We start from the raw sequence: 115,343 nt of genomic DNA, 5'->3' as shown, positions 1-115,343 counted from the left end.
CGCCGGAGAACCGCGACGACGTGTTGAAGATTCTCAACGACGTGCTGACCCAGGCCGGGTGAACCGACGACGGACCGGCTCCGGCCCGGTCAGCGGGCACGCCGCTCGGGCGGCGGTTCCCGGCGACGGGCGAGGGCGGCGTGGGCCGCGTCGAGGCGTACGGCGTCGGGCCGCTCGGAGGCGTCGCCCGATACCGCGTCCGCCCAGTCGAGCAGTTGACGCAGGTGCGGATCGGCCCCGCCGGTGGTGACCCGGGGGCTGCCCAGGACCACGTCTCCGCCGGTCCCGTCGACGGCGATCACCGTGCCCTCGGGGATGGTCCGTCCGGCCACCCGGATGGCGTCGTCGGCGACGACGAGGTCGGCGATCCCGACCACGGCGGGTTTGCCCATCGCACGGGCCACCACCGCGGCGTGACTGGTCGGGCCGCCACGCGCGGTGACGACTCCGGCGGCCGCCGCGAGCCCGTGCAGGTCGAGCGGGGAGGTTTCCGGGCGTACCAGGATCACCGGGCCGGTGGCGGCCATCCGGACCGCACGGTCGGCGGTGGTCGCGACCCGGCCGACCGCGACCCCGGGACCGGCGCCCCGACCGCGGGCGAGCAGGTCGGCCCCGTCGCCGGTGGCGAGCCGCGGCGTACGGGCGTGTCGGAGTTGTCCGGGGGAGATCCGCCGCAGTGCCTCGTCCCGCCCGATCATGCCCTGGTCGGCGAGGTTGACCGCGAGCCGGACGGCGGCGGCGCCGACGAACCGGGCCGGGCGGACCTGCAGCAGCCACAGTTCGCCGGCCTCGAAGGTGAACTCCAGGTAGCAGGCGTCGCGGTAGTGCCGCTCGACCTGGTCCATCGCCTGGCGGAGACCGGTCCACACCTCCGGCTGCCGCCCGGCGAGGTCGGCCAGGGGCCGGGTCAGGGACCGACCCGACACGACCTCCTCACCCTGCCGTCCGAAGAGGACCTCACCGAACGGGACCGGATCGCCGGTGTCCGGGTTGCGGCTGAACGCGACCCCGGTGCCGCTGTGCTGGTCGCGGTTGCCGAAGACCATCGCCTGTACGGTGACGGCGGTGCCGAGATCGTGCGGGATGTCGTGGAGCTCCCGGTAGGTTCGCGCCCGGGGCGTGTCCCAGGAACGCAGCACCGCCACCACCGCCTGCTCCAGTTGCGCGGTCGCCTCGTCGGGCACCGGCGGGCCGCCCCGGTCCGCGACGGCGGCGGCCACCGCCTCGACCGCGCGGGACAGCCGGGCCCGCTCGTCGCCCGTCTCCGCTGTCCCGGCGGTCTCCGGCAGGGCTGCCGGACGTGCCGGGTCAAGGCCGGTCGCGGCGGCGAAGCTGGTGAGCAGGCCCAGCCGCGAGTCGAGGGCCAACCGCGGATCGCCGGTCTCGGCCGCCAGCCCGGCGGTCGCCCCGGTGGTGAGGCCGACGTTGAGGACGGTGGACATCATGCCGGGCATCGACACGCCGGCGCCGGACCGGACCGAGACCACCAGCGGGCGCCCGGGTCCGCCGAAGGTACGCCCGGTGGTGCGTTCGAGGTCGGCGATCGCGGTGCCGAGTTCGGCGTCCAGTCCGTCGGGCAGTCGCCCGGCCTGCCGGAACGCCCGGTACGCCGGGGTGCCGATGACAAAACCCGGTGGTACGGGCAGCCCGAGGCGCCGCAGCAGGACAAGACCGGCTGCCTTGGCGCCGAGCACGTCGGCCGGTGCGTCGAGCTCCGCTGTCAGCGGGTGGATCCACCTCATCGCGGGATGCCGAGGGTGGCGAGCAGGTCTTCGTGCAACTGGAACCACACGGTGTGGTACGCCTCCAGGTTGTCCGTCAGGTAGTCCGGTTCGCCCGCCGCCACCCGGGCGAGGGCGTCGGCGAGCCGGACACGGTAGCGGCCGAACCGGGGCAGCGCGGTCGAGAGCTCGGCGCAGACCGCCTCGGCCCGCCGGTCGAAGGCGGCGAACCGGTCCAGCACCCGGGCGTCGTACACCCGGTCGCGGTGGTCGTTGACCGCCATGACGCCGTCGACGGTACGGGTCTGCCAGGCGGTGCAGAGGTCGAGCAGTTCCGTGTTGAGCGGCAGGAACCGGTCGTAGGTCCGGCTGACGGCGGCCCGGGTTCCGGTGGTCCTCAGCTCGTCGGCGGTTCGGGCGGCGTCGGCGTCCCGGCCGGCCCCGGTCAGCCCCCAACCACCGAAGGTGCCGGGTTCGTGCCGGACGAGCCCGACGACGGCAAGGTCGATCAGCTGCGACTCGGCGTCGGTCTCGTCGAGCCCGGTCGCCGTGGCGATCCGGTCGAGGCGGGCGAAGCCGAGGCAGCGGAGGGTGTGCAACACCAGCCACCGTTGGTCCGTGAGGTCAGTCACCGTATCAAGATACTCGCAACATCCGAATGGTTGAAACATCTGAGCGACCAGTGGTCGAGCTGCCCGCGGACCGCGCGAGAATCCGCACCAACCGCGCTGACCAGCAGCGCCGGGCCGCCGACCAGCGGCAGCACCGCCACCGAGGCGTTGTCGGACCGGTCCGTCGGGGCGTACCCGCGCGCGGCCGGTGGACCGGTGTCCGCCCAGGCGGGGTCGACCACCAGGACCGAGCCGACCACGTGGGCGCCGCCGAGCACCGCCGGTCCCGACCAGCCGGGCACCCTCGGCCCGACCGCGAGATCGTTGCGGAGCAGGGTACGGCCGCCGTACCGCAGCCTCGTGCGCAGTCGTACGTCGCCGACCGGCTCGGCGTACCGGCCGCAGACCAGCTCCTCCCGCCAGAGCAGGGCGGCACCCTCGGCACAGTCGACCTCGGTGACCGTGACGTGGTCACAACCGACCGCCCCGATCAACGGCTCGGGCAGCCAACGCAGGGCGCCACCCGCCGCGACCCGGGCGGTGATGTGCAACCGGGACTCGCCACCGGCCCTCCCGGGCAGCGCCAGTGCGGCGGCGACACTCCGTACGCAGAGCCGGGCGCCCGGACCGACGTCGATCTCCAAGGCCAGGTCGTCACCGCCGAGCGGTCCGGCCGCCCCGCCGACCAGATGCAGTTGCACCTCACCGTCGGGGCCGGTGGCCAGGGTGCGACGCGGCAGCAGGGGAGGCTCGCCCCGGACGGTCGCCAGCCGGCTGCCCCGGTGCGGGTCGGCGACGACCTCGATCCGGGCCCGGGCCCGCATCAGCCGGGCAGCTTCGCGGGGCCGCCGACCCGGGTGGCGGCCAGCAGTCCCCGGATCCACTCCGCGACCTCGGTCGCCTTCGGGTCCCCGACCAGGGAGAGGAAGACGGTCGGCAGGTCACCTCGGCGGGCGGCGGCGTCCCGGGCCATCACCGACAGGTCGGCGCCGACCAGCGGTGCGAGATCGGTCTTGTTGACCACCAGCAGGTCGGCCGAGGTGACGCCCGGGCCGCCCTTGCGCGGCACCTTGTCCCCACCGGCCACGTCGACCACGAAGATCTGCCGGTCCACCAGCCCCCGGCTGAAGGTCGCGGTCAGGTTGTCCCCACCGCTCTCCACCAGCACCAGGTCGAGTGGCCCGAGGGTCGCCTCCAACTCCTCGACCGCGTCCAGGTTCGCCGAGATGTCGTCCCGGATCGCGGTGTGCGGACAGCAGCCGGTCTCCACCGCCCGGATCCGGTCCGCCGGCAGTACGCCGTTGCGGAGCAGGAAGTCGGCGTCCTCGGTGGTGTAGATGTCATTGGTGACCACGGCGAGCCGCAGTTCGTCGGCGAGCGCCCGGCAGAGCGCGGCGACCAGCGCGGTCTTGCCGGAGCCGACCGGACCACCGATGCCGACCCGGAGCGGCCGGGTGTGGGCGGGAGTCGCCGAGGGCAACGGCGGGTGCGGGTCGACCCAGGGATCCGGATGCGAGTGCGGCACCTCGTCTCGGTGCCCGTGCGGCAGGGCCGGCCCGTGGTCGTGTGGCACGGCCGGTCCGTGGTTCTTGGGCACGGTCGGCCCGTGGTCGTGCGGTTCAGGATGCAAAGAGACGCACCTCCCAGCTCGCGTGGATCTCGGCACCGATCTCCAGCAGCGGTGCGGAGTCGGCGGGCAGCAGGTCGACCGGGTCGGCGGCCCGGGTGACCGCCTCGGCGGCGAGCCGATCGCAGTCGCCGGCCAGTGTGGCGAGCAGCGCGTGCACCGCGTACGGGTCGAGGCCGAGCAGTCGTACGGCGGCGCTGGCCGGGCCGCTGACCGCGCCGTACGCCCCGGCGACGGCGGCCTCGACCGGGGTGAGACCGGCCGCCGCCGCCACGATGCCGAGCGCGACTGGATGGTGCCGGTCCCGGTGTGCCGGATCGACCGACCAGATCGCCCGACCGGCCCGGAGCAGCGCCCGACCCTGCACCCGGGACGTCCGACGCAGCGCCGGCGACGGAGTACGGGCGTCCAGCCCGTCGTCCAACTCGTCCAGTCGCCGCCGGTGGATCGTGTCGAGGGCGGCGGCGCAGGCGGCGGCGGTGAACACGGCGCTGACCCGACCGGCGGTCTCGAGCCGGCCGCGCAGGAAACCGTCGAGTCCGGCCAGGTCGGTCAGCCGACCCCCGGTGACCGCCGCCTCCAGACCGCCGGAGTGGGCGTGGCCACCGGCCGGCAGCCGACCGTCGGCGAGCACCAGCAGCGTGGCCAGCCGGCTCATCGGATCTCCGCACGGGTGACGGTCACAACGCCTCAGAACAGGAAGTAGCGCTGGGCCATCGGCAGTTCCGTCGCCGGCTGCGGCTCGACGACCTCGCCGTCGATCCGGACCGTGAAGGTGTCCGGCTCGACCTCGATCCTGGGCAACGCGTCGTTCAACGGCAGGTCGGCCTTTCCCCGGGACCGGGTGTCGGCGACCGGGGCCAGCGTCCGCCGCAGTCCGATCCGGTCACCGAGCAGCGCGTCGATGGCGGCCGGGGCCACGAAGGCGAGACTGGTCGCGGCCGGCACCACCCCGTAGGCGCCGAACATCGGTCGGGGCAGCATCGGCTGCGGGGTCGGGATCGAGGCGTTGGCGTCACCCAGCTGCGCCCAGGCGATCATGCCGCCCTTGACCACCAGGTGGGGGCGTACCCCGAAGAAGGCTGGGTCCCAGAGGACCAGGTCGGCGAGCTTGCCCGGCTCCACCGAGCCGACCTCGCCGTCGATGCCGTGCGCGACGGCCGGGCAGATCGTGTACTTGGCGACGTACCGGCGGGCCCGCAGGTTGTCGGCGGCGCCGTCACCGGGCAGCGGACCCCGGCGGGCCTTCATCACGTGCGCGGTCTGCCAGGTTCGGATGATCACCTCGCCGATCCGGCCCATCGCCTGGGAGTCCGACCCGATCATCGAGATCGCGCCGAGGTCGTGCAACACGTCCTCGGCCGCCATCGTGCTGGGCCGGATCCGGCTCTCCGCGAACGCCAGGTCCTCCGGCACCGCCGGGTTGAGATGGTGGCAGACCATCAGCATGTCGAGGTGCTCGTCCAGGGTGTTACGGGTGTACGGCCGGGTCGGGTTGGTCGACGACGGCAGCACGTTCGGTTCGGCGGCGACGGTGATGATGTCCGGCGCGTGCCCGCCGCCCGCCCCCTCGGTGTGGTACGCGTGGATCGACCGGCCGCCGATCGCCCGCAGGGTGTCCTCGACGAAGCCGGCCTCGTTCAGGGTGTCGGTGTGGATCGCGACCTGCACCCCGGAGGCGTCGGCGACCCGCAGGCAGGCGTCGATCGCGGCCGGGGTGGTGCCCCAGTCCTCGTGCAGTTTGAAGCCGCCGGCCCCGCCGCGCAGCTGTTCCCAGAGTGAGTCCTCGCTGACGGTGTTGCCCTTGCCGAGCAGCAGCACGTTGACCGGCCAGGGGTCCAGCGCCTCCAACATCCGGCCGAGATACCAGGGGTTCGGGGTGACCGTGGTCGCTTTGGTCCCCTCGGCCGGCCCGGTGCCGCCGCCGATGATCGTGGTGATTCCGCTGGCCAGCGCGGTTTCCAGGAGCTGCGGGCAGATCAGGTGGACGTGGCTGTCGACCGCACCGGCGGTCAGGATCTTCCCGTTGCCGGAGATGATCTCGGTGCCCGGCCCGATCACCAGCTCGGGGTGGACCCCGTCCATGGTGTCCGGGTTGCCGGCCTTGCCGAGCGCGACGATCCGGCCGTCCCGGATCCCCACGTCGGCCTTGACCACCCCCCAGTGGTCCAGCACCAGCGCGCCGGTGATCACGGTGTCCGGGGCGCCGTCGGCCCGGGTGACCAGCGACTGGCCCATCGACTCGCGGATCACCTTGCCGCCGCCGAAGACCGCCTCGTCGCCGTACCCGCAGTGGTCCTGTTCGACCTCGATCAGCAGGTTGGTGTCGGCGAGTCGGACCCGGTCGCCGACGGTGGGGCCGTAGAGGGCGGCGTACCGGCGCCGGTCGACGCCGGTCACGCCGACACCCCGGGGGTGGCGGTACCGCCGTCGTCGGTGCCACTGCCGACCGGACCGCCCTCGTCGGTGCCGCCGAGCGGGCGAGGGGCGCTGTCGTCGAGTGGGCCGGCGCACTCGCCGCGCAGGCCGGGGACCACCCGGGAGCCGCCGAGCGGCACCAGGTCGACGTCGCGGTTGATGCCGGGCTCGAAACGTACGGAGGTGCCGGCCGGCACCGCCAGTCGGTGTCCCCAGGCGGCGGCGCGGTCGAAGCGCAGCGCCGGGTTCGCCTCCGCGAAGTGGTAGTGCGAGCCGACCTGGACCGGCCGGTCGCCGGTGTTGACGACGTCGATCGTCCGCACCGGACGACCGGGGTTGAGGATCACCTCGCCCGACGCGGGCAGCAGTTCACCGGGAATCATGCCCGAGCCCGTCACGGGATCGGCTCGTGCACGGTGACCAGCTTCGTACCGTCGGGAAAGGTCGCCTCCACCTGCACCTCCGCGATCATCTCCGGCACCCCGTCGAGTACGTCGTCGCGTCCGAGCACGGTCCGTCCCGCCTCCATCAGCTCCGCGACGGTGCGTCCGTCCCGGGCCCGCTCCAGCAGGAACGCCGTGATGACGGCGACCGCCTCGGGGTGGTTGAGCCGCAGCCCGCGCTCACGCCGGCGCCACGCCAGATCGGCCGCCACGTGGATCATCAGCCGTTCCTGCTCGTGACGGGTGAGGAACATCAACACCTCCGTGACGGCGACGAACTGAGCGGATCGTTTCAGTCAGAGATTTCGATGAGGTTACGGACGTTCGGTTGCCGGCACGGTGGACGGCGTCACGAATCTTGACGCTATTTTGACGCTTCCTAGTTTTCACAACTTTGTGAAATGGGCGTAGCGTCCGACTCATGACTACTGCCATCTCCGTCTCCGGTCTGGTCAAGGCGTTCGGCCGCAGCCGTGCGCTGGACGGACTCGACCTCGCCGTCGACGTCGGCGAGGTACACGGCTTCCTCGGCCCGAACGGCGCCGGAAAGTCGACCACGATCCGGGTGCTGCTGGGGCTGCTGCGGGCCGACGCCGGGCAGCTGAACCTGCTCGGCGGCAACCCGTGGCGCGACGCCGTCGCCCTGCACCGCCGGCTGGCGTACGTCCCCGGCGACGTGAACCTCTGGCCGAACCTGACCGGCGGCGAGGCCATCGACCTCTTCGGCGCGCTCCGCGGCGGGCTGGACCGGCGACGCCGCGACGAACTGCTCGAACGGTTCGAGCTCGACCCGACCAAGAAGGCGCGGACCTACTCGAAGGGCAACCGGCAGAAGGTCGCCATCGTCGCGGCGTTCGCCTCCGACGTCGAGCTCTACATCCTCGACGAACCCACCTCCGGGCTCGATCCGCTGATGGAGGCGGTCTTCCAGGAGTACGTCCGCGAGCTGAAGGGGCAGGGGCGGACCGTCCTGCTGTCCAGCCACATCTTCTCCGAGGTGGAGGCGCTCTGCGACCGGGTGAGCATCATCCGACAGGGCCGCACCGTGGAGAGCGGCACACTGGCCCAGCTGCGCCACCTCACCCGTACCTCGATGACGGTGGAGACCGCCCGGCCGATCACCGGCCTGGCCGAACTGGCCGGCGTGCACGACGCCCGGGTCGACGGCAGCCGGGCGACGTTCGACGTGGACACCGGGGGACTCGACCCGGTACTGCGACACCTGCACCAGTTCGAGGTACGCACGCTGACCAGCAGCCCGCCCTCGTTGGAGGAACTCTTCCTGCGGCACTACGGCACCCGCTCGACCGACCCGGAACTGGCGGGTGTGTGATGGCCGACCAGCCGACCCACCACCGGGGCGACCAGCCGACCCGCCACCGGAACGCCCTGACCGGCGCCGGCCGGCTCACCCGGCTCGCGCTGCGCCGCGACCGGGTACAGCTGCCGGTCTGGATCCTCGCCACGACACTGCTCGCGGCCACCACCCACGCCTCGGTGCGGAAGCAGTTCCCGACCGAGGCGGAGCGGATCACCGTCCTGCGGACCGCCGTCGACGCCCCGGCGATCCTGATGCTGCGCAACGCCCCCACCGGTACCGGCGACGGTGACCTGATGGCCTTCCAGATCCTCGCCTTCCTCGCCGTACTGGCCGGCTTCATGAGCACCCTCGCGGTGGTCCGGCACACCCGGCAGAACGAGGAGACCGGTCGTGCCGAACTGCTCGGTTCGACGGCGGTCGGCCGGTACGCCGCCCTGACCGCCGCACTCGTCGTCACCGCCGGCGCCAACCTGGTACTCGTCGGCCTGCTCACCCTCACCCTGGTCGGTAACGGCCTGCCGGTCGCCGGCTCCGTGGCGTTCGGACTCGGCGTCGGTGCCGCCGGCCTCACCTTCGCCGCCGTCGCCGCGATCGCCGCCCAGCTCAGCCAGAGCGCCCGGACCGCGAACGGGATCGCCGCCGCCAGCATCGGGATCGGCTACCTGGTCCGTGGCCTCGGCGACGCCTTCGGCCAGGTGCACGCCGACGGGTACACCATGACCACCGCCTGGCCGACCTGGTTCTCGCCGATCGGCTGGGCGACGCTGGTCCAGCCGTACGCGGGGAACCGCTGGTGGGTGCTGGCCCTGCCGGCGGCGCTCGTGGTCGCCGGGCTCGGCACCGCCCTCGCCCTGAACGCCCGTCGGGACCTCGGCGCGGGCCTGCTCGCGGACCGGCCCGGCCCGGCCACCGCGGCCCGGGGACTGCTCAGCCCGCTCGGACTGGCCTGGCGACTGCAGCGTGGCACGCTGCTCGGCTGGGCGGTCGCGGTCGGCGTCTTCGGCGTGACCGTCGGATCGCTCAGTGGCGCGGTCGAGCAGGCGTTCAGCGACAGCACCGGCGCGGCCCGGACCCTGCGGGAACTCGGCGGTGGCAGCGGCAGCCTGGTCGACGCCTTCTACGCCGCGATGCTGGCCATGGTCGGTGCGATGGTCGCCGGATACGTCGTCCAGGCGCTGCTGCGGGTCCGCGCCGAGGAGTCCACCGGCCGCGCCGAACCCACCCTGGCGACCGCCACCGGCCGGCTCCGCTGGCTCGGTGGCCACCTGGTGGTGGTGCTGCTCGGTGCGGTCGCCCTGCTCGGGCTCGCCGGACTGGCCACCGGACTGGTCGCCGGGCTGACCGTCGGCGACCTCGGCGACCGGACCACCGACCTGACCGTCGCCGCCCTGGTGCAGGTCGCCCCGGCCCTCATCCTGGGTGGCTTCGTCCTGACGGTCTTCGGTCTGCTGCCCCGGCTCGCGGTCGGCCTCGGCTGGGCCGGTTTCACCCTCAGCCTGGTCCTCGGCCAGCTCGGCGAACTGCTGAACCTGCCCCGGGCGGTCCGGGACATCTCTCCGTTCAGCCACGTCCCGGCGCTGCCGGCCGCCGAACTCAGCGCCACCCCGCTGCTCCTGCTCGGCGCCGTGGCGGTCGCCCTCGGCGGCGCGGGGCTGCTGCTCTTCCGGCGGCGTGATCTCGCCTAGCGACCGGGTACGGCCCTTCCCGGCCGTACCCGACCGGGGGAGGACCCCTGCTGACCCGACTCCGGCGGCGCGTGGCGTGGCCGGAGTCGCTGGTCACCACAGGTGCGCGTACGGCAGAATTATCCGATCTTCACTGCCGAGTAAAGGACGATGATGGCGCGAACCGAAGGTCGACGCGACGAGGAGGCGGTACGGCGCTTCGTCGAGCAGTTCGCGTTGTCCTTCAGCGAGTTGGGCGTACCCCGGATGGCGGCCCGGGTGCTGGGCGCGCTGATGGTCAGCGACGAACCCGGCCTGACCGCCGGGGAGATCGCCGAACGGCTCGGGGTCAGCGCCGCCGCGATGTCCGGCGCGCTGCGCTATCTGACCCAGGTCAACCTGGTGCTCCGGGAGCCGGTGCCGAACTCCCGGCGGGACCGCTACCACGCACCCGACGACATCTGGTACACGGCGAGTGTGCAGGGCGGGGTCTACCAGAAACTCGGTGACATGCTGAACCAGGGCGTACTGGCGGTGGGCGACGAGAACTCCCCGGCCGGAACCCGGCTGGCCGACATGCGCGATTTCCTGTTTTTTGTCCAGGACGAGATGGCGCAGCTCATCGAACGCTGGGAGAAGACCCGCCGGGCGGAGCGCCGGAAGCGGGCCGGTTGACGACGCGGACCGTCGACCGGTCGGAGCTCAGCGGGACAGCAGCGGGTGGTCGTCCGGCAGGCGCCGGATCTCCGGCACGTACGGGTCCAGCTCGCCCGGGGCGAACCGGCACAGCTTGATGCTCCACCACAGCACGTCGCCCGGATCCCCGTGCAGCTTGTACGACCCGTCCGGAAACAGCACGGCGTACCCCTCGTCGGGCAGACCGACCAGGATGGCGAGCGGCTCCGCCGTCGTCGCGTCCCAGATCCGGGTGGTGCCGTCGGCCGAGCTGGTGGCGAGGTGGGTGCCGTCGGGGGACCAGGCGATCGCGGTGATCCCGCCGGCGTGACCGGTGAGGGTGGTGGTGGGCCGGCCGGCGGTGGTGTCCCAGATCCGGATGGTGCCGTCGGCCGAGCTGATGGCGAGGTGGACGCCGTCGGGGGACCAGACCAGCTCGCTCACCGATCGACTGTGACCAGCGAGAATCGTGGATTCGTCCGTGGTGGTGTCCCAGATCCGGGTGGTGCCGTCGGCCGAGCTGGTGGCGAGGTGGACGCCGTCGGGTGACCAGGCGATCTCGTTGACCAGTGAGTTGTGCCGGGCGAGCGTCGTGGACTCGCCGGTGCGGGTCTGCCAGATCCGGATGGTCGCATCGTTCGAGCTGGTGGCGAGCCGGGTGCCGTCGGGTGCCCAGGCGAGGGCACGCACGCCGTCGGTGTGGTCGGTGAGGGTGCTGGTGGTCTGGCCGGTGCTGGTGTCCCAGATCCGGATGGCGTCGTCGTGGACGGTGGCGATCCGGATGCCGTCGGGGGACCAGGCGACTGCCGCGACCCGACGGTTGTCACCGGCAACGGTCCCGGTGAGGCGGCCGGTGGCGAGGTGCCAGACGCGGATGGTGTTGTCGTCGTAGGCGGTGGCGAGTTGGGTGCCGTCGGCGGACCAGACGACTGCCGCGACCTGCCCGTGGTGACCGGTGAGGACGGTGCTGGAGCGGCCGGTGGCGAGGTGCCAGGTTCGGATGGTGTTGTCGTCGGAGGCGGTGGCGATCCGGGTGCCGTCGGGCGACCAGGCGACGCCGCGTACCCAGGCGGTCTCGCCGGTGAGGGTCGTCAGGGGTTGGCCCGCGACGGTGTCCCAGATCCGACCGCCGCTGATCGAGCTGGTGGCGAGCTGCGCGCCGTCGGGGGACCAGGCGACGGCGTGGATCCGGCCGCCCTGGCCGGTGAGGGTGGTGGTGGTCTGGCCGGTGGTGGTGTCCCAGATCCGGATGGTGTTGTCGTCGGAGGCCGTGGCGAGCCGGGTGCCGTCGGGGGACCAGGCGATCGCGGTGATCCAGAGCGTGTGGCCGGTCAGAGTGGTGGTGGTCTGGCCGGTGGTGGTGTCCCAGATCCGGATGGTCCTGTCGTCGGAGGCGGTGGCTAGGGTGCCGTCGGGGGACCAGGCGATGGCGCGTACCCAGTCGGTGTGGCCGGTGAGGATGGTGGTGGTCTGGCCGGTGGTGGTGTCCCAGATCCGGATGGCCTTGTCGTCGGAGGCGGTGGCGAGGGTGCCGTCGGGGGACCAGGCGATGGCGCGTACCCAGTCGGTGTGGCCGGTGAGGATGGTGGTGGTCTGGCCGGTGGTGGCGTCCCAGATCCGGGCGGTGTCGTCGGCCGAGGCGGTGGCGACGTGTGCGTTGTCGGCCGACCAGCCGACCGCGTTGATCCGCGCGGTGTGGCCGGTGAGGGTGACCGTGGCCTGGCCGGTGGCGGTGTCCCAGATCCGGGCGGTCCCGTCGTCGGAGGCGGTGGCGAGCCGGGTGCCGTCCGGAGACCAGTCGACGGAGGTCACCGGCCCGGAGTGGCCGGCCAGCAGACCGATCGTCCGGTTGTCCGCCCGGTCGATCACCTCGACGAAGTGACCCCGGGCCATCGCGAGCAGGGCGCCGTCGGGCGCGAAGGCCACCGAGAGGGCAGCTCCGGGCGGGGTCACCGCCACCGTCGCCCGATCCTGGCCGACGACCGCCGCCGCGGCGAGTTCGGGCGCGGGGACGTCGAGCTCGGTGCCGAGCAGGGCGGCCCGGAACCAGCGGCTGCCGCCCAGCCGGGCATCCCGGAGGCTGCCACCGACCAGCCGGGTACCGGTGAAGTCGGCGTGACGCAGATCCGCCCCGGACAGGTCGACACCCTCCAGTCGGACCCGTCGGAGATCGGCTTCCCGCAGGTCGGCGCCGCGCAGATCCCGCCCGCTCAGGTCCTGGGTACGCAGGTCGAGCCCGGCCAGGCTGTGTCGTTCGCCGATCACCGGCTTCCCGGGCGGCACGAAGGCGCCGACGCGGGTCCGGACGGCGAGGGCATTCTGCTTGGCGACCTCGCCGGTGTCCGGATCGGCGAGCACCCGATCCGCCCACCGCGCCGCCTCGGTGTGCCCGGCGAGATCGCCGAAGAAGTCCACCATCAGTGGTGAGAGCCGCCGGGCACGGAGTTCCTCGGAGTCTCCGCCCGCCCGGAGGTCGTCGGCGGCCGCGTTGGCCACCAACCATTCCATGATGGACTGGTGTACGAAGGTGAACGCGTCGTCGTCGGCGCGGACCAGCAGACTGCCCGACGCGACCGAGTGGGCGGCCTGGTCGGCGTTGTAACCCCGCTCGGCGAGCCGGGTCAGGGTGGCACCGACCTCGGCCGACAGCGTCGCCAGCGCGATGGTGGGCTCGGTGGAGGCCCAGAGCCGTCGGGCCAGCGCGGTGCAGGCGTCCAGCCGTTCCTTCTCGTCCAGCGACGGCTTCCCGTGCCGGTGCTGCTGTCGGGTGGCCTCGCCGACCAGCCAGAAGTCGACCAGTTCGTGGTAGAGCTCGGCGGCGCTGATCCGGCCCTTGCGCTGCTGCACGTCACGTAGCCGCTGCTCGTCGAGCTTGGCGATGAAGGCGAGCATCCGGGGGTTGCGGGCGAGTCCGAGCAGGTCCTCGATCTCGGTGATGAGCCGGTACCGTGCCTGGGCCGCCGCGCCGTCGCCGCCGTACAGGTTGGTCAGGAACCGGATGATCTGCTCGGTGGTGAAGTCCTCCAGCACGACGACACGGCTGGCGGTCAACCCGGCGATCCGGTCGCCGAGCGCGGTACGGACCTGGCGGGTGGAGCGGAAGTGCTGCGTACGGCTGGTCAGCACCACCTTGGCCCGGTCGGTCACCGACTCCAGCAGGATCCGCAGGTAGTCGGCGGCGCTGTCGTAGCCCACCCGCAGTTCGAGTTCGTCGAAACCGTCGAAGAGCAGGGCGAGCCGACCACTGTGGATCATGTAACGGAGCTTGGCCGGGTTGATGTCCTCGACCTGGTTGCGGATCAGGTGCTGACCCAGCAGTTCGTCCAGCGACGGCGCCTTCTCCAGGCTGCGCAGCTCGACCAGCACCGGTTCGAGGTCCGGCAGCACGTCGGGCAGCGTGTGGGCGAGGTGGCGCAACAGTGCGGTCTTGCCCCGGCCGAAGTCGCCGAGCACCATCACGAGCCGGGCCGCGTCGTCGCGGAGCCAGTCGCACACCTGGCCGTCGAGACCTTCCCGGACGTCACCCTCGGCGTACGCGTCGACCATGCGGTAACGCTGCGGCAGGTACATCCCCGGCGGATAGATCCGGTCGTTGGCCAGCCGGTCGGACTGCCGGCCGAGCAGCGGACTGAGGTCCAGCAGACCCTGGTACGCCACGAAGCTGAGCAGCCGGACGCCCTGACGCCGGGCCTCGTCGACCAGTTCCTTCGACGCGGCCGGCCCGGGATGGACAAGTTCGGACCGCACCCGCGGATCCGCACTGGCGAACCCGGCGTGCACCGAGCCGGCGAACTGGCGGACAGCCTCGGCGGTGGGGGCGGCGTCGAGCACGCCGACCGCCCACTGGCCCGCGCCGTCGCCGTCCGGCAGTGGGTTCGAGACCCGCAGGTAGCGCTTGCCGGGCCGGAGGTCCAGCCGCGCCAGCGGGTACCGGAACCGGGTCGCCTCCACCACCCGGCCGAACAAGGTGTCGTCGGGTCGCCCCGGCTCGTACCCCTGGACTGTCGTACTGACCATCACATCACCCAGCCGGACGTGGTCCAGCTTCGGATCGGCCGGCTCGTCGACAGGCTCCTCCGGTGGGAACGTGGCGTCGACGTCGGTCAGCGCGTACGACTGCCGGTCGTGCCACTCCGAACCGGTACGGCTGATCCGGGTGTCGCCGATCCACCGGCGTTGCCCGACGGCGTACTGCCGGGCGTACCGGGTGAAGCCGTTCCGCTCGATGGTGACCAGCTGGTACTGGTTCGGCACCTCGGCCGGTCGGGCGTCCGGCATGACCGCCGCGCTGCCGGTGGCGAGCGCGACCAGCCCGGAGGGGAGCCGGTGCAGCCGACCGTCGTGGGTGTGCCCGTGCAGCAGCAGGTGGACCAGGCCCGGCTCGCCGAGGATCCGGTCCAGGTCGTCGGCGTCGCGCAGGTTCTCGTCGTCCTGCACCGCGCCGCGTACGGCGTTGTGGTGGACCGCGGCGAGCCGCAACCACCCCCGGGCCCGGTAGTCGGCGAGCCGGTCGGCGAACCAGCGGAGCTGCCGTTCGCCGAGCCAGCCGTAGTGGTCGGTGTCGAGGTGGCTCTCCGCCATGGTGGAGTTGAGCCCGGCGACCACCACCCGCAGGTCCGGCACTTCGAACAGCGTCCACGGCTCGTCCGGGGTGAAGCTGACCCCTGGTACGTCGACGTAGAACCCCTTGAACGCCGCGACGAACTGCTTCCACTTCGGGAAGTACGGCGGCACCGGTTCACGCTCGTCGGCCTCCTCGGCGTTGAAGTAGCTCTCGCAACCCTTCCGGTTGACGTCGTGGTTGCCGGGTACGACCACCACCCGGCTCCGGGGCAGTTCCACCGCCTCGCAGAGCGCCTCCAGGCACGCCGCGACCTGTTCGAACTCGCTGCGCAGGCCCCGTTCGGCGAGGTCACCGGTGACCACCAACAGATCCGGCAGCAGGCCGTGCCGGTCGGCCAGCCCGGTCAGGTCCTGGTGCAGCCGAGCGTGCAGGGCGTCGTACGGCCGGTCGGCCGGGGTCAGGCCGTTGCCACCGAAGAGATGGTGCCGGCCGAACTGCGGGTCGGAGACGTGCAGCACGGTGAGCCGGTCGGCCCCCGCCCGGTCCCGTCCGGTACCGGGCCGCCCCGTCCCGTAGCTGGCGGACCGGAGGTCGAGCACCCCTGGCCAGGTGAGCCGGAGCCGGTCCGGGGCGGTCGCGTAGCTGTCCCGGTCGCCGGTGCTCGCCGCCGGTGCGAGGGCGAGCATGCCGACGACCCGGCCGGTCGTCTCGTCGTACACCGGGCTTCCGCTGTAGCCGGGTTGGACCCGCAGCGCGGCGTCGGGACCGGAGTCGAGTTGGAGCCGGCCCCCGCCGACCTGGCCACGCAGTGCGGTCGGCACCCAGGCCCCGTCCGGACGGGGCGGTCGCCCGGGATAGCCGAAGACCCGCAGGGTGCGGCCGGTCGGCGGCAGGTTGACCGCGAGTCGGGCCGGTAGCGCGCCCGCCGGTGGCCCGTCGTCGACCAGCACCAGGCCGGCGATGTCGTCGCCGGGACTGCGGTCGTCCGGTGGCGGGGTCCAGCGTTCCACCCGGGCCCGCCGACCCGGCTCGTCGGGCAGCAGCGGGAAGTCCACGGTCAGCGGTGCGTCGGGGAGTGTCTGCGACCGCTGCGGCCGGCCGAGCGCGGCATTGACCACGTGCGCGCAGGTGAGGATCTCGCGTGGGCCGACCAGGGTGCCGACCCCGACCGGCACGCCGTGCGGCCCGACGATCCGGACCACGAACTGCTCAGGTCGGGCCTCACGGTCGGTCATGCTCGCCCCGGGGCGTCACGGTGCCGCCTCCTGTGCGGTCGGCGAATTGACCTCACCCTAATGGGTTACCGGAAGTCCGGGCCGCCTCGCCGACCTGTCCGGGATCTGTCTGATCGACAGGCGTTTCGCACTTGGTGGCTCTGTAACACTTGGGTATCCGGGGAGACGGGATCTTTGATCAACGGCCTGGCGAGCCGGCCAGTGGACCGGGTGGCGTACCGGGACCGGTGGGCGGTCGGAGCGGCGTCGGGCATTCGCCCGGCACAGTTTCCTGCCCGCACGGTCTTCACGGGAGAGACCCATGCCCACACCACTCGCTCCACTCACCCAATGGCCCGGCCCGACCAGCACCGGCGTACCGTCCGGAACCGCGCTGACCCCGTCGGGTTCCGTCAACCTCACCCGCGACGGCCAGGTGGTCACGAACCTGCACGTCACCGGTCACGTCAACGTCTACGCCCGCAACGTCGTCATCCGGCGCTCGAAGATCACCGCCGACGGCGCGGGCTTCGCGATCCGTACCCTCGGCTCCGCGACCAACCTGCTGGTCGAGGACGTCGAGATCGACGGGCGGGGTCAGGCGTCGGCCGCCGTTCACCTCGACGACTACACACTGCGCCGGGTCGACATCCACCATGTCCGGGACGGCGTCCGGCTCGGCTCGCGTACGAACGTCGTCGACTGCTGGATCCACGACCTGGTCCGGGCGCCCGGATCGCACAACGACTGCCTGCGGCTGGTCGACGCCACCGACGTCCTGGTCCGGCACAACCGGCTGGACGCGTACCGGTCGAGCACCTCCGATCCGATGAACTCGTGCCTGCTGCTGGGCGGAGCCGTACACAACCTGAGGGTCGAGGACAACTACTTCGACGGGGGCGCCTACACCATCGCCATCCGCCCCGGGCTGGTCGCGTCGAACGCCGTCTTCCAGCGCAACGTCTTCGGCCGGCACCACTGGTTCGGGATCGTCACCCGACCGCCCCGTCCCGGCATCCTCTGGCACAGCAGCAACGTCTGGTTCGACAGCGGCCGGCCGGTGCTGCCATGAGGCGGACACCGGTCCGCCGCGACCAGAGGGGGTGACGGACCGATGCGCCCGGTCCGGACCGACTCCGGGCGACACCCGTTCGAGGTGACCTCCCTGCTCGCCGCGCTGGTCTGCGGGATCACGCTGGTCGGCATCGAGGGCAGTCCACGGTCGGTCTCCGCCGCCATCCCCGGCGACCTGGAACGGGCCTGGGAACTCACGCTCGTCGTCGTGGGTGTGGTCGGGCTCGTCGGCATCCTCTGGCCGGGGCATCCCGCGACCCGGCTCGGTGTGGAACTCGGGGCACTGCTCGCGCTCGGCGCGGTCACCGGGATGTACGCCATCGCGCTGCTGGTGAGCATCGGCGCGTCGGGGGTCTTCGCGGGAACGTTCACCGCCGGCACCGCGGTCGCCGCCTGGTGTCGTGCCATCCAGATCGTACGGGACCTGGGCCGGCTCGCCCGGCTCGACGACACGGCAGCCCCGGTCGACGTCCCGATGCTCGTAGAAAGAGATCCGCCGTGACCACGCCCAGTCCACCTCCCCCGTCGGGCCCGCCGTGGGTCGAGATCCTGGTTTCCGTCATCGGTGTGCTGGGTGGTGCGGGTGGAATCACCGCCATCGCCACCGTGCTGCTGCAACGCCGCAAGTTCAAGGCCGATGCCGCCGACGTCCTGACCGACACCGCGTTGATCCTCGTTCAACCGCTGAAGGCCAGGGTCGCCGAACTGGAGGCGGAGGCGGTCAGTGCCCGCCGCCAGGTGGAGGCGGCGACCCGGGAGATATCCGAACTCCGAACGGTGGTCCGGGAGGCCACCGCGATGATCCGACGGTGGCGGGCGGCGATCCTCGCCCCGTCCGCCACCATCGACCAACTCCGGGTACTCGTCTCCAGCAGTGGTGTCCCGGAACGACTACCGGGCGACCGAGCCTGGTCGGACGACAATCCGCGGCAGCGCTGACGCCGGTCGACGCTCGGCGAGCCGGCGCTGTCGGCGTTCGGCGACCCACCGAGGGTCTCCGGGCCGCCGCCGGGGCTTCAGGCCCCGGCGGGCGTGGCCCGGGCCGCCGCCGGGACTCAGGCGACACCTGCGGGCCGGAACTGCACGCTGACCCGGGGGCCGACCGGCCGGGCCGTCTTCGGGATCGCGTGTTCCCAGGTGCGCTGGCAGGAGCCGCCCATCACCACCAGGTCACCGTGGCCGACCGGGAAGCGCAGACTCGATCCGCCACCGCGCGGTCGGAGCAGCAGCGGTCGTGGCGACCCGAAGGAGACGATCGCGACCATGGTGTCGACGGTGGCCGACCGGCCGAGGGTGTCGCCGTGCCAGGCGACGCTGTCCCGCCCGTCCCGGTAGAGACACATGCCGGCGGTGACGAACGGCTCGCCGAGTTCGGCGGCGTAGTGCCGGGTCAGCGCCGTACGGGCCGCGGTCAGCACCGGATGCGGCAGCGGTTCCCCGTCGCCGTACCAGCGGAGCAGCCGGGGAACGTCGACGACGTCGTCGTACATCCGGCGGCGTTCGGCCTGCCAGTCGACGTCCGCCAACAGTGTGGTCAGCACCGCGTCGGAGCCCCGGACCCAGCCGGGCAGGTGGTCGAGCCAGGCGCCACGGGTCAGTTCGTGGCGGCGGATCCGTCCGGCGAGTGGACCGAGGGCGGCGCCGTCGCCCGCGACGCCGTCGTCGGTCCCGAAGTCCAGCATCGAGGGCTGGTACGCGGCCTGCGTCATGCCCCGATGGTAGCCGTCACTTCGAACACCTGTGCTGCTGCCCGGGTCCTGTGGGTGACATCGTCGCTGCTCGACGCGGCTGCACCCGGGGTGGGGAGGGGTGGCTCGTCGGTTCGAAGCCGCCCGGCGCACCAACCGCGAACCAATCGACCAGCGGGGCGCCGGTATCGGACCGACGCCCCGCCAGGGCCTTGATCAGCGTTCTCCGTGCCGATCGCTCAATCGAACATTGACACGATCAGTAGTGCCACCATCACCAGGACCAGTGCCGTGGCCACAACGAAGATCTTCTGTTGCCGGGCGCGGTCCCGGGTCCGTACTCCGAGGACAAAAACCACCGCGGAGACCGCGCCGAAGGCGGCACCGAGCAATCCCAGGGAATCCAAACCGCCTCCAAGTGTCGTGTCGGTCCCGATCGCGATCAGTCACAGAAGATCTCGCCGAGCAGCGCGGCCAGTGCGCCGGAACCGCCCATCGCCGCCGAGATCGCGCCCGCCTGCGCTCCGGTGATTGCCACGCCCAGGACGATCCCGCCGCCGGTGGCGGCAAGGACCCCGAAGAACGCCGCGCCGAGGCCCCAGATGGCGGCCTGCACCGAGAGCATGCAGAGGTCCTGGCCAGTGGGGTCGATGTAGTTGACCGGATTGCAGCCGGCGTAGGCGTAGCGGTTGCCCTTGGCGGGATTGCCGATGAAACTCAGGCTGTCCTGTTGGGTGAATCGTCCGGTGTTGGGATCGTACCAACGGTGCCCGAACTTGGTCAGATCGTCCTGCCGCAGCCCTCCGGCGAAGCCGATCGCGTTCTCGTGGACCTCGTCGCCCACCCCGGTCGCGCGGATGACCTTGCCGTACGGGTCGTAGGTGTACGACGCGGCGAGTGCCCCGTCGTACCTGACCAGACCCACCACCGAGCCGAGCCCGTCCAGCACGTAGAAGTAGTGGTGGAAGACCCCGTTCGTCTTGGCCCGGAAGCCGATCGGGGTACCGGCCTGGTCGCGCTCGACGTAGTGCCGGACGTACGGACTCGGCACCGTGTAGCTCTGGAGCGTCGGCAGGCCGTTCTGGTCGTTCAGCCCGTAGAAGAAGCGCTGTTCGAACGAACCCGCGGTCTTCCAACCGAGTTCGAGCTGGTCCGGACCGCTGTACTGCCACCGCACCGACTGTCCTTGGGTGTTCCTGCCACCGGTCAACTGGCCGGCTGCGTTGTGTGTGAAGTTCCGTGCCGCCGAACCGGTCTCCTGGTTGCCGGCCGCGTCGTATCGGTAACCGGCGCTGGTGATCTGGTTCCCGGGGTTGTACGTCAGCGACTGAGTGACGCTGCCGTTCACCTTCTCCGACGTCCGGTTGCCGTTGGCGTCGTAGGCGTACTCGTAGGTCCGGCCGTCGATGTCGGTAGCCTTGGTCAACCGGTTGCCGGCGTCGTAGGTGTACACGCTGACCGCGTCGGAGCGGTGGTGGTCGGTCTGCCACTGCCGCAGTCCGGTGTCGTCCGCCTCCGCGATGGAACAGGCTGCCGTGCCGACCCGCTTCGCGTAGCAGTACGACACGTCGAAGACGGTGCTGGCCTGACCGCTCTGCCATCGCCGACTGGTGGTCCGGGTGATCCGTCCGGACTGGTCGAAGGTGTTGACGGTCTCGGCGACGGCGACCGAGGAGACCGTCAACCGGGTCGAGGTGCGCCGGCCCTCGTCGTCGTAGCCGAAGGTGTAGGTGCCGGTGTCCGCGACCAGCCGGGTGAGCAGGTTGCGGGTGTCGTAGGTGTAGAACGAACTGCCGCGCTGGTCCCGCAACTCGACCAGGTTCCCGACCGGGTCGTAGACGTACTCGTGGGTGGCCTGGCGCTCGATGAGCCGGTTGAGCCGGTCGTAGGAGAAGTTCTGGTAGCCGTTGCCGTCCGAGCGGGCGTAGACGTTGCCGGCGGCGTCGTACTTGTACTCGACGGCGGGGGTGCCGTCCGAGTACGTGATCTTCGTGATCCGGTCCTGGTTGTCGTAGTCGTGGTGGATGACCCGTCCGCGCCCGTCGGTGATCTCGTGTACGCGTCCGAACTCGTCGTAGTTGAACTTACGGACACCCAGCGAGGTGCCGGTCGGTGGCGTCACCGAGATGAGCTGCTTGTCGGCGTCGTACTGGTAGGTGGTGCGGTTCGTGCCGTTGCCCGGATCGGTGGACGACTTCACCGTGCCGTCGGCGTTGTAGTCGACCTTCGCCTCGGCGGCCAGCGCGTCCGTCGCTGACAGCCGGTTGCCGGCGCCGTTGTAGGTGTAGAGGCTGTTGTTGCCCTGCGGGTCGGAACTCGACGACGGCTGGTAGGCCGCGGTCGGGTTGCTCGGGGTGGCCGCGTTGGCGTACGCGTAACCGACCGCGGCGCCGGTCGGGGCCGCCGACGAGGTCAACGACTGACCGCCGTTCGCGTCGAACCGGTTGGTGGTCGTCCCGCCGGTGCCGTTCCGATGGGTCCGCACGTCGTGGTGGGGGGTGTAGCTGGTCTCCCGGGTCTTGCCCGCCGGGTCGACCGCCCTGGTCACCCGCTTGTCGGCGTTGACCGTGAAGGTGGTGCGCGGCACCGAGGTGACCGGCTGGGACTGGTCGGTGTTGGCGTCGGCGACCAGCGTCTGCGTCGCCGACGGGTACGCCCACCGGGTCACCGCCCCGGCGTTCGGGTCGTGCTTCTCGTCGATGATCCGCTTCACCGAGGTGACCCGGTTCGAGGCGTCGTAGGTGATGGTGGTGACCGCGCCGGGATCGGAGTCCTTGATTCCGCTGGTGATCTTCGTGATCCGGTGCGCGGAGTCGTACTGGAACCGGACGTCCGACTCGGTCAGCGAGCAGATCTCGGTGAGGTTGCCGCTGCCGTCGTAGGCGTACTCGACCCGGCGGTACAGGCCGCCGGCGGTCTGCTCGATCTTCGAGATGAAGCCGTTGCTGCCGTACCGGACGGTGGCGGTACGCGTCGCCGCCGCGCCCCGGTCAGACGTGACCGTGGTCAACCGGCCGTTGGCGTCGTAGGTGTAGTCGGTCACGTTGTCGTTGCGGTCGAGCGCGCGGTCGAGCAGGCCGGCGGACGTGAAGTAGAGCTCACGGCCGGTCTCGTGCTCGGTCAGCCGCCAGCCGGCGCCGTCCACGCTCAGGGTGGCCTTGAACTCCCCGGGTGTCGTGTAGCCGGACCCGCTGGGGACAAACCGGCCGACCACGCCGTCCGCGGCGACGTAGGTGACCGAGTTGTCGTCCGCCTTGATCAGCTTGACGTCCACCCCCGAGCGGGTACGCCAGCCGTGGCCCAGCGAGCCGGTCGGCAGGTCGCTACCGGTGAAGAGGCTGTTGTAGGCGGAGCCGAGAAGGAGGTTCTCGGCGATGCCCGGCAGCACCAGGTCGGTGCTGCGGACCAGCAGGTTGCCGGACCCGTTGTTGACCTCGGCGACGACCTTGTCGGTCAGGTTGAAGGTGGTGAAGGAACCGTTGCGGACCGGCCCCGTGCCCACCGGTACGGAGACCGGCCCGGTCAGCATGGCCAGTGGTGCGTCGGACGGGCCGAGCGCGAGCCGGTCCGGCGAACCGGGTGAGGCGGGCTGGGTCGGCCGGCTGGCGGTGGTGGTGTCCGGGGCGGGCTGGGCGCTGGCCGAGACCGGCAGCGCTGGGACGGCCAGGACCGAGGCGGCGAGTGTCAGCAGGGAAACAAGCGCGGGCGCGCGCAGTGCCACGTGTACCTCCCCGTGCATTGGTGGCTACAGCGGGAGAGATCGTTGCACGTGAGTTCCTTGTCCTGGTGCAACTGCTCCGCGGATTTGTCGGTGAGGGAACAACGCCACGTTCGGATGTCGGAGTTGACGGTCGTGCGGTAGGGGCGCGGGCAAAATCGCATCACCCGCCTCAGACACGGGTCAACGTGATCGATCCGGCGGTGGCGGACCGGGTACGCGGAACGGGCGGGACCGGACCGGAGCGGTCCTGGTGGCCGGGTGGGCTGCCGGGAGTCGTCGACCACCCTGACAGAATGTCGGGGCGGACCTTTCGGTCACCGCAACGCCCGCAACACGTGAGGAGACACTTGCCGTGATCCGTACCCATGACGCCGGCACCCTGCGCGCGACGCATGCCGGCAGCACGGTGACCCTCGCCGGCTGGGTGGCCCGGCGGCGGGACCACGGCGGCGTGATCTTCGTCGACCTGCGCGACGCCTCCGGGGTGGTGCAGGTGGTGTTCCGCGAGGGGATGGAGTCGGCGCACGCGCTGCGCAACGAGTACTGCGTCCAGGTCACCGGCGAGGTGACCCGCCGGCCGGAGGGCAACGACAACCCGGAGCTGGCCACCGGCGAGATCGAGGTGACGGTCAACCGGCTGGAGATCCTCTCTGAGGCGGCCCCGCTGCCGCTGCCGGTCGACGACCAGGTCGAGGCCGGCGACGACATTCGGCTCAAGTACCGCTACCTGGACCTGCGGCGCAGCGGCCCGGCGAAGGCGATGCGACTGCGTTCGGCGGCCAACCAACTCGCCCGCACCGTGCTGCACGGCCGCGACTTCCTGGAGATCGAGACCCCGACCCTGACCCGGTCGACGCCGGAAGGCGCCCGCGACTTCCTGGTGCCGGTACGTCTCCAGCCCGGCACCTGGTACGCCCTGCCGCAGTCCCCGCAGTTGTTCAAGCAGTTGCTGATGGTCGGCGGCATGGAGCGGTACTACCAGATCGCCCGCTGCTACCGGGACGAGGACTTCCGGGCCGACCGGCAGCCGGAGTTCACCCAGCTCGACATCGAGATGTCGTTCGTCACCCAGGACGACGTGATCGACCTCGGCGAGGAGATCGTCGCCACCCTCTGGCGCGAGCTCGCCGGACACGAGATCACCCGTCCCATTCCCCGGATCACCTGGCACGACGCGATGGCCCGGTACGGCTCCGACAAGCCCGACCTGCGGTACGGGGTCGAGCTGACCGAGCTGACCGACTACCTGCGCGGCACCGAGTTCCGGGTCTTCGCCGGGGCGATCGACGCCGGCGGGTACGTCGGCGCGGTGGTGATGCCGGGCGGTGCGAGCCAGACCCGCAAGGAACTCGACGGCTGGCAGGACTGGGCGAAGGCGCGCGGGGCGCGCGGCCTGGCGTACGTGGTGCTCGACGCCGAGACCGGTGAGGCTCGCGGGCCGGTGGCGAAGAACCTCTCCGCGGACCACCTGGGCGGGCTGGCCGACGCGGTCGGCGCCAAGCCCGGCGACGCGATCTTCTTCGCCGCCGGCGCCCATGCCCGCGAGGCGCAGGAGCTCCTCGGCGCGGCCCGGATCGAGATCGCCAAGCGGGCCGGCCTGGTCGACGAGAGCGCGTGGGCGTTCTGCTGGGTGGTCGACGCGCCGATGTTCGAGAAGACCGACGAGGGCGGCTGGACCGCCGTGCACCACCCGTTCACCTCGCCGAACGCCGAGTGGGTGGACCGGTTCGAGGAGGCACCGGACCGGGCGCTCGCCTACGCGTACGACATCGTCTGCAACGGCAACGAGATCGGTGGCGGCTCGATCCGTATCCACCGGGCCGACGTACAGCGGCGGGTCTTCGACCTGCTCGGGATCACCCCGGACGAGGCGACCGACAAGTTCGGCTTCCTGCTGGAGGCCTTCAAGTACGGCCCGCCGCCGCACGGCGGTATCGCGTTGGGCTGGGACCGGGTCTGCATGCTGCTCGCCGGTGCCGAGTCGATCCGCGAGGTGATCGCGTTCCCGAAGACCCGGGGCGGGTTCGACCCGCTCACCGGCGCACCGACGCCGATCACGGCGCAGCAGCGGACCGAGGCGGGGATCGACGCCAAGCCGAAGCCGACCGCGCCGGCGCACGGCGGTACGGCCGGGGTCGCGGCTCCGGTCGAACCCTCCTGACGCCAGCGGCCCGGATCAGCTCCCGCTGACCGGACACCTCCGCGCGGGGTCCCCGGACGATCATGGATGGGGACCCGTCGGCGCCTGCTGGTCGCGATCCGTCGGCCGTCTCCGTCAGCGGGTTCGCCCTGCCGGGTAGGCCCGTATCCGACGAGCGGAATCGCCGGTCGGAACCGCCGGGAGTCGGCCGGGCGACCCTCGGCCGGGACGGTCGTCGATCCGGCCCGGGGTGGCCGTCAATTGGTTTGCGGCCGCCACGCATACTCGGGACATGGCGCCGAATCCTGATTTGATCATCAACATAGATCCGAGTGAGGTGGGGTCCGAGACCATCCGGACCGTCACACTGCCGTGGTCGGGACAGAGTGTGCCGGTCCGGATCCCGGCCGGCATGACCGACGGGGCGATTCTGCAGCTTCCGGGGATCGGCCCGGCGACGGCGCCCGGTGGGCCCGCACGCGACGCCTACCTCCAGGTCCGGCTCGTGCCCGGAGCGGCCGACGCGGTTCCACCGACGGCCCCGTTCGGTGCGGTGCCCCCGACCTCCGCGCCGCCTGCGGCTCCGTACGGCACGGTGCCGCCGACGGCCCCGTTCGGTGCGGTGCCGCCGACGGCCCCGTTCGGTGCGGTGCCGCCGACGTCGGCTCCGCCTGGTGGCCCGTATGGCGCCGTGCCGCCGACGTCGGCTCCGCCTGGTGGCCCGTATGGCGCCGTGCCGCCGACGTCGGCTCCGCCTGGTGGCCCGTATGGCGCCGTGCCGCCGACGTCGGCTCCGCCTGGTGGCCCGTACGGTGCGGTGCCACCCGCGTCCGGGCCGCCCATGGGTGCCGGCCCGTACGGTCCGTACCCGCCGGTCGGACCGACGCCGTCGAGCGGCTCGGGCAAGGGAAAGATCCTCGCCATCGTCGGTGGTGCGGTCGCGGTCGTGCTGCTGGTGGTGCTGGCGGTACCGCTACTGCTCTGGATGAACGGCGACTCCGAGGACCCCAGGAACACGGCCGGCTCGGGTCCGGGCGGCTCCGGGGCGTCGCCCAGCGCCGCGCCGATGACTCCGCCGGAGTACCAGGCCCTGCTGGCCACGGTCGACAAGTCGGTCGGCGACGCGTTCGGCAAGCTCGGCGGGGCGAAGAGCCCGAAGGCGGTCGGGACGGCGGTGGACGGCATCGAGGCCGCCGTCGAGAAGCAGATCGAGGCGTTGAGCCGCGTCGTGCCGCCGCCGAACGCGGCCACCGCGCACGCCGACCTGCTCAGCGCGCTGGAAGGGCTGAGCGACTCGCTGGCCGAGACCGGTTCGGCGGCCGGCGCCGGCGAGGTCTGCCTCGGCTCCTCGGCGCTGGCCCGGCTCAGCCGCGAGTCGTCCGCCCAGGACGTGCGCGCCGCCCAGCAGGCGCTCGCGACGGCGGACCCGGCGCAGTCGTACCAGGTCGGACAGTTCGTGCCGAAGAAGACCTCGGACAGCAACCGGCGGCTCGGCAACGGCAAGTTCCTCAAGCGGAACCGGAGCGGGCTCGGCGAGCTCAAGATCGAGAACGACGGCGGCACCGACGCGGTCATCAACGTCGTCCGCAACGGCTCCAAGAGCGCGTCGATCAGCGTCTACGTCCGGGCCAAGGGCAAGGTCACGGTCGGCGGCGTCCGGGACGGCACGTACCGGATCTACATGACCGGCGGGAAGGACTGGGACGGCAAGGCCAAGGCGTTCAGCCGCGACTGCAACTTCCAGCGCTTCGAGGACAGTTTCAAGTTCAGCACCACCTCGTCGCAGTACACTATCTGGACGATCACGCTGACGCCGACGGCGGGTGGCAACGCCCGTACCAGTGACGTCGACCCCGGAGACTTCCCGGGCTGACCGTCGCGCTCCGGGGGCGTACCCCGGAGGGCAACCCCGAGCCCGCTCCGGCCGCCGCACGCGGCCGGGGCGGGCTTTTCGTCGTCGCGATCTGACCGCTCCGTCCCCGGCCCACCCTCCCATTCGGTCGACGGGCTCGGCTGACTGCTGCCCATCCGGCCCTGCGGGGCGGCCCGACGCGGGAGGGGTGGGCCGGGAAGGATGCACAAATTCTGTGCACAGAGCTTGTGCATAGATTCTGTGCACAAGTACTGTGCATCTCATGTCCGTCCTTCCGCCGCCGCCCGGCACCGAACCGTCGCAGGTGCACCTCGACGTCGCCCAGATCCGGGTCCTGGCCCATCCGCTCCGGGCACGACTGCTCTCCGCGCTGCGCTCGGCCGGTCCGGCCACCGCGACCCGACTCGCGCAGGCACTCGACACCAACACCGGCGCGACCAGCTACCACCTCCGCCAACTCGCCGACGCGGGACTCGTCGAGGAGGAGGTCGAGCGGGGCACCGGCCGGCAGCGCTGGTGGCGGGCGGCGCACCAGCTCAGTCACTGGCGACCCACCGACTTCGACCAGCATCCGGACGCCCGCGCGGCGGCTGACTGGCTCTACCGGTACGCCCTGCGGGTCCACGCCGACCAGGCCGAGCGCTGGGTGGAGAACCAGCAGGAGTTTCCGGTCGAGTGGCGGGAGGCGGCCGGTCTCTCCGACTACCTGCTCCGGTTGACCCCCGGGCAGCTCCAGCAGCTCTCCGACGAACTGCACGCCGTGCTGGACCGCTACCGGCACGCCCTCGTCTCCGTCGACGACCCGGCCCAGCAGGAGCAGACCGAGGAGCCGGGCGGGACCGAGCGCGTACTGCTCTACCTGCACGCCTTCCCGGTGCGCGGGCCGATGCCCCTCGCCGCACCCCCGTTCGACGGCCCCGAGGCCGAGGAGGAGATCCCGTGAGCAGTTTGACCGCCGCCCAGGTGAGACACCGCTACCTGATCCTGCACGGGCTGCGTTGGCTGCCCATCGGCTTCCTGATTCCTGTGATCACCCTGCTGCTGCTCGAACGAGGGCTGACCCTGCCGCAGGTCGGTCTGGTCGCCGCCGCCCAGGGCCTGGTCGTGCTGGCGCTGGAGTTGCCGACCGGTGGGCTGGCCGACGCGCTGGGGCGCAAGCCGGTGCTGATCGCCGCCACCCTGATCAACCTCGGTTCGCTGGTGCTCTTCGTCTTCGCCGACTCGTTCGTGCTGTTCTTCCTGCTCTTCGTGCTCCAGGGGATCTTCCGGGCGCTGGACAGCGGCCCGCTCGAATCCTGGTACGTCGACGCCGCGCTGGCCGCCGACCCGGAGAGCGAGTACGAGCGCGGGCTCAGCGCCGGGGGAGTGGTGGTCGGGGTCTGCATCGCGGCCGGGGCACTGCTCGCCGGCGGGCTGGTCGCCCTCGGGCCGGTGGGCCCGTTCAGCGCGCTCACCGTCCCGGTGCTGGCCGCGGTGGCACTGGAGGTTGTCGCCCTGGCCGCCCTGCTGCTGCTCCTGGTCGAGGTACGTCCCGCGGCCGGCGTCGCCACGCTGCGCTCCTCGGTCCGGGCGGTGCCCCGGGCGATCGGCGGCGCGTTCGGACTGCTGCGCCGGTCCCGGATCGTGCTCGCCCTGGTCGCGGTGGAGCTGTTCTGGGGCTTCGGCATGGTCACCTTCGAGACGCTGCTGCCGGTACGGCTCTCCGAGGTGATCGGTGACGCGGACAAGGCGGCGGCGCTGCTCGGTCCCACCGGCTCGGCGGCATGGCTGGCCTCGGCCGGCGGCGCGGCGCTGATCGCGTACGTCGCCCGGTGGCTGGGCGCGCCGTTGACCGCCGGGCTGCTGCGCGTCCTGCAGGGCGCCACCGTGGTCGGTATGGCGCTGCTTGCCGGGCCGGCCGGGATCATCGCCGCCTACCTGTTCTGTTACGCCATCCACGGTGCGTCGAACCCGCTGCACATGGGTCTGTTGCACCGTCAGGTCGACGGGCCGTACCGCAACAGCGTCGTCTCGCTCAACTCGATGATGGCCCAGCCCGCCGCCGCGCTCGGCGGCGTGCTGCTGACCGCACTCGCCGCGGCGACCTCGGTCGGTACGGCGATGGTGGTCGGCGCCGTGGTGCTCGCCGTCGCCGCACCGCTCTACCTGCCCGCCTGGCTGGCCGGACGGGGCAGGGCCGGCTCCGCCGGCCCGGATGCCCCCGGCCCGGTGGGTCCGGACGGTTCCGGCCCGGCCGGCCCGGGAGCGACCGTCCCAGCGGGCCCGGAGCCGTTCGGGACCGAGCCGGCGGAGCCCGCCGTGGCGCCCGGGCAACGGCAGCCGGCCGAACCGGCACCGGCCGGCGGGCGGGGTTGAACCGGTACCTCCGGAGGTGGTGCGTCCGGCACGCCACCTCCGGGACCTGATCGCCGGCCGGGATTGGCCGGTGGCGACGTTGGGTACAACCTGGCCGACCTACTGGGACCCCCACCGGGAGGAACTCATGCTCGCCTACATCGCCGCCGGCATCTTCGGCTTCGCCCTACTGCTCGACCTCTTCGACTCCGACCTCGGCGCGCCGGACCTGTTCAACGTGCACACCCTGCTGATGCTCGGCCTGCTGTTCCTCGCGCTCTACCTGGCCGGGGTGGGCCGGGGGCCGGGCACCGCCGGTGGTGGCGGACGGTGGTACCGGGGCCGTCGCCCCGGTCGTGGCTGATCGGAACCGCCTGACGACCGGCCCGGTCATCGGTGCATTTCCGGCACCGGAAACCGGGCCGGTAGTGTCTTCGTGATGGAGTCCGACGGCCTATTCTCGCTTGTCGATCCCGGTGGCGGGCCTGCCGCGTCGGCCGGGACCGGCGCCGCTGGCTTCACCGCACCGGCCGTCGATTCGCCGCTGCCGGTCCGGATGCGTCCGACCAGGCTCGACGAGTTGGTGGGGCAGGACCACCTGCTGGCGCCGGGCTCGCCGCTGCGTCAACTGGTCAGTGGCGCGGCGCCGATGTCGGTGATCCTCTGGGGGCCACCGGGCAGCGGCAAGACCACGATCGCGCACCTGGTCGCGGGCGCCACCGAGCGACGCTTCGTGGCGATGTCGGCCCTCTCCGCCGGGGTGAAGGACGTTCGCGCGGTCATCGACACGGCCCGGCGGGAGCGCCGGGCCGGCGGCCCGCCGACGGTGCTCTTCATCGACGAGGTGCACCGGTTCAGCAAGACGCAGCAGGATTCCCTGCTGGCGGCGGTCGAGGACCGGACGGTCACCCTGCTGGCGGCCACCACCGAGAATCCGTACTTCTCGATCATCTCGCCGCTGCTGTCCCGGTGCGTGCTGCTCACCCTGCAGCCGCTGACCGACGACGCGGTCCGGGGGCTGCTCCGCCGGGCGACCACCGACGAGCGCGGTCTCGGCGGCACGCTCAGCCTGGCCCCCGACGCCGAGGACCACCTGGTCCGGCTCGCCGGCGGAGACGTGCGCAAGGCGCTCACCGCCCTGGAGGCGGCGGCCGGCTCGGCGACCGCGCTCGGCGGTACGGTGATCGACCTGGCCACCGCCGAGCAGGCGGTCGACGTGGCGGCGGTGCGCTACGACCGGGACGGTGACGCCCACTACGACGTCACCAGCGCGTTCATCAAGAGCATGCGTGGCTCCGATGTGGATGCCGCGGTGCACTGGCTGGCCCGGATGCTGGTCGCCGGCGAGGATCCCCGGTTCATCGCCCGGCGGATCGTGATCTTCGCCAGTGAGGACGTCGGCATGGCCGACCCGAGCGCGTTGAGCGTCGCGACCGCCGCCGCCCATGCCGTGGAGTACGTCGGGCTGCCCGAGGCGCAGCTCAACCTCGCCCAGGCGGTGATCCACATGGCCACCGCACCGAAGTCGAACTCGTCGACCACCGCGATCGGCGCCGCGATCGCCGACGTACGTGCCGGACGCGGTGGCCCGGTGCCCCGGGCGTTGCGTGACGCGCACTATCCCGGATCGCGGGGACTCGGGCACGGCACCGGGTACCGCTATCCGCACGACGACCACCGGGGTGTGGTCACCCAGCAGTACGCGCCCGACGACCTGGTCGGGGTGGAGTACTACCGACCGACCGGACACGGTGCCGAGCGCGCGGTGAGTACCCGGCTGCCACTGCTCCGCCGGATCGTCCGGGGCCAGGCCGCCCCACCGTCGGGTGACGGCGGCGGTAGACCGTCGGGTCGCGGCGGCGGTCCACCGTCAGGTGACGGCGGCGCCCCGGCATCGGGTGGTGGTGGTGCGCCGCCGGCCGGGGGCGGTGGCGGTCCGGCGGACGCAACGGAGTCGGCCGCGACGAAGGCGGACCAGAACGGTCGTACCGGGGACACGACCCCGAACGGCCGGACGGCGGACGGGATCGGGGACGACAGGGTGGCGCAGGACAGCGACGGAACGTCGGTCGGGGAGGCAGACCAGTGAGATCGCGCGGTTCGGACCCGGGCGAGGACGCCCACGACGAGCGGCGGGAGCCACGGGGCAAGGGCCGCCGCTGGGGCCGGGGCAAGTCGGAGGAGGTGCCCGAGCAGCCCGAGGTGAGCGGCGAGGAACTCGGCTGGATCGCCGACCTGCGTACCGCCAAGGAGGAGCGGTCGGCGATCGGCCCCGGCGACGGCGTCCCCGCCAACCCGCCGGAGCGGCTGCCCGGCGCACCGGAGGCGTCGTCGGGCAGTGCCCGGGACCGCGCCTTGGCGGAACTGTCGGATCCGCCGCCGCCCGGTCGGGCGGAGCCGGCGACGGGCGGGATGGCGCCTCCGGTCGGCCGGGGGGAACCGGCCGGCCCGGGCGAGCGACCCGGCCCGGTCTTCCCCCCGACGCCGTCGGGATCTCCGACCGGTCCCGCCGAGTACCCGGGCCGGGCCGGCGGGCCGCCGGTCGGCTTTCCTCCGGCGGCGGGCGCCACACCGGCCGCCGGACCAGCGCCCGGTGCCGCGGTGCGCCCCGGGCCGTGGCCGGGCGTACCGGTGGACCGGGGCCCGGTGGACGAGCGGACCCCGCCGCCCGGCGTCCGGCCCGACGGTCGACCGGGTACCGACCCGGGTGTCGAGCCGCCGACCGGTGGCATCCACCAGCCACGCCACGGTGGCCCGGCCGAGCCGCCACCGGGACGCCGGTCGGCGGGGATCCGGCCGGACGACCGGCCCGCCGGTCGGCACGGGCATGCCGCCACGCCGGGCACCCCGACCGGCCCGTCGGCCGGCCGGCACAGTCAACCGCCGCCGGCCGGCGATGTTGTCGTACCCGCGTCGGGCAACGCGCCACCGCTGCCGGGTGTGTCCGCGCCGACGGCCCCGCCGGACCGTCCCGCCGCGGCTGGGCCGGGAGCGGTCGACCCGGCCAGGCCCGGCGTACGTCCGGCCGGTGCCGTGCCGGGCGCGCACGCCGCGCCAGGTGCTCCACCACTGCGGCCCGCCGGTGCCGGTGACGACCCCGGTACCGGCCACTCCGGTCCGCTGACGGACCGGCTCCGGCCGGCGGGGCGGCCGGCCGGCGGCCGCCCGATCGTCCCGGCGGGTGGCTTCGGCCCCACCGTCTCCGGCCCTCCCGGGTCGCCGCTCGGTGAACCCGTCAGCGGGTCCGCACCGGCGAGCCGGGAACCCGGTCCGCCGACAGTGACCCACCCGCCGGCCGGTGCGCCGGGCCTCGACACCGAGCGGCCGGGCGGCCGACACGGTGGCGGTCGACACGAGGCGCCGCCGGGCGACGACCCCGTTCCGCCACCTCGTGGGCCGCGCGTCCGGCCCGGAGCCGAACCCCCGCCCGCCCCTCGTCCGTCCGGCCCCGGTCCGGTCGGCCGGCACAGCGGCGGACTGCCGGTGGTGCCGGGCCGGCAGGGGGAGGTGAGTCCGGCCGACGCCGGACCGCGTCCTGACGGGCCACCACCCTCGGTGGGCGGGGCACGGACCGCTGTCCCGCCGGTTCCGCCCGCGCCGCCCGGTCCGGGTCCGCGCCCCGGTGGGACCGACCGCCCGACGGGTCCGGTGGAGACCGGCCGTCCTGCCGCCGCGGCCCGTGGTCCGATGGCTCCGGACCGCTCCCGGCCGGTGCCTGGACAGCCCGCCGGCGGGCCCGGGGAACCCGGCCGTCCCGGGCCGGAGTCCCGGCAGACCCCGGGGCAGGGCCCGCCGCCGGCCCGGACCGGCCCGGTCCCGGCAGGTCGGGGACCCGCCGTCACACCGGGTGCCCCGGTGCGTGCGGGTGTGGCCGTGCCGCCGGCTGCCCCGGTGCGTGCGGGTGCGGCCGTACCGCCGGCTGCCCCGGTGCGTGCGGGTGCGGCCGTACCGCCGGTTGATTCGCCGTCGGCGGGTGCCGCCCCGGTGGCCGGCGTCGCCCGACCGGATGGTGTCGAGCCGCGTACCGGACCGGGAGGTGGGCGGCCGGCTGAGCCGGGCCAGCCCCACGACCGGTCCGGGGAGGCGTCCGACGAACGGGAACCGGTGCCGGGTGCGCGTACCGACCTGCGGCACCAGATCCGCGAGCAGCGTCGGCTCCGGACCATCGCCCTGCTGCTGGCGAGCCTGCTGGTGCTCGGCGCGCTGCCGACGTACTTCGGTATCCGGGCGGCGACCCGCGATCCCGTCTTCAACTCCCTCGACGCCCTCACCGTGCCCGCCTGGGCCGAGCAGGACATCGTGGACGGGGTGAGCGGCAGCCGGTGGTGCCTGCTCGAATGCCGGTTCCGGGAACGGACCCTGGAGTCCGAACGGCCCTGGGAGGAGACCGCCCAGGCGTACGAGTCCGCGTTGACCGGCGAGGGCTGGCAGCCCTGGAAGGTGGCGCTCTGCCCGGAGCAGCCGGTGGAGAACCAGCACTACAGCTGCTGGCGGCGGGACGAGTTGACGCTCGACCTCTGGGTACGCCCACCGGCCTGCCCGGAGGCTGTGCCGGGCGAGTCCCCGGGAGCGCCTCCGGCGGAGGGTACCGAGCCCGGTGACCCGGCCGGAGCGGAGAATCCGGGTACGGACTGCCAGGGGTCGGTGATCTCGATCAAGGTACGCAACGCGATCGCGGACGACCGGCTCGGCCCGAGGCCGACCACCGACCCGTCGTTCCCCGGTGTGGACCCTGACCTGCCGCTGCCGGACGACCTGCTCCCCACACCCACCCCGTCGTGAGGCCGGTGGTCGTCACCGACGGTAGGGTTGGCGGTTGATACTCCGATGGGCGATCCGGCGTGCCGTTGCAGAGCGGCGACACGCCGGTGTCCGAGTGAGACGGTCGCGCGTTTCAAGACGGTGCATGGAGGAGGACACGGGTGGACGCTGGAGAGATCGGTCAGATCGCCGCGCTCGTCGCGGCCGGGGCGTTCCTGATGCTGGTGCTGGTGATGGCCAGGCCGATCTGGCGGCTGGGCAACACCGTCGACGCGGCGACCCGGGCGATCAACGACATCAACGAGCGTACGGCGCCGCTGCTCACGAACATGAACGTGACCATCGAGAACGTGAACACGGCGCTGGGGCAGGTGCACACCTCGCTCGACGGGGTCAACATCCAGCTCGCGAAGATCGACACGATGACCGGGCACGCCCAGAACGTCACCGCCAATGTCGCGAACCTGGCCACCGTGATCTCCGCCGCCGCGGCGAACCCGCTGGTCAAGGTGGCGGCGTTCGGGTACGGCGTACGTCGGGCCGCCGCCGCCCGCCGCAGCGCGGAGCAGGAGCGTGAGGTCCGTACCACGCTGAAGCAGCAGCGCCGGGCCAGCCGGCGCGGCGGGCGGTGACCGGGACCCCCGGCGATCCGGGCCGACCCGTCGGTGGGTCCGTCCCGATCTCGGCGGGTCGACGTCGCGGCCCGTCCCCGGGCCCGGGTTCGCCGGTCCGGCGGGGATCCAACCTTGACCTGCCGCACCCGGTGGTGGACCCGCCGCGTGCGGCGCCCCGGCACGGAGAGAGGATGGGGCCATGAAGCGACTGCTCTGGTTGGGCATCGGACTCGCCGTCGGCGCGCTGGTCGTCCGCAAGGTGACCCGGACGGCCCAGGCGTACACGCCGGGCGGGATCGCCAGCTCGTTGACCGAGTCCGCCGGCGGCCTGGTCCAGGCGCTGCGGGACTTCGCGGACGACGTCCGGGACGGCATGGCCGAGCGCGAGCAGCAGATCCACGAGGCGTTCGCCGAGGGCGTGGCGTTCGACGACCAGTTCGCCGAGCTGCGGGAGGACCCCCGGCTCGGCGACCGTGAGCTATTTCCGGAGGAAGGCACCAGATGAGAACGGCGGAAGTCAAGCGGCGCTACCTGGCGCACTTCGAGGCCAACGGCCACACGGTGGTGCCGTCCGCTCCGCTGCCGGCGATCGACGACCCGAACCTGCTGTTCGTCAACGCCGGCATGGTGCAGTTCGTGCCGTACTTCCTCGGCCAGCAGACGCCGTCGTTCCGGCGGGCGGTGTCGGTGCAGAAGTGCATCCGTACGCCGGACATCGACGAGGTCGGCAAGACCTCGCGGCACGGCACGTTCTTCCAGATGAACGGCAACTTCTCCTTCGGTGACTACTTCAAGGACGGGGCGATCCCGTTCGCCTGGGACCTGGTGACGAAGCCGGTCGACCAGGGTGGGTTCGGGCTGGATCCGGAGCGGATCTGGGTGACCGTCTACCTGGACGACGACGAGGCCGAGGCGATCTGGCTCCGGACCGGGGTGCCGGCCGAGCGGATCGTACGCCGGGGCAAGAAGGACAACTTCTGGTCGATGGGGATCCCCGGCCCGGCCGGCCCCTGCTCCGAGCTCTACTACGACCGGGGCCCGGCATACGGTCGGGAGGGTGGTCCGGAGGTCGACGAGGACCGCTACCTGGAGTTCTGGAACCTCGTCTTCATGCAGTACGACATCGGTGACGTACGCAGCAAGGAGGAGTTCCGGATCCTCGGCGAGTTGCCGGCGAAGAACATCGACACCGGCATGGGCCTGGAGCGGATGGCCTCGATCCTGCAGGGTGTCGACAACCTGTACGAGATCGACGAGGTGCGGCCGATCCTGGACCGGGCGGCGGAGCTGACCGGCAAGCGGTACGGCGCGCACTCCGGGCACGCCGCGTCGGAGTCGCATCCGGACGACGTACGGCTGCGGGTGATCGCCGACCACGTGCGGACCTCGCTGATGCTGATCGGTGACGGGGTGACCCCGTCCAACGAGGGTCGCGGCTACGTGCTGCGCCGGATCATGCGGCGGGCGATCCGGGCGGTCCGACTGCTCGGCTGGCAGGAGCGGGCGTTGCCGGAGCTGCTGCCGGTGGCCCGGGACTGCATGGCCCCGTCCTACCCGGAACTGGCCAAGGAGTTCGACCGCATCTCGTCGTACGCGTACGCCGAGGAGGACGCGTTCCTGGCCACGCTGCGGGCGGGGACCACGATCCTGGACACCGCGATCGCCGACACCCGTTCGGCGGGTGGCAGCCGGCTCTCCGGTGACAAGGCGTTCCAGCTGCACGACACGTACGGCTTCCCGATCGACCTGACCCTGGAGATCGCGGCCGAGCAGGGGCTGCAGGTCGACCAGGAGGGCTTCCGTCGGCTGATGGCCGACCAGCGGGCCCGGGCCAAGGCCGACGCGCAGGCGCGCAAGACCGGGCACGTGGACCTGTCGGCGTACCGGTCGGTGCTGGACGCGGGCGGCCCGGTCCAGTTCACCGGCTACACCGAGGTCTCCCGCGAGTCGGCGGTACGGGCGCTGCTCGGTGCCGGCGGCGTCGCGGTCGAGGCGGCCGGCGAGGGGGAGACCGTCGAGCTGGTGCTGGACTCGACGCCGTTCTACGCCGAGGGTGGTGGCCAGCAGCCCGATGTGGGCCTGATCACGGTCGGCGGCGGCCAGGTCGAGGTGCTCGACGTGCAGCAGCCGATCCCGGGGTTGATCGTGCACCGGGCCCGGGTGGTCCGGGGTGAGGTCCGCCGGGGTGAGGCCGGGCTGGCCGAGATCGACATCACCCGGCGTCGGGCGATCTCCCGCTCACACACCGCCACCCACCTGGTGCACCAGACGATGCGGAACTTCCTCGGCGAGGCGGCGACCCAGGCGGGTTCGCTGAACGCGCCGGGTCGGCTGCGGTTCGACTTCAACACCCCGACCGGGGTGGCGCCGAGCGTGCTCACCGACGTCGAGCAGCAGATCAACGAGGTGCTCCTGGCCGACCTGGAGGTGCGGGCCTTCATCACCTCCCAGGAGGAGGCACGCCGGCTCGGCGCGATGGCCCTGTTCGGCGAGAAGTACGGCGACGAGGTGCGGGTCGTCGAGGTCGGCGACTACGCCCGTGAGCTGTGCGGCGGTACCCACGTGGCCCGTTCGGCGCAGCTCGGCCTGGTCAAGATCCTCTCCGAGTCGTCGATCGGCTCCGGGGTCCGCCGGGTGGAGGCGTTGGTCGGCCTCGACGCGTTCCGGTTCCTGGCCAAGGAGCACCTGCTGGTCTCCCGGCTGGCCGAGCTGTACCGGGTGCCCAGTGAGCAGGTGGCGGACCGGGTGGAGCAGACCGTCGCCCAACTGCGTGACGCCGAACGGGAGCTGGAGAAGCTCCGGGCGCAGCTGGTCCTCGGTGGCGCGGCGGCGCTGGCCCAGCAGGCCCGGGACGTCCGCGGTGTCGCCTACGTCGGTACCGAGGCGCCGGAGGGCGCGGCCGGCAATGACGTGCGTACTCTCGCCCAGGAGATCCGGGGCAAGATCGACCCGGCCCGTCCGGCGGTGGTCGCGGTGGCCGCCCGGTCCGGCGGCAAGGCGTCGCTGGTGGTCGCGGTGAACCCGGCGGCCAAGGAGCGGGGGGTCTCGGCGGCGACCCTGGTCAAGGGCGCGCTCTCCGGCCGGGGCGGCGGCAACGCCGATCTCGCGCAGGGCGGCGGGCTGCCGGCCGGCGAGGCGCCCGCGCTGCTGGTCGCGGTCGAGAAGGCGCTGGCCGAGGCGTGAGGCCGGGGTACACCGGGAGAAGCAGTCGTGACGTTCCGGTCAGGTGACCGTGGGCCCGCTCCGGGCCTGGTTGCCCGGGGTGCGGCCGTTGTGATTGGATCTTCAGCCACGACGGCCCGCCCCCGCACCGGGGCAGGCCTGCCGACGGACGGGCTACGCGGAGGATTCGGATGACCGGATGGTCCCGTGGCGTACGACTCGGCGTGGACGTCGGCCAGGTGCGGGTGGGCATCGCGCTCTCCGATCCGGACGGCATCCTCGCCACCCCGCTGGTCACGCTGGCCCGGGACGTACGGACCGGTCCGGACGGGGTGCCGACCGATATCTCGGAAGTCGCGCGACTCGTCGAACTTCACGAGGCGGTGGCGGTGGTGGTCGGTCTGCCGGTGAACCTGGCCGGTGGCCACGGTCCCGCGGCGGTGCACGTGCAGGCGTACGCCGCGCGGCTGGCCGAGGCGGTCGCCCCGGTGCCGGTGGAATTCGTGGATGAGAGGATGTCGACGGTCGTGGCTTCTCGTAGGCTGGCCGAGCGGGGCGTCCGAGGACGGCGTCAACGGGCGGTGGTCGATCAGGCGGCCGCGGTGGAGATTCTGCAGAGCTGGCTGGACAGGCAGCGGAGGCGGACGGAATGATCGACGATTTCGCGTTCGACGAGGACATGGAGAAGGGGCGGCACCGGCACGGCGCGCAACGCAAGCGGAACGGCAAGAAGAAGAAGCGCAAGAGCAGCCGTGGCCGTACGGTGGCGGCCCTGCTGATGGCCTTCGTCCTGCTGGGCGTGCTCGGCGGGGTCGGTTGGTACGGCTTCGACCGGGTCCAGGGCTACTTCATCACCCCGGACTACGACGGCGACGGCAGCGGCGAGGTCCGGGTCCAGATCGCCGAGGGCGAGAGCCTGGGCCAGATTGCCAGCACCCTGGTCGAGGCGGGCGTCGTCAAGAGCACCAAGGCGTTCATCGAGGCGGCCGACGAGAACTCCCGCAGCCAGAACATCCAGCCGGGCCTCTACAAGGTCCGCAAGGAGATGAGCGCGGCACTGGCGCTGACGGCTCTGCTTGACCCGAAGAACAAGCTGACGAACCTGCTCACCATTCGCGAGGGCAGGACCGCCAAGCAGATCTACAAACTGCTCTCCGAGCATACGAAGATCCCGGTCAAGGAGTTCGAGGCCGCCGCGAAGGACCCGGAGGAACTGGGCGTTCCGGATTTCTGGTTCGAGCGGAAAGACGGCCAGAAGAGTAAGAAGTCGATTGAGGGCTTCCTCTTCCCGGACAGCTACGACTTCCCGCCGGACTCCACCGCCGAGAGCATTCTCAAGCAGATGGTGCAGCGGTTCCTCAATGTGGCCGAGGAAATCGACTTCGTGAAGACGGTCGAGACCAAGCGCGGCGGCATCAGCCCGTACGAGGCGTTGATCGTGGCGTCGCTGGCGCAGGCCGAGGCGGGCAACAAGGACGACCTCGGCAAGATCGCCCGGGTCGCGTACAACCGGGCCTACGGCGACGTCCTGTACTGCGAGAACGGCAACGGCCTGATGAACTGCCTGGAGTTCGACGTCGGGGTCAACTACTACTGGGAGTTGACCGACGAGAAGACCAAGGCGTCGAAGGACATGACCGACGCCGACCTCTTCGACAAGAACAACCCGTACCGGATGCACGGCAGGGCCGGACTGACCCCGACGCCGATCAACAACCCGGGCAAGCAGGCCCTGGAGGGGGCGATGGACCCGCCGCCGGGGAAGTGGCTGTTCTTCGTGGCGGTCGACAAGGAGGGCCACTCCGAGTTCGCCGAGACCAACGCCGAGCACGAGCGGAACATCCAGAAGGCCCGCGAGAACGGCGTCCTCTGAGATGACGGTGGCACGCCGGGCGGCGGTGCTGGGCAAGCCGATCAGCCACTCGCTGTCACCGGTGATCCACAACGCCGGCTACGCGGCCGCCGGGTTGACCGGCTGGTCGTACACCGCGATCGAGTGCGCCGAGGCCGAGCTGCCCGACCGGGTGGCCGGCCTCGGCCCGGAGTGGGCCGGCCTGTCGCTCACCATGCCGTTGAAAGAGGTGGCGCTCGTGGTGGCCGGCGAGGTCTCGCCGGTCGCCGCCGCCGTCGGCGCCGCCAACACCCTGGTACGCCGCCCCGACGGATCCTGGTACGCCGACAACACCGACGTGCCGGGCATGGTCGAGGTGCTGGGCGGGGCGGGGGTGACCGAGGGCGCCGAGGTGGTCCTGCTCGGCGCCGGCGGTACCGCCCGGGCGGCGCTCGCCGCCGCCGCCCGACTGCGGGCGAGCCGGGTCAGCTGTCGGGTCCGGCGTCGGTCCGCCGGGGCGGAACTGGCTCCGCTGGCCGACGCGCTCGGCCTGCGGTTCGAGGTCGAGGACTGGGATGATCCGGCCGATCCCGGCCGGGCCGACGTGCTGGTCTCGACGGTGCCGAAGGGTGCGGCCGACCAGTTCGCCGGGGCGGCCCGGTCCTGGCGGCCCGGGACGGTGGTCTTCGACGTCGTCTACGACCCGTGGCCGACTCCGCTCGCGGCGGCCGCGTCGGCGGCCGGCTGTCGGATCGTTTCCGGCCTCGACCTGCTGCTGGCCCAGGCCGTCGGGCAGTTCGAGCAGTTCACCGGGGTGACCGCCCCGTTGTCGGCGATGCGGTCCGCGCTGGCCTCGGCACGGTCGGCCCGCTGACGGCTCCGGCCCCGCCGTCGCCCGGGTCGCGTGTGACGTCGCGTTCCGCGGGTTCGGGTTCCGGGTCGGGATCTCCCGGGCCGCGATCCGGGTGGGTGTCTGCCGGGGTGCCCGTACGTCCGCCTCGGGTGAGGGTGAGCACCGCGACCATCGAGAGGACCGTGGTGCCGAACATCACCACGGCCATCGGGACGGCACTGTCGTCCGGTCCGAGCCCGGCGAGCGGGGCGACCACCGACGCGATGCTCTGCTGGAGTGCGCCGAGCAGGGCCGCGGCGGTGCCCGCGTGGCCGGGGTGCCGGTCGAGTGCCAGGGCCAGCCCGTTGGGCAGCGTCATGCCGATGCTGGAGACGAAGATGAGCAGCGCCACCGCGACGGCCGCCAGGTTCCGGGTCGTCGCGCCGGTGAGCAGCACCGACCCGGCCAGTGTTCCGCCCAGCAGGCCGACGGTGAGCAGCCGGCGGGTGGGGAACCGGTCGAGCAGTCGGGCGTTGAGTTGGCCGACCACGGTCATCCCGGCGGCGTTGAGCCCGAAGAGCAGGCTGAACCAGCCGGCGGAGAGGGCGAAGACGTCCTGGAGCACGAACGACGATCCGGAGATGTAGGCGAACAGCGCGGAGAAGGCCAGGCCCTGGGTCAGGACGTACCCGACGTAGACGCGGTCGCTGAGCAGGGACCGTACCGCCCGGAGGGTGGCCGGCAGCCCACCGACGGTGCGGCGGGCCGGGGGCAGCGTCTCCGGCAGCCAGCACACCACCGCCACCAGGAGCAGCGCGCCGATGCCGGCCAGGGCGACGAAGGTGAGCTGCCAGGGGCCGAACTGCAGCACCAGGTTGCCGAGGGCGGGCGCGACCACCGGGGCGATCCCGAAGATCAGGATCAGTCGGGAGAAGTACTTGGCGGCCGCCCGTCCCGAGTAGAGGTCACGGACGATGGCGCGGGCGACCACCACACCCATGCCGCTCGCGATGCCCTGGGCCAGCCGCAGCGCCGCGAGCGCGCCGGCGGACGGTGCGAACGCGCAGAGCAGGCTGCACACCGTGTAGGCGGCGACGCCGGCCAGCACCGGCCACCGGCGGCCCCAACGGTCGCTGAGCGGCCCGGTGACCAGTTGGCCGAGGGCCAGACCGAGCAGGAACGTGGTGAGGGAGAGCTGTACCTCGGCCGGGGTGGCGTCGAGGACGTGGGTCATCGCGGGAAACGCCGGCAGGTACATGTCCAGCGACAGCGGACCCACCGCGGTGAGGGTGCCGAGTAGCAGCAGCAGGCCGACGGCGGCCCGGCCGGTCGGTGCCACTGGGCGTGGTGTGTCCACGACGTCCCCCTACGCTTGGATCGACGGAGACCTTAGCTCTGTCAGCAGAGCTATTGCGATGTGAAGTAGACGCCGCGGGGGCCGGGGATCGCAAGCCGGAGTCGCGCCGACGTGTCGGCCGACGTCCGGAGCACGCGGTCGGCGGCTGGGCAGGGGAGGGCGAGATGGAGGACGAGGCGACGGCGGTCGCGGCGCTCGGCACCGGCCTGGCCGAGGTGCAGCGGGTGTTGCGCCGGTCGATGAGCCGGCGCCTCGGCCGGCCGCCGCTGCCGGACGCGCAGGTGGAGGTGCTGCGGCTGGTCGAGCGCCGGCCCGGGATCAGCGTCAAGGAGGCGGCCGAGCGGTTGTGCACCGCCGCCAACACCGTCAGCACACTGGTCGGCGACCTCGTCGCCGCCGGCCTGCTGGACCGCGAGCGGGACCCGGACAACCGCCGACTGGTACGGCTCCGGCTCACCCCGGCCGCGCAGGACCGGATCGCCGCGGTCACCGCGGAACGCCGCGACCTGCTGCTGCGGGCGCTCGATCGCCTCGACGAGCCGGCCCGTCGGGAGATCATCCAGGCCGCGCCGCACCTGCGGCGGTTGGCGGACCTGCTTGTCGAGCAGGAACCCGGTCACCAGCTCCGGTCCGCAGAGCGGGACGGTGCGGGCGGCGCGGGATAGCCACCCCGGTCCGTGCCAAACTTGACCGGCGGCCGGCCGGTCCGGTCGCGGGCGAGGAGAGGGTTAGGTTCGTGTTGCGCTGGTTGACCGCAGGAGAGTCCCATGGTCCCGCCCTCGTCGCGGTCCTGGAGGGGGTGCCCGCCGGGATCGAGGTGACCAGCGAGGAGATCGTCCGGCAGTTGGCCCGGCGTCGGCTCGGCTACGGCCGGGGCGCCCGGATGGCCTTCGAGCAGGACGAGGTCGAGATCCTCGGGGGTCTCCGGCACGGTGTCACGCTGGGCAGCCCGGTGGCGATCCGGGTCGGCAACTCCGAGTGGCCGAAGTGGCGGACGGTGATGTCCGCCGATCCGGTCGACCCGGAGGTGCTGGCCGGGCAGGCCCGCAACGCCCCGCTGACCCGGCCCCGGCCCGGGCACGCCGACCTGGCCGGCATGCAGAAGTACGGCCACACCGACGCCCGACCGATCCTGGAGCGGGCCAGCGCCCGGGAGACCGCGGCACGGGTCGCGGTCGGCACGGTCGCCCGGGCACTGCTCCGCCAGTCGCTCGGCATCGAGATCGTCTCGCACGTGGTGGAACTCGGTTCGGTCGCGGCCAAGCCCGGGCTCCAGCCCCGACCAGAGGACGCCGAACGGATCGACGCCGACCCGCTGCGTTGCCTCGACCCGGAGGCGAGCGCCCGGATGGTCGCCGAGGTCGACGCCGCCAAGTCCGACGCCGACACGCTCGGCGGCATCGTCGAGGTCCTGGCGTACGGGGTGCCGCCGGGTCTGGGCAGCCACGTGCAGTGGGACCGCAAACTCGACGCCCGGCTCGCCGCCGCGCTGATGTCGATCCAGGCGATCAAGGGCGTGGAGATCGGCGACGCCTGGCAGCAGGCCCGGTCCCGCGGCTCGGTCGCGCACGACGAGATCGTCCCCACCGCGACCGGGGTGCGTCGGGTCACCGACCGGGCCGGTGGCCTGGAGGGTGGCATCACCACCGGCGAGCCGCTCCGGGTCCGGGCCGCGATGAAGCCGATCTCCTCGCTGAACCGCGCGCTCTCCACCGTGGACGTGACGACGGGTGAGCCGGCGACCGCGATCAACCAGCGTTCCGACGTCTGCGCCGTCCCGGCCGCCGCGATCGTCGCCGAGACGATGGTCGCGCTGGTGCTGGCCGAGGCGGCGACGGAGAAGTTCGGCGGCGACTCGGTCGCCGAGATCAGTCGCAACGTCGCCGGGTACCTCGACAACCTGGTGATCCACTGATGGCGCCGGTCTGTGTACTGGTCGGTGCCCCGGGGGCCGGTAAGACGAGCACCGGGCTGCTGGTCGCCAAGGGGCTCGGCGTCGACTTCCGGGACACCGACAGCGACATCGAGGCGACGGCCGGAAAGAGCATCCCCGAGATCTTCATCGACGAGGGTGAGGCGTACTTCCGTACCCTGGAGCGGGCCGCGGTGGCGGCGGCGCTGGCCTCGTTCGACGGTGTGCTCGCCCTCGGTGGCGGGGCGGTCATGGCCGAGGAGAGCCGGGCGGCGTTGGCCGGGCACCGGGTGATCCACCTGTCGGTGGAGCTGTCCGACGCGGTCCGGCGGGTCGGCCTCGGCTCCGGTCGGCCACTGCTCGCGATCAACCCCCGGGCCACCCTGAAGCACCTGCTCGACCTGCGACGGCCGGTCTACGACGAGGTGGCGACCTGGACGGTGGTCACCGACGGCCGCACCCCGGAGCAGGTCGCCGACGAGATCCTGGCGGGTCTCGCCGGCGACGCCGGGTAGCCCGGCGGCGGGTCAGCCCACCGGTGCCGTCTGCCGCCCGATCCGGTCGAGCAGTTCGGTCAGCGACTTCGGCTCGCTGAGCATCGGCCAGTGCCCGGTCGGCAGGCTGTGGAGTTCGGCGCCGGCCAGCCCGGCGAAGAACGGGTTGCCCTGGGCCACCATCTCCCGCACCATCTCCACCGGGAACGTGCAGACGATCAGCGCGGTCGGCACCGGCCGGCCGCCACCGACGTGGACCCGGTCGGTGGCGGTGCGCAGCGGTTGACCGGTGGCCCGGGTCCGCAACAGGTCGAGCAGTTCGTCGTCCAGCCCGGCGAGGTTGGCCGGGTCCTCGGCCGGATCCCAGGCCGGCGGCGGCAGCAGGTGCCCGTCACCGATCAGCTCCCGGAGCCGCTCCTGCTCCTCGGGCGGGTGGGTGTCGAACTGCGCCATCCCGTCCGGCAGCGGCCCACTGTCCAGATAGACCACCCGCGACAGCCGGTCCGGGATCCGTTCCGCCGCCTGCTGGACCGGCATCGCACCGCCGGAGTGCCCGACCAGCACCACGTCCCGCAGGTCCGCCTCCTCGACCAGTCGCACGATGTCGCTGGTGTGGGTCTCCAGGTCGACGTCCGGGCCGGCCAGGTGCGCCCGTTCGGCGACTCCGCTGAGGGTGACCGGGTGGACCTGGTGTCCGGCCGCCCGCAGCCCGGCGGCGACCTCCTGCCAGGCCCAGGCGCCGAGCCAGAATCCGGGAACGAGTACGTACGTGGCCATCTGTTTCCTCCGTCGTGGTGGTGTGCCGTGAACGGTAGGGTTGAATCCGGGCAGCTTTCGCCCGGATTGGAGAGGTGACCCGTGTCACATCCGGCCGCCCGGGTGCTCAGCCTGCTCGAACTGCTGCAGACCCACCACCGGCTCACCGGCGCCGACCTCGCCGCCCGGCTCGGCGTCGACGAACGGACCGTGCGCCGGTACGCGACCACCCTGGTCGACCTCGGTATTCCGGTGCAGGCCGCCCGGGGCCGGTACGGCGGCTACCGGCTCCGACCCGGATACAAACTGCCACCGCTGATGCTCAGTGACGACGAGGCGGTGGCGGTGATGCTCGGGCTGGTCGCCGCCGAACAGCTCGGCCTGACCACCGCCGCGCCGGCCGCCGGGCTCGCCGAGGCGAAGATCCGTCGGGTGCTGCCGGTGCCCCTCGCCGAGCGGCTCGCCGCCGTACAGGAGACGCTCGGGTTCAGTCTGCGCCGCCGGGCCGAGGTGCCCCGGCCGGCCACCGCCACCCTGCTGGCGCTCGGCGAGGCGACCCGGGCGCGACGCCGGATCACCATCGGCTACCGGTCCTGGGCCGGCGAGCCGTCGGTGCGCGACGTCGACCCGTACGGGCTGGTGTTCCATGCCGGCCGGTGGTACGTCACCGGCCACGACCACCGGCGCGGCGAGGTACGGACCTTCCGGCTCGACCGGATCGCCTCGGTCACCCCCGGCTCGGCGACCTTCGAGGCACCCGGGGACTTCGACCCGGTCGGCCACGTCACCCGGTCCCTGGCCGGGGTGGCGTACCGCTGGGAGGTGGAGGTGCTGCTGGAGATCGATCTGGTGCAGGCCCGGCAGCGGATCCCGCCGAGCGCCGCCGAGCTGACCGGCACCGCCGACGGCGTCCTGCTGCGGGCCCGGGCCGAGGACCTGACCGGAATGGCGCAGATGCTCGCCGGACTGGGCTGGGCGTTCACCGTCCGGCGCCCCGACGAACTGCGCGGCGCCGTCAGCGCGTACGCCGGCCGGCTCGCCGGCTACGCGGAGCGGCGCTGACCCGGCGGACCGGACCGTGTGGACCCGCGCCTGGCGTCGTGATGCGAGGCTGTGCCGCATGAGAATCAATCGATCTCGGATCGCCGTCGGGATGATCCTGGCGGCGGTCCTCGCGGTCATGGCGGACCCGGCGACGGCGGCCCCGCACAACAGGCCGCAGAAGACGGACCCGGCGGTCGTGGCCACGGACCGGGGCCCGGTGCGGGGCACAGTGGACGGTCGGACCCGGACCTTCCAGGGGATACCGTACGCGGCACCGCCGGTCGGTGAACTACGCTGGACCGCGCCGCGACCGGCCGCTCCCTGGGCGGGGGTCCGGGACGCGGACCGGCCGGGGAACCCCTGTCCACAGTTGCCCGATCCGGTGTCCGGCCAGACCGGCAGCGTGACCGAGGACTGCCTGTACCTGAACGTGACCACGCCGCGCGGTCGTCCGGAACGGCCGCGTCCCGTGCTCGTCTGGCTGCACGGCGGCGCCTTCCGCGGCGGTGACGGCGGCGACTTCGACGAGCGGCGGCTCGCCGCCACCGGCGACGTGGTGGTGGTGAACCTCAACTACCGGCTCGGCGTGCTGGGTTTCCTCGGCTATCCCGGACTGGCCGGTTCGGGCACCTTCGGCCTCCAGGACCAGCAGGCCGCGCTCCGCTGGGTCCAGCGGAACATCGCGGCGTTCGGCGGTGATCCGGGCAACGTCACCCTGTTCGGCGAGTCCGCCGGCGCCGACGCGGTCTGCGCCCAGCTGGTCTCGCCGACGGCGGCCGAGCTGTTCCACCGGGTGGTCATGCAGAGCGCCAACTGCTCCTCGGCGAACTTCGTCGACGTGATCCTGCCCGGCGCCGGTCCGACCAGCGACACCTGGAAGCCGGTGGCGACCGCCGAGCAACTCGGTTCGGCGCTGGCGGCGAACGCGCTGGGCTGCGCCGACCTCGACTGCCTGCGGTCGCGGAGCGTCGCCGAACTGTTGGCCGACACGTCCGTCTACTGGAGCCCGGCGATCGGCACCCCGACCCTTCCGCTGCATCCGGCGGAGGCGCTGCGGCAGGGCCGGTTCCACCGCGTCCCGGTGCTGTACGGCCACACCCGTGACGAGGGAAGTTTCTTCGTCGCGGGGTTCTACGGCGGGCTCGACGAGCCGACGTACCAGTGGCTGCTGGGGTCGGCGTTCGGTGCCCGGGCGGGCGAGGTCGCGGACCGGTACGCCGACGCGGGTTCGCCGAGTCTGGCCTGGTCCGCGATCGTCACCGACCGGGGGTACGTCTGCCCGAGCGCCGAGAGCGCGCGTCACCTCCGGGACCGGGTACCCACCTACGTGTACGAGTTCGCCGACCGGGACGTGCCGCAGATGTTCAGTTTCCCGCAGCCGCCGCCGTTCCCGCTCGGGGCGTACCACGGGTCGGAGCTGCCGTTCCTGCACGACCTGACGAACGTGTCGGTCGAGCTGACGGCCGCCCAGCGCGGACTGTCCCGGCAGATGATCGGGTACTGGACGCGGTTCGCGGCGACCGGTGACCCGAACGGGCCCGGTACGCCGTACTGGTCGCGTCGGTCGGCACAGTCGCTCGCCCCGGGGGCGGTCGGCCCGGTGGACCTGGCTGCCGCCCACCACTGTGCGTTCTGGGCGAGCTTCGGCTGAGGTCCGTTCCGGTCCGCCCCGGCCGGACGGTCGGGGCGGACCGGACATCCTCGGCTGGCCTGCCGACCCGGCGGTCAGCCCTCGGGCCCGCCGACCCGCCGGTCAGCCCTTGAGTGCGGCGGCGACGGCGTCGGCGAGGGAGGTGGTGGGGCGGCCGAGCAGGCGCGGCAGGTCACCGCTGTCGGTGAAGAGCTCACCACGGCTCGCCCCGACGCTGGCGTCGGCGTAGAGCTCCGCCGCCGGCCGGGGCAGGCCCACGCTGGTGAGGAAGTCGGTGTACTCCGGCTGGGAGAGGTTGCGGTAGGCGACCGTACGCCCGGACTGCCGGCTCACCTCGTCGGCCAGTTCGGCCAGGGTGAAGGCCGGCTCGCCGCCCAGCTCGTACGCCTGGTTCTCGTGTCCCTCGGTGGTCAGCACGACCGCGCCCGCGGCGGCGAGGTCGGCCCGGGTGGCGCCGGAGATCCGGCCGTCGCCGACGGCGTCGACGATCGCGCCGTGCTCCACCGCCTGGCCCAGGCCGGCCGTGTAGACCTCGAGGTAGAAGGTGTTGCGGAGGAAGACGTAGGGCAGTCCCGACTCGCGGATCAACGCCTCGGTGGCCTTGTGCTCCCCGGCGAGGATCATCGTGGTGGTGTCCGCGTTGAGGATGCTGGTGTAGGCGATCAGTCGGATTCCGGCGGCGCGGGCGGCGTCGACCACGTTGCGGTGCTGGGGGAGTCGTTCGCCGGCCGCGCTGCTGGAGACGAAGAGCAGCTTCTCGGCGCCGGCGAAGGCCGTGGCCAGGCTCTCCGGGTCGGTGTAGTCGGCCTGGCGCACCTGGACGCCCCGTGCGGCGAGGCCGGCGGCCTTTCCCCGGTCGCGGGCGATCGCGACGATCTGCCCGGCGGGTACGCCCCGGGCCAGGAGTTCCTCGATGGCCAGTGGGCCGTAGTGGCCGGTGGCTCCGGTGACGACGATCATGACAAGCTCCTTCGACGGTTCCCGCGCTTCCGATCAAGACTGCACTAACTTTTTGAAAGCACAACGGCATGGTGAGCGCTGTCACGTTGGTAAGTAGGGACTCGGCGATACCGTAAGTGTCATGGCAGAGGCGGTCCCAGTGGACGGGTACGACGGCGACGACGCGATGGTGGCGGACGTCTTCGCCCGCGACTGTTCCTCCCGGCGGATCGTCGAGAACATCGCCGGCAAGTGGGGGATGCTCGCCCTGGCCGCGCTGCACGAGAGCTCCTACCGGTTCAACGCGCTGCGCCGCCGGGTCGACGGGGTCAGCGAGAAGATGCTCGCCCAGACCCTGCAGGGGCTGGAACGCGACGGGCTGGTCCGTCGGGACGTGCAGACCACCATCCCGCCGCACGTGGAGTACAGCCTCACCCCGTTCGGGGAACGGGTCGCCAGCACGATCGTCGAGCTGATCGGGCTGGTCCAGGCCGAGGTCGACGCCAACCGTCGATGAGTGGGTTCATCCGGCGCGGTGTCGGATGAGGGCCTCCACGCCGTCCAGGATCCGGTCAAGCCCGAACGTGTAGTCGAACTGCCGCTCCTCCTCGGCGGTGTCGGTTGGATAGTCGAACGCGCCCGCGTCGATCGCGGTACGCAGTGCGGGAAACCGCTGCGCGTCGACGAGACCGCTGAGCAGCGTGCTGTAGGCGGCAACCGACTCTCCCGAGGCGGCCGGGCCGAGGTCTGTGCTCAGTCGTGCGGTGGTGAGCATGTAGCTGGCGACCAGCAGGACCACGCCGGCCTTGTCGCTCTCGGTGAGGCCGGTGCCGCCCAACGCGCGCAGGGCACGATCGGTCCAGGTCAGCTGGTTGGGCGTGATCGGCGGCCCGCTGACAGGTAGGTGAACGATCCAGGAGTGGGCCCGCAGCATCGTCCACTGTGCCCGGCACCAGCGCTGCAGGCCGAGTCGCCAGTCGGCACCGGGCTCGTCGAGTTCGGCGGGCACGGCCGCGACCGAGTCCAGCATCAACAGCAGCAGTTCGTCCTTGCTCTTCAGGTGCCGGTAGAGCGACATGGTGGTGAAGCCGAGTCGCTCGGCGATCCTGGCCATCGAGACCGCGCCCAGGCCGTCGGCGTCGGCCAGTTCCACCGCCGCGCGCACGATCCGGGACAGGCTCAGGCCCTGCCTCGGTTCCGCGTCCGGCCCAGGCTGCTGTCCCCAGAGCAGGTCCAGGCCGGCCGGCAGTTTGTCGCTCATCGCCTCTGATCCGTTCGCCATGGCTTGCACTGCCGGCAAGTGTATGTCATACACTTATGTGTATGACATACACAGTGATGATCATCGGTGGGGGCATCGCCGGATCGGCGACCGCGATCGCGCTGCACAAGGCAGGGATCAGGTCGGTTGTCTACGAGGCGTACGACCGGACCGCGGACAACGCGGGGGTCTTCCTGTCTCTCGCGGTGAACGCGCTCGACGCCCTGCGCACGCTGGGTCTCGACATCAGCGGCCTCGGCTTCGACACGCCGAGAATCACGGTCACCAGCGGCTCCGGCCGGAAACTGGGGGAGCTCTCCTACGGCACGGCCCGTTCAGGCGGCATCGTGAGCCGGACCGTCAAACGGAGCGACCTGTACCGCGCACTCCGTGAGCAGGCCGCCAACAGCGGTGTCCGCTTCGAGTACGGCAAGCGGCTCGTCGACGCCGAGGAGACCGGTGACGGGGTGTTGGCCAGATTCGCCGACGGCAGCACCGCCACGGGCGACCTGTTGATCGGCGCGGACGGCCTGCGCTCGCGCACCCGCGAGATCATCGCCCCGGACGCCCCGCGCGCGCGGTACGCCGGGCTGCTCAACACCGGCGGCTACGCGCGCGGCGTCTCGGTCGGTGGTGAGCCGGGCATGGTCAACGCGATCTTCGGCAGGCGTTGTTTCATGGCCTACGTCTCGCATCCGAACGGCGAGGTCTGGTGGGTGGCGAATCCGGCCTGCGCCATCGAGCCCACCCCGGCCGAGTTGGCCGCGACGACCCCGCAGGCGTGGCGCTCCCGGTTGATCGACCTGTTCCGACAGGACCACGGGCCCGCCCTGGACATCATCGCGGGGACCGACAGGATTTTCGCCGGCTGGAACACCTACGACCTCCCCACGGTGCCGAGGTGGCACACCGACCGGATGATCATCATCGGGGACGCCGCCCACGCCACCGCCCCCTCGATCGGGCAGGGCGCGGCGATGGCCATCGAGGACAGCGTCGTGCTGGCCAAATGCCTGCGGGACAGCTCCGGCGTCAGGTCCGCGTTCACCAGCTACGAGGGGCTACGACGCGAACGGGTGGAGCGCGTGGTCGAGCAGAGCAAGCGCACCGGCGGCTGGAAGGCACTCGGCCCGATCGCCCGGGTACCGCGTGACCTCGTCATGAGTCTGGCCATGAAACTCACGGCCCGCAGCGGCAAGGACCCGAGCCGATGGATCTACGAGCACCACATCGACTGGGACGAACCGATCCGCAGCGGAGCGCGAAGTTGAGCGTCCCGGTGGTCGTCCTCCCCGATCGTGCGCCAGGCGGCGCCGTTCCGGTCGGGGGTGCGGGAGGGTGCCGGAAATCCTCTAGGCTCTCAGGCGATGGACGAGCTGACCCGGATCCCCGTTGGTGGCGAGCGGCCGTACGACGTACTCGTCGGGCGTGACCTGCTGGCCGCGCTGCCGCCACTGCTGGACGGCGCCGAGCGAGTCGCGGTGCTGCACGCCCCGCCGCTCAAGGCGCACGCCGACGACCTGGCCGAACGGCTCGGCGCCGCCGGCATCCGACCGTTGACCGTCGAGGTGCCCGACGCCGAGGCCGGCAAGAACATCGAGGTCGCCGCCCGGTGCTGGGAGCAGCTCGGCGGGGCCGGCTTCACCCGTACCGACGCGGTCGTCGGGGTCGGCGGCGGCGCCGTCACCGACCTGGCCGGCTTCGTCGCCGCCTGCTGGCTGCGCGGGGTCCGCTGGGTGCCGGTCTCGACCTCGCTGCTCGGCATGGTCGACGCCGCCGTCGGCGGCAAGACCGGGATCAACACCGCCGCCGGCAAGAACCTGGTCGGCGCCTTCCACCCGCCCGCCGGGGTGATCTGCGACCTGAGGATGCTCGACTCGCTGCCGACGGTCGACCTGGCCGCCGGGCTGGCCGAGGTGGTGAAGTGCGGGTTCATCGCCGACCCGATGATCCTGGAACTGATCGAGGCGGAGCCGACGGCGGCGCTCGACCCGGCCGGACAGGTGGTCCGCGAGCTGGTCGAGCGGGCGATCCGGGTGAAGGCCGACGTGGTCACCGGCGACCTGCGGGAGGCCGGTCAGCGGGAGATCCTCAACTACGGACACACCCTCGGGCACGCCATCGAGAAGGTCGAGGGCTACCGCTGGCGGCACGGGCACGCCATCTCGGTCGGGATGATCTACGCCGCCGCGCTGGCCCGCCGGGCCGGGCGGTTGGACGAGCCGACCGCGCAGCGGCACCGGAGGTTGCTGACCACCCTCGGCCTGCCCACCTCCTACCGGGCGGACGCCTGGCCGGAGCTGCTGGCCGCGATGCGGGTGGACAAGAAGGCCCGGGGCAACCGGCTGCGTTTCGTGGTGCTCGACGGGCTGGCCCGGACCGGCGTCCTGGACGGCCCGGACGACAACCTGCTGCACGAGGCGTACGCGGCGGTCGCGGAGGAGGTCGACGCGTGAAGGTCCACGTGCTCAACGGGCCCAACCTGGGCCGGCTCGGCAGCCGTCAGGTCGACGTGTACGGGGTGACCAGCTACGCCGACCTGGTGGCGAGCTGCGAGGCCACCGGTAAGGAGCTCGGGCTGGACGTCGAGGTGCGGCAGACCGACGCCGAGCACGAGATGCTCGGCTGGCTGCACGCCGCCGCCGACGAGGAGGCGGCGGTGGTACTCAACCCGGGTGCCTGGTCGCACTACTCGTACGCGGTCCGGGACGCCTGCGCCCTGTTGCGTGGCCCGCTGGTCGAGGTGCACATCTCGAACATCCACGCCCGGGAGGAGTTCCGGCACCACTCGGTGGTCTCCGCGGTCGCCACCGGGGTGATCTGCGGCCTTGGCGTGGACGGCTACCGGCTGGCCCTGCTCCATCTGGCGGCCCGGCGGAGCTGAGCTCCGGCGGGTGGTCGGCCCCGGCAGTCGGGTCGTGGTTCGCACCATCAGACGGGTCCGGCGCACCAAGGCAAGATCAATTGGACGCTGCTTGTAGACTTGCCGGGTCTGTCCGTCGACCTGAAGATCAAGGCAGGAAATGGCCACCACCAACGACCTCAAGAACGGCCTGGTTCTCAACCTCGACGGGGAGCTCTGGGCCGTTGTCGAGTTCCAGCACGTCAAGCCCGGCAAGGGCGGTGCGTTCGTCCGTACCACGCTGAAGAACGTGCTCTCCGGCAAGGTCGTCGACAAGACGTTCAACGCGGGCACCAAGGTCGACACGGCCACCGTCGACAAGCGCAACATGCAGTACCTCTACGCCGATGGCGAGGACTACGTCTTCATGGACCTGGAGACGTACGACCAGATCACGGTGCCGGGCGGCACCGTCGGCGAGGCGGCCAACTACCTGCTCCCCGAGGCCGAGGCGATCGTCGCCACCCACGAGGGCGTGCCGCTCTACATCGAGCTGCCGACCAGTGTCGTGCTGGAGATCACCTACACCGAGCCGGGGCTGCAGGGCGACCGGTCCACCGGCGGCAACAAGCCGGCGACCGTCGAGACCGGTGCGACCGTGCAGGTGCCGCTCTTCATCACCACGGGTGAGAAGATCAAGGTTGACACCCGCGACGGTCGTTACCTCGGCCGGGCCTGATGGCCGAGGGCCCCAAGCAGCAGATGCCGGCCCGCCGCAAGGCGCGCAAACGGGCACTCGACGTCCTCTACGAGGCGGACATGCGATCCCGCCCGGCGGTCGAGGTGCTGGCCGGCTATCTGCAGCGGCTCGAACAGCCCCGTCCGGAGCACCTGGGTTACGCGACCGGCCTGGTCGAGGGCGTCGCCGGACACCAGGCCCGGATCGACGAGCTGATCGACAGTTACGCCGAGGGGTGGACGCTCGACCGGATGCCGGTCGTGGACCGTAACCTCGCCCGGATCGCCATCTACGAGCTGCTCTACGTCGACGAGATCGACGACGCGGTGGCGATCAGCGAGGCGGTCGAGCTGGCCCGGCAGATGTCGACCGACGACTCGCCCCGCTTCCTGAACGGCATCCTGGGACGGATCGCCGAGTACGCCACCCGCTGACGCGCGTCCGGTCCGACCCGCCCGGTCTGTCCGGCCGTGGTGGGGCGGCCGGCGGATTCGTGTCCCGCTGGGCGGTCCCGCTACGGCCCACGGGTGGATCAATCCGTTCCAGGTGTGTGGAAGGGTGCGCTTGCCCCCGTAGGGGCCCGTACGGGTACGTGAAGGCCGATTCCGCCCGTGTTGCGTGGGCCGTTCGTGTTGCGTGGGCCGTTCCTGCGGGTGTGTCTTTTTCGAGCGAGTCGTTCTCGCGCCGTGCGGAGCGAGCCCATCGCGTGGCTCGTTCCACGGTGGCTGCCCTGCGGGCGGATGCGGGGCCGGGGCGAGGCGGCGGGCAGGCGACGCGACGGGCATGATCCGGCCTCGGACGTTAAGAAGGGCCCCTTCCTATGCAAAAGCGATAAGAAGGGGCCCTTCCTTACACCAGGATCAGGACGCGAAGAGCGCCCGGGGGTCGGCGACGAGAACACCGTGCTCGGTGAGCCGCTCGATCAGACCGGAGGGGGAGGAGTCGTACACGATCGCGAGCGCCCGCAGGTCGTCCGCGCGAATCGACAGCACCCGCCCGTTGTAGTCACCCCGCTGCTGCTGGATGGCCCGGGCATAGCGGGCGACGTAGGCGAGGTCCTCGGAGGCCTCGTCGTACAGCCGCTCCAGGTCGAGAACGATCTTGTTCGTCGGCTCATGACGAACGCCACTGCCGTCCGGCAGCAGCTCCGAGACGGGTACCCGGTAGAAGTCGGCAAGCTCGGCGAGGCGCGACACCGTGACGGCCCGGTCGCCCCGCTCGTACGAGCCGACGACGACGGCTTTCCACCGCCCGTTCGACTTCTCCTCCACCCCCTGCAGGGAAAGTCCCTGCTGCTGACGGATCGAGCGCAGTCGCGCGCCCAACGACTTGGCGTATTCAGAGGGCATTCGGCACTCCCAGTGCTGGTCGGGGATCTCCCCAGCGATCGCTACGGAGCGTGACGGTACGGGGAATGCGACACGGGGTCAAGTGCTAGTTACCTACCTATTACAAAGATCGTGTTCCGACTGCCGGTTTCGGCCAGCTGACCGTCGGGTCAGCCACCGGTCGGGGTCGGCCCCGTGGCCAGTGGTAACGTGGCTGGAGCCCCGGCCCGCGCCGCAATGGCGAGCGCCGGAAATCCGACGTCCTTTAACGACCCGTCCCGTGAGGCGGGGAAGGGGGTCCGCCGTGGCGTACCCGCAGGCTGCCCAGCCGCAGCCAGCCCCACCACCGTCCGTGAAGGTGATCCTGACCAGCGTTGAGCTGGCCCGGGTGGTGGACCGGATCGCCCACCAGATCCTGGAGAAGACCCAGGGCGCCGCCGACACCGTACTGCTCGGCATTCCCACCCGAGGGGCCCCGCTGGCCCGCCGACTGGCGGCCCGGATCAGTGCCTTCGAGGGGATCGACGTACCCGTCGGTGTGCTCGACATCACTCTCTACCGCGACGATCTGCGGCGGCACGCCGTACGGGCGGTCGGTCCGACCGAGGTGCCCTCCGGCGGCATCGACGGCAAGCGGGTCGTTCTCGTCGACGACGTCCTCTTCTCCGGGCGCAGCGCGCGGGCCGCCCTGGACGCCCTGAACGACCTCGGGCGGCCGAGTTCGGTCCAACTCGCGGTCCTGGTCGACCGGGGCCACCGCGAACTGCCGATCCGGGCCGACTACGTGGGGAAGAACATTCCGACGGCGCTCTCCGAGAGCGTCAAGGTGACCCTCGCCGAGACTGACGGCGGCGACGAGGTCCGGCTCATCGGAGGCACAGCCCAACAATGAAGCACCTACTTTCCGGAGCCGACCTCGACGCGGCCACCGCCACCCGGATCCTGGACACCGCGGCCGAGATGGCCACGGTCGCCGGTCGCGAGGTGAAGAAGCTTCCCGCGCTGCGCGGCCGGACCGTGGTCAACCTCTTCTACGAGGACTCCACCCGGACCCGCATCTCGTTCGAGGCGGCGGCCAAGCGGCTCTCCGCCGACGTGATCAACTTTTCGGCCAAGGGCTCCAGCGTCTCCAAGGGTGAGAGCCTCAAGGACACCGCGCTGACCCTGCAGGCGATGGGAGCCGACGCGGTGGTGATCCGCCATCCGGCCTCCGGGGCGCCGCACCGGCTCGCCAACTGGGTGGACGGCTCCGTACTCAACGCCGGCGACGGCACCCACGAACACCCGACCCAGGCACTGCTCGACGCGTACACGATGCGGTCCCGGCTCGGTCGGATCGCCGGCCTGCACGTCGCGGTCGTCGGGGACGTGCTGCACAGCCGGGTCGCCCGCTCCAACGTGCTGCTGCTGGCCACTCTCGGTGCCAAGGTCACCCTGGTCGGACCGCCGACCCTGATCCCGGTGGACATCGGGCCGGCGCTGGCCCCGGGCACCGAGGTCTCGTACGACCTGGACAGCGTGCTGCCCAGCGCCGACGTGGTGATGATGCTGCGGGTGCAGCGGGAACGGATGGCCGACTCCTACTTCCCGTCGGCCCGGGAGTACGCCCGCCGCTACGGGCTGGACGGGCCCCGGATGCGCCGCCTGGCGGACCACGCGATCGTGATGCACCCCGGGCCGATGAACCGGGGGATGGAGATCGCTCCGGAGGTCGCCGACTCGCCCCGGTCCACCATCGTCGAACAGGTCACCAACGGTGTCTCCGTCCGGATGGCCTGCCTGTACCTGCTGCTGGGGGGAATGAACCGATGAGCGAGCCGTACCTGATCCGGGGGGTCCGGGTGGTCGGTGCCGAGCCGACCGATCTGCTGCTGCGCGACGGCGTGGTGGCCGAGGCCGGCCGCGGCCTCGACGCCCGCGGTGCCACCGTGGTCGACGCCGACGGGCTCGTCGCCCTGCCCGGCCTGGTCGACCTGCACACCCACCTGCGCGAACCGGGTCGGGAGGACGCCGAGACGGTCGAATCCGGCTCCCGGGCGGCCGCGCTCGGCGGCTACACCGCCGTCTGCGCGATGGCCAACACCTCCCCGGTCGCCGACACCGCCGGCGTGGTCGAGCAGGTCTGGCGCCTCGGCCGCGAGGCCGGGCTGGTCGACGTGCAGCCGATCGGTGCGGTCACCGTCGGACTGGCCGGCGAGCGGCTCGCGGAACTCGGCGCGATGGCGTCGTCCGCCGCCCGGGTCCGGATCTTCTCCGACGACGGGCACTGCGTGGCCGACCCCCGGCTGATGCGCCGGGCACTGGAGTACGTCAAGGCGTTCAACGGTGTCATCGCCCAGCACGCCGAGGAGCCCCGGCTGACCGAGGGCGCCCAGATGCACGAGGGTGAGGTCTCCACCCGGCTCGGCCTCACCGGCTGGCCGGCGGTGGCGGAGGAGGCGATCATCGCCCGGGACGTGCTGCTCGCCGAGCACGTCGGCAGCCGGCTGCACGTCTGCCACGTCTCCACCGCCGGCAGCGTCGAGGTGCTCCGCCACGCCAGGGCACGTGGGGTACGGGTCACCGCCGAGGTGACCCCGCACCACCTGTTCTTCACCGACGAGGTGGTGGCCGGCCGGAGCGGACTGACGAGCCCGGCACTCGCGAACACCGGGTCCGGGGCGGCCGGTTACGACCCGGTTTTCAAGGTCAACCCGCCGCTGCGTACCGCCACCGACGTCACCGCGCTGCGCGAGGCGCTGGTCGAGGGGATCATCGACATCGTCGCCACCGACCACGCCCCGCACGCGCTGGAGGACAAGGAGTGCGAGTGGGCGTACGCCCGGCCGGGCATGCTCGGGCTGGAGACGGCGCTCTCCGTGCTGCTCAGCGTCGTCGGTGAGCGCTGGGATCTGATCGCCGAGCGGATGTCACGCACGCCGGCCCGGATCGCCGGGTTGACCGAGCACGGCCGGGACCCGGCGCCCGGGGCGCACGCCAACCTGACCCTGGTGGACCCGGCGGCCCGCCGTGTGGTGGAACCGGGTGGGCTGGCGAGCCTGAGTCGCAACACCCCGTACGCGGGGACCACGCTGCCCGGTCGGATCGTCGCCACCTTCCTGCGGGGCGAGCCGACGGTGCTGGACGGAAAGGCCGTTAAGTGAGCAACAGAAGGCGACCAGCCATCCTGGTCCTGGAGGACGGGCGGACCTTCCGCGGCGAGTCGTACGGCAGCGTCGGGGAGACCTTCGGCGAGGCGGTCTTCAACACCGGGATGACCGGCTACCAGGAGACGCTGACCGACCCGTCGTACCACCGGCAGGTGGTGGTCCAGACCGCGCCGCACATCGGCAACACCGGGGTCAACCACGAGGACGACGAGTCCGGCCGGATCTGGGTCGCCGGGTACGTGGTCCGCGACCCGGCCCGGGTCGGCTCGAACTGGCGGGCCACCGGCGGTCTGGAGGACCGGCTCGCCACCGAGGGTGTGGTCGGGATCAGCGGTGTGGACACCCGGGCGCTCACCCGGCACCTGCGGGAACGCGGCGCGATGCGGGTCGGGGTGTCCAGCCTGGACGTCGACCCGGAGGCGCTGCTGACCCGGGTACGCGAGGCGCCGAAGATGGTCGGCGCGGACCTGTCGGCCGAGGTGACCACGGCGAAGCCGTACACGGTGGAGGCCGAGGGGGAGCACCGGTTCACGGTCGCCGCCCTGGATCTCGGCATCAAGCGGAACGTGCCGCGCCGGCTCGCCGCCCGCGGCGTCACCACCCACGTGCTGCCGGCCGGCTCCAGCATCGACGACCTGGTCGCCACCGGCGCGGACGCGGTCTTCTTCTCGCCCGGCCCCGGTGACCCGGCCACTGCCGATCACCCGGTCGGGCTGGCCCGCGAGGTGATGCGGCGGCGGATCCCGCTGTTCGGCATCTGCTTCGGCAGCCAGATCCTCGGCCGGGCGCTCGGCTTCGGCACCTACAAGCTCGGGTACGGCCACCGGGGCATCAACCAGCCGGTGCTGGACCGGGTCACCGGCAAGGTCGAGGTGACCAGCCACAACCACGGCTTCGCCGTCCAGGTGCCGGGCGCCGGCCCCGGGCTGGTGGTGCCGGACCAGGTGATCGACACCGACTTCGGCGCGGTCGAGGTGAGTCACGTCTGCCTCAACGACAACGTGGTCGAGGGCCTGCGGGCCAAGGACGTGCCGGCGTTCACCGTGCAGTACCACCCCGAGGCGGCGGCCGGCCCGCACGACGCGGACTACCTGTTCGACCGCTTCGCGGAACTGATCGAAGGCGAAAAGAACAAAGGCGGCCAGCATGCCTAAGCGGACCGATCTGCGACACGTCATGGTGATCGGCTCCGGCCCGATCGTCATCGGGCAGGCCTGCGAGTTCGACTACTCCGGCACCCAGGCCTGCCGGGTGCTGCGCGCCGAGGGGCTGCGGGTCAGCCTGGTCAACTCCAACCCGGCGACCATCATGACCGACCCGGAGTTCGCCGACGCGACGTACGTCGAGCCGATCACCCCGGAGTTCGTCGAGCTGGTCATCGCCAAGGAGCGCCCGGACGCGCTGCTGCCCACCCTCGGCGGCCAGACCGCGCTGAACACCGCGGTCGCGTTGCACGAGTCCGGCGTCCTCGCCAAGTACGGCGTGGAACTGATCGGCGCGGACATCGACGCGATCCGCCGGGGCGAGGACCGGCAGCTGTTCAAGGAGATCGTCGCCCGGGCCGGTGGCGAGACCCCGCGCAGCCGGGTCTGCCACTCGATGGACGAGGTCCGGGAGACCGTGGCCGAGCTGGGCCTGCCGGTGGTGATCCGGCCGTCGTTCACGATGGGCGGCCTCGGCTCCGGAATGGCGCACACCGACGAGGACCTGACCCGGATCGCCGGGGCCGGCCTGGCGGAGAGCCCGGTACACGAGGTCCTGATCGAGGAGAGCGTGCTCGGCTGGAAGGAGTACGAGCTCGAACTGATGCGGGACCGGCACGACAACGTCGTGGTGGTCTGCTCGATCGAGAACGTCGACCCGATGGGCGTGCACACCGGGGACAGCGTCACCGTCGCCCCGGCGATGACCCTGACCGACCGGGAGTACCAGCGGCTGCGTGACCTCGGCATCGCGGTGCTCCGCGAGGTCGGGGTGGACACCGGCGGCTGCAACATCCAGTTCGCGGTCAACCCGGCCGACGGCCGGCTGGTCGTGATCGAGATGAACCCCCGGGTCTCCCGGTCCTCGGCGCTGGCCTCCAAGGCGACCGGCTTTCCGATCGCGAAGATCGCCGCCAAGCTCGCCATCGGCTACACCCTGGACGAGATCCCGAACGACATCACCCTGAAGACGCCGGCGGCGTTCGAACCCACCCTGGACTACGTGGTGGTGAAGATCCCCCGGTTCGCCTTCGAGAAGTTCCCGGCCGCCGACCGGGAACTCACCACCACGATGAAGTCGGTCGGCGAGGCGATGAGCCTGGGCCGCAACTTCACCGAGGCGCTGAACAAGGCGATGCGGTCGATGGAGACGAAGGAGACCGGCTTCTGGACGGTGCCGGACCCCGACGGCGTCACCCTGGAGAGCACCCTCGCCGCGTTGGCCACCCCGCACGACGGACGGCTCTACACGGTCGAGCGGGCGCTGCGCCTCGGTGCCTCGGTGGCCGAGGTGTCGGCCGCCTCCGGCGGCATCGACCCGTGGTTCGTGGACCAGATCGCCGGTCTGGTCGAGCTGCGTGCCGAGATCGTCGGCGCGGCGGTCCTCGACGAGGAGCTGCTGTACCGGGCGAAGCGGGCCGGCATCTCCGACCGGCAGCTCGCCGCGCTCCGTCCGGAGCTGGCCGCCGAGGACGGGGTACGGACGCTGCGGCACCGGCTCGGGGTGCGGCCGGTGTACAAGACCGTGGACACCTGCGCGGCCGAGTTCGCCGCCGGCACGCCGTACCACTACAGCAGCTATGACGAAGAGACCGAGGTGACCGGATCGGCCCGGCCGAAGGTGCTGATCCTCGGCTCCGGCCCGAACCGGATCGGTCAGGGCATCGAGTTCGACTACTCGTGCGTGCACGCCGTGATGGCCCTCCGGGGCGCCGGTTACGAGACGGTGATGGTCAACTGCAACCCGGAGACCGTCTCCACCGACTACGACACCGCCGACCGGCTCTACTTCGAGCCGTTGACCTTCGAGGACGTCCTGGAGGTCTGGCACGCCGAGGACTCGTCCGGGAAGGCGGCCGGCGGGCCGGGCGTGATCGGGGTCGTCGTCCAGCTCGGCGGGCAGACCCCGCTCGGTCTGGCACAGCGGCTCAAGGACGCCGGGGTGCCGATCGTCGGCACCTCGCCGGAGTCGATCCACCTGGCCGAGGACCGGGGCGCGTTCGGCGCGCTGCTCGACGCGGCCGGCCTGCGCTCCCCGGCGCACGGCACCGCCACCTCCTACGAGGAGGCCCGGGCGATCGCCGAGGAGATCGGCTACCCGGTGCTGGTCCGGCCGTCGTACGTGCTCGGCGGCCGGGGCATGGAGATCGTCTACGACGACCCCACGCTGCGCGGGTACATCACCCGGGCGACCGACATCTCCCCGGACCACCCGGTGCTGGTCGACCGGTTCCTGGACGACGCGATCGAGATCGACGTGGACGCGCTCTGCGACGCCGACGGCGAGGTCTACATCGGCGGCGTGATGGAGCACATCGAGGAGGCCGGCATCCACTCCGGCGACTCCTCCTGCGCGCTGCCGCCGATCACCCTGGCCAGCTCGCACCTGGAGGCGGTACGGCGCTACACGGTGGAGATCGCCCGGGGCGTCGGGGTACGCGGCCTGCTGAACGTCCAGTACGCGCTCAAGGACGACACGCTGTACGTACTGGAGGCCAATCCCCGGGCCTCCCGGACCGTGCCGTTCGTCTCGAAGGCGACCGCCGTACCGCTGGCCAAGGCGGCGGCCCGGATCATGCTCGGCGCCACCATCGCGGAGCTGCGGGCCGAGCGGCTGCTGCCACCGACCGGGGACGGCGGTTCGCTGCCCGTCGACGCGCCGGTCGCGGTGAAGGAGGCGGTGCTGCCGTTCAAGCGGTTCCGCACCCCGGCCGGGATGGGCATCGACTCGCTGCTCGGGCCGGAGATGAAGTCGACCGGCGAGGTGATGGGCATCGACACCGCCTTCGGGCACGCCTTCGCCAAGTCGCAGGCGGCGGTCTACGGCTCGCTGCCGACCCGGGGCAGGGTCTTCGTCTCCGTCGCCAACCGCGACAAGCGGGGCATGATCTTCCCGATCAAGCGCCTCGCCGACCTCGGCTTCGAGATCGTCGCCACCGTCGGCACCGGCGAGGTGCTGCGCCGGTACGGCATCTCCTGCGAGCTGATCCGCAAGCACTACGAGGAGGGCGCCGACGGCCCGGACGCGGTGTCGCTGATCACGGCGGGCGAGGTCGCGCTGGTGATCAACACCCCGCAGGGCTCGGGGGCGAGCGCCCGGTCCGACGGGTACGAGATCCGTAGCGCGGCGGTCGGCGCGGACGTACCGTGCATCACCACCGTGCCGGGTGCGGCGGCGGCGGTGATGGGGATCGAGGCCCTGATCCGGGGTGACATGACGGTCCGGCCGCTGCAGGAGCTGCACGCCGCGCTGCGGGCCGGCGAGTGACCGCGCCGACCACCACACCCGGCGCGGCACCCGGCCTCTTCGACCGGGTCGTCCGGCCGGCGCTGTTCCGGATCGGCGGCGGGGACGCCGAGACGGCGCACGAGTGGACGCTGCGCCGGCTCGCCGGGATCTCCCGGCGGCCGGCGCTGCTGGCCGCGCTCCGGGCCCGCTACGCGGTCGCCGCGCCGCGTACGGTCTTCGGGCTCGACTTCCCGAACCCGGTCGGGCTGGCCGCCGGGATGGACAAGGACGGGCGGGCGCTGCCCGCCTGGCCGGCCCTCGGCTTCGGTTTTGTCGAGGTCGGCACGGTCACCGCGCACGCGCAGCCGGGCAACCCCCGGCCCCGGCTGTTCCGGCTTCCGGACAGCGGTGCCGTGATCAACCGGATGGGTTTCAACAACGCCGGGGCGGCGGCGCTGGCCGCCCGGCTGGCCGCCCTGGACCGTCCACTGGGGGTGCCGCTGGGGATCTCACTCGGCAAGTCCAAGGTCACCCCGATCGACCAGGCGGTCGAGGACTACCTCGCCTCCTACCGGGCGCTGTACGCCTACGGCGACTACTTCGCGGTCAACGTCTCGTCGCCGAACACCCCGGGGCTGCGGAGCCTGCAGGACCGGTCGCACCTGGACGCACTGCTGACCGCCCTGGCGGGGGAGAAGCCGGTCCTGGTGAAGATCGCGCCGGACCTGACCGACGCGGCGATCGCCGAGCTGTTGGAGGTCTGCCTCGACCGGGGGGCGGCCGGGGTGATCGCCACCAACACCACGCTCGGCCGGGACGGACTCGCCCCGGCCGACCTGCCCCGGGCCGGTGAGGCGGGTGGCCTCTCCGGCCGGCCGTTGACCGCCCGGGCCCGACAGGTGGTCTCCTTCGTCCACGCGGAGACCGGCGGGCGGCTGCCGGTGATCGGGGTCGGCGGCATCCTCGACCCGGCCGACGGCACCGCGCTGCTGGACGCCGGGGCCAGTCTGGTGCAGCTCTACACCGGTTTCGTCTATCGCGGGCCGGGACTTGTCCGTGGGCTCGCCAGGGCGGCGCGGAACTGACCACGGGAGGGAAACGGCGATGGGCGTGGAAATGGTGGCCCCGGGCCGGGAGGCGGGTTTGACGCCCGAGGAGATCGTCGCGGTCGACCGGGCGCACGTCTGGCACCCGTACGCCCCGATGCCGGCCCGCAGCGACCCGTACGTGGTGGAGAGCGCCGCCGGGGTACGGCTGCGCCTGGCCGACGGGCGGGAACTGGTCGACGGGATGTCGTCGTGGTGGGCGGCGATCCACGGCTACCGGCATCCGGTGCTGGACGCCGCGGTCACCGACCAGCTCGGCCGGATGAGCCACGTCATGTTCGGCGGGCTCACCCACGGGCCCGCGGTCGAGCTGGCCCGGAGTCTGGTCGAGATCACCCCACCCGGCCTGGAACACGTCTTCCTCTGCGACTCCGGCTCGGTCGGGGTCGAGGTCGCGGTGAAGATGGCGCTGCAGTACCAGCGTGGCCGGGGGCGGCCGGAGCGGCACCGGCTGGCCACCTGGCGGGGTGGCTACCACGGGGACACGTTCCACCCGATGAGCGTCTGTGACCCGGTGGGCGGGATGCACGCGCTCTGGACCGGCGTACTGCCCCGGCAGATCTTCGCCGACCTGCCACCGTCCGGTTTCGACGCCCCGGTCGACGAGGCGTACGCGGCGTCCCTGGTGGACGCGGTGGAGCGGCACGCCCACGAACTCGCCGCGGTGATCGTCGAGCCGGTGGTGCAGGGGGCCGGCGGGATGCGGTTCCACAATCCGGCCTACCTGCGGTTGCTGCGTGAGGTCACCGCCGCGCACGACATCGTGCTGATCTTCGACGAGATCGCCACCGGGTTCGGCCGGACCGGCGCCCTCTTCGCGGCCGGGCACGCCGGGGTGACGCCGGACGTGATGTGTCTCGGCAAGGCGCTCACCGGCGGCTACCTGAGCCTGGCCGCCACGCTCTGCACGCCGGCGGTCGCCGCCGGCATCTCGGCGACCGGCGTGCTCGCGCACGGCCCGACGTTCATGGGCAACCCGGTCGCCTGCGCGGTCGCAAACGCCTCCATCGGGCTGCTGAAGGCCGGAAACTGGCCGGGGGAGGTGTCGAGGGTGCGGGCGGGGCTCTCGGCCGGTCTGGCGCCGTTGCGGGGCGCGCCGGGTGTGGCGGACGTCCGGGTGCTGGGCGCGATCGGGGTGGTGCAGCTCGACCACGACGTCGACATGGCGGCGGCGACCGCCGCCGCGGTGGCGCACGGGGTGTGGCTGCGTCCGTTCCGGGATCTGATCTACACGATGCCGCCGTACGTCACCGACGACGAGGACCTGGCCCGGATCTGTACGGCGATCGCCGCCGCGGCCGCGGCCGGTTGAGTCCGGGGCGCCGGACGGGTCGGGTCGGTTCGCCCGGCGGTCGCGGCCGGTTGAGTCCGGCTCGCCGGGCGCGGGTCGGTCGCGCCGGTCCGTCGGGTCGGGTGGGGTTCGCCGGGCGGCCGGGTGTGTCCGCGCCGGGCGACCCGGGCCGGATCCGGTTTCCCGGCGACCGGGGTCGGGTCCGGCCCGCCCGGCGACCGATGGGACGGGCCGCCATCCGGGCGGCCCGGGGAGAGGAGAGCGACGGATGGAGACCTTCGGCAGTCGGTTGCACCGGGCGATGGCGGAGCGCGGGCCGCTCTGCGTGGGCATCGACCCCCACCCGGCCCTGCTGGCCCGGTGGGGGCTCTCGGACGATCTCGAGGGCCTGACCCGGTTCAGTCAGACCGTGGCCGACGCGCTCGGCGACCGGGTCGCGGTAGTCAAGCCGCAGTCCGCCTTCTTCGAGCGCTTCGGGTCCCGGGGACTCGCGGTACTTGAGTCAATTATCCGACAGTTGCGGGGCGCGGGTGCCCTCGTTCTGCTGGACGTCAAGCGGGGCGACATCGGCTCCACGGTCGCCGCGTACGCGGACGCGTACCTTGATCCATCCAGCCCGGTCCATGTCGACGCGGTGACCGCGAGCCCGTTCCTGGGCGTCGGCTCGCTCGCTCCGATGTTCGACGCGGCGCGGTCGCACGGCGGCGGAGTCTTTGTGCTCGCGCTCACCTCGAACCCGGAGGGCGCGAGTGTGCAGCGGGCCCGTGGCGCGGACGGGCGAACCGTCGCGCAGACCGTCATCGACGAGATTTCCCAGCTCAACGAGGGTGCGCAGCCGCTGGGAAGTTTCGGTCTGGTGGTTGGCGCCACGATCGGGGAGACCGGGCACGACCTGTCCAAGGTCAATGGGCCGCTGCTCGCACCGGGCCTCGGCGCGCAGGGTGGACGGGCTGCCGACCTGCGTACGGTCTTCGGCGACGAGCTCTCCGCGGTGCTTCCGTCGTACTCCCGGGAGGTGCTCGGCGCGGGCCCGGACCCGGCCGCTCTGCGGGCCGCGGCGGACCGTGTTCTGGCCGACTGTCGGGCCGCGTTGACCGCCGCCGGTCAGTGATCTCGTGGTCACGCTGACATGATCATGGCGCGCCCACGTTGCCGAAAGCTCCGTTGACCGCTAGTTTTCCCGGCGCTGGGAACCACGTACCCCTTTGGTTCCCAGGCACACCACGTTTCACAGATGCGGCGGTGCGTTCCGCCCGTCGCGATAGGGACCTGAGGAGAACTGGTGCCGCTCCCCCAACTGAGCCCCGAGCAGCGTGCCGCCGCGCTGGAAAAGGCTGCGGAGATCCGCAAGGCCCGTGCCAAGCTCAAGGAAGAGCTGAAGCAGGGCAAGACCACCCTGGCCGCCGTCCTCGACCGGGCGGAGGCGGACGATGTCGTCGGCAAGCTGAAGGTCTCCGCCGTCCTTCAGGCGATGCCGGGAATCGGCAAGATCCGGGCCACCCAGATCATGGAGAAGCTCAAGATCGCCGACAGCCGTCGCCTGCGTGGCCTCGGTGAGCAGCAGCGCAAGGCACTGCTTGGAGAGTTCTCGGCGAACTAGTTCCAACCGCCGTGTAGAAACAAGCAGTGAGTACGAATGACGATGTCCGCCCGTCGGCTCGTCTCACGGTCCTTGCCGGCCCCTCCGGGGTCGGCAAGGACAGCGTGACGGAACTTGTCCGGGCGCGATCGCCGTGGCTGTGGCGATCGGTCCCGCTGACCACCCGCCCCCGTCGGGAACACGAGATCGACGGTGTGCACTACTGTTTCGTCGACCGGGCGGAATTCGCCCGACTCCTCGACGACGGGCAGTTGCTGGAGTGGTCGGAAATTGGCGTCCACCGCTACGGCACGCCGAGCGGGCCGGTACGGATCCGGCTGTCCGCCGGTCGGCCGGTGCTGCTGACGATCGACCTCCGGGGCGCCCGCCAGATCCGGGCGGCGATGCCGGAGGCCCGGCTGGTGTACCTCGCCCCGCCGGGGACCGACGTCCGCGCCGTTGGTCGGGAATTCGACGTAACGGTCGTCAACCACGTCATCGAGCGGGCCGCCGACGAACTGGTAGGCTTGCTCGGTTCGTGCCACTTGACGTCGAGCTGACACGGCGTTGAACGGACTCCGAACTTCGTGTCCGAGCCGAGAGCGTCACGTCCGACCCGAATCTCGGCTCGACACCCGAACTCCAGATCGACTCCGACCTGACCGCCTCCGGGCGGTCGCGCAGACACAGAGGTTTCTCCCGTGGGATCCATCGCCAGTCCCGAAGGCATCACCAACCCGCCGATCGACGAGCTGCTCGAGAAGACCACCTCCAAGTACGCGCTGGTGATCTTCGCCGCCAAGCGCGCCCGCCAGGTCAACGCCTACTACAGCCAGCTCGGCGAGGGCCTGCTGGAGTACGTCGGCCCGCTGGTGGAGACCACTCCGCAGGAGAAGCCGCTCTCGATCGCGATGCGGGAGATCAACGCGGGTCTGCTCACCGCAGAGCCGACCGACCAGCCGTAGCGGCGGCCGGGACGTCGTAGATGACCGAGGTCGTACTCGGGGTCGGTGGGGGGATCGCCGCCTACAAGGCGTGCGAACTGCTGCGACTGTTCACCGAGTCCGGGCACCGGGTCCGGGTCGTGCCGACCGCCGCCGCGCTGCGGTTCGTCGGCGCACCGACCTGGGCGGCGCTGAGTGGCCAGCCGGTCGCCGACGACGTCTGGGCCGACGTGCAGGAGGTCCCGCACGTACGCCTCGGCCAGGGTGCCGACCTGGTGGTCGTCGCCCCGGCCACGGCTGACCTGATGGCCCGGGCCGCCCACGGTCTCGCCGACGACCTGCTGACCAACACCCTGCTCACCGCCCGCTGCCCGGTGGTGCTCGCGCCGGCGATGCACACCGAGATGTGGGAGCACCCGGCCACCGTCGAGAACGTCGCGACCCTGCGGCGGCGCGGGGTCCTGGTGCTCGAACCGGCGAGCGGCCGGCTGACCGGGGTGGACACCGGCAAGGGGCGGCTGCCCGACCCGGCCGAGATCTTCGCGGTCGCCCGTCGGGTGCTGGTCCGGGGGGTGGACGCGCCGCGGGACCTGGCCGGCCGCCAGGTGGTGGTCACCGCCGGTGGCACCCGCGAGCCACTGGACCCGGTGCGCTTCCTCGGCAACCGTTCGTCCGGTAAGCAGGGTTACGCGTTCGCCCGGACGGCGGTGGCCCGGGGTGCCCGGGTCACCCTGATCGCGGCCAACGTGAGCCTGCCGGATCCGGCCGGCGCGGACGTGGTCCGGGTCGGTACCACCGAGGAGCTGCGCAAGGCGACCCTGGAGGCGGCCGGGACGGCGGACGCGGTGGTGATGGCGGCGGCACCCGCCGACTTCCGGCCGGCGACCTACGCCTCGGATAAGATCAAGAAGTCGGGTCGAGGCGACACGCTCACCGTTGAGCTGGTGGCCAACCCCGACATCGCCGCCGAGCTGGGCGAGCGCAGGCGACCGGAGCAGGTGCTGGTCGCCTTCGCCGCCGAGACCAGTGACGCCGAGGCCAACGCCCGGGGCAAGCTGGCCCGGAAGAAGGCCGACCTGATCGTCGTCAACGAGGTCGGGCCGGACAAGGTCTTCGGAGCCGACACCAACAGGGCCGTCGTACTGGGGGCCGACGGGTCGACGACGGCTTTTTCGGAGCAATCCAAGGAAGACCTCGCCGACGCCGTCTGGGATCTGGTAACAACGCGCTTAACCGGATTGTCACGACCCGGCGCGACGTTGTAGTGCACTGGTCAGGCGGCGGATGACTAAACTGCCGCGAAACGTGTATTCGAGCCTTTTAGGAGCACCGTGGTACGCCGCCTGTTCACATCCGAGTCGGTCACGGAAGGCCACCCGGACAAGATCGCTGACCAGATCAGCGATGGAATCCTCGACGCGCTGCTGGACCAGGACCCGCGCAGCAGGGTCGCGGTCGAAACGCTCATCACCACCGGTCAGGTGCACGTCGCGGGTGAGGTGACCACGAAGGCGTACGCCGACATCCCGTCGATCGTCCGGGAGACGATCCTCGGCATCGGCTACGACTCGTCGAAGAAGGGATTCGACGGGGCGTCCTGCGGAGTCAGCGTGTCGATCGGCTCCCAGTCGCCGGACATCGCCCAGGGCGTGGACAGCGCCCTCGAACTGCGCTCCGGCTCGTCGGAGAGCGCGCTGGACGCACAGGGCGCCGGTGACCAGGGCATGATGTTCGGCTTCGCCTGCTCGGAGACGCCCGAGCTGATGCCGCTGCCGATCGCGCTGGCGCACCGGCTGGCCCGCCGGCTGGCCGCCACCCGCAAGGACGGCACGATCCCGTACCTCCGCCCGGACGGCAAGACCCAGGTCACCATCGAGTACGACGGCCTGCGCCCGGTCCGGCTGGACACGGTGGTGGTCTCCAGCCAGCACGCCGCCGACATCTCGCTGGAGTCGCTGCTCACCCCGGACATCCGCGAGCACGTCATCGAGCCGGAGCTGGAGGAGCTGGGCCTGTCGGTCGACGGCTACCGGCTGCTGGTGAACCCGACCGGTCGGTTCGAGATCGGCGGCCCGATGGGCGACGCCGGGCTGACCGGCCGGAAGATCATCGTCGACACGTACGGCGGGTACGCCCGGCACGGCGGCGGTGCCTTCTCCGGCAAGGACCCGTCGAAGGTCGACCGGTCGGCGGCGTACGCGACCCGCTGGGTGGCGAAGAACGTGGTCGCGGCCGGGCTCGCCGAGCGGTGCGAGGTGCAGGTCGCCTACGCGATCGGCAAGGCCCACCCGGTCAGCCTCTTCATCGAGACATTCGGCACCGAGAACGTCCCGGTCGACCGGATCGAGCACGCGGTACGCGAGGTCTTCGACCTGCGCCCGGCGGCGATCATCCGGGACCTGCACCTGCTCCGTCCGATCTACCGGCAGACGGCGGCGTACGGCCACTTCGGCCGCGAGCTGCCCGATCTGACCTGGGAGAGCACCGACCGCGCCGCCGACCTCAAGTCGGCCGCGGGAGCCTGACCAGCGCTACGCGCAGCGACCGGCAGCCCGCCACCGGGCTGCCGGTCGCTCGCGTCTGTGTCGATGTGCCGCTGGCCCACCTGGATCGGCTCTTCGACTACCTGGTGCCCGAGGACCTGAGTGAGCGGGCCCGGCCCGGGACGCGGGTCCGGGTCCGGTTCGCCGGCCAGTTGGTGGACGGTTGGCTGATGGAGCGCGCCGAGCTGTCGGCGCACGACGGCCGGCTCAGCTATCTCGAGCGGCTGGTGTCGCCGGAGCAGGTGCTGACCCCGGAGGTCGCCCGGTTGGCCCGGGCGGTCGCCGACCGGTACGCCGGCAACCTCGCCGACGTACTGCGGTTGGCGGTTCCGCCCCGGCACGCCCGGGTGGAGCGCGAGACGCCGGATCCCGGCCCCGCCCCGGTCACCGCCGTCGAGGATCCCGACGCCGCCGCTGTCGACGGCGGTCCGGTTCCCGGCGCGGCCGCCGGCGTCGACGGCCGCCCGGTTTCCGGTGCCGGCAGCGGTCCGGTTGCCGGGCCGGCCGACGGCGTCAGCAGGGGTCCGGTTGCCGGCGCGGACGGTGGTGCCGTCGGCGGGACGGTCGGCGGGTCGGACCCCGACGGTTCGGGCTGGCGGGGCTATCCGGCCGGGCCGGGGTTCCTGCGTGCCCTCGCCGACGGGCGGGCCCCCCGGGCGGTCTGGAACGCCCTGCCCGGCGAGGAGTGGGCGGACCGGTTCGCGGAGGCCGCCGCGGCCACCGTCGACAGCGGGCGCGGGGTCGTCGCCGTGGTCGCCGATGCCCGCGACCTCGGGCGACTCGACGCCGCGCTGACCCGGCGGCTCGGTGCCGGCCGGCACGTCGCGCTCTCCGCGGCGCTCGGCCCGGCCCGGCGGTACCGGGCCTTCCTGGCCGCCTGCCGGGGTCGGGTGCCGGTGGTGATCGGGACCCGGGCGGCGATGTTCGCCCCGGTGCCGAACCTCGGACTGGTGGCGATCTGGGACGACGGGGACGACCTGCACGCCGAACCCAGGGCGCCGTACCCGCACGCCCGGGAGGTGCTGCTCACCCGAGCCCAGCTCGGCAACGCCGCCGCCCTGGTGGCCGGCCACGCCCGGACGGTGGAGGGACAACTGCTGGTGGAGACCGGGTGGGCGAGGGAGATCGTCGCCGACCGTTCGACGCTGCGGTCCCGTACGCCCAGGGTGACGCCGACCGGGGACGATCCGCAGCTCGCCCGCGATCCCGCCGCCGCGTCCGCGCGCCTGCCCAGTCTCGCCTGGGAGGCGGCCCGGGCGGCGTTGAAGGCGGACACCCCGGTGCTGGTCCAGGTGCCCCGACGCGGGTACCTGCCGTCGGTCGCCTGTGCCGAGTGCCGTGCCCCGGCCCGGTGCCCGCACTGCGCCGGTCCGCTCGGGCTGCGTTCGGCGGCCGCGACTCCGGCCTGCCGGTGGTGCGCCCGGGTCGCGGCCGGGTACGCCTGCCCGCAGTGCGGTGGTCGGCGGCTTCGGGCGGCGGTGGTCGGCGCCCGACGTACCGCCGAGGAACTCGGCCGGGCGTTCCCCGGTGTACCGGTCCGGACCTCGGGCCGGGAGGAGGTACTGGACGTGGTACCCGGCGGCGCCGGCCTGGTGATCTCCACGCCGGGTGCCGAGCCGGTCGCCGAGGGCGGTTTCGGTGCCGTGCTGCTGCTCGACTCCTGGGCCCTGCTCACCCGGGCCGACCTGCGGGCCGGGGAGGAGGCGCTGCGCCGCTGGCTCGCGGCGGCGGCGCTCGCCCGGCCCGGCCCGGCCGGCGGCCGGGTGGTGGTGGTCGCCGACGGCGGGTTGGTGCCGGTGCAGGCGCTGCTGCGCTGGGATCCGGTCTGGTTCGCCGGCCGGGAACTGGCCGAGCGGCGGGAGTTGGGCTTTCCCCCGGCCGCCCGGATGGCGAGTCTGACCGGTACCGCGGCGGCCGTGGCGGAGTTGCTCGAGGCGGCCCGGCTGCCGGACGGCGCGGACGTGCTCGGTCCGGTGCCGGCCGGCGACGGCCAGGAACGGATGCTGGTCCGGGTGCCCCGGTCGCGCGCCGCCGCCCTCGCGGCCGCGTTGCACACCGCCGCCGGGGTGCGCACCGCCCGCAAGGCCAACCAGCCGGTACGCGTCCAGGTCGACCCGCACGACCTCTTCTGACCCGGTGTCGCCGGACCGGCCGACGGCCCGCTCCCGACCTGTCGGCACTCCGATCCGCGATCACCCGACCGGTCGCCGGTACGGCTCGCCGCCCCGAATCAGGTTCACCTGTTGCGAGATCCCCGTCACAGAGGGTTGTCTTCTCTGCGGCTGCTACGGGGTATCCGAGGAGGGACGCACTCGGTGTCCGACCGGGTGGCCAGGATACGGGTGATACCATCGCCCCTCATGCTGCACGCGGGGTTGCGTAACGGTGAGTGATCGCGCCGGTTTGGCGCTCAAGCTATTGATCTTGACAATTCCGGGATCAGGAGTGGGTAGGTCGTGACCGGTCGGCAGTCGATCGTCCTCAATGGCGATCTTGGTAGCGGCAAGAGCACCGTTTCGATCGAACTCGCCAAGCGGCTGGACCTGCGGCGGGTGAGTGTCGGCGATCTCTATCGGGAGATGGCACAACAGCGGCAGATGACCGCTCTGCAGCTCAACCTGCACGCCGAACTCGACCAGGCCGTCGACGGCTACGTCGACCAGTTGCAGCAGAACATCGCCGACTCCGGCGAGCAGCTGATCGTCGACAGCCGGCTCGCCTGGCACTTCTTCAAGCACGCGCTCAAGATTCACATGATCACCGAGCCGACCGAGGCGGCCCGCCGGGTCCTCGCCCGACCGTCCGGCCCGGCCGAGAGCTACTCCTCGATCGAGGAGGCGCGGGACAAGCTCCGCGAGCGCAGCGACAGCGAACGGAACCGTTTCCTCGTCCGGTACGGCGTCGACAAGGCGAAGCTGCGGAACTACGACCTGATCTGCGACACCACCAAGGCGTCCGCGCTCGAGGTGGTGGATCACATCATCGCCGCGTACGAGGGCTCCTTCGGCCAGGAGATCCTCCGCGAGTCACCGCCCCTGCTGCTGCTCGACCCGGCCCGGATCTACCCCACCGTGGAGATTCAGTCCCTGCGCGGCCTCTGGGAGTCCGACGAGTTCGTCACGCAGGTCGGGCAGGCCGGTGAAGAAGCACTCGAACCGCTGCGCATCGGGTACACCGGCGAGCAGTTCTTCGTGGTCGACGGTCACCGACGGCTCAGCGCGGCGCTCCGCAACGGCTTCAAACTGGTCCCCGGTCGCCTGGTCGCCGAATGCGACGAACCGGTCGTCGGCGGACTCAGTGCCATCGACTTCTTCCGGGCCGAGGTCGGGCTGAGCGTGATCTACGACTGGGACGCCGCCCACGGCACCCAGCTGCCGCTGCCCGAGCACATCCTGGAACGTACCGACAGCGTGCTGGTCGGTAAGCCCGGCTCTCCGTCGGCGTAACCCGGGAGCCGGGGTCGTACCCGGCGGCCCGTCCGGGGTGGCCCCGGGCCGCCGGTCAGCCGACCGGGTCATGCCCTGGTCCCGGCGGTCGTGCCGCCTGCCGGCCGCACCCACCCGACGCCGGGCGGCGGCGTGGTGGCGGCCGACCCCGCCCGTAGACTGGTAGGGCACCGCCGTTTCCGCCACCCGTGAAGGAGCCACCCCGCGTGACCGTCCAGCCCATCCGTCTCTTCGGCGACCCGGTGCTGCGCACCCCGGCCGAACCGGTCGTCGACTTCGACGCTGAGCTGCGCAAACTGGTCGCCGACCTGACCGACACCATGCGTGAGCAGAACGGCGCCGGTCTCGCCGCGCCGCAGCTCGGCGTCGGCCTGCGGGTCTTCACCTTCGACGTCGACGACGTCGTCGGGCACCTGGTCAACCCGGTGCTGCACTTTCCGGACGAGGAGGAACAGGACGGCCAGGAAGGCTGCCTCTCCATTCCCGGGCTGTACTTCGACACCAAGCGTCGGCTCAACGTCGTCGCCAAGGGCTTCACCGAGTACGGCGACCCGCTGCAGATCGTCGGCACCGGCCTGATGGCCCGCTGCGTGCAGCACGAGACCGACCACCTCGACGGGGTGCTCTTCCTCGACCGGCTGGACCCGGAGGCGCGCAAGGAGGCGATGAAGGCGATCCGGCAGGCCGACTGGTACGACGAGGCCGCGCCGCCGGTGGTCAAGGTCAGCCCCCACGACGTGCCGCCCAGCCGGCGCCAGTCACTGGCCAGCCGGTTCGGGCTCGGCTCCGACCGCTCGGCGAACCCCTTCGGTCTGGGTCGGTGACAGCGGAGTGCGCCTGATCTTCGCCGGTACGCCGGCCGTCGCCCTGCCCGCGTTGGACGCGGTCGCCGCCTCGTCCCACGAACTGCTGGCCGTCGTGACCCGACCCGACGCGCCGGCGGGCCGGGGCCGAGGGCTGGTCCGCTCCCCGGTGGGCGCCTGGGCCGACGAGCGGGGCGTCGAGGTGCTGACCCCGGCCCGGCCCCGGGAGCCCGAGTTCCTCGACCGGCTGCGCGACCTCGCGCCGGACTGCGTACCGGTGGTGGCCTACGGGGCCCTGGTGCCGCCGGTCGCCCTGGAGATCCCCACCCACGGGTGGGTCAACCTGCACTTCTCACTCCTGCCCGCATGGCGTGGGGCGGCGCCGGTGCAGCACGCGGTGCTGCACGGTGACCAGCTCACCGGGGCGAGTGTCTTCCAACTCGAGGAGGGGTTGGACACCGGTCCGGTCTTCGGCACCCTGACCGAGGAGATCCGCCCCACCGACACCTCCGGCGACCTGCTGGAGCGTCTCGCCACAGCCGGCGCGGGCCTGCTGGTCGCCGTCCTCGACGCGATCGGGCGGGGCACCGCCGAGGCCGTACCGCAGCCCACCGACGGCGTGTCGGTGGCACCCAAGCTCACCGTCGCCGACGGGCAGGTCCGCTGGACCGAACCGGCCTTCGCCGTGGACCGGCGGATCCGGGCGGCGACCCCGGCACCGGGGGCGTGGACCGGGTTCCGGGACGCCCGGGTCAAGCTCGGTCCGGTTCGGCCGGTCGCCAACGGACCCGAGCTCAAACCCGGTGAGTTGCTGGTGGAACGCAGCCGGGTACTCGCCGGCACGGCGACGACTCCGGTCGCCCTGGGTGAGGTCCGAGCCGCCGGCAAGAGGGCCATGCCGGCTCCGGACTGGGCGCGTGGGCTGCGAGTGGCGGCCGGGGAGCGATTCGAGTGAGCGAGGACAGCGGACGGATGCAGACTGTCGGCGGCAACCCGGGCGACGACCGGGGCCGGCCCGACCGGTCGGGTGACCGGGATCGTGGCTGGGCCGGACGTTCCGGGGGCGGCGACCGTGCCGGGGGCGGCGACCGTGGCCGTGCCGGGGGCGGCGACCGTGGCCGCGCTGCGGGTGACCGCGACCGGGGCGGCTGGGCGGGAGCTGACCGGGGCCGTGGTGCCCGTGGCGGCGCCGACCGGGATCGCGGGGGCAACCGCGGCCGGGACGACCGGGACCGGACCGGACGGGCACCCCGCCCCGGGCGTCCGGCCGTCGACCTGCCACGGCAGGCGGCGTACGAGGCCATCGAGGCGGTGCACCGGGACGACGCGTACGCGAACCTGGTGCTGCCCGGCATCCTGCGGGACCGGCGGTTGCACGGCCGGGACGCGGCGTTCGCCACCGAGCTGACCTACGGCACCCTGCGGCTGCGCGGCACGCTCGACGCGATCCTGTCGGCGGCGGCCGGCCGGGACGTCGCCCGGATCGACCCGCAGCCCCGGGACGCGCTGCGGCTCGGCGCCTACCAACTGCTGTATACCCGGGTTCCGGCGCACGCGGCGGTCTCCTCGACCGTCGACCTGGTGCGCTCGCTGGCCCCCGGCGCGACCGGGTTCGCCAACGCGGTCCTGCGGGAGGTGGCCGGCAAGGACGCCGACACCTGGCTGACCGAGTTGGCGCCCTCGTTCGAGACCGACCCGATCGGGCACCTGGCCTGTACCCACAGCCACCCGGAATGGATCGTGCGGGCGTTCAGCGAGGCGCTCGGTGGTGACCTCGGCGAGACGACCCGGCTGCTGATCGAGAACAATCAGCCGCCACCGGTGCACCTCTGTGTCCGGCCCGGCCGGGCCGACGCGGTCAAGGTGGCCGACCAGGTGGACGGCGCCCCGGGCGCGTTCTCCCCGTACGCGGTCTACCTCTCCGGCGGCGGCGCCCCGGGCGAGCTGGCTCCGGTGCAGGACGGCCGGGCGCACGTGCAGGACGAGGGGTCCCAGCTCGTCGCCGCCGCGCTGGCCGCCGCCGAACTGGACGGTCCCGACGAGCGCTGGCTGGACCTGTGCGCCGGGCCGGGGGGCAAGTCCGGGCTGCTCGGCGCGTTGGCCGCGATGCGCGGCGCGAAGCTGACCGCGGTGGAGGTCGCCGAGCACCGGGCCCGGCTGGTCGAGCAGGCGACCCGTGGACTGCCGGTCACCGTGCTGCACACCGACGGACGTACCGTCGGTCGTGACCCCGACCTGCCGGAGCAGGCGTTCGACCGGGTCCTGGTCGACGCGCCGTGCACCGGTCTCGGCGCACTGCGTCGTCGGCCGGAGTCCCGCTGGCGCCGCCAACCCTCGGACCTGCCGGCACTGACCCGGCTGCAGCGGGAGTTGCTCGGCGCCGCGCTGCGGGCGGTACGCCCCGGTGGGGTGGTCGGCTACGTGACCTGCTCGCCGCACGTGGTGGAGACACACGTCTCGGTCACCGAGGCGGCCCGGCGCTCCGGCGTACCGGCCGACTTCGTCGACGCCCGCCCGCTGCTGCCGGCGGGTATGCCTGGACTGGGTGACGGACCGACGGTGCAGTTGTGGCCGCACCGGCACGGCACCGACGCCATGTTCCTCGCCGTGCTCCGCCGAGGCTGACGGCGCGTTGCGGCGGTCCGGTTGACCGCGCGGCGCGCCTGACGCGCGGCGGCCCGGCTGACCGTGTGGCTGAACCGTGCGGCGCGACTGACCGTGCGGCGCGACGACGGGTGTCGTCCCCGGCTGGCCGCACGTCCGTCCGGCGGTGTCAAAAAGGGGCCCTTCCTCTACCGCAAACGTCGATAAGGGACCCTTCCTTGCCGATAACTTGGGGTGTAATGCCCGATTTGAGGCGAGGAGGGGCCACGATGACCCTGGAAGCGCGGGCCATCGGCACCCCGCTGGACCGGTTCGACGGGCCGGCGAAGGTCACCGGCACCGCCCGGTACGCCTTCGAGCAGCCGGTGGAGAACCCCGCCTACGTGTACCCGCTGCAGTCGACCATCGCGACCGGTCGGGTCACCGCGGTGCAGACCGGGGCGGCGGAGGCCGTGCCCGGCGTGCTGGCGGTGTTGACGAGCCGGAACGCGCCACGGGTCGCCTCCTCGGACGATCCGGAGATCGCGCTCCTGCAGACCGACGAGGTGACCTTCCGGGGGCAGTTCGTCGGCGCGGTCGTGGCCGAGACCTCGGAGGTCGCCCGGCACGCCGCCGCACTCGTCCGGTTCGACTACCTGCCGGTGCCGCACGACGTCGAGCTGCGCTTCGACCATCCGGACCGGTACGCCCCCGAGGTGGTCAACGGCGGCTTCGCCACCGACAACGAACGCGGCGACCCGGAGGCGGCACTGGCCGGGGCGGCGGTACGGCACGAGGCGGTCTACACCACCCCTCGCTACCACCACAACCCGATCGAGCCGCACTCCACCACCGCGCTCTGGGCGGACGACCGGCTCACCCTGTACGTCGGCAGTCAGGGGGTGCACCGGCTGCGTACCTCGATCGCCGAGCTGTTCGGGCTCGCCGAGGAGCGGATCCGGGTGATCTCGCCGCACGTCGGTGGCGCGTTCGGGTCGAAGCTGCACGCGCACGCCGACGTCAGCCTGGCGGTGCTCGCCGCGATGTCGGTGCCGGGCCGGCCGGTGAAGCTCGCGCTCACCCGGCAGCAGATGTTCTCCCAGGTCGGCTACCGGACCCCGTCGATCCAGCGGATCCGGCTCGGTGCCGACGACGCCGGGCGGCTGGTCGCGGTCACCCACGAGGCCGTCCAGGTCACCGCCCGGAACAAGGAGTTCGCCGAGCAGACCGTGACGCCGACCCGGGTGATGTACGCGGCACCGAACCGGCGTACCACGCACCGGATGGTCCGGCTCGACGTCTCCACGCCGACGATCATGCGGGCCCCGGGCAAGACGCCCGGGATGTACGCCCTGGAGTCGGCGATGGACGAGATGGCGATCGCCTGCGGGCAGGATCCGGTCGAGTTCCGGATCACCAACGAGCCGTCGGTCGACCCGGAGTTGGACCGGCCGTTCTCCAGCCGCAACCTGGTGGCCTGTCTGGAGGAGGGGGCACGCCGCTTCGGCTGGGCCGGACGCGACCCGGCGCCCCGCAGCCGTCAAGAGGCCGGCTGGCTGGTCGGCACCGGCGTCGCCGCCTCGATGTACCCGGTCTACCGGTTGCCGGGTTCGGCCGCGACGATCCGGCTGGACCCGGACGGTCAATACACGGTGTCGATCGGGGCGGCCGATCTCGGCACCGGCACCTGGACCAGCCTGACCCAGATCGCCGCCGACGCGTTGACGGTGCCGGTCGACCGGATCACGCTGCGGATCGGCGACACCGACCTGCCGCCCGCGATGGCGGCCGGTGGCTCGTCCGGGATGACCTCGTGGGGCTCCACCGTGGTCGAGGCCGCCCGCCAGCTGACCACCCGGCTCGCCGAGGAGTACGGCGGCACCGTACCGGCCACGGGGATCGAGGTCAGCGTGCGGATGCCGGAGAACCCGGAGATGGAGCGGCTCTCGATGTACGCCTTCGGCGCGCAGTTCGCCGAGGTGCGGGTGCACGGGGAGACCGGTGAGGTCCGGGTGCCCCGGCTGCTCGGTGTCTTCGCCGCCGGCCGGATCATCAACCCGAAGACCGCACGTTCGCAGCTGCTCGGCGGAATGACGATGGGGCTGTCGATGGCGCTGCACGAGCAGGCGGTGATCGACCCACGGTTCGGTCACGTGGTCAACCAGGACCTCGCCGAATACCACATCGCCACCAACGCCGACGTCGGCGCGGTCGAGGTGCACCTGCTGCCCGAGGACGACCCGTACGTCAACCCGATGGGCTCCAAGGGCATCGGCGAGCTGGGCATCGTCGGGACCGCCGCGGCGATCGCCAACGCCGCCCACCACGCCACCGGGGTACGGGTCCGGGACCTGCCGGTGAGCCTGGACCACTTCCTCGACGGGGCGGTGCCGGGCGGGCGGTGAACGCTGCCCGCCGCCGGCCGCCACGAGCCGCCCGAGGGCGCCGGTGCGACGGTGGTCGGCGGGCGGTGAGCGGGTGGTTCCGTTCGGTCAGGTGGTGAATCCGACGATCGTCCGGACGGGCGGCGTTCGTACACTGGCGCGGTGACCGTAGCAGCGCCGATCGTCGCGCCCAGCATCCTCGCCGCCGACTTCGCCCGGTTGGCCGACGAGGTCCGGGCGGTGGAGTCCAGCGCGGACTGGCTGCACGTCGACGTCATGGACAACCACTTCGTGCCGAATCTCACCATCGGGCTGCCGGTGGTGCAGAGCCTGCTGGCGGTGACGGACCTGCCGTTCGACGTACACCTGATGATCGAGGATCCGCGCCGCTGGGCGCCGAGTTACGCCGACGCCGGGGCGTACAACGTCACGTTCCACGCCGAGGCGTGCGAGGACCCGGTCGCGCTGGCGAAGGACCTGCGGTCGGCCGGCGCGAAGGCGGGACTGGCGATCGACCGGGACACTCCGATCGAACCGTACCTTGACCTGTTGCCCAGCTTCGATACATTGCTGATCATGACTATCAAGGCGGGTTTCGGGGGGCAGCGGTTCATCCCCGAACTGCTCGACAAGGTCCGGACCGCCCGTCGGCACGCGGCGGCGGGTCACCTGGAGTTGCGGATCGAGGTGGACGGCGGGATCGCGGCCGACACCATCGCGCAGGCAGCGGAAGCCGGTGCGGACGCCTTTGTCGCCGGCACCGCGGTCTACGGCGCCGCGGATCCCGCCGCGGCGGTGACGCAGCTGCGGCGGCTGGCCGAAACCGCCGCGCCGCGGGCATGAGCGAGCACCTCGTCCGGCTCGGTGTCGGAGTGTCGTCATGAGCGTCGACGGGACCGAGGAGCGGCCCGACCTGATCCTGGTCGTCGACGACGACGAGGATATTGTCCGGTTTGTCTCATTCAACCTTAAGTTGCATGGTTTCGAGGTCATACAGGCCCGGGACGGCCAGGAGGCGCTCGAGATGATCGAGCGGGGGCGTCCCGACCTCGTGGTGGTCGACCTGCGGATGCCCCGGATCGACGGGCTGGAGCTGACCCGGCGGCTGCGGGCCAACCCGATGACCTCCGCGCTGCCGGTCATCATGCTCACCGCCAAGGGGCTGACCGTGGACAAGGTCCACGGGCTCACTGCGGGCGCGGACGACTACCTGGTCAAGCCCTTCGACACCGCGGAACTCGTGGCCCGGGTCAGTTCCACGCTGCGGCGGAACAAGGAGGCGCGGGAGGTCTCCCCGTTGACCGGCCTGCCAGGCAACACCCGGGTCCGGCGTGAGATCGGCGACCGGGTACGCAGCGGCGTCGACTACGCGGTCGGGTACATCGACATCGACCGGTTCAAGAGCGTCAACGACCGGTACGGCTTCGTCCGGGGCGACGAGTTCATCAGCGCGCTGGCCCGCAGTCTGCACCGGGCGGTCGTCTCGGTGGGGCTGCCCCCGGCCTTCCTCGGGCACATCGGCGGCGACGACTTCGTGATCGTCTGTGCCCCGGAGCAGGTCCGGCCGCTGACCGAGCGGGCCGTGGTCGACTTCGAGAAGACCGCCGACGAACTCTACGACCCGGAGGACGCCAAGCGCGGGTACGTCGAGCTGAAGGACCGGCGGGGCAACATCCAGCGGGCCCATCTGGTCACCCTCTCCATCGGCGTCTCGCTCTCGGTGCCCGAGCGCCGGTTCACCGACCCGCTCGAGGTGATCGCCGCCGCGTCCGAGATGAAGACGGTGGCGAAGAGCCAGCCCGGATCCTTCGTGGCGATGGACCGGCGGCGCGGCCCGAAGACGCGCGGCAGTGGCGAACTCAGCTGAGCGGGCCGGCTCAGCTGAGCGGGCCGGGTGACCCCGCCGGGACGTGACCGGGGTCACTGCGATGTGAAGTCCGTCGCCTCGTTGACCTCTGGCGCCCCGTTTCGTGTAACACTCGACCGGTACCCACCACGCGCTGGCGGGACTCGGTGAAATTCCGAACCGGCGGTGATCCGGGGCGACAGCTCCCGGTAAGCCCGCGACCCGGTCGGCCGAACGGCCGCCCGGTGGACCTGGTGAGAACCCAGGGCCGACGGTTGGGCGCGGGCATCCGCCCACGCCCAGACAGTCCGGATGGGAGACAGCGCGCGGAACGGACGGGCCTGGTCGGCCAGCTTTGCCATGCCGACCGTCGTGGTCCGTCGGGGTCGGCCGCTGCCGTCCCCGTTTCTCCGTCTCCGCCTGCCCGGCCCACCGGCCACCGGCCGGTACCCTCCCCGCCCCGCCCGCGCACCGGGAGAACGCGCGAGGGAGAGGGAGAAGGATCGGCATGGGGAGTGTCTCCACCGACGAGGCGATGCGCCGCGCGATCGTGCTGGCGGCCCGCGGTCTGGGCACGACAAGTCCCAATCCGCTGGTCGGCTGCGTGCTGCTCGACTCGCGGGGCGAGATCGTGGGCGAGGGCTTTCACGCCTACGCCGGTGGCCCGCACGCCGAGATCGTCGCGCTCGCCCAGGCCGGCGAGCGGGCCCGGGGCGGCACCGCGGTGGTCACCCTGGAACCCTGCAACCACACCGGCCGGACCGGGCCCTGCACCCAGGCGTTGATCCGGGCCGGCGTCCGCCGGGTCGTGGTCGGGGTCACCGACCCCAACCCGGTCGCCGCCGGCGGCGTCGAGACGCTGCGGGCCGCCGGGATCGACGTGGAACTCGGGGTCCGGTCCGTCGAGGCGGAGGCCGGCAACCTGGCCTGGCTGACCGCGGTACGACGCGGACGGCCGTATCTGATCTGGAAGTACGCGGCGACCCTGGACGGGCGGATCGCGGCGGCCGACGGCACCAGCATGTGGATCACGTCCGAGGCGGCCCGGATCGACGTGCACGCGCTGCGCGGCACCGTCGACGCGGTGATCGTCGGGGTCGGCACGGTGCTCGCCGACGACCCGAGGCTGACCGTCAGGAACCTGCGCGACGGCAGCCTCGCCATCCGGCAGCCGCTGCGGGTCGTGGTCGACAGTGAGGGACGTACCCCGGCCGACGCCCGGGTCCGGGACGCCGCCGCTCCGACCTGGGTGGCGACCGTCGACGAGGTCGGCGCCGGCCCGGACGGCAAGGTCGACCTGCCCGCCCTGCTCGCCGTCCTCTACCAGCGCGGGGTACGTGCGGCCCTGCTGGAGGGCGGCCCCATCCTGGCCGGGGCGTTCCTCGCCGCCGGACTGGTCGACAAGGTCGTCGGATACCTGGCACCGAAGCTGCTCGGCGCCGGCCCGGCCGCCCTGGCCGACGCCGGCCCCCGGACCATCTCCGAGGTCATCGACCTGGAGTTCACCGACATCACACCGGTCGGACCCGATCTGCGGGTCACCGCGTTTCCCCGGAAGACGGAGGGCTGAGCGAATGTTCACCGGAATCGTGGAGGAGTTGGGCGAGCTGGTCAGGCGGACCGACACGGGCGACGATTCGGCCCTGGTCGCCATCCGCGGTCCACTGGTCGTCTCGGACGCCCGGCACGGCGACTCGATCTCGGTCAACGGGGTCTGCCTGACCGTGGTGGACGTCGACGAGGACATCTTCACCGCCGACGTGATGGGTGAGACGTTCCGACGTACCGCGCTGGGGGCGTTGGGTCCCGGCGACCCGGTCAACCTGGAACGGGCCGCCACGCTGGGCAGCCGGCTCGGCGGACACCTGGTGCAGGGACACGTCGACGGGGTGGCCGAGATCGTCCGGCGGGAGCCGGCCGAGCAGTGGGAGACGGTGACCTTCACCCTGCCCGCCGGGCTCGCCCGGTACGTCGTGGAGAAGGGCTCGATCACCGTGGACGGGATCTCGCTCACGGTGGCCGCGCTGGACGCGGAGACGTTCTCGGTCGGGCTGATCCCGACCACCCTCAAGGCGACCACCCTGGGTCGCAAGGAGGTCGGCGAGCCGGTGAACCTCGAGGTGGACGTGCTCGCCAAGTACGTGGAGCGACTGCTCACGACCGGTGGACGACTGCCGGCCGACGGACTGGAGGCCGTGGCATGACAACAGGATTCGGCAGCATCGAACAGGCCCTGGCCGACATCGCGGCCGGCCGGCCGGTGGTTGTCGTCGACGACGAGAGCCGGGAGAACGAGGGCGACCTGATCTTCGCGGCTGAGAAGGCCACGCCCGAACTGCTCGCCTTCATGGTCCGGCACACCTCCGGCTACATCTGCGCGCCGATCACCGAGGAGGAGGCGGACCGGCTCGAGCTGCCGCCGATGTACCACACCAACCAGGACCGGCGCGGTACCGCGTACACGGTGACGGTCGACGCCCGGGAGGGGGTCAGCACCGGCATCTCGGCGGCGGACCGGGCACACACCATCCGGCTGCTCGCCGACCCCGCGACCGACCCGACCGACCTGAGCCGGCCGGGGCATGTCGTACCGCTGCGGGCCAAGGCCGGTGGGGTGCTGCGCCGGCCCGGACACACCGAGGCCGCCGTCGACCTGGCCCACCTGGCCGGGCTCCGGTCGGCCGGGGTGCTCTGCGAGCTGGTCAACGACGACGGCACCATGATGCGACTGCCGGATCTGGAGAAGTTCTCCGCCGAGCACGGGCTGACGCTGGTCACCATCGCGGATCTGATCGCCTACCGGCGCCGGACCGAACGGCAGGTCGAGCGGGTCGTGGAGACCCGCCTGCCGACCCGGTACGGCGAGTTCCTGGCCATCGGCTACCGCGCCGAGTACGAGTCCGCCGAGCACATCGCGCTGGTCCACGGCGAGGTCGGCGACGGGCGGGACATCCTGGTCCGGGTCCACTCGGAGTGCCTGACCGGGGACGTCTTCGGGTCGCTGCGCTGCGACTGCGGTCCGCAGCTGGACGCCGCGCTGGCCCGGATCGCCGCCGAGGGGCGGGGAGTGGTCCTCTACATGCGTGGGCACGAGGGGCGGGGCATCGGCCTGCTGCACAAGCTGCAGGCGTACCAGTTGCAGGACCTCGGGCGGGACACCGTCGACGCGAACCTCGACCTGGGACTGCCCGCCGACGCCCGCGACTACGGCACCGGCGCGCAGATCCTCTACGACCTCGGGGTCCGGTCGATGCGGCTGCTGACGAACAACCCGGCCAAACGCGCCGGCCTGGAGGGGTACGGACTGACCGTGGCCGGTCGGGAACCGATGCCGGTCCGGGCCACCCCGGAGAACCTCCGGTACCTGCGGACCAAGCGGGACCGGATGGGTCATCTGCTGGACGAACTGGACGGTCCGGCGGGCGTCGGAGGTGTGACCGGGCTGGTTGAGGCGGTGCGTCCGGCGGGGGAGCGGACCCGGCGCGGGGAGCAGTCGACCCGGCCGACGGAGGAGTTGGCGGGACAGGCCGCCGGCCCGGCGGGGCCGGCGGGATTGACCGAGGTTACGGAAAGGTTGGCGTGACGATGGCGGGTTTCGGAGAGCCGGAGGTGTCCACGGTGGACGCGTCGGGGCTCACGGTCGGAGTGGTGGCGTCCCGCTGGCACGGCGAACTCACCGACCACATGTTGGACCGGGCGGTCACCGCGGCGAAGGCGTGCGGTGTGGACGACGTGGTGGTGGCCCGGGTCGCCGGTTCGGTGGAGCTGCCGGTGGTGGCCCAGGCGCTGGCCCGGCGCTGCGACGCGGTGGTGGCGCTCGGCGTGGTGATCAAGGGCGCGACGGCGCACTTCGACTACGTCTGCCAGTCGGTGACCGAGGGACTCACCCGGATCGCGTTGGACACCTCGACCCCGGTCGCGCACGGCGTACTCACCGTGAACAACCTGGAACAGGCCCGGGACCGGGCCGGACTGCCAGGCTCGGCCGAGGACAAGGGCTGGGCCGCCACCGTCGCCGCCCTGGAGGCGGCCGTGGCGATCCGGGAGATCAACGCGCTGCCCTGACCGGCGGCCGTGGGCGGGGGACCGGGCGGGACGCAACCTGCCCGGGTCAGCTCAGGCCGAGACCGTGCAGGGCGATCGCGACGAAGCCACGTACCGACCGGTCCCAGCCGGGCACGTCGGTGTCGTAATCGTGGACGCGCGCCTCGGTCAGCACGTCGAGCGCCAGGTCGGGCAGCCGCTCGCCGTCCGGTCCGGCCAGCCGCAGGGCCAGCGCCACCGCCGCCGTGACCCGGACGACCGGCTCGGCGGCCGACAGCAGATCCTGAAGAACGGGATGGACCCGCGGTGACTCGGCGGGCCAGCGGGCCAGCGTCAGGTTCGCGCTGGCCCGGACGTCGCGGCGGGTCGCGGGGACGGCCAGGAGCGCGGCCAGCGCGGCCCCGCTGGGCGGAAACCAGGCGACCAGTTCGGCGGCGAGCGCAGCGACCAGGTCGTCCGGGTCGGTGAGCCAGTCGACGTACCGGTCGAGGTGTCCGGCCCCGGCGAAGAAGGCGTCCGCTTCCCAGCGGACCGCCACGCCGTCCGCCAGCTCCGCGGCCTCCTCGTGGTCGAACAGGTCCTCTGCCTGCAGATGCCGCTCCACCAGCGCCGCCTGCTCGTCGGTGATCCCCTCGGCGGCGGCGAAGACCCGTCGGGCGTCGAACGGCAGCGCGTCGTCGCGCCGGTCGCCGAGCACCACCGAACGGAGCAGGTCGACCACCGCCGCCCGGTCCGGGGTGGCCGGGTCGTCGACGAGCGCCACCAGGAACGGCACCACGGACCGGCTCGCCCCCCACCGGGTGCCCTGGTGGTAGACGTTGCCGAACAGTTCCGACAGCGCCGCCTGCCGGACCTCCGCCTGCGTCGAGCGCAGCGCCCGCAACTGATCCGGTACGTCGACCGCCGGCCCGTACGCGTGGTGCAGCGACTCCCACGCGACCGCGTCGAGTCCGGCCAGCGGGTCGGTCAACCGTGTCATCCGACCGTTCTACCAGCCGGGTCGGACAGGCAACGCGAGGGCCGATTCCCGCCAGCATCCGGTCGGCGGCCGGAGCAGGATCGAAACATGATCACTACCAAGACAACCGCGTTCAGGGTGCGGACCATCTCCCGATCGGAGTTGGACCGGGTCCGGGCGAGCGGGCGGGACGCCTCCGGTCATCCGGTCGAGCGGCAGACCGCCGAGGGCGGCGAACAGCTGCGCTGCTGCCTGCGGCCGGCCGAGCCGGACGAGCCGATCATGCTGTTCGGCTACCAGCCGCCGATGCCGGCCAGCCCGTACCGGGAAACCGGAGCAATCTACGCGCACGCCGAGCCGTGCGGCGGCCCGAGCGGGTCCGACGGCTATCCGCCCGCCTTCCGGGGCCGGCGGCAGGTCCTGCGGGCGTACGACAGCAGGGGCTGGATCCGGACCGCCCGGGTGCACGACGGCGCCGATCCGGAGGCGGTGATCAGCGACCTGTTCACCGACCCGGAGGTCGTCGAGCTGCACAGCCGCAACGTCGCCTGGGGCTGTTACACCTTCACCGTCGAGCGGGCCGGGTAGCCGGGTGGGCCGACGCGGGCGGGACGGCCGGCCGGTCAGAGCCGACCGGCCTCGATGATCCGGCGCAGGAACTGCCGGGTACGCGGCTGCGTCGGCTCGCCGAGCACCTGTCGCGGCGGCCCCTCCTCGAGGACCCGGCCTGCGTCGAGGAAACAGACCCGGTCGGCGACCTCGCGGGCGAAACCCATCTCGTGGGTGGCCAGCACCATCGTCATGCCCGCCGTCTTCAGGTCCCGGATCATCGTCAGCACCTCGCCGACGAGTTCCGGGTCGAGTGCCGAGGTCACCTCGTCGAGCAACAGCAGCCGGGGCGAGTTGACCAGGGCGCGGACGATCGCCACCCGCTGCTGCTGGCCGCCGGAGAGCCGGTCCGGGTAGGTGTCGGCGCGGTCCGCCAGGCCGACCCTGGCCAGCAGTTCCCGGGCCTGTTCCTCGGCCTCGGCGCGGGGCCGCCGGTGCACCCGGACCGGCGCCAGGGTGATGTTGTCCAGCACCCGCAGGTGCGGGAACAGGTTGTACGACTGGAAGACGATGCCGATCCGGCGACGTACCAGGTCGGGGTCGGTGCCGGGCGCGGTGATGTGCTCGCCGTCCAGGTGCACGGTGCCGTCGTCGAGCTCCTCCAGCAGGTTGACGCAGCGCAACAGGGTGGACTTGCCGGAACCCGACGCGCCGATCAACGCCACCACCTCGTGTTCGGCCACCTCGAGGTCGAGCCGGTCGAGTACCACGTGTCCGGCGTACACCTTGCGCAGGGCGCGGCAGCTCAGCACCGGTGGACTCATCGGGCCGCCTGCCGGCGGGCGGCCCGCAGCGTCACCCAGTCGGTGACCGCGACCAGTGGGATGGCGAGCAGCACGAAGAGCATCCCCGCGACGATGTACGGCGTGTAGTTGAAGGTCTCGGCGGTGGCGATCTGCGCCGCCCGTACCGCGTCGATCGGCCCGGCCAGCGAGACGAGGCCGACGTCCTTCTGCAGTGCCACGATGTCGTTGAGCATGGGCGGGGCGACCCGGCGGACCGCCTGGGGCAGCACGACGTACCGCATGGTCTGCCGGTGGGTCAGGCCCAGCGACCGGGCGGCGGCGAGCTGGCTCGGATGCACCGACTCGATACCGGCCCGGAAGACCTCGGCCAGGTAGCCGCCGTAGACCAGCACCAGCGCGGCCCCGCCGAGCACCAGCACCGACGGCATGCCCTGCAGCCGCAGTCCGGGCACCCCGAGGGTGAAGACGTACAGCACGATGATCAGCGGCAGGCCGCGGAACGTGTAGGTGTAGCCGGCGGCCAGCGCCCGGACCGGGAAGAGGACCGGGCCACGCAGCGTACGCAGCAGCGCCACGACCAGCCCGACGGCGAGCGCGCCGACGGCGCAGAAGGCCAGCAGCCGGATGTTGAGCCACAGTCCGGTGAGGATCTCCGGCAACGCCGCCCGGGCGGTCCGGATGTTGAGGAAGGACTGACGGACCCGTTCCCAACCGGGAGCGCCGGTCACCGCCACCACCAGCAGCGTGCCGAGTACGCCGGTCGAGGTGGCGGCGACCAGCACCGAGCGGACCGTCTGCCGTTTCCGGTGGGCGGCCCGCGCCAGCGCGATCGGGGACGGACGGTGGTCGGCCAGGGTCACGTGATCTCGACGACGCCCGCCACCTCGGAGAGCCAGGTCCTCTCCAGGTTGGTGAGCGTGCCGTTGTCCCGCAGGGTGTTGACCGCGGTGCTGACGCACCCGGTCAACGGCGAGTTCTTGTCGAGGACCACGCCGAACGTCTCCGGCAGACCGACCTGGGGCAGTTGACCGACGATCACCGCGTCCTTGAGCTGGGACGAGGTGATGTAGAAGGCAGTCGGCAGGTCGACCACGATCCCGTCGACCTGCCCGTTCTCCAGAGCCTTCTTCGCGTCGTCGTTGGTGTCGTAGACCTGCGGCTTGACGGTCGGCTGGATGACGTCGGTGATCGCCTGGTAGCTGGTGGTGCCGACCTGTGCGCCGAGTTTGACGTCCTTGAGGTCGGCGAGCTTCGTCCGACCGGCGACCTTCGAGTTCTTCATCCCGACGACGGACTGCCGGACCAGGTAGTACGGCGAGGAGAAGTCCACCGCCTGCTGGCGTTCGTCACTGATCGAGAACTGGCTGAGGGTGAAGTCGAAGTCCTTGGGTCCCGGGGCGATGGCGTTGTTGAACCTGACCCGGATCCACTGCACGTCGACCCGGGCGAAGCCGAGCTGCTCCGCGATCTCGTAGGCGACCGCGGACTCGAAGCCCTTGCCGTTGCCGGGCAGGTTGTCGCTGAACCAGGGCGCGTACGCGGGATCGTCGGTCGCGACGGTGAGTTTGCCGGGGCTCTTGGTCTTCAGGTTCTCCTTGGTGCAGGCGTTGTTCTGCCCCGGGGGTGGGGCGGGATCGACCACGGGTGCGCAGCCGGCGAGGGCCGCGAGCAGGATGCTGGCGGTCGCGAGCGCGACCGGCGTAGATCGGCGAGCCATGGCCGACAGCATAGGCACACGTCGAGGTGAGCCATAGATCTCCATCGGTTCATCCCAGATATTCGCGGACCTGCGACGATCTGCCGGACGGGCCGGATTTAGTCGGGTATCGGCCCGTCCGGTGGTGTCACCTGACCGACGGCGGTACACCGGAGACCAGCGGAGCTTGCGGTGCGGCCCGTGGTCGGACCGCGGTCGGGGGTGGCGGGTTCGGATTGACAGGTCGGATCGGAAGACGACACGGCGGGCGGTAAACCGCGACGGGTGTTCACGCGTCACCTCTGCGTGACAACCCACCTGGTCTCCGACCCGCCCGGCGGGAGGACCATGACGTACTCCGGACTTCCGCCGGAGTGGACGGCGGACGAGGCGGTCACCCGGCTCTTCGTCGCCCACTACCGGCCGCTGGTACGCCTCGCCACGCTGCTCCTGCACGACCGGGGCGCGGCCGAGGAGATCGTGCAGGACGGCTACGTCGCGTTGCACGGCCGGTGGTCCCGGCTGCGTGACCCGGACAGGGCGCTCTGCTACCTGCGGACCAGCGTGGTCAACCGGTGCCGGTCGGCGCTGCGGCACCGCCGGGTCGCCGAGGCGTACGCCGCGACGAACCGGACCGCGCGCGACGCGCCGAGCGCGGAGAGCGGCGCCCTCGACCTGCTCCGGCACGACGAGGTGATCACCGCGTTGCGGGCCCTGCCGCCCCGGCAGCGGGAGGCGGTCGTCCTCCGCTACTACGTGGAGCTCTCCGAGGCCGAGACCGCCGAGCTGATGCGGGTCAGCCGGGGCGCGGTGAAGAGCCACACCTTCCGCGGCCTCGCCGCGCTGAAACAGAGCCTGGGGGGAGCGCGGACATGAACATCCGACCGAGCGGTGGGGCCGACGGGGCCGACGGGGAGGGACGACCGGTGGACGGGTACGGAGCGGGACCGGAGGAGAACCGGTGGGCCGCCGACGATGAGCGGCGACCGACGGACGAGGAGGTACTGCGTCGGATCCTCGCGGCGCACGCCGAGCGGATCGAACCGGATCCGGACGCGCTTCCGGAGATCCGGCGTCGGATCCGGGACGGCGGGCGGGACGCCTCGGCCGGCCGGTGGCCGAGCCCGGCCCGGGTGCTGCCGTCGTTCGCCGGACGGCGCTGGTCGCCGGTGGCCGCCGGAGTGGTGACGGTCGCCGTACTGACCGTGGCGGCAGTGGCGGTCGGACTCGCCGGCGGGCTTCCGACCGCCACGCCGGAGCAGGTCGTCGCGCCGGTCGCCGGGTCGGCCACCACACCGCCGCAGCCGAGCCCGCCGGGCTCCGCCGACCCGGCCCCGGCCCCGTCCGATCCGGCCACGGCGGACCCGGTCGCACCGTCGGCGCCGACGGGTACCGACTCCGACCAGCGGCGGGCCGACCTCGCCGTCTACTACCTGGGCGGCCCCGTCGACCGGCCCCGGCTCTACCGGGAGTTCCACCGGCTCTGGCTGCGCGACGGCTCGGCCCGGGACCGGGTCACCGCGGCGGTGCGGAACATGCTCGACGGCCCGTCCGGCATCGACCCGGACCACCGTACGGGCTGGCCGGCCGGGACCGACCTGCGCGGGGCGTCGGTCCGGGCCGGCGTCGCCACGGTGGACCTGACCGGAGTGTCCCGGCACACCACCGACGCGCTCGGGGCGCGGCTCGCCGTACAGCAACTGGTCTGGACGGTCACCGCGACCCCCGGCGTGACCGGGGTACGGCTGCGGCTCGACGGCGCCCCGGTCGGCCGGCTCTGGGACCGGGTCGACGTCTCCGGGGTGCTGCGCCGGGCACCGGCGGTCGACGTACTCGCCCCGGTGTGGCTGATCTCGCCGCAGCACGGGGACACCGTCCGGAGCACCTTCGAGGTGCACCTGGCGGGGATCCTGCCCGAGGCGACCGCGCAACTGCGGATCCAGCAGGACGGCCGGACCGTACACGAGCAGGTGGTCACGTTGTCGATCGCCGGGCCGGCCCAGGGGGAGAAGCGGTTGCGGATCACCCTGCCACCGGGGCGGTACACCCTGACCGCGTACGCGACCTCGCTGGCCGACGGGACCGAGCAGCACCACGACGACCACCTGGTGACGGTCCGCTGAACCGGCCGACGGTGGACCGGCGGACGGGTCGGGGGCCGTCCGCCGGTCCACCTGGTGGGCGGGAACCGGACCCGGCGGCCAGGGCCGGGCCGACCGGCTGCGAGAATCCGATGTCGTGAAGACGTTCGAGGAGCTGTTCGCCGAGCTGCAGGCCAAGGCCGCGGCCGGCACCCCCGGCTCGGCGACGGTGGCCGCGCTGGAGCGCGGCGTGCACGCGATCGGCAAGAAGGTCGTCGAGGAGGCGGCCGAGTCGTGGATGGCCGCCGAGCACGAAGGTCCGGAACGGGCCGCCGAGGAGATCTCCCAACTGCTCTACCAGGCCCAGGTGCTGATGCTCGCCACCGGTCTGGAGCTCAAGGACGTGTACCGACATCTGTGAGTGCCCCGCCGCCTCCCGGTCCCGGGAACGCGTGCGTCAGTCCGATTCCGCTGACCGTAGTCCGAGCCAGTCGACCGGCAGTCCATTCCGCTGACCGCGAGGAGCACCGACAGATGCTGCGCATCGCCATACCCAACAAGGGCACCCTCTCCGGCCCCGCCACGCAGATGCTGCGTGAGGCGGGCTACCGCCAGCGCGGCGACGACCGCGACCTGGTCTGCCGGGACGAGGCCAACGACGTCGAATTCTTCTACCTGCGCCCCCGGGACATCGCCACCTACGTAGGCTCCGGCGACCTCGATCTCGGGATCACCGGCCGGGACCTGCTGGTCGACTCGGCCAGCCCGGCAGAGGAGACGCTCGACCTGGACTTCGGCGGCTCGACCTTCTGGTTCGCCGCCCGCCCGGAGACCGTGGCGTCGGTCGACATGATCGCCGGCCGTCGGATCGCCACCGCCTATCCCGGGGTGGTGGAGCGGCACCTCGCCGAGCGCGGCGTCGACGCCGAGGTGATCCGGCTCGACGGCGCGGTGGAGAACGCCGTACGCCTCGGCGTCGCCGACGTGGTCGCCGACGTGGTCTCCACCGGGGCCACCCTTCGGCAGGCCGGCCTGGCGATCATCGGGGAGCCGATCCTGCGCTCGTCGGCGGTGCTGATCCGCCGCACCGGTGCCTCGGCCAACCCCCAGGTGGACCAGCTCGTCCGGCGGTTGCAGGGTGTGCTGGTGGCCCGCCGTTACGTCATGTTGGCCTACGACGTCCGGGCCGATCTGCTGGAGAAGGCGAGCGCGTTGACCCCGGGGATCGAGTCCCCGACCATCTCGCCGCTGCACCGCGAGGGGTGGGTGGCGGTCCAGGCGATGGTGCTGCGGCGCGACGTACACCGGATCATGGACGAGTTGTACGAGGTCGGGGCCCGGGCGATCCTGGTCACCGACATCCACGCCTGCCGACTCTGACCGGCCGGCGCCGGCCCGGGGTCTGGGTGCCCCGGGACCGGCCCGCCGGGGCGGGCCGGTCAGCGCGGCCACGGCCACTGTCTGTCCTTGACGTCCCGGGGGACGGAAGTAGCGGCAGACGGTGGTCGTCCCCCTCCTGGCCCACGTGGTGCAGGACCACGGTAGGCCGCCGGGGTACGTCGACGCGAGGGATAATCCGCACAGCGACCCCGTCCACGGTGTGCTCCCGCACAGTGGACGACCGGTCCGCCGTCGACGGTTTCCGGCGGGTCAGCCGGTGGCCAGGTCGAGCGCCCGGATGGCGAGCCAGAGTTCGTGTCGGGCGTTCGGCGCGTGCAGCAGCGAACGTCCCAGCGCCTGCTCGGCCCGGACGAGTCGTTTCCGGGTGGCCGAGGGCGAGATGCCGAGTGCGGTCGAGGTCGTGACCAGATGGGTGTCCGCGTCCAGCCAGGCCCGGACCGTGTCGATCATGACCGACCGGTCGGCCCGGGTCAACGCAGAACGGTTCCCCGGGTGCGCTGTCCGAGCCAGTCGAGGATGGTGCGCACCGCGTCGGGCCGGAGCGACAACCGGGCGAGCGTCAGCAGGTCCTCGGTACGGCCGGGATCCGCGACCTCCGTGGACTGCCGGCTCATCAGGCGGCTCCTCGCGTACGTCCGCCCGGGCCCTCCGGCCCCGGGAGACGACCGGCCCGGAGCGGTGGAACGTCTCCGCCGTGCCCGGCGCCAGGCTGTGCGGAGAAGCCTACCCGGCGGAGCCGGACCCGTCCCCGGGCTGTTCCGCGCCCGACGTCCTGGATGGCCCGACGGTCGGGTAACACCACGGCGCCCCGGAACGCTCTTCCCTACGGGGCCGGGACGGAGGGGCTCCTCGGCACCCTATCGTCGAGGTCCGTCCCGGCCCGTCACAGGTTTTCGCCCCGCGCCCGGTGCCGGTGACCGAACCCCTAGTCTCGTCCGGATGCGGATCGAACTCGTGACAGTGATCGTCGAGGAGTACGACCCGGCGATCGAGTTCTTCACCACTGCCCTCGGCTTCGAACTGGTCGAGGACTCGCCGTCGCTGACCAACGACGGCCGTCCGAAGCGGTGGGTGGTGGTCCGGCCACCCGGCGCGCAGACCGGGATCCTGCTCGCCCGCGCCGACGGGGAGCGGCAGCACGGCGCGGTCGGTGACCAGGCGGCGGGCCGGGTCGGGTTCTTCCTCCGGGTCGACGACTTCTCCGCCGCCCATGCCCGGATGACCGCCGCCGGCGTCGAGTTCGTGACCGCCCCGCGTGCCGAGCCGTACGGCCGGGTGGCGGTCTTCCTGGACATCGCCGGCAACCGGTGGGATCTGCTCGGACCGGCCTGACCGCCACCGCGACGAGTCGGGCCCGACCACCGACCGGGCGTCAGGCCGCGTCTCGACCGGGCGTCAGTCGGTGCGGCCGGCGACGCCGGGCCGTGTAGGCGCCGCCGGCCGCGAGCAGCCCGACCAGGGCGACGCCCGCGACGACCGGCAGCACCGAGCCGCCGCCGGTACGGTGCGGCGCGACCGGCGCGGCGTCGACGACCCGGGGTCCGGCGGCGCCCCCTGACGCGGTGCCTGGCGACGGGACGCCCAGCGACGCCGCGTTCGACGGCGGCACCGAACCGTCGAGCGCGGCGTCCGGCGTCGGACCGGTGAACGGCGGCGTCGAAACGGTACCGGCCGGCGGAGCCGGAAAGTCGTTCGTACCCTGGTCGGGGCGACCCGTCGTGCCGTCGGTTCCGGTGCCGCCGTCGGCCTGTCCGGCGGGGCTGTCCGGACCGGTGTCACCCCCGCCACCGGGACGCGGTGCGGTGGGCCGCGACGTCGTACCGGTCGGGGTGCGGTTGTGTGCGCGCACCGTGTCCGGGGAGAACGCGGGTCGCCCGACCGTGCCGCCGATGTCGGTGCCGCCGAAGATCCACAGGTCGACGCTGCCGGGGCGGGGCCGGTAACTCATCGCCCCGAGCTGGCTGTACGTCCAGGTGTCCGCGCCGGCGTCGGCGTGCCAGTACGACCAGTACGCCGACGCCGGCGGGGTCAGCACGCACGCCTCCTCCTCCGGCGGTGGGTACTGCCGACCACCCTGGTGGCCGCTGTACCCGATCCGGCAGATGAACGCCGGACCGTCGTGCCCCGTCCCGGTGGTCCGCCAGCCGCCCTGGTTGAGCAGCTCGTATCCGGTCGTGGGGGTGCTGCCGCAGGAGCGCAGCAGCGGCCCTCCCCAGTGTCCGAAGTCGACGGCCAGGACAACGCCGGAGGTGGTGGTGCACCGGTCGACCGGTAGCGGATCGGCCGACGCCGGGCCGGCTCCGACGACCGGCACCGCCAGCAGGGCCACGAGGCCGGCGGCGACCAGCCGGAGCGGCTGCCACCTGGCGGGCCGCTCCGGCGACAGGGCCACGGGACCGGCGGCCGGCCGGAGTCGCTGCCGCCCGGGACGCGAGCGGGCCTGCGGGGCGCCCATCAGTTCCGTTCCGTCCGGTCCGCGGCCGTCGCGGGCGCCGTCGCGGCATCCGGCGAGGAGGTCGAGGACGAGTCGGTTGCCGTCACCAGGCGGCGACGTCGGCTGGTGGCCAGCACCAGTCCGCCGCCGAGGCCGATCAACGCGGCCGCGAGCCAGCCCAGTCGGCCGATGTCGGCGCCGGTCAGCGCGAGCCCGCCTCCGCTACCGGACGGGTGGTCACCAGGTGGTCCGGAGCCGCCCGGCGCTGGGTCCGGGTCCGGGGTGACGGTGGTGACGTCCCGGTACAGCGTCCCGAACGAGGTGCCGACCGCCCCGCCGAGCGCCTGGACCGAGGCCCGCAGGTCGGAGCCGTCCGGCCCGTCCGAGGCGACGTCGAACCCACCGTCGGGATTCTGCCGCGCCGCCAGGAACGCCCGGGCCCGGCTGACCTGCGCTCCGTAGCGGGACCGGTCGAGGCTGAGACCCTGGATGGCGAGGGCCGCCGAGTTGGTGGAGTTGCCGGCGGCACCCGGGAAACCGCCGTCCGGACGCTGTTGCGCGGCGATCCAGTCCAGCGCCTTGCCGACCGCCGCCGCGTCCTCGTCACCGGGCAGCAGGTCCAGTGCCATCGCGGCGATCGCCGTACTGTCCACATCGGCGTCGCCGGTGTCCGGGATCAGGCTCGGCCACGAGCCGTCCGGGGCCTGCAGCCCGCGCAGGTACGCCACCGGCCCGGCCACCCGCTCGACGTCACCCGCCCGTACCTGGGCCATGATGCCGAGGGACTGGGAGAAGACCGAGGTCGCGTAGGTGTAGTTGCCGGGCCCGGCACAGCTGCGGTCGGTACCGGTGCTGGCCTCGGCGCAGATGGCCGTGCCGAGAGCGTCGATCAGGTCCGTGCCGGCGAATTTCCTGGGGTCGTGACCGGTCGCCTCGGCGAGCAGTGCCAGCTTGCCGATCGAGCCACCGCTGGCGTACGGGGTGCCGACGCCGGTCCAGCCGAGCACACCGCGACCGCTGCCGTCCCGCCCCGAACCGTCGAGGAACCGGAGCATCCGGGCCAGCGCGCCGTCGTCGCCGGTCGCGGCGAGTGCGTACCCGGTGTCGATGGTGAGCCCGAAGTCGGCGAAACCCGATCCGGCCAGCGTCTCGTGGTAGTGCCCGTCGACCAGCCGTACCGGGTCGACAAGGTACGCCACGCCCCGGGTCAGGTCCGGCCCCGGGTCGGCCGGCGGGTTACCCGTCGGTGTGCCGCCGGGGCTGCCGCTCGGGCCCGGGCCGGGCGTGCTCGGCGACGGGCTCGGCGCGGTCGGGTCGTGGACCAGGGTCGCCAGGTCGACGCCGGCCAGTGCCGGTACCGCGAGCACGCTGGCGTACAGGTCGACGTCCGGGGTGAACTCGTCGGGGACGAACCCGCCGCCCTCCTGCTGGCGGGCGGCGAGCCAGGACCGTCCGGGTGCCGCCGCGGCCGGCGCGCCGAGCGCGGTCAGCGCCTGCACGGCGGAGCCGGTGCTGCCGGTGTCCCCGCCCGGCGCGCCGAGGTACGGCGGGAAGCCGCCGTCGGTCATCCGCTGGGCGAGCAGGTAGTCCTTCGCCTTCGCCACCGCCGGTGCGGCATCGGGGACCAGACTCAACGCCTGCGCCACGAAGCCGGTCGTGCCGACCTCCGACTCGCACCAGTCGCCGGGCAGGATCAGTGAACCGGCGAATCCACCGTCGGCGCACTGCAACTGGCGCAGCCGGTCGACGGCCGACACCGGCACCTCGACTCCGGCCCTGGCCAGCGCGAGTACGCCGATCGCCTGCGGCACCGGCGCGGCGATCCCGTGGAAGTCCCCGGGCGCGGTGCAGTTGCCGAGGCTGCCCGCCTCCGCGCAGACGTTGTCCAGCAGCGTGCCGGGCAGGTCGCGGCCCCCGAAGCCGGTGGCGTCCCGACCGACGATCTCGGCGAGCAGGGAGAGCTGGGCCACCGCCGCCGAGTTCGGCGGGGAGCCGGTCCCGTCCGGGTAGGCGTACGTGTCGACGTGCGCGGCCAGGTGGTCGACGACCCGGCGCAGTGCGGCGTCCTGGCTCCCGGCGGCGGCCAACGCGATCCCGACCTGGAAGGTACGGGTGTGGTCGGGGAATCCGCCGACCTCGTTGAAGACGTGGTCGCCGTCGGTCAGCTGGCCCACCAGGTACGCCGCACCCCGGGCCACGGCGTCGCCGGCCGGCGGATCCGACGGCTGCCCGCTCGGGGTCGGCGTGCCGGTCGGTGCGTCGGTCGGGTCACCGCCGCCGGGGCCGGTGGCTCGCACCGAGGCCGGGCTGAAGGACGGCTGACCGCCCGCGCCGCCGATCTCGGTGCCCCCGAAGACCCACGCCTCGACCTCGCCCGGCGCCGGTACGTGGGACAGCGCACCGAGCGGGCTGTACGTCCAGTGCTCCTGACCGGCCGGCGCCAGCCAGTACGACCAGTACGCCGAGGCGGGCGGGGTCTGCGGGCACGCCTCCTGCGCCGGGGTCGGGTACTCCGTCGCGTCGTCGAACTCCGGGTTCCCGATCCGGCAGACGAAGCCGGGACCGTCGTGCACGGTGCCGGTGGTCCGGAATCCCGCCTGGTGCAGCAGTTCCAGGCCGTTGGTGGGGGAGAGGGCGCAGCCGCGTACCACCGGCCCATCCCACGGGCCGAAGTCGACGGCGACGACCGCGCCCCGGGTGGGGGTGCAGTCGCCGACCGGGCCGGCGGATCCGACGAGGTTCACCGGCTCCGCCGCCACCGCGACGGTGAACCCGACCAGGGCGGCCGTCGCGGCCGCCAGGACGGCGACCAGGCCGGCCAGCGACGCCCGTAGCCGACGCCGGACAGACCGCGGCCGACGCCGGGTGGGAACGGGGGTGAGGGGGACGGTAGGGGCGGGAGCGGGGCTCATGACGGGCCTCCTGGAGCGGCGGCCGGAGCGGGATGCTCGGGCCCACCCGGTGGAGACCAGGAGCGCCGATCCCGCGCCGTGGACCTCGACGGCGCTTGCGGTGGTGGTCCAGCGCAGGTAATCCGACTCGTCCGTCGGGTGACGGACCTACGGTTGCGGGCCAGTGCCGGGTTTTGACCGGCTTCCCCTGCGAGTACTGGACGGGTGGAGCGCCGACATCTGAACACAGCGCGGTGTCGCAGGTCAACGCCGGGCACGGCGCCGGGCAGTGTCCACTGTCACTACAGACGGCGGGACCGGTGTGCGCTACCGTCCCTGGGTCACCGCGTGGGGGAATCCGGTGGAAGTCCGGAGCTGACGCGCAACGGTAGGAGACGGTACGAGGCCGGTCCTCGTCGTCCCGAGCCCGAATGCCCTGCGGTGGTGCAGTACTGCGGATCCCGACCACGCGACCGGGCGGCGACCGCCTCCTTCCGCGGTGGCCCAGGGGCACTCCGGCACGGGGCGACTCGTCGACCCCCATCCAGAGGAGTCCGAACGATGACCCGCGGCGTACCCGCCACCCCGTCCCGTACCCCACGGCCGCCACGAACCGGCCGACGACTGTTCACCGCCGGCCTGGCCGGTGTGCTCTGCACGGTGCTGCTCGCCCCGTCCACCGCACGGGCCACCTCCACCCCGACCCAGGTCACCAGCGCGGTGACCAGCGGGGTGGCGTACCTGAAGACCCTGCAACGGGCCGACGGCGGCTTCGCCGGAGCCGGCCTGTCGAACGAGTGGGCGTTCAGCGCGTTCGCCGCCGCCGGGGTCGCCGTCGTCGACCTCACCCCGGGCGGCGACACCAGCCGCGACGCCCGCACCGTCTACCGGGGCCTGCTCGCCGACCCCGCCTGGCCGGGCGCCGCCCCGGTCGCCACCGACTACCAGCGGGCGGTGCTCAACACGTACGCCGCCGGGATCGACCCGGCCCGGGTCTCGGCCGGCCGGAACCTGATCGCGGACGTGGCCTCGTACTGGCAGCCGACCGAACCCGGCTACTGGGGACCGTCGGGCCTGTTCAACGGGACCATCTTCGGCCTGCTCGCCCTCGCCGGGGCGAAGACCAGCACCGGGGCGAGGCGGGTGCCCCAGCGGCTGCTCGACGCGTCGATCAGCGTGGTACGCGCCAACCAGCACACCGACGGGGGCTGGAACTTCGGCAAGGCCGAGGGCAACCCGAGCCAGCTCGCCGCGACCAGCGACATCGACATGACCGGTGCCGCCCTCGCCGCGCTCTGCTCCGGCGGCGTCCCGAACACCGACGCGGCGGTGCAGGCCGGGAAGAACTTCCTCAAGCGGAAACTGGTGAACGCCTCCGGCGCGTTCACCGCCCTGTTCGGGCCGAACGCCAACTCCAACGGCTGGGCGGTCTCCGGGCTGAACGCCTGCGGCTTCCCGAGCCAGGGCACCGAGTTCACCACGACGGCGGGGAAGACCCCGGTCGACTTCCTCCGTACCCTGCAGGTCCTGCCTGGCGGTGGGTTCCGGTACCAGCCGAGCAGCACCGGGGCGACCGCCTACCCGTCGATCGACGCCGTCCGGGCGCTGGCCGGCGGCGGCTTCACCGCCGCGCCGCCCACGCCGGTCACCGCCGGCACCCCCCGCTGGGTCGCCAGCACCGGGTTCACCCCGGGACAGGCCAGCACCGTCGCGGTTGTCGTCGACGCTGGTACGTCGACCGGTCTGCGGGTCTGCGCGGTCCGGGTCACCCCGACCGGCGCCACGACCACGCTCGGCGCGGTCCTCGACGCGGCTGCCGGCGGTGCCGCCGCCCCGGCGGGCTGCGTCACCGGCCACGCCCCCGCCTCCGGCGGCGGTACCGTCACCTCGATCAACGGGGTCGGCAACACCGGCGGTACGAGCTGGCGGTTCGGTGTCGACGGCGGTGCGGAGGCCCCGGCGAACCGGGACAGTGTGGTCAACCTCGGCGACACCGTCTCGCTGCGCTACGGCAGCTGACCCTCGTCCGGCCGACCAGGAAGGTCCCGGCGGGGCGGCGGTTGCCCGTCGTTCCGCCGGGCGCCCGGTGGTCCACGTTCGTTCCGCCGGGCCGGTTTCCGGTGGGTCGGTCGGTCCCGAGGCTCCACGTCCACCGGCGGCGGGGCTACCCGTCCCGGTGCTGGACGATCGACGCGTTGTCGCCGGTCGAGGCGATCCCGCGCAGCTCGCCGTCGACCACGATGGCGCGCGGGCCGTGCGGAGTCGGCTGCGGGCGCTGGTCGGGACGGTCCGGCGGTGGCGACCCGGCACGCCGTGGCCACACCATCACGGCCGCGGCGACCCCGGCCGCTCCGGAGACCACGCCGGCGACCCAGCCCGCCGCCTCCAGCCCCGACAGTCCGAAGAAGACGGTCGCGAGCCCGGCCGCCACGGTGAAGGACAGGCAGACGAAGAAGATGACCCAACGTCGGGTAGCCGTCATGCCTCCATCATCGGAGGCGGCCGCCAGCACACAATGCCGAAGCTGAATTCCGACGGTGCCGTGGTGGTACCGCTCAGGGCTGTAGCCCGGCGAGGACCCGGGCGTTGTGCGTGCTGACGCCCCCGGCGGCGAGCAGTGGCGCCATGACCATGTACGTCAGCCAGGTGAGCGGCATCGTCACCAGGCCGATGACCAGGAACATCAGTACCACGTTGAGCCAGAACAGCACCCAGAAGCTGATCATCAGCAGGATGCCGGTCGCGATCCGGCCGGCGTACAGGTTGCCGAGGCCGAAGATGCCGAGGAAGCCGAGGACGAGCTCCAGGGCGACCGCCGCCCCGGCGGACTTCTGCGGTACGACCACCACGATCGGCACGGGTGCCGGCACCGGCACCAGTTCGCCGCCCGGTGGTGGAGCCGGCGGTGGATACATCCCGGGCGGCGGGTAGGACGCGGTGGCCGGAAAGGAGAGGGTCGGGTCGGGCCCGGGGCTCGGCGACAGCGGCACCGGCAGGCTCAGCGGAAGCGTGGGGTGTGGCTCGTCCCGGTACGTCGGCTGGTGGCCGCGATGTCCCGGCTGCCACCCCGGGGGAGAGGCGGAATCGGTCACTCGCCCAGTGTCACCGTCCCGCCGGCTCCACGGTCACCGGCTGTTCGGTCGTTGATGCCCGCCGTCGGGCGTGCCGGACGCGGCGGCAGCCGGAGACGGTGTGCTACGTCGCCTCTGTGAATCATGTCAACGGTCATGATGATCGACAGATGTGACACACTGCTGAGGTGCAGGAGAACCCGACGGTCACGGCAGCGGAGATCGCCCGCCTCGCCGGAGTCGGACGCGCCGCGGTGAGCAACTGGCGCAAGCGCCACGCCGACTTCCCTACGCCTCTGCGCGGTGCCCCGGCCAGTCCCGAGTTCGACCTGCTCCAGGTGGAGCGGTGGCTCCGCGCGCAGGGCAAACTCCCCGGATTGTCCCCTGTGGACCGGCTCTGGCGACGGCTCGCCGCCGGAGACAGCCCGTCCGCCGCCCTCGTCGCCGCCGGTACGCTGCTGCTCGCCCGGCACCGGGGCGAGCACCCCGAACCCGGCCAGGTCGCGCCGTACCTCGCCCCGGTCGGCCCCGAGATCGGCGCACTCGTTGACGAACTGGGCCCACGGGCCAGCTTCGACGAGCTGTGGCAGCGGTTCGCCACGCCCGGACCGGGACGCTCCTGGGCCACCCCGGACGACGTCGCCGACCTGATGGTCGCGCTGACCGGCGTCGACGGTGGCACCGTACTCGATCCGGCCTGCGGGTCCGGGGCCACGCTGCGGGCCGCCGTCCGGGCCGGCTGCACCGAGGCGTACGGACAGGAACTCGACGGGTCTCTCGCCCGGCTGGCCGGACTCTGGCTGGCGCTGCGGGACGTACCCGGGGAGGTGCTTCCCGGGGACTCCCTGCGCGCCGACGCCTTCACCGACCGGACCGTGGACGCCGTCGTCTGCCACCCCCCGTTCGGCTCCAGCGGTTGGGGACACGAGGACCTCGACCCGACCGACCCGCGCTGGGACCACGGCCTGCCGCCCCGCACCGAACCGGAACTGGCCTGGGTCGGACACGCCCTCGCCCACCTGCGGTCCGGCGGGCACGCCGTCCTGCTGATGCCACCGGCGGTGGCGAGCCGGCGGCCCGGGCGGCGGATCCGGGCTGCCCTGCTGCGTACCGGCGCGCTCCGGGCCGTGGTCGCGCTGCCCGCCGGGGTGGCCGCCCCGTACGGCGTACCGCTGCACCTGTGGGTGCTGCGGCGGCCCGCCGGCGACGAGCCGCTACCGGCACGCACGCTGCTGGTCGACGCGACCGACGGCGAGCCGACGGAGACGTACCCGAAGGTGCTGGACGCCTTCCGGGCCTTCAGTGCCGGACCCGACGCCGAGGTCGGGGAGGCCGGCTTCGCCCGCGCGGTACCGGTCATCGAACTGCTCGACGACAACGTCGACCTCACCCCGGCCCGCCGGCAACCGGCGGCCGACGACGCGGCCTGCACCGCCCACCTGGTACGCACCGCCGAAAGGCTCGCCGCCCTCGTCGGCGACCTGCCGGCGCTGGTGCCGACGGTGACGGTCGAACCGGACGTCGGGACCGCGCCGCGAACCGTCACCGTCACCGAGTTGGTCCGCGCCGGGGCGGTGCGGCTGTTCAGCCCGGTCCGCGGCGACGGCGCCCCGACGGCGGGTGACGACGGGTCCCCGGTGCTGACCGTCGCGGACGTGGTCGGCGCCACGGACGCCTCCGGACGCGACGTCGAGCGGCTCGGCCGGCGGATCCCGCTGCGGGCCGGAGACGTGGTGGTGCCGCTGGTCTCGCCCCGGCTCACCGCCCGGGTGGTCACCGTCGAGGGGACGGTGCTCGGCCGCAACCTCTATCTGCTCCGGCCCGACCCGACGGTGCTGGACCCGTGGTTCCTTGCCGGGCAGCTGCGCACCTCGGCGAACGAGAAGCAGACCGGCAGCCTCTCCGGAACCCTGCGGTTCGACATCCGACGAGCCCGGGTACGCCGTCTGCCGCTCGACGAGCAGCGCGTCCAGGGGGCGGCGTACCAGCGGCTGGACGCCTTCGAGGCGGCGATCCGACAGGTGGCGGGGCTGGGTGAGGAACTGATCCGGCTCACCGCCGACGGACTCGCCCGCGGCACCGTACGCCCCGACCAGCCCGCCGGATGACGCCGGTCGTCACCCGCGAAACGGTGCCGGGCAGGTCGTGGGCTCGGCGACCGTCGGGTCCGGCGGGTTCACGGCTCGGCGGCACCGATCTCCTCGTACGGCGCGATTCCGGCCCGGATGGCGTGGGCCCAGAACCGGTTGCCGTACGACCAGTGCCACCACGCGGTGGGCGAGCCGACCATGCCGACGGTCGTCAACGCGGCCCGCAGCAACGTCCGACGGAGGTGGCCGTCGTCGGTGAGCCGGGCCCCGGCCGCCCGGTGCCGGACGGCGTACACCTCGGAGCCCAGCCAGAGTTCCCGGCCACCCTGGTCACACAGGGTCAGGTCGGCCTCGCCGCCGGTGCGGTGCGACGTCGCGTCGGGTCGCCCGTGCTCCACGTGTCCCGCCTCCACGGTCGCCGATCGGTAGCCGTCCACCACCAGTAGCCGAACCTGTGGTGGAAGCAGGGCCTGGGCGGCGACGATGCCGTCGACGACGGTCAGCCGTAGCCGGATCGGCGGATTGCCCGCCGCCGGGCGGACCCGCAGCGCCGGCACCTCGGCCAGGTCGACGAGCGGCTCGCCGCACTCCAGAGACCCGACGCCGGTTGTCGGATCCGATGCCGGTGGTACCGCGTCCTGATCTGTCACAGCCTCTTCCAACCCGGGAAGCGGCGGGGGCGCGGCATCCGCCGTGCCCCCGCCGATCCGTCGCCGGCCCGCCCTTGTCGGTGGCCGCCGGCCCGCCCATCTGTCCTGGTCAGGTGATGATGTTCATGAACTGCCAGTCGATGCCGATGCGGAGTCGTGGTTTGACGACGGTGTCGGTGGTGGCGTTTCCGGTGCCGGGGTAGAGCCAGAGTTGGCCGTCGTTGTCGCGGCCGATGAGGTCGGCTTTGCCGTCGTTGGTGAGGTCTCCGGCGCTGATGGCGTTGAGTGACTGCCAGCCGGTGCCGATGCGGATGCGGGGGAGGGTGACGACGGCGTCGGTGGTGGCGTTGCCGGTTCCTCGGTAGAGCCACATTTCGCCGTCGCTGTCGCGGGCGATGATGTCGGCCTTGTTGTCGTTGGTGAAGTCTCCGGCGACGATCGCGGTCATGTGTTCCCAGTCGATGCCGATGCGGACCCGGGGGAGGGTGACGACGGCGTCGGTGGTGGCGTTGCCGGTGCCCTTGTACAGCCAGAGTTCGCCGCTGCCGCTACGGGTGACGATGTCGTCCTTGCCGTCACCGCTGAAGTCACCGGACACCCCGAACACGTCGGGTACCGGTACCGGGTCGTCGATGATCTTCTGGTATCGACGGGCCTGGTACTCCGACGTCGGGTGGCCGGACAGCCGGGAGTCACCGAACGAGGCGCCGGTCACCTTGTCGATCGGCGTGCCGCCGAAGCTGTAGTACCAGAAGCGGGTCTTGGCGGTGTTCTCCCAGCCACCGAACAGGATGGCGTGGTACGGATACCCGGACTCCGAGTCGGTCACGTCGTTGAGCAGGTCGCCCGGCTTCAGCTCGCCGCGACTGATGGCGTACGTGTAGGTGGAACTCATCAGGCCCTGGGTGTTCGGATCGGATCCGAGGTGCCACGCCATGTCGACGAAGCCGCTGCAGTCCCGTCGGTACTGCCGCGAGCGGGTCCCGTCCCAGGTCTTCAGTTCCATGCTGTAGGTCAGGTCGGAGTTCTCCCGGCGGGCGTACCAGTTCCGGGCCCGGTCCAGCACCTCCGAGCGGGTGATCTGCCCGCCGATGCTGCTGTCCGCGATCGCGGGTGGTGCGGTGGCGGCGTCCACCACCGTCAGGCTCACCGCGGCCGTGGCCACGGCGAGCGCTCCGGCGACGAGGCGGAGAATCCGCCTCCCCCGTGCCGTCTGTGTCATCTGGCGTTCCTTCCGTAGGGCTCTGCTGCCCAAGACGGTCACGCCGAGACCTCCAGTGCGGCTTCAGATCTTCTCCAGCGGGTCCCCGGCGGCGCTCTGGAGGATTTCTGGAGCGCCGGCCAGCTCCACGGGTCGGTCGTCGACACCGGCCGGTTCCGGGCGCGGCAGGTCGGCGGCGGTCAGCTCCGCGTGCAGCTCGTCCCGCTCGCGGGCGCCGTAGCGGGCGAAGACCGGTGCGATCTCCCGCCGGAGTACGGCGGCGGCCGCTGTCCGGCCCCGGGCCTGCTCGACCCGGGCCAGGTCACCCAGGACGCGGGCCCGGTTCAGCGGCAGGCCCAACGCCGTCCAGATCCGGGCCGAGTCCCGCAGCAGCCGGTCCGCGTCGTCGAGCCGTCCGATGGCGAGGTGCAGCTCGCCGAGTGCCCGCAGGGTCGCCGCCTCCCCCCACCGGTCACCGGCCCGGGTGCAGGTCGCCAGCACGTCCCGGAGCTGCTCCAGCACCTCGGCACCGCGGCCCAGCACAGTCAGCGCCTTGGCCAGCGTCCGGACGGCGTAGGCCGTCAGCAGCTCGTCGCCGATCTCACGGAATCCGGCCACCGCCTGGTCGGCGAGCTCCATCGCCCGGTCCAGCTCGCCATGGGCCCGGTGCCACATCGAAAGGTTGCGCAGGACGAGGCACTCGCCCCGACGGCTGCCCGCCCGTCGGTACATGTCGAGGGACAGTCGCAGGTGGAAGTGCGCGAGCGGGTAACCGCCCTGGGCCAGCCGGACGGTTCCGAGGAGCCGGTGGACGTGCCCGGTCGCGAGGTCGTCGTCGAGCTCGGTCACAAGATCGGCGGACTGGTCCAGGAAGTGCGACGCCTCGTCGAACCGGCCCAGTTCGCGACAGGCGAGTCCGAGCGCGGCGAGACTGGCCGCCTCGCCCCGCCGGTCCTTGCTCCGCCGGAACGCCTCCAGCGCCCGGCGCAGGTACACGACGGACTCGTCGTACCGGTCCTGTGCGCAGCGGAGCGTGCCGAGGCCGTACAGCAGCAGTGCCTCCCCGTACGAGTTCCCGCCCCGCCGGGCCGCACCCAGCGCGACGTCGTGCATCGTCGACCACGCGACGAACCGCTTCTCGAGCGGATAGGCGGGCACGGTCAGCAGCGACGCCAGGTCGCAGGAGGTCTGGTGGAGGTCGAGCCCGGCGGTCACCGCCACGACCGTGGTGAGCGCCTCGTGCTCCTCGGTGAACCACCCGGTCGGGTTCTCCATCGCCTGCGCGATGGCCATCTCGAGGCCGGGGCGAGGGGTCACCGGTCGGGTCTGCGCGACGAACTCGCCGGACGGCGAGAGCCGGGAGACCGCGTCGACGATCCAGACCACGGCGGCGCCCAGCGCGCCGACCCGACGACGGATCTGCTCGGGCGGGTCCTCGGCCTCGGCCACCTCCCGGGCGAACAGCCGGACCAGGTCGTGCAGGCGGTAGCGGAGCTGCCCGACGCCGTCGAGCCGTACGAGGTCGACGAGCTGGGCGTCGACCAGCCGCTCCACCAGTTCCTCCCCGGCGGCTTCGGGGATCCCGAGCACGGCCGACAGCACCCACGACGCGAAGTCCGGCAGACCGAGCACCCCGAGGACGCGCAGACCCTCCCGCGCCTGGGTGTCCAGCGTGTGGTAGCTCAGCGCGATGCTCGCCCGGACCTCCTGGTCGCCGACGGCCAGCTCGTCCAACCGACGGCGCTCGTCGGCGAGCCGGTTGGCGAGCAGTCGCAGCGGCCAGTGCTGGCGTCCGGCGAGCCGGGCGCCGGCCACCCGGATGGCCAGTGGCAGCCCTCCGCACTGCCGCACGATCTGCTGCGCCGCCTCTGCCTCGGCGGCTGCCCGCCCGTGACCCACGATCCGGTCCAGCAGTTCGACGGAGTCTCCCGGCCGCAGAACGCCGAGTTCGGTGGTGGAACCGCCCGCGATGCCACCGAGCCGGCCGCGCGACGTGATGAGCACCGCGCAGCCGGACGCGCTCGGCAGCAACGGCCGGACCTGCCGCTCCGACCCGGCGTCGTCCAGCACCACGAGGATCCGTTGACCGGCGGTCAGCGTCCGGAACCGCTCCGTACGCTCGTCGAGCGTCGTCGGTACGGCGGTGAGTGTCATCCCCAGCGCCCGCAGGAACCGCCCGAGCACCTCGTACGGGTCGGCGGGCGCGTCGCCCATGCCGCGCAGTTCGGCGTAGAGCTGGCCGTCGGGGTACCGGTCCGCCACCTCGTGACCGATCCGCAGGGCGAGCGTCGACTTACCCACGCCGCCGGTGCCCACGATGATGTGCACCTGCGCGGTGCCGATCGCGGAAGCCGACGACAGGGTGTTGACCAGCCGCCGGACCTCCTCGCCGCGACCGGTGAAGTCCGCCGGCGCCGGTGGGAGCTGCGCCGGCCGGAGTCGGGACCAGGCCGACCCGGTGTGGTCGTCAGGCGCCTGACCCGCGGCGACGTCCGGCGGCGGTGGCCCGTCCAGCGGGTCCGAGGTGGACGCCTGGCCTGTGCCCGGCCCTCGGACGACGGCTGCCGGCTCGCCGCCGGCGGTCGTACCGGTGGCCGTCGTCGCCGAAGCCGGCGAGGTGGTGTGCCGGTCCGGGCGGTCGTCGGGGCCGGAGTCCCCGAACGTGCCGGCACCGCCGCCCGGGGCGGCGTCCTCGCGCAGGATGCGTTCGTGCACCGCGCGCAGGCTCGGGCCGGGCTCGATGCCCATCTCGTCGATGAGCGCCGCCCGGCCCGTCCGGTACGCGGCCAACGCCTCGGAGCGCCGTCCCAGCGCGGTGAGCGCGACCATGAGCTGGCCGCGCAGCCGTTCCCGGAAGGGAAACCGTCGGACGAGATCGGTCAGCTCGGCACAGACCAGGGCGGCACGGCCCAGCGTCAGTTCGGCGTCCACCCGCTGCTCGATGGCGATGAGCCGCAGTTCGTTGAGCCGGAGCGCCTCGCCGGACAACAGGTCGCTGTCGACCCCGTCGAGTGGTTCCCCGTGCCACAGGCTGGACGCCGCCCGCAGCAGGTCGAGCGCGTCCGCGTACCGGTCCGCCTCGGCGGCGGCCCGCCCCTCGGCGAGGAGCCGCTCGAAGACGTCCCGGTCCAGGGAGCTGTCGGTGATCCGGAGCAGGTACCCCGGGGCCCGGCTGACGATGGCCGCCGCCGGATCGGCCCGGACCACGACCTGCCGCAGCGCCGAGACGTGGGTCTGCAGGATGGCCCGCGCGCTGCCCGGTGGCCGGCTGCCCCACACCACGTCGATGAGGCGGTCGACCGGGACGACGCGGCCGTGGTCGACGAGTAGCGCGGCCAGCAGGGCCCGAGGCTTGCGGCCGCCGAGGGGTATGGCGTTCTCGTCCGCCACAGCCTCGACCGGACCCAGGAGACGGAATCCCACTACGGCGTCCAAGAGCGCCGGCCGATCGAACGCCTGTCACCCGCTCGCGTCGACGGACCGGTGTGGACTGACGCGGAGACTCTCACCTGGCTACCGACGGGTGCCCGGGCTGGTGCGAACGTCCGCGGGGCGGAGGTCGCCGGGACGGCCACCGGCTGTCAGGACCGGTGCACAAGATCGGACCATGGCGCCTCCCGTCCGCGGACACGTCGGAAGGAAGATACTTCGGATTCGAACTAGTTGGGGGGCAGAGCCGCCCGTCAATTCCCTCTCGGCTAGAGGTATGCCAAGTCGTTACCTGCTGTCGCGGTCCGGCTCATCCAGTTGCCCGGAGTGGGCTTCCAACCCCAGGGCCGTATGGCGGAGCGAGGGCCAGCCGCCGTACCCGGGGGTTCACCGGGTACGACGGCGTCGGCGGGCGTCGGTCGACCGCTCGGGTCAGAAAGCGATCCCGACACCGTCGATCCGGCTCCAGGCCCGTTCCTGACCGACGGTCATCGCCGGCCAGTCCCGTCCGCCCGGCCGAGAGTTGACCCGCGAGGCGTAGGAGCGGGGGCGGAAGTCCGGGGCGTAGAAGCAGCCGGTCCGGTACCTGGCGTCGAACGCGGCACAGGAGGCGGCGATCGACCGCGCCGTCGGCTTCCGCCCGGTACGCACCCAACCGTCGAGGGCGGCGATGGAGTTGGCGTACTCGGCGTTGCTCAACTCGCTGTGCTCGGTCTCCGTCGTGAAGGTCTGCACCAGGTGCTCGTCCCGGTGGGAGCCCTGGAGGGTGGCGCGGTAGGCCGCCTCGTGCTCGACGAACGCCGTCGGGTCGTCGATCGCGTGCAGGGTGAGGACCGGGATGGCGACCCGGCCGGTGAGGTCGCTGTCGTAGGACAGGTCGCGCCGGGCCGTCGGGTCGGCGGCGAACCGCTCGACGCCCGCGTTGAGCGCCCGGTCGTCGTGTGAGCCGGTGTACCACACGCCCCGGTTGTCGAACGGGTTACGGCCGCCGAGGCGCTGGTGCACGATGTCGCGGAAGGTGAAGGTGGCGAACCGCAGGTGGGACTCCAGCGTCCGCTCGGGGATGCCGGTCACCGCCAGGATGTCGTCGAGGTTGCGCTGCTGCAGGGCGGTCCGGTCGGCCGGGGCGGAGTCGAATCCGGTGCATTCCGCGAGGCGGGCCCCCAGACCGGCGCTCGTCATGGTCGAATCGACCCGCAGTCCCTCCCAGAGCGGATACTGCGGCTCGGTCGGCCGCGGGTGGTTCTGGCAGTAGTACTGGTAGACGACCCGCAGGTCGACCCGGTAGTCGTAGCCGCGCGAGCCGCCGCCGAGCACACCGTTGGTGAGCAGGGCGCCGTCGTACGGGCCGTGCTTCCCAGCGTACGTCTCCACGACCTTGGCCGCGACGTTGCCGCCCCAGGACTGACCGTGCACGTACGTCCGCCTCGGCTTGCCGAACTCGGCGACGAACAGCCGCCGCACGTTCTCGGTGTCGGCGGCGGCCATCCGGGTGCCGTAGCCGCCCCGACGGTAGGACGAGCCGGCCCAGGCGTAGCCCTCGTCGACCATCACCGACCATCGGTCCAGGTCGCCGGTGCTGCGCTCGGGGTCGGAGCTGTCGCCGAGGTCGGGGCCGCCGTGGGCGTGCACGACGAGCGAGCCGTTCCACCGGTTCGGGACGGCGATCGTGTAGTACGCCCCGTTGTCGTCCTGACCGCCGTAACACCTGGCCTTGCCGGCCACGTTCGCCGGGCAGTCGACGGGTGTCGGAGGTGCCGCCGCCTGGGCGGCGGGCGGGCGACCGAGCGTGCCGACGACGACCCCGAGCAGGCAGACGGCCAACCCCGCCGGACGGAGGCGGGATCGGAACCAGCGGGGGAGTCGGCTGAGCTTTCCTGATGTGTCCACGGTGGTGGCTCCTCGTTCTCGTCGGCGCGCCGTCGCGCCGCGGGCGTGATGTTAGGGAGCCGTCACGTCGACGGTGATCGTTGAGTTCATATTGGTCACGAGCCCGGCAGTCCGAGGAGAGGTGATCGGCGCGCTGTCGGTCCCTTCCGTCACACCGGACCGATCCCGCCTCCGGTGAGCAGCCGGGCGACGTGCACGAGCGGTGCGGCGATCCCGGGCAGGTGTTCCGGGTCGGTGATGCGTCCCGGCCGGTAGCTGAGCAACTCGGCGCCGTACAGACTCCAGGTGGGTACGGCGCCGGCGAGGTGTGCCTGGACGAGTGCGGGCGTGACGAGCCCGCGTACCGCCCCGGCGTCGGCGGCGGTGATCCGAAAGTGGTGGTCGAATTCGGGGTGCCCGGTGGGCACGCCGGAGGAGCCGAAGAGGTTGCCGGCGAGTTTGGAGATGGTGCCGCGGCGCTCGACGGCAACCGACGGACAGCTGTGGGGGAGGCGCACCACGGTCACCACGAAGTGGTGGGTGTGACTGCTCGTGGACGTTGTCGTGCCGCCGACGCCGTCGGACCCCGTGGTAATTTGCGTCGCGGTGTAGGCGTACTCGGCCACACTGACCACGTACCCGTTCATGGTGGTGGACAGCGCGACCGAGACCCCGGCGCGGTTTCCGCCGGGCAGCCGGGCGCCCCAGTCCACGGCAGGGTGCGGCGTGACCGTCCACCGGTGCTGCGCGGCCCACTGGTGGAGGCGGTCGCGTCGCCGTCGGTCGGACAGCACCCGAACGACGGCGACGGCGGCGAGCAGCAGAAGTGACAGCAGGCAGACACCGCTGACCAGCACGATCAGGGCCAGGTCCATCATTCCCTCTTCTCCGGGCGACGTGGCGGGCACCCTGGCCGGCCGCCGCCGGCATGGCCAGCGGTCAGGCCCGGGCGCCGCCGGCCCTGATGGCGCCGCCGGTGCGAAGGGCCAACAGCATGGCCAGGACCGCGTCGAACACCCCGACGCCGAGCAGGAAGCCACCGGACAGCCCGGTGTTGTCGAGTCCGGTGGCGGCCGCCAGCAGAATGCCGGTACCGAGCAGTGCGACCAGTCGGAGAACCGCGAGCCACTGACCGAGGCTGCCGAGGCCCCGCGCGGTCGTCGGTGCGGTGCCGGCGCGACCCGCCCGCACCGCCGAGATGTTCGCCGCGCCGACCACCACCAGGAGAAGCACACCTGCCAGTGCGTTGCCGGCCACCAGGAGAATCGGCCAGACCGACATCCCGGAGACGGATCCGCGTTCGACGGCCGGCCAGACCACGCCGGCGAGCCCGAGCAGAGCCAGATCCATGAGGATCAGTACCGCGGCCATCCAGGCGCGACCCAGTGCCGCCCGCCGCCGGTCGCCGTCCCGGTCGGGCCGGGGCTGGATCGGGTACGGAGTCATGACGGACGTTCTCCTCCCGTGCGACTGGCGGTGAGCGCTGCCGGGGACGTTTCGGCGAGCGGTCGGATCACGCGGTGGTGGCGGACGGCCAGTGCCCCTCTCGGTAACCGGTGTTGTCGTTGAGCTTCTGCCGCAGCGTGGAATTGGCGGAGGAGCAGACCGACTTCAGGATCAGGCCGCCGCTGTAGAACGCGCCGACCGCCACCAGTGCGGCAGCCGCGGCGATGAACGGCGCGGCCGGGAGCCCGAAGATGGTGGCGCTGGAGGTCACCGCCCCGATGATGCCGGCGACGAGGGCGCCCAGGGCCACGATCAGGGCGCCCCAGAACGCGATGATGCCCTTGGCGACATCGGACAGGGCGCTGCTGACTCCGTCCGAGTAGACGGACTTCATCTTGTCCAGTGCGGTCTCCTGCAACGGCAGGTTCTGTCGGTACCGCTCCGCGGCTGTGCCGTCCCAGCGGTCGTCGGTGGCGAGCGTGCCTACCTTGGCCGACTGGACCTGGGCACTCACCGGCCCACCGACGTTGTTGCTCCACGAGTCGGCGGTGCTCCACAGGGTCGACGGGGAGCCCATGTTGGTGAAGATCTCCGCCAGGGCGTCCCAGCACTCGCGGAGAAATCCCGTGAACTTGTTCCAGCCCTCGAGCACCTTGTCCTGAAGCGGCCCGGGAAGCCACCCCATCTTGTTGTTGATGTTGTTCTGCAGTTCGCTGGTCTTGGTGTTGATCCGGGCCACGGTGCTGTGAATCTTGTTGATCAACGCCTGTTCTTCGGCGGCTCCGACCGTCACGCCTGCCTCCTCCGCTGAATGGATCGGTGAACGACTGCCCGTACGTCTACTTCGGTTCCCATATCCCGTCGAACCTCTTGGCGGCGGTCTGGTCGTTGTCCTCGTACGCCGTGGCCACCTGATCCAGGGTGCGGCTCAGATTGTTGAGATTGGTGGTGCCCTCACGGAGGAGCCGTGCCGCTTTGGCCTGGATCTCCCGGTAGGTCACCAACAGGCCGGTCGGGTTGCTCGCCCAGGACAGCTGGGACTCGTCGAGGTCCAGCCCGTCCACGGCGCTCGCCGCCCGGGACGTCACCGCACCCACGTTCGCCCAGATGTCGGCGTCCGCTCGCAAGGCTTCGATGGAGGCTCTGAGGTCCATGGTCTTCCCTTCTCGCGCAGGGGTCGCCGCGCCGGTGGGTGTCGGGGTCAGTCGTCGCGCAGATAGAGTCGGCGGGCCAGCCCGAGCGGATCCTGAGCGAGATCCTGGAGCCGGCCCAGCGGACTCTGGTCGATCAGATCCGTGATCGTGTGTCCGCGGGTCCGCCGGTACGCCGCCTCGAACGCGTCCGTCGTCTCAGCCCCGATCGCCCGCTCGCCCGCCACCGTCAGCCACTGCTGGCTGTAGCGGATGTCGGTGACCGCGCCGTCGCCGGTGACGGTCACCGTCACGTGTCCGGACGGGCTCCGTCCCTCGAACGTGGTGCTGAGCTGAGCCTGCATCTGCTCGGAGACCTGGTCGATGCCACGCTCGACCGCCTCCAGCATGGCCAGCAGTTCCTCCAACGCCGCCTGCCCGCGATAGCTGTTCATCGGGGCCGTCGCCAGCTCGTCCAGTTGGTAGGCGAACGTTTCGTGGCCCAGCGGCATCGGCCGGGCGGTCGGGTCGGGCAGTTCGTCCTGCTCCACGAAGGCCGTACTCCACGCCTCCAGCCGGTTGGCGTTGGCCCGCGCTGTCGCCTCCTGGAGCGCCGCCGGCAGCCCCGTGGCACCCAACCGGTTCCGCCAGGCCCGGTCGACCTGTACGTCGCGTACCCGGCCCGCCGCGTCGATGGTGACGGTGACCGAGCCGGTGCTGTCGGTGCCGCCGGTGGTCCTCGCCGCCACCTGGGCCGCGTCTGCCTTCTGTGCCAGGCTGTCCGCCTGGTCCCGCAGCCGGGCCAGTTTCTCCAGCGGGTCCTCTGCGGTCATCGCCGCCCCGGCGTCCACGACCGGGATGCGCCGTTGAGGTGCCAGCAGGCCCGTCCTCCGGAGTCCGGTGCGCGACCGGGCGACTCCTCGATCCCCATTGATCAGCCCTCCCGTGCGTGGCCGTCACCGCATCCCCGGTGATCGATCGTGATCCGGCGCGGCCGGTAGCCGGAAGCATAGCGATCAACAGTGGATGTCGTGGGTCCGTCCTTCCGCATCCGGGCGCCGTCCGAGTCCCGACGATCTGATCTCGGCGTGCGGCGGACCGGGCCGGGGACGTCCGGATCGGCTATGCGAAGAGGCGGACCGCGCCGCCCCGGCCGGCGTACGGTGCCCAGCCCTGTTCGGCCAGCGCCGCCGCGCCGCCGGCCACGAACGACAGCCAGGCCGTGCGCAGTGGCCCGCCACGCTCGGCCACCTCGGCCCAGGACTGCCCGGCGAGCATCGGCGCCCGCGCCCAGGCGGCCTCGTCGCCGAAGAGCAAGGGCAGGTCGCTGCAGTGGCAGGCCCGGTACGGCGAGGTCGACGCCGGCCCGTCGATCCGGTACGCGAAGACCCGGGCGCCGGCCTCGGCCAGCATCCGGGCGAACCGGAGCGTGGGTCGGGCGAAAACCGCCCAGGTCGCCGACCCGATGAGTCCGTTCTCGACGGTGCGCCCGACCAGCGGCAGGTGCCGGGAGACCGGACCGCCGCCCAGGAAGTACGCGATCTCGCGGCGGGTGGTGCCGAGTACCACCTCCAGATCTTCCGCGCCCGCTCGGCAGGCCGCCCGCCAGTCCGGTACCTCCGGCAGCGGCTCCACCCCGGCCACCGGCCCGTACGCCGGGGCGAACCCGAAGCCGGCACGACCGGCCACGTCCCGCTCGGCCAGCTGCTGTGCCGCGACCACCTCCGCCGGCGACGCCTTCCGGGGATCCTGGCCGAGTCGGGCGAGGAAGCGGGTCGCCACCCGGTCCGCCGCCGCCGCGCGGCCGAGCCCGAGACCGAGCGGCGGACTCTGCAGCACCGCCCGACGGAACAGCGGCCGCGCCTGTGCCACACCCAGCAGGCAGGCGACCGAGTGGGCGCCCGACGACTGCCCGACCAGCGTGACGTTCTCCGGATCGCCGCCCAGGTCCGCCACGTTGGCGCGGACCCAGCGCAGCGCCTCGATCTGGTCCAGCAGGCCGAGGTTGCCCGGGGAGATGCCGGGCGCCCGCAGATAGCCGAGGGCGCCGAGCCGGTAGTTGACGCTGACCACGACCACGTCGCCGTCGCGGGCGAGCCGGTCGGTCCGGTAGCGGTCCCAGGATCCGGAACCTGTCCGGTACGACCCGCCGTGCAGCCAGACCAGCACCGGTCGTCGTGCCCGGTCGGCGGCGGGGGTGACGATGGTCAGGTTGAGACAGTCCTCGGACTGGACGCCGACGTCCGGCACCCCGGCGACCGCCCCGGGGCGGGTCGACGGCTGCGGGCTCACACCACCGTGCTCCCGGGCGTCCCGTACCCCCGTCCAGGGCTGCTCGGGTACCGGCGGACCGAAGCGCTCCGCGGTCGCGTACCGGACGCCGCGCAGGATGGTCAGCCCGGCCGCCCGACGGCCGCGCAGCGTACCCCCGGCCACGTCGACGAGCACGTCCTCGGCGACCGTCGTCGGCGCGACGACGTCCCCGACGAGGGTGGCGGTCGGGTCTACGGTGGCCCCCGTCTGGGTGCACGGTTCGGACGTCACTGCTGGCCCTGCCCTCTCGTCGACGCCGCCGCCGGCGGGTGCGCGAGCGGCGACCGACGCCGGGGAACGGAACCGCGCCACGGTAGCTCCGCCCGACCGCACGCGACGAGCGGATTCGTCGCCGAGAGACGTACGCCATGCGCCGGGCCGACGGCGGTCGGGCGGCCGCCGGCCGGATCGGGCCGGGTGGGTCAGCCGGGTGCGTTCTTCCTGACCCCACGCAGCCCGAACAGGGCGACGGCGGCGAGCAGGATGATGGCGGCGGAGTACTCGTCGGCGGTCCGGGGCAGACCGCCGCCGTAGACCACGAGGAAGCCGGCGATGACGGCGGGCAGGC

100 protein-coding genes, 2 pseudogenes and 2 riboswitches (2 of these 104 only partly in view) are annotated in these 115,343 nt (G+C 72.4%); of the genes and pseudogenes, 64 read left to right on the top strand and 38 right to left on the bottom strand.

Annotation, left to right across the window (positions count from 1 at the left end):
* Window positions 1–62 carry the final stretch of a hypothetical protein gene (locus tag V1633_RS25695; protein WP_331216963.1) on the top strand. It extends 1,159 nt beyond the left edge of the window, so the window shows 62 of its 1,221 coding nt (coding positions 1,160–1,221); its start codon lies beyond the left edge, outside the window; the stop codon is at window positions 60–62.
* Window positions 63–89: 27 nt separating this feature from the next.
* On the opposite strand, the gene V1633_RS25690 is transcribed toward V1633_RS25695, so the two are convergent.
* Genes V1633_RS25690 through V1633_RS25660 form a run of 8 tightly spaced genes read right to left on the bottom strand, consistent with a single transcriptional unit; the run spans window position 90 to window position 7,074 of the window.
* Window positions 90–1,742 (bottom strand): pyruvate, phosphate dikinase, encoded by a 1,653-nt coding sequence (locus V1633_RS25690; RefSeq protein ID WP_331216962.1) that lies wholly within the window; start codon window positions 1,740–1,742, stop codon window positions 90–92.
* Window positions 1,739–2,353: a transcriptional regulator gene (locus V1633_RS25685; RefSeq protein WP_331216961.1), complete on the bottom strand. Its 615-nt coding sequence runs from the start codon at window positions 2,351–2,353 to the stop codon at window positions 1,739–1,741. The genes V1633_RS25690 and V1633_RS25685 overlap by 4 nt, the downstream gene beginning before the upstream one ends.
* Window positions 2,350–3,156, bottom strand: a complete 807-nt coding sequence (locus tag V1633_RS25680; RefSeq protein ID WP_331216960.1) for an urease accessory protein UreD — start codon at window positions 3,154–3,156, stop codon at window positions 2,350–2,352. Before V1633_RS25680 ends, V1633_RS25685 begins: the two co-directional genes overlap by 4 nt.
* Window positions 3,156–3,905, bottom strand: coding sequence for an urease accessory protein UreG (gene ureG / locus V1633_RS25675; RefSeq protein WP_331216959.1), 750 nt, complete (start codon window positions 3,903–3,905; stop codon window positions 3,156–3,158). Before ureG ends, V1633_RS25680 begins: the two co-directional genes overlap by 1 nt.
* A 46-nt stretch (window positions 3,906–3,951) precedes the next feature.
* A complete protein-coding gene (locus tag V1633_RS25670) occupies window positions 3,952–4,617 on the bottom strand; it encodes an urease accessory protein UreF (RefSeq protein WP_331216958.1) in 666 nt (221 codons plus the stop codon).
* Window positions 4,618–4,649: 32 nt separating this feature from the next.
* Window positions 4,650–6,359, bottom strand: a complete 1,710-nt coding sequence (locus V1633_RS25665; RefSeq protein WP_407952107.1) for an urease subunit alpha — start codon at window positions 6,357–6,359, stop codon at window positions 4,650–4,652.
* Window positions 6,356–6,775: an urease subunit beta gene (locus tag V1633_RS37065; RefSeq protein ID WP_407952106.1), complete on the bottom strand. Its 420-nt coding sequence runs from the start codon at window positions 6,773–6,775 to the stop codon at window positions 6,356–6,358. Before V1633_RS37065 ends, V1633_RS25665 begins: the two co-directional genes overlap by 4 nt.
* Window positions 6,772–7,074 carry an urease subunit gamma gene (locus V1633_RS25660; protein WP_331216957.1) on the bottom strand — a complete coding sequence of 101 codons (303 nt, stop codon included), beginning with the start codon at window positions 7,072–7,074 and terminating at the stop codon, window positions 6,772–6,774. The genes V1633_RS37065 and V1633_RS25660 overlap by 4 nt, the downstream gene beginning before the upstream one ends.
* Before the next feature lie 167 nt (window positions 7,075–7,241).
* Between V1633_RS25660 and V1633_RS25655 the strand changes: the two genes are divergently transcribed.
* From V1633_RS25655 to V1633_RS25645, 3 genes are all read left to right on the top strand, one after another.
* Window positions 7,242–8,153: an ABC transporter ATP-binding protein gene (locus V1633_RS25655; RefSeq protein WP_331216956.1), complete on the top strand. Its 912-nt coding sequence runs from the start codon at window positions 7,242–7,244 to the stop codon at window positions 8,151–8,153.
* A complete protein-coding gene (locus V1633_RS25650) occupies window positions 8,153–9,826 on the top strand; it encodes an ABC transporter permease (RefSeq protein ID WP_331216955.1) in 1,674 nt (557 codons plus the stop codon). Before V1633_RS25655 ends, V1633_RS25650 begins: the two co-directional genes overlap by 1 nt.
* Window positions 9,827–9,979: 153 nt before the next feature.
* Entirely contained in the window at window positions 9,980–10,480 is a 501-nt protein-coding gene (locus V1633_RS25645) for a GbsR/MarR family transcriptional regulator (RefSeq protein WP_331216954.1), read from the top strand.
* A gap of 27 nt (window positions 10,481–10,507) precedes the next feature.
* Here the strand turns inward: V1633_RS25645 and V1633_RS25640 are convergent, their stop codons facing one another.
* Window positions 10,508–16,279: a WD40 domain-containing protein gene (locus tag V1633_RS25640; protein ID WP_331216953.1), complete on the bottom strand. Its 5,772-nt coding sequence runs from the start codon at window positions 16,277–16,279 to the stop codon at window positions 10,508–10,510.
* A 301-nt stretch (window positions 16,280–16,580) separates the two neighbouring features.
* On the opposite strand from V1633_RS25640, the gene V1633_RS25635 reads away from it, so the two are divergent.
* The 3 genes from V1633_RS25635 to V1633_RS25625 are packed head-to-tail and all read left to right on the top strand — an operon-like array spanning window position 16,581 to window position 18,271.
* Complete coding sequence (locus V1633_RS25635; RefSeq protein WP_331216952.1) at window positions 16,581–17,330, top strand: hypothetical protein; 750 nt, start codon at window positions 16,581–16,583, stop codon at window positions 17,328–17,330.
* A gap of 42 nt (window positions 17,331–17,372) precedes the next feature.
* Complete coding sequence (locus V1633_RS25630) at window positions 17,373–17,834, top strand: hypothetical protein (RefSeq protein ID WP_331216951.1); 462 nt, start codon at window positions 17,373–17,375, stop codon at window positions 17,832–17,834.
* Window positions 17,831–18,271: a TolC family protein gene (locus V1633_RS25625; RefSeq protein WP_331216950.1), complete on the top strand. Its 441-nt coding sequence runs from the start codon at window positions 17,831–17,833 to the stop codon at window positions 18,269–18,271. The genes V1633_RS25630 and V1633_RS25625 overlap by 4 nt, the downstream gene beginning before the upstream one ends.
* A gap of 116 nt (window positions 18,272–18,387) precedes the next feature.
* On the opposite strand, the gene V1633_RS25620 is transcribed toward V1633_RS25625, so the two are convergent.
* The 3 genes from V1633_RS25620 to V1633_RS25610 form a co-directional block, all read right to left on the bottom strand.
* Window positions 18,388–19,041, bottom strand: a complete 654-nt coding sequence (locus V1633_RS25620; protein WP_331216949.1) for an alpha-ketoglutarate-dependent dioxygenase AlkB — start codon at window positions 19,039–19,041, stop codon at window positions 18,388–18,390.
* A 218-nt stretch (window positions 19,042–19,259) separates the two neighbouring features.
* Window positions 19,260–19,427, bottom strand: coding sequence for a hypothetical protein (locus V1633_RS25615; RefSeq protein ID WP_331216948.1), 168 nt, complete (start codon window positions 19,425–19,427; stop codon window positions 19,260–19,262).
* Between the two features lie 35 nt (window positions 19,428–19,462).
* Window positions 19,463–22,741, bottom strand: a complete 3,279-nt coding sequence (locus V1633_RS25610) for an RHS repeat-associated core domain-containing protein (protein WP_331216947.1) — start codon at window positions 22,739–22,741, stop codon at window positions 19,463–19,465.
* 352 nt (window positions 22,742–23,093) lie between these two features.
* Between V1633_RS25610 and aspS the strand changes: the two genes are divergently transcribed.
* From aspS to V1633_RS25545, 13 genes are all read left to right on the top strand, one after another.
* Window positions 23,094–24,902, top strand: a complete 1,809-nt coding sequence (gene aspS / locus V1633_RS25605; RefSeq protein WP_331216946.1) for an aspartate--tRNA ligase — start codon at window positions 23,094–23,096, stop codon at window positions 24,900–24,902.
* Between the two features lie 796 nt (window positions 24,903–25,698).
* On the top strand, window positions 25,699–26,754 hold the full coding sequence (locus tag V1633_RS25600) for a hypothetical protein (protein WP_331216945.1): 1,056 nt from the start codon (window positions 25,699–25,701) through the stop codon (window positions 26,752–26,754).
* 262 nt (window positions 26,755–27,016) lie between these two features.
* Complete coding sequence (locus V1633_RS25595; protein ID WP_331216944.1) at window positions 27,017–27,697, top strand: ArsR/SmtB family transcription factor; 681 nt, start codon at window positions 27,017–27,019, stop codon at window positions 27,695–27,697.
* Entirely contained in the window at window positions 27,694–29,109 is a 1,416-nt protein-coding gene (locus V1633_RS25590) for an MFS transporter (RefSeq protein ID WP_331216943.1), read from the top strand. Before V1633_RS25595 ends, V1633_RS25590 begins: the two co-directional genes overlap by 4 nt.
* A gap of 79 nt (window positions 29,110–29,188) precedes the next feature.
* Window positions 29,189–29,452, top strand: coding sequence for a hypothetical protein (locus tag V1633_RS25585; RefSeq protein ID WP_407952105.1), 264 nt, complete (start codon window positions 29,189–29,191; stop codon window positions 29,450–29,452).
* 75 nt (window positions 29,453–29,527) lie between these two features.
* Window positions 29,528–31,177: a replication-associated recombination protein A gene (locus tag V1633_RS25580; protein WP_331216942.1), complete on the top strand. Its 1,650-nt coding sequence runs from the start codon at window positions 29,528–29,530 to the stop codon at window positions 31,175–31,177.
* A gap of 2,015 nt (window positions 31,178–33,192) precedes the next feature.
* Window positions 33,193–33,870 carry a hypothetical protein gene (locus tag V1633_RS25575; protein WP_331216979.1) on the top strand — a complete coding sequence of 226 codons (678 nt, stop codon included), beginning with the start codon at window positions 33,193–33,195 and terminating at the stop codon, window positions 33,868–33,870.
* A gap of 140 nt (window positions 33,871–34,010) precedes the next feature.
* Complete coding sequence (locus V1633_RS25570) at window positions 34,011–34,481, top strand: DUF948 domain-containing protein (RefSeq protein WP_331216941.1); 471 nt, start codon at window positions 34,011–34,013, stop codon at window positions 34,479–34,481.
* Window positions 34,482–34,662: 181 nt separating this feature from the next.
* A complete protein-coding gene (locus V1633_RS25565) occupies window positions 34,663–34,968 on the top strand; it encodes a hypothetical protein (protein WP_331216940.1) in 306 nt (101 codons plus the stop codon).
* The gene (alaS, locus tag V1633_RS25560; protein ID WP_331216939.1) at window positions 34,965–37,646 is read left to right on the top strand and encodes an alanine--tRNA ligase; all 2,682 of its coding nucleotides are present in this window, start codon (window positions 34,965–34,967) and stop codon (window positions 37,644–37,646) included. Before V1633_RS25565 ends, alaS begins: the two co-directional genes overlap by 4 nt.
* 170 nt (window positions 37,647–37,816) lie before the next feature.
* Window positions 37,817–38,278: a Holliday junction resolvase RuvX gene (ruvX, locus tag V1633_RS25555; protein ID WP_331216938.1), complete on the top strand. Its 462-nt coding sequence runs from the start codon at window positions 37,817–37,819 to the stop codon at window positions 38,276–38,278.
* Complete coding sequence (gene mltG / locus V1633_RS25550) at window positions 38,275–39,498, top strand: endolytic transglycosylase MltG (protein WP_331216937.1); 1,224 nt, start codon at window positions 38,275–38,277, stop codon at window positions 39,496–39,498. The genes ruvX and mltG overlap by 4 nt, the downstream gene beginning before the upstream one ends.
* 1 nt (window position 39,499) lies before the next feature.
* Window positions 39,500–40,330, top strand: coding sequence for a shikimate dehydrogenase (locus tag V1633_RS25545; protein WP_331216936.1), 831 nt, complete (start codon window positions 39,500–39,502; stop codon window positions 40,328–40,330).
* A gap of 115 nt (window positions 40,331–40,445) precedes the next feature.
* On the opposite strand, the pseudogene V1633_RS25540 reads toward V1633_RS25545, so the two are convergent.
* A pseudogene (locus V1633_RS25540) lies at window positions 40,446–41,645 on the bottom strand (multidrug effflux MFS transporter); the annotation flags it as partial.
* A 164-nt stretch (window positions 41,646–41,809) separates the two neighbouring features.
* Between V1633_RS25540 and V1633_RS25535 the strand changes: the two are divergent.
* The 3 genes from V1633_RS25535 (at window position 41,810) to V1633_RS25525 (ending at window position 44,072) form a co-directional block, all read left to right on the top strand.
* Complete coding sequence (locus V1633_RS25535; RefSeq protein ID WP_331216935.1) at window positions 41,810–42,310, top strand: MarR family winged helix-turn-helix transcriptional regulator; 501 nt, start codon at window positions 41,810–41,812, stop codon at window positions 42,308–42,310.
* A 71-nt stretch (window positions 42,311–42,381) separates the two neighbouring features.
* Window positions 42,382–43,560, top strand: coding sequence for a chorismate synthase (gene aroC, locus V1633_RS25530; protein ID WP_331216934.1), 1,179 nt, complete (start codon window positions 42,382–42,384; stop codon window positions 43,558–43,560).
* Window positions 43,560–44,072, top strand: coding sequence for a shikimate kinase (locus V1633_RS25525; RefSeq protein ID WP_331216933.1), 513 nt, complete (start codon window positions 43,560–43,562; stop codon window positions 44,070–44,072). Before aroC ends, V1633_RS25525 begins: the two co-directional genes overlap by 1 nt.
* A gap of 12 nt (window positions 44,073–44,084) precedes the next feature.
* On the opposite strand, the gene V1633_RS25520 is transcribed toward V1633_RS25525, so the two are convergent.
* Window positions 44,085–44,828, bottom strand: a complete 744-nt coding sequence (locus V1633_RS25520) for an alpha/beta fold hydrolase (protein WP_331216932.1) — start codon at window positions 44,826–44,828, stop codon at window positions 44,085–44,087.
* A gap of 81 nt (window positions 44,829–44,909) precedes the next feature.
* On the opposite strand from V1633_RS25520, the gene V1633_RS25515 reads away from it, so the two are divergent.
* Together V1633_RS25515 and V1633_RS25510 are read left to right on the top strand one after the other, a co-directional pair.
* Window positions 44,910–45,869: a helix-turn-helix transcriptional regulator gene (locus tag V1633_RS25515; RefSeq protein WP_331216931.1), complete on the top strand. Its 960-nt coding sequence runs from the start codon at window positions 44,910–44,912 to the stop codon at window positions 45,867–45,869.
* Between the two features lie 58 nt (window positions 45,870–45,927).
* Entirely contained in the window at window positions 45,928–47,502 is a 1,575-nt protein-coding gene (locus tag V1633_RS25510) for a carboxylesterase/lipase family protein (RefSeq protein WP_331216930.1), read from the top strand.
* Window positions 47,503–47,604: 102 nt separating this feature from the next.
* Here V1633_RS25510 and V1633_RS25505 read toward each other — a convergent pair whose 3' ends face one another.
* Window positions 47,605–48,462, bottom strand: a complete 858-nt coding sequence (locus V1633_RS25505; RefSeq protein ID WP_331216929.1) for an SDR family oxidoreductase — start codon at window positions 48,460–48,462, stop codon at window positions 47,605–47,607.
* A gap of 121 nt (window positions 48,463–48,583) precedes the next feature.
* Here V1633_RS25505 and V1633_RS25500 point away from each other — a divergent pair, with 121 nt between their 5' ends.
* Window positions 48,584–48,958, top strand: coding sequence for a winged helix-turn-helix transcriptional regulator (locus tag V1633_RS25500; protein ID WP_331216928.1), 375 nt, complete (start codon window positions 48,584–48,586; stop codon window positions 48,956–48,958).
* A gap of 6 nt (window positions 48,959–48,964) precedes the next feature.
* Here the strand turns inward: V1633_RS25500 and V1633_RS25495 are convergent, their stop codons facing one another.
* On the bottom strand, window positions 48,965–49,702 hold the full coding sequence (locus V1633_RS25495) for a TetR/AcrR family transcriptional regulator (protein WP_331216927.1): 738 nt from the start codon (window positions 49,700–49,702) through the stop codon (window positions 48,965–48,967).
* A 62-nt stretch (window positions 49,703–49,764) separates the two neighbouring features.
* Between V1633_RS25495 and V1633_RS25490 the strand changes: the two genes are divergently transcribed.
* From V1633_RS25490 to nusB, 5 genes are all read left to right on the top strand, one after another.
* Window positions 49,765–50,973, top strand: coding sequence for an FAD-dependent oxidoreductase (locus tag V1633_RS25490; RefSeq protein WP_331216926.1), 1,209 nt, complete (start codon window positions 49,765–49,767; stop codon window positions 50,971–50,973).
* Between the two features lie 96 nt (window positions 50,974–51,069).
* On the top strand, window positions 51,070–52,158 hold the full coding sequence (gene aroB / locus V1633_RS25485) for a 3-dehydroquinate synthase (RefSeq protein ID WP_331216925.1): 1,089 nt from the start codon (window positions 51,070–51,072) through the stop codon (window positions 52,156–52,158).
* A complete protein-coding gene (aroQ, locus tag V1633_RS25480; protein WP_331216924.1) occupies window positions 52,155–52,586 on the top strand; it encodes a type II 3-dehydroquinate dehydratase in 432 nt (143 codons plus the stop codon). Before aroB ends, aroQ begins: the two co-directional genes overlap by 4 nt.
* Before the next feature lie 139 nt (window positions 52,587–52,725).
* Window positions 52,726–53,283, top strand: a complete 558-nt coding sequence (gene efp, locus V1633_RS25475; RefSeq protein ID WP_331216923.1) for an elongation factor P — start codon at window positions 52,726–52,728, stop codon at window positions 53,281–53,283.
* Between the two features lie 23 nt (window positions 53,284–53,306).
* Window positions 53,307–53,717, top strand: coding sequence for a transcription antitermination factor NusB (nusB, locus tag V1633_RS25470; RefSeq protein WP_331216978.1), 411 nt, complete (start codon window positions 53,307–53,309; stop codon window positions 53,715–53,717).
* 426 nt (window positions 53,718–54,143) lie between these two features.
* Here the strand turns inward: nusB and bldD are convergent, their stop codons facing one another.
* Complete coding sequence (gene bldD, locus V1633_RS25465; RefSeq protein ID WP_101366736.1) at window positions 54,144–54,632, bottom strand: transcriptional regulator BldD; 489 nt, start codon at window positions 54,630–54,632, stop codon at window positions 54,144–54,146.
* A 283-nt stretch (window positions 54,633–54,915) separates the two neighbouring features.
* Between bldD and pyrR the strand changes: the two genes are divergently transcribed.
* The 25 genes and pseudogenes from pyrR to ribH all read left to right on the top strand — a co-directional run bounded on the left by pyrR (window position 54,916) and on the right by ribH (window position 84,781).
* Window positions 54,916–55,503, top strand: coding sequence for a bifunctional pyr operon transcriptional regulator/uracil phosphoribosyltransferase PyrR (gene pyrR / locus V1633_RS25460; RefSeq protein ID WP_331216922.1), 588 nt, complete (start codon window positions 54,916–54,918; stop codon window positions 55,501–55,503).
* Window positions 55,500–56,423: an aspartate carbamoyltransferase catalytic subunit gene (locus V1633_RS25455; protein ID WP_331216921.1), complete on the top strand. Its 924-nt coding sequence runs from the start codon at window positions 55,500–55,502 to the stop codon at window positions 56,421–56,423. Before pyrR ends, V1633_RS25455 begins: the two co-directional genes overlap by 4 nt.
* Window positions 56,420–57,754, top strand: coding sequence for a dihydroorotase (locus V1633_RS25450; RefSeq protein WP_331216920.1), 1,335 nt, complete (start codon window positions 56,420–56,422; stop codon window positions 57,752–57,754). Before V1633_RS25455 ends, V1633_RS25450 begins: the two co-directional genes overlap by 4 nt.
* Window positions 57,751–58,914: a glutamine-hydrolyzing carbamoyl-phosphate synthase small subunit gene (gene carA / locus V1633_RS25445; RefSeq protein ID WP_331216919.1), complete on the top strand. Its 1,164-nt coding sequence runs from the start codon at window positions 57,751–57,753 to the stop codon at window positions 58,912–58,914. Before V1633_RS25450 ends, carA begins: the two co-directional genes overlap by 4 nt.
* The gene (gene carB, locus V1633_RS25440; protein WP_331216918.1) at window positions 58,907–62,230 is read left to right on the top strand and encodes a carbamoyl-phosphate synthase large subunit; all 3,324 of its coding nucleotides are present in this window, start codon (window positions 58,907–58,909) and stop codon (window positions 62,228–62,230) included. Before carA ends, carB begins: the two co-directional genes overlap by 8 nt.
* The gene (locus tag V1633_RS25435; RefSeq protein ID WP_331216917.1) at window positions 62,227–63,276 is read left to right on the top strand and encodes a quinone-dependent dihydroorotate dehydrogenase; all 1,050 of its coding nucleotides are present in this window, start codon (window positions 62,227–62,229) and stop codon (window positions 63,274–63,276) included. Before carB ends, V1633_RS25435 begins: the two co-directional genes overlap by 4 nt.
* Before the next feature lie 58 nt (window positions 63,277–63,334).
* Complete coding sequence (locus V1633_RS25430; protein WP_331216977.1) at window positions 63,335–64,609, top strand: adenosylmethionine--8-amino-7-oxononanoate transaminase; 1,275 nt, start codon at window positions 63,335–63,337, stop codon at window positions 64,607–64,609.
* 247 nt (window positions 64,610–64,856) lie between these two features.
* Complete coding sequence (gene pyrF / locus V1633_RS25425) at window positions 64,857–65,699, top strand: orotidine-5'-phosphate decarboxylase (RefSeq protein ID WP_331216916.1); 843 nt, start codon at window positions 64,857–64,859, stop codon at window positions 65,697–65,699.
* A 171-nt stretch (window positions 65,700–65,870) separates the two neighbouring features.
* The gene (mihF, locus tag V1633_RS25420; RefSeq protein WP_331216915.1) at window positions 65,871–66,188 is read left to right on the top strand and encodes an integration host factor, actinobacterial type; all 318 of its coding nucleotides are present in this window, start codon (window positions 65,871–65,873) and stop codon (window positions 66,186–66,188) included.
* 26 nt (window positions 66,189–66,214) lie between these two features.
* Window positions 66,215–66,727 carry a nucleoside/nucleotide kinase family protein gene (locus V1633_RS25415; protein ID WP_331216914.1) on the top strand — a complete coding sequence of 171 codons (513 nt, stop codon included), beginning with the start codon at window positions 66,215–66,217 and terminating at the stop codon, window positions 66,725–66,727.
* A 141-nt stretch (window positions 66,728–66,868) separates the two neighbouring features.
* Window positions 66,869–67,132 (top strand): DNA-directed RNA polymerase subunit omega, encoded by a 264-nt coding sequence (gene rpoZ, locus V1633_RS25410; protein ID WP_101366725.1) that lies wholly within the window; start codon window positions 66,869–66,871, stop codon window positions 67,130–67,132.
* 20 nt (window positions 67,133–67,152) lie between these two features.
* Window positions 67,153–68,376 (top strand): bifunctional phosphopantothenoylcysteine decarboxylase/phosphopantothenate--cysteine ligase CoaBC, encoded by a 1,224-nt coding sequence (gene coaBC, locus V1633_RS25405; protein ID WP_331216913.1) that lies wholly within the window; start codon window positions 67,153–67,155, stop codon window positions 68,374–68,376.
* A gap of 66 nt (window positions 68,377–68,442) precedes the next feature.
* On the top strand, window positions 68,443–69,636 hold the full coding sequence (metK, locus tag V1633_RS25400) for a methionine adenosyltransferase (protein WP_331216912.1): 1,194 nt from the start codon (window positions 68,443–68,445) through the stop codon (window positions 69,634–69,636).
* 38 nt (window positions 69,637–69,674) lie between these two features.
* Entirely contained in the window at window positions 69,675–71,786 is a 2,112-nt protein-coding gene (locus V1633_RS25395; protein ID WP_407952109.1) for a primosomal protein N', read from the top strand.
* 324 nt (window positions 71,787–72,110) lie between these two features.
* Window positions 72,111–73,100: an AAA family ATPase gene (locus V1633_RS25390; protein ID WP_331216910.1), complete on the top strand. Its 990-nt coding sequence runs from the start codon at window positions 72,111–72,113 to the stop codon at window positions 73,098–73,100.
* Between the two features lie 206 nt (window positions 73,101–73,306).
* Complete coding sequence (gene def, locus V1633_RS25385; RefSeq protein ID WP_407952104.1) at window positions 73,307–73,924, top strand: peptide deformylase; 618 nt, start codon at window positions 73,307–73,309, stop codon at window positions 73,922–73,924.
* Between the two features lie 7 nt (window positions 73,925–73,931).
* Entirely contained in the window at window positions 73,932–74,858 is a 927-nt protein-coding gene (locus tag V1633_RS25380; RefSeq protein WP_331216909.1) for a methionyl-tRNA formyltransferase, read from the top strand.
* A gap of 17 nt (window positions 74,859–74,875) precedes the next feature.
* Window positions 74,876–76,528, top strand: a complete 1,653-nt coding sequence (locus V1633_RS25375) for an RsmB/NOP family class I SAM-dependent RNA methyltransferase (RefSeq protein ID WP_331216976.1) — start codon at window positions 74,876–74,878, stop codon at window positions 76,526–76,528.
* Window positions 76,529–76,776: 248 nt separating this feature from the next.
* A complete protein-coding gene (locus V1633_RS25370; RefSeq protein ID WP_331216908.1) occupies window positions 76,777–78,891 on the top strand; it encodes a xanthine dehydrogenase family protein molybdopterin-binding subunit in 2,115 nt (704 codons plus the stop codon).
* Window positions 78,892–79,032: 141 nt separating this feature from the next.
* Window positions 79,033–79,713: a ribulose-phosphate 3-epimerase gene (gene rpe / locus V1633_RS25365; protein ID WP_331216907.1), complete on the top strand. Its 681-nt coding sequence runs from the start codon at window positions 79,033–79,035 to the stop codon at window positions 79,711–79,713.
* Window positions 79,714–79,750: 37 nt separating this feature from the next.
* Complete coding sequence (locus tag V1633_RS25360) at window positions 79,751–80,737, top strand: GGDEF domain-containing response regulator (RefSeq protein ID WP_331216906.1); 987 nt, start codon at window positions 79,751–79,753, stop codon at window positions 80,735–80,737.
* Between the two features lie 487 nt (window positions 80,738–81,224).
* On the top strand, window positions 81,225–82,286 hold the full coding sequence (gene ribD, locus V1633_RS25355) for a bifunctional diaminohydroxyphosphoribosylaminopyrimidine deaminase/5-amino-6-(5-phosphoribosylamino)uracil reductase RibD (protein WP_331216905.1): 1,062 nt from the start codon (window positions 81,225–81,227) through the stop codon (window positions 82,284–82,286).
* 4 nt (window positions 82,287–82,290) lie between these two features.
* Entirely contained in the window at window positions 82,291–82,920 is a 630-nt protein-coding gene (locus V1633_RS25350; protein ID WP_331216904.1) for a riboflavin synthase, read from the top strand.
* Window positions 82,917–84,116 (top strand): annotated as a pseudogene (locus V1633_RS25345) (bifunctional 3,4-dihydroxy-2-butanone-4-phosphate synthase/GTP cyclohydrolase II); the annotation flags it as partial. The gene V1633_RS25350 and the pseudogene V1633_RS25345, both read left to right, overlap by 4 nt.
* Before the next feature lie 185 nt (window positions 84,117–84,301).
* Window positions 84,302–84,781: a 6,7-dimethyl-8-ribityllumazine synthase gene (ribH, locus tag V1633_RS25340; RefSeq protein WP_331216903.1), complete on the top strand. Its 480-nt coding sequence runs from the start codon at window positions 84,302–84,304 to the stop codon at window positions 84,779–84,781.
* A 46-nt stretch (window positions 84,782–84,827) separates the two neighbouring features.
* On the opposite strand, the gene V1633_RS25335 is transcribed toward ribH, so the two are convergent.
* Window positions 84,828–85,739: a hypothetical protein gene (locus V1633_RS25335; protein ID WP_331216902.1), complete on the bottom strand. Its 912-nt coding sequence runs from the start codon at window positions 85,737–85,739 to the stop codon at window positions 84,828–84,830.
* An 87-nt stretch (window positions 85,740–85,826) separates the two neighbouring features.
* Between V1633_RS25335 and V1633_RS25330 the strand changes: the two genes are divergently transcribed.
* Window positions 85,827–86,306, top strand: coding sequence for a DUF1203 domain-containing protein (locus V1633_RS25330; RefSeq protein ID WP_331216901.1), 480 nt, complete (start codon window positions 85,827–85,829; stop codon window positions 86,304–86,306).
* Between the two features lie 35 nt (window positions 86,307–86,341).
* Here V1633_RS25330 and V1633_RS25325 read toward each other — a convergent pair whose 3' ends face one another.
* The 3 genes from V1633_RS25325 to V1633_RS25315 are packed head-to-tail and all read right to left on the bottom strand — an operon-like array spanning window position 86,342 to window position 88,790.
* Window positions 86,342–87,091 (bottom strand): amino acid ABC transporter ATP-binding protein, encoded by a 750-nt coding sequence (locus V1633_RS25325; protein ID WP_331216900.1) that lies wholly within the window; start codon window positions 87,089–87,091, stop codon window positions 86,342–86,344.
* Window positions 87,088–87,933: an amino acid ABC transporter permease gene (locus V1633_RS25320; protein ID WP_331216899.1), complete on the bottom strand. Its 846-nt coding sequence runs from the start codon at window positions 87,931–87,933 to the stop codon at window positions 87,088–87,090. Before V1633_RS25320 ends, V1633_RS25325 begins: the two co-directional genes overlap by 4 nt.
* A complete protein-coding gene (locus V1633_RS25315; protein WP_331216898.1) occupies window positions 87,930–88,790 on the bottom strand; it encodes an ABC transporter substrate-binding protein in 861 nt (286 codons plus the stop codon). The genes V1633_RS25320 and V1633_RS25315 overlap by 4 nt, the downstream gene beginning before the upstream one ends.
* Before the next feature lie 264 nt (window positions 88,791–89,054).
* On the opposite strand from V1633_RS25315, the gene V1633_RS25310 reads away from it, so the two are divergent.
* The 4 genes from V1633_RS25310 to hisG all read left to right on the top strand — a co-directional run bounded on the left by V1633_RS25310 (window position 89,055) and on the right by hisG (window position 92,230).
* Complete coding sequence (locus V1633_RS25310) at window positions 89,055–89,645, top strand: SigE family RNA polymerase sigma factor (RefSeq protein ID WP_331216897.1); 591 nt, start codon at window positions 89,055–89,057, stop codon at window positions 89,643–89,645.
* Window positions 89,642–90,892 (top strand): GerMN domain-containing protein, encoded by a 1,251-nt coding sequence (locus V1633_RS25305; RefSeq protein ID WP_331216896.1) that lies wholly within the window; start codon window positions 89,642–89,644, stop codon window positions 90,890–90,892. Before V1633_RS25310 ends, V1633_RS25305 begins: the two co-directional genes overlap by 4 nt.
* A gap of 115 nt (window positions 90,893–91,007) precedes the next feature.
* The gene (locus tag V1633_RS25300) at window positions 91,008–91,271 is read left to right on the top strand and encodes a phosphoribosyl-ATP diphosphatase (RefSeq protein WP_121159833.1); all 264 of its coding nucleotides are present in this window, start codon (window positions 91,008–91,010) and stop codon (window positions 91,269–91,271) included.
* A 113-nt stretch (window positions 91,272–91,384) separates the two neighbouring features.
* A complete protein-coding gene (gene hisG, locus V1633_RS25295; RefSeq protein WP_331216895.1) occupies window positions 91,385–92,230 on the top strand; it encodes an ATP phosphoribosyltransferase in 846 nt (281 codons plus the stop codon).
* Between the two features lie 270 nt (window positions 92,231–92,500).
* Here hisG and V1633_RS25290 read toward each other — a convergent pair whose 3' ends face one another.
* Both V1633_RS25290 and V1633_RS25285 read right to left on the bottom strand, forming a co-directional pair.
* Entirely contained in the window at window positions 92,501–92,725 is a 225-nt protein-coding gene (locus V1633_RS25290) for a helix-turn-helix domain-containing protein (protein ID WP_331216894.1), read from the bottom strand.
* On the bottom strand, window positions 92,722–92,865 hold the full coding sequence (locus tag V1633_RS25285; protein WP_331216893.1) for a hypothetical protein: 144 nt from the start codon (window positions 92,863–92,865) through the stop codon (window positions 92,722–92,724). The genes V1633_RS25290 and V1633_RS25285 overlap by 4 nt, the downstream gene beginning before the upstream one ends.
* Window positions 92,866–93,190: 325 nt before the next feature.
* On the opposite strand from V1633_RS25285, the gene V1633_RS25280 reads away from it, so the two are divergent.
* Window positions 93,191–93,583, top strand: coding sequence for a VOC family protein (locus V1633_RS25280; protein WP_331216892.1), 393 nt, complete (start codon window positions 93,191–93,193; stop codon window positions 93,581–93,583).
* A gap of 40 nt (window positions 93,584–93,623) precedes the next feature.
* Here V1633_RS25280 and V1633_RS25275 read toward each other — a convergent pair whose 3' ends face one another.
* Both V1633_RS25275 and V1633_RS25270 read right to left on the bottom strand, forming a co-directional pair.
* Window positions 93,624–94,706, bottom strand: coding sequence for a hypothetical protein (locus tag V1633_RS25275; protein WP_331216891.1), 1,083 nt, complete (start codon window positions 94,704–94,706; stop codon window positions 93,624–93,626).
* Window positions 94,706–97,597, bottom strand: coding sequence for a prenyltransferase/squalene oxidase repeat-containing protein (locus V1633_RS25270; protein WP_331216890.1), 2,892 nt, complete (start codon window positions 97,595–97,597; stop codon window positions 94,706–94,708). The genes V1633_RS25275 and V1633_RS25270 overlap by 1 nt, the downstream gene beginning before the upstream one ends.
* Window positions 97,598–97,692: 95 nt before the next feature.
* Window positions 97,693–97,833, bottom strand: a riboswitch (cobalamin riboswitch).
* A 71-nt stretch (window positions 97,834–97,904) separates the two neighbouring features.
* Window positions 97,905–98,033, top strand: a riboswitch (cobalamin riboswitch).
* 104 nt (window positions 98,034–98,137) lie between these two features.
* Between V1633_RS25270 and V1633_RS25265 the strand changes: the two genes are divergently transcribed.
* Window positions 98,138–99,595 (top strand): prenyltransferase/squalene oxidase repeat-containing protein, encoded by a 1,458-nt coding sequence (locus tag V1633_RS25265; protein WP_331216889.1) that lies wholly within the window; start codon window positions 98,138–98,140, stop codon window positions 99,593–99,595.
* A gap of 145 nt (window positions 99,596–99,740) precedes the next feature.
* Here the strand turns inward: V1633_RS25265 and V1633_RS25260 are convergent, their stop codons facing one another.
* Entirely contained in the window at window positions 99,741–100,058 is a 318-nt protein-coding gene (locus tag V1633_RS25260) for a hypothetical protein (protein ID WP_331216888.1), read from the bottom strand.
* Window positions 100,059–100,131: 73 nt separating this feature from the next.
* A complete protein-coding gene (locus V1633_RS25255; RefSeq protein WP_331216887.1) occupies window positions 100,132–100,668 on the bottom strand; it encodes a TM2 domain-containing protein in 537 nt (178 codons plus the stop codon).
* A 167-nt stretch (window positions 100,669–100,835) separates the two neighbouring features.
* Between V1633_RS25255 and V1633_RS25250 the strand changes: the two genes are divergently transcribed.
* The gene (locus V1633_RS25250) at window positions 100,836–102,755 is read left to right on the top strand and encodes an N-6 DNA methylase (protein ID WP_331216886.1); all 1,920 of its coding nucleotides are present in this window, start codon (window positions 100,836–100,838) and stop codon (window positions 102,753–102,755) included.
* Between the two features lie 68 nt (window positions 102,756–102,823).
* Here V1633_RS25250 and V1633_RS25245 read toward each other — a convergent pair whose 3' ends face one another.
* The 11 genes from V1633_RS25245 to V1633_RS25195 all read right to left on the bottom strand — a co-directional run.
* Window positions 102,824–103,387: a M15 family metallopeptidase gene (locus V1633_RS25245; RefSeq protein ID WP_331216885.1), complete on the bottom strand. Its 564-nt coding sequence runs from the start codon at window positions 103,385–103,387 to the stop codon at window positions 102,824–102,826.
* A 109-nt stretch (window positions 103,388–103,496) separates the two neighbouring features.
* Window positions 103,497–104,609, bottom strand: a complete 1,113-nt coding sequence (locus tag V1633_RS25240; protein ID WP_331216884.1) for an FG-GAP repeat domain-containing protein — start codon at window positions 104,607–104,609, stop codon at window positions 103,497–103,499.
* A gap of 63 nt (window positions 104,610–104,672) precedes the next feature.
* Window positions 104,673–107,978 (bottom strand): AfsR/SARP family transcriptional regulator, encoded by a 3,306-nt coding sequence (locus V1633_RS25235; protein ID WP_331216883.1) that lies wholly within the window; start codon window positions 107,976–107,978, stop codon window positions 104,673–104,675.
* A gap of 471 nt (window positions 107,979–108,449) precedes the next feature.
* Window positions 108,450–109,907, bottom strand: a complete 1,458-nt coding sequence (locus V1633_RS25230) for a hypothetical protein (protein ID WP_331216882.1) — start codon at window positions 109,905–109,907, stop codon at window positions 108,450–108,452.
* A 149-nt stretch (window positions 109,908–110,056) separates the two neighbouring features.
* A complete protein-coding gene (locus V1633_RS25225) occupies window positions 110,057–110,764 on the bottom strand; it encodes a hypothetical protein (RefSeq protein WP_331216881.1) in 708 nt (235 codons plus the stop codon).
* Window positions 110,765–110,825: 61 nt separating this feature from the next.
* On the bottom strand, window positions 110,826–111,332 hold the full coding sequence (locus tag V1633_RS25220) for a hypothetical protein (protein WP_331216880.1): 507 nt from the start codon (window positions 111,330–111,332) through the stop codon (window positions 110,826–110,828).
* A 67-nt stretch (window positions 111,333–111,399) separates the two neighbouring features.
* A complete protein-coding gene (locus V1633_RS25215) occupies window positions 111,400–112,125 on the bottom strand; it encodes a hypothetical protein (protein ID WP_331216879.1) in 726 nt (241 codons plus the stop codon).
* Between the two features lie 46 nt (window positions 112,126–112,171).
* A complete protein-coding gene (locus V1633_RS25210) occupies window positions 112,172–112,486 on the bottom strand; it encodes a hypothetical protein (protein ID WP_331216878.1) in 315 nt (104 codons plus the stop codon).
* 47 nt (window positions 112,487–112,533) lie between these two features.
* A complete protein-coding gene (locus V1633_RS25205; RefSeq protein WP_331216877.1) occupies window positions 112,534–113,295 on the bottom strand; it encodes a YbaB/EbfC family nucleoid-associated protein in 762 nt (253 codons plus the stop codon).
* Window positions 113,296–113,584: 289 nt separating this feature from the next.
* Window positions 113,585–115,006: a carboxylesterase family protein gene (locus V1633_RS25200; RefSeq protein ID WP_331216876.1), complete on the bottom strand. Its 1,422-nt coding sequence runs from the start codon at window positions 115,004–115,006 to the stop codon at window positions 113,585–113,587.
* A 191-nt stretch (window positions 115,007–115,197) separates the two neighbouring features.
* Window positions 115,198–115,343, bottom strand: partial view of an MFS transporter gene (locus V1633_RS25195; protein WP_331216875.1) — the 3' end only. It continues 1,045 nt past the right edge of the window; the window shows 146 of its 1,191 coding nt (coding positions 1,046–1,191); its start codon lies beyond the right edge, outside the window — the gene reads right to left on this strand; the stop codon is at window positions 115,198–115,200.

Origin of the sequence: Plantactinospora sonchi (assembly GCF_036422035.1) — a bacterium.
GTDB lineage: Bacteria > Actinomycetota > Actinomycetes > Mycobacteriales > Micromonosporaceae > Plantactinospora > Plantactinospora sonchi.
The sequence above is the reverse complement of the archived record's forward strand: the minus strand, read 5'-3'. Positions and strand labels throughout refer to the sequence as shown.

Coding starts and splice junctions, on each gene's coding strand:
- V1633_RS25370 (WP_331216908.1), top strand. CDS start 76,777: ATGACCCTGGAAGCGCGGGCCATCGGCACCCCGCTGGACCGGTTCGAC.
- V1633_RS25450 (WP_331216920.1), top strand. CDS start 56,420: ATGAGCGAGCCGTACCTGATCCGGGGGGTCCGGGTGGTCGGTGCCGAG.
- nusB (WP_331216978.1), top strand. CDS start 53,307: ATGCCGGCCCGCCGCAAGGCGCGCAAACGGGCACTCGACGTCCTCTAC.
- ribH (WP_331216903.1), top strand. CDS start 84,302: ATGGCGGGTTTCGGAGAGCCGGAGGTGTCCACGGTGGACGCGTCGGGG.
- V1633_RS25565 (WP_331216940.1), top strand. CDS start 34,663: ATGAAGCGACTGCTCTGGTTGGGCATCGGACTCGCCGTCGGCGCGCTG.
- V1633_RS25645 (WP_331216954.1), top strand. CDS start 9,980: ATGGCGCGAACCGAAGGTCGACGCGACGAGGAGGCGGTACGGCGCTTC.
- V1633_RS25510 (WP_331216930.1), top strand. CDS start 45,928: ATGAGAATCAATCGATCTCGGATCGCCGTCGGGATGATCCTGGCGGCG.
- V1633_RS25580 (WP_331216942.1), top strand. CDS start 29,528: ATGGAGTCCGACGGCCTATTCTCGCTTGTCGATCCCGGTGGCGGGCCT.
- V1633_RS25595 (WP_331216944.1), top strand. CDS start 27,017: ATGTCCGTCCTTCCGCCGCCGCCCGGCACCGAACCGTCGCAGGTGCAC.
- mltG (WP_331216937.1), top strand. CDS start 38,275: ATGATCGACGATTTCGCGTTCGACGAGGACATGGAGAAGGGGCGGCAC.
- V1633_RS25335 (WP_331216902.1), bottom strand. CDS start 85,739: ATGACACGGTTGACCGACCCGCTGGCCGGACTCGACGCGGTCGCGTGG.
- V1633_RS25225 (WP_331216881.1), bottom strand. CDS start 110,764: ATGATGGACCTGGCCCTGATCGTGCTGGTCAGCGGTGTCTGCCTGCTG.
- V1633_RS25660 (WP_331216957.1), bottom strand. CDS start 7,074: ATGTTCCTCACCCGTCACGAGCAGGAACGGCTGATGATCCACGTGGCG.
- V1633_RS25305 (WP_331216896.1), top strand. CDS start 89,642: ATGAACATCCGACCGAGCGGTGGGGCCGACGGGGCCGACGGGGAGGGA.
- V1633_RS25325 (WP_331216900.1), bottom strand. CDS start 87,091: ATGAGTCCACCGGTGCTGAGCTGCCGCGCCCTGCGCAAGGTGTACGCC.
- V1633_RS25525 (WP_331216933.1), top strand. CDS start 43,560: ATGGCGCCGGTCTGTGTACTGGTCGGTGCCCCGGGGGCCGGTAAGACG.
- alaS (WP_331216939.1), top strand. CDS start 34,965: ATGAGAACGGCGGAAGTCAAGCGGCGCTACCTGGCGCACTTCGAGGCC.
- V1633_RS25205 (WP_331216877.1), bottom strand. CDS start 113,295: ATGACCGCAGAGGACCCGCTGGAGAAACTGGCCCGGCTGCGGGACCAG.
- V1633_RS25545 (WP_331216936.1), top strand. CDS start 39,500: ATGACGGTGGCACGCCGGGCGGCGGTGCTGGGCAAGCCGATCAGCCAC.
- V1633_RS25690 (WP_331216962.1), bottom strand. CDS start 1,742: ATGAGGTGGATCCACCCGCTGACAGCGGAGCTCGACGCACCGGCCGAC.
- V1633_RS25505 (WP_331216929.1), bottom strand. CDS start 48,462: ATGATCGTCGTCACCGGAGCCACCGGCCACTACGGCCCACTGGCCATC.
- aroB (WP_331216925.1), top strand. CDS start 51,070: ATGGACGAGCTGACCCGGATCCCCGTTGGTGGCGAGCGGCCGTACGAC.
- pyrF (WP_331216916.1), top strand. CDS start 64,857: ATGGAGACCTTCGGCAGTCGGTTGCACCGGGCGATGGCGGAGCGCGGG.
- V1633_RS25495 (WP_331216927.1), bottom strand. CDS start 49,702: ATGAGCGACAAACTGCCGGCCGGCCTGGACCTGCTCTGGGGACAGCAG.
- V1633_RS25220 (WP_331216880.1), bottom strand. CDS start 111,332: ATGACTCCGTACCCGATCCAGCCCCGGCCCGACCGGGACGGCGACCGG.
- V1633_RS25330 (WP_331216901.1), top strand. CDS start 85,827: ATGATCACTACCAAGACAACCGCGTTCAGGGTGCGGACCATCTCCCGA.
- carB (WP_331216918.1), top strand. CDS start 58,907: ATGCCTAAGCGGACCGATCTGCGACACGTCATGGTGATCGGCTCCGGC.
- V1633_RS25315 (WP_331216898.1), bottom strand. CDS start 88,790: ATGGCTCGCCGATCTACGCCGGTCGCGCTCGCGACCGCCAGCATCCTG.
- V1633_RS25670 (WP_331216958.1), bottom strand. CDS start 4,617: ATGAGCCGGCTGGCCACGCTGCTGGTGCTCGCCGACGGTCGGCTGCCG.
- V1633_RS25275 (WP_331216891.1), bottom strand. CDS start 94,706: ATGGGCGCCCCGCAGGCCCGCTCGCGTCCCGGGCGGCAGCGACTCCGG.
- V1633_RS25240 (WP_331216884.1), bottom strand. CDS start 104,609: ATGACACAGACGGCACGGGGGAGGCGGATTCTCCGCCTCGTCGCCGGA.
- V1633_RS25350 (WP_331216904.1), top strand. CDS start 82,291: ATGTTCACCGGAATCGTGGAGGAGTTGGGCGAGCTGGTCAGGCGGACC.
- V1633_RS25635 (WP_331216952.1), top strand. CDS start 16,581: ATGCCCACACCACTCGCTCCACTCACCCAATGGCCCGGCCCGACCAGC.
- V1633_RS25280 (WP_331216892.1), top strand. CDS start 93,191: ATGCGGATCGAACTCGTGACAGTGATCGTCGAGGAGTACGACCCGGCG.
- bldD (WP_101366736.1), bottom strand. CDS start 54,632: ATGCCCTCTGAATACGCCAAGTCGTTGGGCGCGCGACTGCGCTCGATC.
- V1633_RS25490 (WP_331216926.1), top strand. CDS start 49,765: ATGACATACACAGTGATGATCATCGGTGGGGGCATCGCCGGATCGGCG.
- V1633_RS25520 (WP_331216932.1), bottom strand. CDS start 44,828: ATGGCCACGTACGTACTCGTTCCCGGATTCTGGCTCGGCGCCTGGGCC.
- hisG (WP_331216895.1), top strand. CDS start 91,385: ATGCTGCGCATCGCCATACCCAACAAGGGCACCCTCTCCGGCCCCGCC.
- ruvX (WP_331216938.1), top strand. CDS start 37,817: ATGACCGGATGGTCCCGTGGCGTACGACTCGGCGTGGACGTCGGCCAG.
- V1633_RS25535 (WP_331216935.1), top strand. CDS start 41,810: ATGGAGGACGAGGCGACGGCGGTCGCGGCGCTCGGCACCGGCCTGGCC.
- V1633_RS25270 (WP_331216890.1), bottom strand. CDS start 97,597: ATGAGCCCCGCTCCCGCCCCTACCGTCCCCCTCACCCCCGTTCCCACC.
- V1633_RS25210 (WP_331216878.1), bottom strand. CDS start 112,486: ATGGACCTCAGAGCCTCCATCGAAGCCTTGCGAGCGGACGCCGACATC.
- V1633_RS25650 (WP_331216955.1), top strand. CDS start 8,153: ATGGCCGACCAGCCGACCCACCACCGGGGCGACCAGCCGACCCGCCAC.
- efp (WP_331216923.1), top strand. CDS start 52,726: ATGGCCACCACCAACGACCTCAAGAACGGCCTGGTTCTCAACCTCGAC.
- V1633_RS25500 (WP_331216928.1), top strand. CDS start 48,584: ATGGCAGAGGCGGTCCCAGTGGACGGGTACGACGGCGACGACGCGATG.
- V1633_RS25375 (WP_331216976.1), top strand. CDS start 74,876: ATGCAGACTGTCGGCGGCAACCCGGGCGACGACCGGGGCCGGCCCGAC.
- V1633_RS25285 (WP_331216893.1), bottom strand. CDS start 92,865: ATGAGCCGGCAGTCCACGGAGGTCGCGGATCCCGGCCGTACCGAGGAC.
- V1633_RS25640 (WP_331216953.1), bottom strand. CDS start 16,279: ATGACCGACCGTGAGGCCCGACCTGAGCAGTTCGTGGTCCGGATCGTC.
- ribD (WP_331216905.1), top strand. CDS start 81,225: ATGGGGAGTGTCTCCACCGACGAGGCGATGCGCCGCGCGATCGTGCTG.
- V1633_RS25680 (WP_331216960.1), bottom strand. CDS start 3,156: ATGCGGGCCCGGGCCCGGATCGAGGTCGTCGCCGACCCGCACCGGGGC.
- V1633_RS25265 (WP_331216889.1), top strand. CDS start 98,138: ATGACCCGCGGCGTACCCGCCACCCCGTCCCGTACCCCACGGCCGCCA.
- V1633_RS25455 (WP_331216921.1), top strand. CDS start 55,500: ATGAAGCACCTACTTTCCGGAGCCGACCTCGACGCGGCCACCGCCACC.
- V1633_RS25260 (WP_331216888.1), bottom strand. CDS start 100,058: ATGACGGCTACCCGACGTTGGGTCATCTTCTTCGTCTGCCTGTCCTTC.
- V1633_RS25630 (WP_331216951.1), top strand. CDS start 17,373: ATGCGCCCGGTCCGGACCGACTCCGGGCGACACCCGTTCGAGGTGACC.
- coaBC (WP_331216913.1), top strand. CDS start 67,153: ATGACCGAGGTCGTACTCGGGGTCGGTGGGGGGATCGCCGCCTACAAG.
- V1633_RS25360 (WP_331216906.1), top strand. CDS start 79,751: ATGAGCGTCGACGGGACCGAGGAGCGGCCCGACCTGATCCTGGTCGTC.
- V1633_RS25620 (WP_331216949.1), bottom strand. CDS start 19,041: ATGACGCAGGCCGCGTACCAGCCCTCGATGCTGGACTTCGGGACCGAC.
- V1633_RS25655 (WP_331216956.1), top strand. CDS start 7,242: ATGACTACTGCCATCTCCGTCTCCGGTCTGGTCAAGGCGTTCGGCCGC.